Genomic DNA, 97,016 nt, shown 5'->3' with positions numbered 1-97,016 from the left:
AAACCCAAACATCTTTATAGTGATAGAAAAAGGCTCCGAGAAACATGATTTCTCGGAGCGCTTTGTCTACAGTCTGAAAAATGCAGCTTTATGCTGCATTTTTTATGAATAGGTGGTTTGGAGCAAAGAGTAAAACGGCAATAGGAAGATTGGCTTGAGGTAGTGAAAATTTTTGATTATAATAGAATTAGGTTGTAAAAGCAGGATATTGGTGTTGTGAAAACATATTTGGATATGTCACAAATTAATACAATATATAGGAGAATGAGAAAATGGAAAATAAAGGATATCCAAAGGTATTATATCATTATGCAAGCATGGAGAAAGGTACAAGTATATTGAAACATAAAAATATTAGATTATCTGATATAACAAAAAGCAACGATGTGAAAGAAATGAGCATTTTCTTTCCAGATTTATTTGATGAAATGCTTAAAAATTATGATGAACATAATGGTTTTAGTTATAAGTTTGAATATAAAGGAAAAGGTAATAGGCAGGCATTTGGATTATTTGTAAATGAGTTAAAGAAAAAAATAGAAAAAGAATTTGAAGATGGTAGCATTGCAACTTTTGCTTTGTGTCTTTCAGAAGAAGGAGATTTATTAAGTCAGTGGAGAGGATATGCAGATGATGGAAAGGGGATATGTCTTGGACTGAATGTGGAAGAGATATTAAAGTTTGTTGGTATCTCTTCAGTAAGTGGATTTTCTTTGGAGAAAGTAGAGTATTTATCAAAAGAACAAATTGATGAATGGGTAAAAAATGTTGCAAATCAGATGTTAGGTATAGTTGAAATCATTTTGGGAGCCATTGAAGAGGGAAATATACAATATTATTCAGCAAAAGAGTTTGATGAGGACATATTTAATACAATATACTATAATATTTTAAGTGAAGTAGAAGAGAGTATAAAATTTAAGACAGAAGGATTTAAAGAAGAGAAGGAATGGAGATTTTTTATCAAAAATTCTTTAAACAAGGATGATATAAAAGGGAAAAAAATTACATCCATTGGTACGTTAGGAGAAGGAGCACGAAGAAAAACAAGTAAATATGTTGCAGATAATGTTGAGTTTAATATAAAAGAAAACGACATGGTTCCTTTTGTAAGTTTAAAATTTGAAAAGTTTCATAATAATTTAATTAATCAAGTGATATGTGGACCTAATAATAAAATTCGTGAAAAGGATTTAGAATTGTTTTTACGAAAGTATGGTTATAGAAATTGTAAAGGGAGAAAAACTAATATTACCTATATTGTACGCTAGGACATACATAGGAGAGCACAGCGTGGATAGTAGTTTGTTTACAGAGTCTGTGGAATATGATTTGTTAGACCTTGAGTATTATATCCATATCCATTTGTGAAATCCGCAGGTGGCAGACCGAATTGTTGATGGAATTATTGATACGATTGGTGGATTGGAAATATATTTTGCGATTGTAAATGGTTTGGCATTTGTATCATCGAAAAAAATTAAGCATTGGCTGTAGTCCTTGTAAAAATATAGGGGCAGCCAATTTGGTGTATTTAAATAGATTAATTAGTTTACAGACAATCTTGTTGATTTATCAAGTTGTACTTGGAGGTAAATATGGGAAGACCGAAACATAGAAAAATTTATATTTTACTTGTGATACTATTTTTTATGGCAGGTGTTTTATTGGGAATCCGGTATTTTCAATCCAAAGAATCGGTAGAAATACGAAAAAAAGACGCAGCATCTCATATAAAAAAAGAACATCCCATGAAAATCCCAAAAGAGACAGAGAAAGCGCAGAGGGAGTCAGAAAAAGTGCAGGAGCAGGAAAGCATGGAAACGGAGGAAAAGGCTGAAGTCAACATAACAGAAACACAGGCGGGGGATGTTGTGGAAGATTCTGTTTTGGCACAAAAAGGTATGGAGCAGTTTTTTTATAAAGAGGAACTGTCGGATGAAGTATTTGCAAGAATGGATGGTGTATCTTATCCGCAAAATGCCCGGATTGGCAGAGACGAACTGCGATATCTTCGGGTATTGCATACCGGGTTTGACGGTAAAACCCATATAGGAGAGCTGGTTGTCAATCAAAAGATTGCAGACGATGTTTTAGATATCATGAAAGAACTCTATGAGAAACGGTATCCAATCGAAAAAATGCTCTTAATAGACGAATATGGTGCAGACGATGAAGCATCCATGAGTGACAATAATACATCTGCGTTTAATTACCGCACCATTGCCGGAACAGACCGGCTTTCTAAGCATGGACAGGGGTTAGCGGTAGATATCAATCCAAGATATAATCCATGCGTGCGGACAAAAAACGGGATCACTACGGTAGAGCCGCAAAACGGAAGCACCTATGTGGATAGGAATGCAGATTTTTCTTATAAAATTACAGAAGGAGACCTGTGCCTGCAACTTTTTTCAGAACATGGATTTACATGGGGAGGCAGTTGGAACAGTGTAAAAGACTATCAGCATTTTGAAAAGGCAGTAGAGTAAGGTATCCGATATTCGGATGAATAATTATACATATTGACGGAGAATAAGAATTGCATTTTTACAAAAAGTGAGATAAAATAAAACAGCTATGTATGATAGAAACGAACCGTGAATCGTAGCAGGATTGATCGAGGCGGAAAATGAACCAGCAAAAGAATCAGCAAAAAAATCAGACGAAACAAAATTACCAGAAAATCTTAGACCGTACCATAGAGGAACTACAGCAGCTACAGCGTGTTCCGACATTATTGCTGCACAGTTGTTGTGCTCCATGCAGCAGCTATGTACTGGAGTATCTGTCGGAGTATTTTCAAATTACGGTGTTATACTATAATCCGAATATTTTTCCGGATGAGGAGTATAAAAAAAGAGTGGCAGAGCAAAAGGAGTTCATTGAACGGTTCCCGGCAAAAAATAGGATCTCATTTATAGAAGGAAGATTTAATAAAGAAGATTTTTATGCGATGGCAAAAGGTTTAGAAGAGGTGCCGGAAGGCGGAGAACGATGTTTTTCCTGCTATGAAATGAGACTGCGTGAGGCGGCGGAATATGCAAAACGGTTGGGAATGGATTATTTTACAACAACCCTTTCTATCAGCCCTTTGAAAAATGCGGCAAAGCTTAACGAGATTGGCTTGAAGTTAGAAGAGGAATACGACGTGCATTATCTGTTATCGGATTTTAAAAAGAAAAACGGTTATCAGCGCTCCGTAGAGTTGTCGCATGAGTACGGAATGTACCGCCAGGATTATTGTGGCTGTGTGTTTTCCATGCGGGAAAGGGAACGTGTCCGCAAAGAACAGACAGAGAGATAAAAAATTATAAATCAAATAAAAAAGAAAGAGGTAAGGAACATGGCACAGTTATGGGGAGGACGTTTTACAAAAGAGACAGATCAGCTTGTCTATAATTTTAATGCGTCCATTACATTTGACCAGAAATTTTACAAACAGGATATCGAGGGAAGCATTGCCCATGTTACAATGTTAGGAAAACAGGGAATTCTTACAAACGAGGAAGCGCAGGACATCATTAAAACCTTAAAAGAGATCCAAAGTGAAGTAGAGAATGGAACGTTAGAAATTTCCTCAGAGTATGAGGATATCCATAGTTTTGTGGAGGCAACCCTGATTGACCGGTTAGGTGATACCGGTAAAAAATTACATACCGGAAGAAGCCGTAATGATCAGGTGGCATTGGACATGCGTCTTTATACCAGACAGGAAGTAATGGCAACCGATGCATTGTTAGAAGAATTGTTAAATGTACTTTTAAGAATCATGGAAGAAAATACAGAGACCATAATGCCGGGATTTACACATTTACAGAAGGCACAGCCGATTACGTTAGCACATCATATGGGAGCTTATTTTGAGATGTTTAAAAGAGACAGACAGCGTCTGCGTGACATCTTTGAAAGAATGAATTACTGCCCACTGGGCTCCGGTGCATTAGCAGGTACCACCTATCCACTGGATCGGGATTATACGGCGGAACTGATGGGATTTTACGGACCAACCTTAAACAGTATGGATGGAGTGTCCGACAGGGATTATCTGATCGAGTTCTTATCAGCTCTTTCTACGATTATGATGCATCTGAGCCGTTTTAGCGAAGAAGTCATTATCTGGAATTCAAATGAATATCAATTTGTAGAGATCGATGATGCTTACAGCACTGGAAGCAGTATTATGCCACAGAAGAAAAATCCGGATATTGCGGAATTAGTCCGTGGCAAGACCGGACGTGTCTATGGTGCATTGGTGTCACTGCTCACAACCATGAAAGGAATCCCGCTAGCATATAATAAAGATATGCAGGAGGATAAAGAACTTTCCTTTGATGCGATGGATACGGCAAAAGGCTGTATTGCATTGTTTACAGGCATGTTAGATACGATGAAATTCAATCAGGAAGTGATGCGCAACAGTTCGAAAAACGGATTTACCAATGCGACAGACGCTGCCGATTATCTGGTAAATCATGGCGTACCATTCCGTGATGCACATGGGATCGTAGGTCAGATCGTACTTTACTGTATTGATAAAAATATGGCGATCGATGATATGTCTTTAGAGGAATTAAAAGCCATCAGTCCGGTATTTGAAGAAGATATTTATGATGCAATTTCCATGGAAACCTGTGTCAATAAACGTCTGACGATCGGCGCACCGGGAAAAGAGGCAATGGAAAAAGTAATTGCCTTAGAAAAAGAATATCTTGCAAAAAATCATGGCTCAGACTGGTTAAAACAGTAAGAATTGTTGAAAATGCATAAGAAATTTAGAAATCTAAGAGAAAATTTTAGCAAAATATGAATTGTTTTTTTGTCGAAAATAGCATAGTATTTTAACAGAAAGACAAATGTCCGCAATAAGCGGACAAAACAAGCGAAATGTGTGAGGAGATTAGATATGAGCGACAGATTAAAAGTAGGTATTTTAGGCGGAACGGGAATGGTAGGACAGCGTTTCATTTCCCTGTTAGAGAATCATCCGTGGTTTGAGGTAACGACCATTGCAGCAAGCCCTAGAAGTGCCGGTAAGACATATGAAGAGGCAGTCGGAGGAAGATGGAAGATGGACACTCCAATGCCGGAAGCCGTGAAAAAGATTGTTGTCATGAATGTCAATGAAGTGGAAAAAGTAGCATCAGAAGTAGATTTTGTATTTTCCGCAGTAGATATGACAAAAGAGGAAATCAAAAAAATCGAGGAAGAGTATGCAAAGACAGAGACACCGGTTGTATCAAACAACAGTGCACATCGCTGGACACCGGATGTACCGATGGTAGTACCGGAGATCAATGCAGAACATATGAAAGTCATTGAGTTCCAGAAAAAACGTTTAGGAACCACCAGAGGATTTGTGGCAGTAAAACCAAACTGTTCTATTCAGTCCTACGCACCGGTACTGACGGCATGGAAAGAATTTGAGCCATATGAGGTAGTTGCAACCACTTATCAGGCAATTTCAGGTGCAGGAAAAACCTTTAAAGACTGGCCGGAGATGGAAGGCAACATTATTCCATACATCGGTGGCGAAGAAGAAAAGTCTGAAAAAGAGCCGCTTCGTATCTGGGGCGAGATCAAAGACGGTGTGATCGTACCGGCGGAAAGCCCGGTCATTACCTGCCAGTGCATCCGTGTTCCGGTATTAAACGGACATACAGCAGCCGTATTTGTAAAATTCAAAAAACAGCCGACCAAAGAGCAGTTGATCGAAAAACTTGTAAACTTCAAAGGAGCACCACAGGAGTTAGGACTTCCGAGTGCACCAAAACAGTTTATCCAGTATTTAGAAGACGATAACCGCCCACAGGTAGCTTTAGATGTGGATTATGAAAACGGAATGGGCGTATCTGTCGGACGTTTAAGAGAAGATACGGTATACGATTGGAAATTCGTTGGTTTATCCCATAATACAGTCCGCGGAGCCGCAGGCGGAGCGATTCTGTGTGCTGAGCTTTTAAAAGCACAGGGATATATTACAAAAAAATAAAGAAAGTATTGTTGTTTTTTGAAAGAAGCCGCAAATGTGGCTTCTTTTTTGGATATAGGAAATTTTGTTCTGGCAAAAATTTTTGTAATAAGATTTTAAATCAAGCTGTTTTCTATGGTATAATCGGAATGAAAATAATCAGCTTTCCCTTTTGGGAAAACATAGTAAATAACGGGGAACAGGTGGAAGGAGATTTTTTTATGAAGGCAAAAAGGATTTCAGCATGGATCATTGCAGTATCACTCTGCATTACAAACAGCGGACTGGTGTATGCAGCCGAAAATACCGGAATGGAAGAGAGCACCATACAGGCAGTTCAGGAAGAAGATTCCATAAAAGAAAAAAAGGATGAGGAGCCTGCAGCGGAGTGTGTTTCTGAGGACGTACAGGCGGAAATAAGCAATGAAAATGAATTAAGTGGGGAAATTACCACGGAAACGGAAAACGTGCCTGAAAACGGCACTCAGGAACAGCACGATTGGGAAGCTAAATTATATTTAGATGGAACGGCAGAGATCACAAAATATACGGGCAGTGATAAGGATGTAGTCATACCATCCACGATCGAGGGTCATACGGTAACCTCACTGGAGCAGGAGGTATTTTATAAGAATACAACGGTGGAAACCATTCATATACCGGCAACAGTGATCCATATGGGGCATCCCGGAGATGTAGTGATAACTACATTTGATGGAACAAAATCACTGAGATCGATCACAGTGGAAGAAGGAAATCCGGTTTATTTTTCCAGGGATGGGGTGTTGTTTCGGTATGCAGCAGATAATGGGAAACCAATGATTGAGCGTTATCCGGAAAATAAGCCGGGTGAAACATATATTATTCCGAGAGATATTGATGCAGTAGGAGATTTTTATCAGCCTAAAAATCTAAGGAAGATCGTTATTCCTGATACGGTAAGTTTTATCGGAATATCAGCATTTACGGGACTTTCAGACGCAACGATAGTATTCTGCCATACCGAACCTTCACAAGTTGATGTAAGAGATATATTTGCCAGTCTTACAAACTGTAAGATCATTGTTAAGAATCAGGCAATGAAAGAAGCAATTGGATCGGCAGATGACTTTTATAATTCGGAAAACACCAGTGTGTTGTTGGAGTCCGAATTATCTGCAGAAGAAAGAAATGCATACCTGACACCGGCAACAGATCTAACCTTTGCTGATGGAAGCAGGACAAAGAACATCACATTAGAGCCGGAGGAAAACTGTACGATCGACTATCAGCTTTTCCCGGAAGACACAACGGATGTTGTGACATGGAAAAGCTCCGATGATAAGGTGGCATATGTAGAGACAATTAATGGACATTCTACATTAAAAGCAGTCAATCATGGACAATGTACCCTTGTTGGAACAGATGGAAGAGGTCGTACACTTACAATAAAAGCGGTTGTCTCTGTACCGATTAAAGATATTCAATGTATGGTTCACTATGAACAATTTACCAATAATGGAATAGCCGTCTTGGACTATCATACGGTAAAGCATGATTTCAGTTTTAATGCAGAGGGAGAACACAGAGTCTATTTTTCAATCTGGTCAAATGCTCCGGAAAGTTATGGAAAAGATACACCAACCTGTAATGAACTTTTAAATTGGAATATTACAGGTGATACAGATAAACTGGTATATGGTGTAGAACACGAATCGAATAGTTGTGGTGAGAAATGGGATGAGCACTATTTTAAAGTAAACGGAGCTGGAAGTGTCACAATTAATGTTTCGGTAAAAGATGATGATGGAAGTATAAAAAACGGGAAATTTACGGTAAAAGTTTTAAAATCGTCTATCTGCAATTCTGTAGTAAGCGTTAATAATGTAAATTACAATGGAAAAGCACAGATGCCGGAGGCGAAAGTAATATTAAAAGATAAAGAGCTGAAGAAAGGAACCGATTATACGATATCGTATTCTGATAATACGAAACCGGGAACCGGAAAAGCGATCATTAAAGGGACTGGAAATTATACTGGAGAGACAGTAGCCTATTTTGAGATACAGAAAAAAGACAGCACAACAGATTCTGGAGAGAAAGACCAAAAAACCGATCAGAAAAAAGATAACACAACCGAGAAATCAGGTCAGAAGATAACGGGTATCTCTTCCAGTTATAAGAAAGCGTATAATTCCTCCTTTACTTTAAAACCAAAAGCTAAAGGCAAGATTACCTATAAGAGCAGCAATACAAAGGTTGCCACGGTAAACAGTAAAGGCAAAGTGAAGATCAAAGGAACCGGGAAAGTAACGATCAGCATAACGGCAAAAGAAACATCGGCTTATAAAAAGCAGACGAAGAAAGTAACCATTTATGCCGTACCGGGAAAGCGTGATATTAAGAAGCTGTCCTCCGGGAAGAAAAAGCTGACGGTGCAGTGGAAGAAAGATAACCGATCAGACGGCTATCAGGTGCAGTATTCCACGGACAAAAAGTTCAAAAAGAACGTAAAGAATGTAGTGATCGGAAAGAAACAGACCACGAAGCAGACTATTAAAAAGCTAAAGACCGGAAAGAAATACTATGTACGGATCCGTTCTTACAAAAAGATAAGCGGAAAGAAATACTACGGAACCTGGAGCAGCAAAAAGACGGTAAAAGTAAAGTAGCATATAGGGAAATACAAAAAAGACATCGAAAAGATGTCTTTTTTGTGCTTCAAAGCAAAGTCGGATAATGGTGCTACTTGTAAAAATGTGATATAATATATTTTGGGTACTGTCATAACGGTAGGCGGTTAGTCCTTCTGTAGAGGGACTGTGACCCTCTGATTACATAGAAACCTGAAAATGGAATCCAGTGGAAAGGAGGGCTAAGCCAATGAGTATTGTAGACTTCATTGCAGTAGTTAGCTTCGGCTTGACCTGCTTTAGTATCGGATACACATTCGGTAAAGATAATGATAAACCACAAAAATAGCCGCCCATGTCCAAGTGAAGCAGCTATTTTTGTTTGACTTTATATCGGACTAACCGTCTATCGGCAGTACCTATTTCTAACATTATATTATCACGCAGGATTGTAATTGTCAAAGAGTTTGTAGAACAGGACATCCGGGCATCGGATCAGTTAACATGAGTTTGGCAGGAAAGCAGTATAGGAGGAAATATAGGAAATGTATGGTATTTCTTTTGAGTTAAATTTAGAAGTTTTAAAGAAAGAGTATGGTAATTCGTATCATTGTGCTTATGAAGAAGTTAGGCATGAGTTGGGCAATGTTGGATTTGAATGGACACATGGCAGTGTCTACATCAATAAAAGCAATGAAAATAGCTTGACAACGGTATATAAGGCAATCAGTCGATTATCAAAGATTGAATGGTTCAGAAATAGTGTTCGTGATATTAGAGCTTTTAAAGTAGAAGATTGGTCAGATTTTACAGAGATTGTAAAAAACGGAAGGTAAATTTAAGAGCCGTAGAATCCGATTCTTATTTTGTATATTTTCTGTAGAGGCATATAACTGAGTTTCTTTTCTTGTGGCAAAAATTAAATTGTGATATAATGAGTACAAATGAGTTAACATGCCCGCACATCGAAAGAATCTTTGATTTTTGAGATGCACTGTAGATATAGAGTATACGAAACACACATCAATTCACATATGAGGAGGGAAGTCTATGATTATCAGAACCGCTGAGATCAAACCATTAGAAGAAGAATATCAGGCAAACGGAAACCGTCTGGTCATCTATTACGGTGATGAGAACTGCCAGAAAGAGCAGCTTTTAAAATATTTTATGCAGGACAAAAAAGCCTTTTATTACAGAGCACGTCCGGCATCCGAGCAGCAGCAGCGAAAAATGATGGGGATGCAGATAGAAGAGCAGTATGATGCAGCCATAAAAAAATACACCTATGAAGAGTGTTTTAACCGGATCAAAAGCGGTGATGCGTCCAAACTGGTCGTGATCATTGATGAATTTCATCATATCGCAAAAAAGGATGATACTTTTTTAGAGGCAATTATGAAGTTAAAGGCAAAACGCCTTTATCCGGGGCCGGTTCTGATCATTTTAGCAAGCAGTGCCTTTAAGTGGATTGAAGAAGAGGGCAGGGAGCTGCTTAAAGCAAGTCTTAAAAAAGTTGACCGCATAGTGCGTTTAAGAGATATGCAGTTCTTAGAACTGGTACATGCACTGCCGGAATATTCCGTAAGCGAATGTGTGGAAACCTACGGGATCATTGGCGGAGTACCGGCATATGTGAACCGTTGGAGTTCTAAAAAAGATCTGAAATATAATGTGTGTAAGCATATCCTGTCACCAAACGGAAATCTTTTCCGTGAGGCAGAGCGCGTAGTGGGCAGGGATTTAAGGGAATTATCTGTCTATAATACGATCTTATGCTCGCTTGCAGCAGGCAACCGCAAGCTGAATGATCTTTATCACGATACGGGATTTTCAAGAGCTAAGATCAGTGTATACTTAAAAAATCTGATGGCATACGATATTGTAGAGAAGATCAGTGTGTTTGAAACCGGAGGATGGGACAATGCACAAAAAGGTCTGTATCAGATCAAACATACCCTGATCCACTTCTGGTACAAGTTTGTTTATCCGCACATGAGCGGATTGTATGAAATGAGTACCGAGGAATTTTATGAGCGCTATATCAAAGAAGAATTGAATGACTATCTGAACCGCTATTTTGTAAAAGTATGTGGTGAGTATCTGGCATTGTTAAATGCACAGGGACAGTTGGCAGTACAGGCAGTGAAAATGGGCGTATGGATCGGAAAAAAAGGAACCATTGATATCATTGCACAGGATTCCGTGCGGCAGAATATCGTGGCAATCTGCAACTGGTCAGAGCCGGAACTGACCGATGAAATGTGGAAAAATTTAGAATTTTCGATGAAACAGGCAAAAATCAAAGCGGAGCAGTATTATCTGTTTTCTGCACAGTCCTTTGATGAAGCAATCCGGGAGAGAGCAGAAGAAAATCCGAAAATAAAATTAATTGATATGAATGAATTGTAGGAGTGATTATGGCGAAAGCTTTATACATAGCGGAAAAACCAAGCGTTGCGCAGGAATTTGCAAAAGCATTAAAGTTAGAGATGCGTAACCACAATGGTTATAAAGAGGGCGAAACAGCAGTCGTGACATGGTGTGTCGGTCATCTTGTCACGATGAGTTATCCCGAAGTATATGATGAAAAATATAAAAAGTGGAGTCTTGAGACACTTCCGTTTTTACCGGAAGAGTTCCTGTATGAAGTGATTCCAAGTGCAAAGAACCAGTATGAAATCGTATCGCAGCTTTTAAACCGGGAAGATGTGGATACGATTTATGTCTGCACGGACTCAGGGCGTGAGGGAGAATATATCTACCGTTTGGTGGAGCAGATGTCAGGTGTCAAAGACAAAGGAAAGCAGCGGAAACGTGTCTGGATTGATTCCCAGACGGAAGAAGAGATTTTGCGTGGCATCCGCGAGGCAAAGGACTTATCGGAATATGATAACCTGTCCGATTCCGCATATTTGCGGGCAAAAGAAGATTATTTAATGGGGATTAATTTTTCAAGGCTTCTGACCTTAAAATATGGAAATACGCTTGCAAATTATCTGCATGAGCGATATACCGTGATTTCTGTCGGCAGGGTAATGACCTGCGTACAGGGAATGGTGGTACGACGGGAACGTGAGATCCGTGAATTTGTAAAAACACCGTTTTACCGGGTGTTCAGCAGCATGGCGATCGAAGGCACCGGCATAGAGAGCGAGTGGAAGGCAGTTGAGGGAAGTAAATTTTATCAGTCGCCAAAACTCTATAAAGACAATGGATTTTTACAAAAAGAGGATGCCGGGGCGTTTATTGCCGGTCTTACCGGAAACACGGAATTTACCGAGAACGAAAATGGACAGAGCAGCCAGCAGACCGAAGGGACACAGGCAGTTGTAGAAAAAATCGAGAAGAAAAAAGAGCAGAAAAAGCCGCCGCTGTTATATAACTTAGCGGAACTGCAGAATGACTGTTCTAAATTTTTCAAGATCAGTCCGGATGAAACCCTTCGCATTGTGCAGGAATTATATGAGAAAAAATTAGTGACCTACCCAAGAACAGATGCCAGAGTCCTCTCTACGGCAGTATCAAAAGAGATCACAAAAAATATCAAGGGTCTGCAGAATATTCCGGGAGTACGGGCTTATGCCGAAGAGATCATCGCAAATAAAAGCTATCAGGGACTTGCAAAGACACGATATGTCAACGATAAGCAGATCACCGACCATTATGCGATCATTCCGACAGGACAGGGATTTGGGGCGATGAAGAGTCTGAAACCTTTGTCAGTCAAAGTCTATGAAGTTATTACCAGAAGATTTCTTGCGATATTTTATCCGCCTGCGGTATATCAGAAAGTAGCATTGACCTCTGCGATAGAAGGAGAAAAATTCTTTTCTAATTTTAAGGTGTTAGCAGATCCGGGCTATTTAAAGGTCATGGACTACTCGTTTTTTAAGAAAAAACTGGAGGAAAAGCCGGAAGAAGATGCAGACAGCGGGCTTTGCGATACCGAACTGTTAGAACGGATTTCAGCTATGAAAAAAGGAACACAGCTTCCGGTGAAAAGCCTCTACATCAAAGAGGGGGAGACTTCTCCGCCAAAGCGTTACAACTCCGGTTCTATCATACTGGCAATGGAAAATGCCGGACAGTTGATCGAAGACGAAGAGTTAAGAGCGCAGATCAAGGGAAGCGGGATCGGCACCTCAGCGACCCGTGCGGAAATTTTAAAAAAATTAGTGGCAAATAAATATCTGGCATTGAACAAAAAGACACAGATCATCACGCCGACCCTGCTTGGAGAGATGATTTATGATGTAGTAAATGCTTCGATAAGACCATTGTTAAATCCTGATTTAACAGCAAGCTGGGAAAAAGGACTGACCTATGTGGCAGAGGGAAGCATTACGACAGAAGAGTACATGGTAAAATTAGAGAATTTTATCAAAAGACGGACAGATGTGGTATTGAATTTAAGAAATCAATATGCCCTGCGCGGTTCTTTTGATCATGCAGCCGCATATTATAAAAAAGGGAAAACGAAAGGAAAAGAGAAAGACAATGAAAAAGTGTGAGATACATCAGCTCTATAATTTAGAAGAAACCATTGCAGCGGATATTTTTAAAGGTGTGACCTATCCGTGGGAAGTGCTTCCAAAGATTAAAGATTTCATTGTGGAATTGGGAAATACCTTAGATGTGTCAGTATATGAAAAACGCGGAGAGAACATCTGGGTAGCGAAATCTGCAAAGGTGGCAGAGACAGCATTTTTAAATGGACCTTTAATCATTGATGAAGGTGCCGAGGTCAGACATTGTGCCTTTATCAGAGGAAATGCCATCGTAGGAAAAAACTGCGTGGTGGGCAATTCTACCGAGTTGAAAAATGTGATACTTTTTAATTCCGTTCAGGTTCCGCATTATAACTATGTGGGGGATTCCATTTTAGGACATAAGTCTCATATGGGTGCGGGTTCGATTACATCTAATGTAAAGTCGGACAAGACACTTGTGGTTGTAAAAGACGGAAAAGAAGAAATTAAAACAGGACTTAAGAAATTCGGGGCGATGCTTGGAGATTATGTGGAGGTAGGATGCAATTCCGTTTTAAATCCGGGTACGGTCATTGGTGCTCATACCAATGTCTATCCGCTTTCTATGGTACGCGGAGTGGTAGCAGACCATTCTATTTATAAAAATCGCAATGAGGTTGTACAAAAGAACGAGTAAGAGGAGGTAGAAGTCGATGTTATATTTTGAAAATGACTATTCTGAGGGAGCACATGAGAAGGTGTTGAAGCACCTGATCGATACCAATATGGAGCAGTTGTCCGGCTACGGCCATGATACCTACTGTGAGCGGGCAAAGCAGAAAATCAAAGAGGCATGTGAATGTCCGGATGCGGAGATTTTTTTCATCAGTGGAGGAACGCAGACAAACCAGATTGTCATTGATGCGATGCTGCAAGGGTATGAGGGTGTCATTGCAGCTACGACAGGGCATGTCAGCGGACATGAGGCAGGAGCAATTGAATTTACCGGTCATAAGGTACTCACGATTCCACAGGAGAATGGAAAGATATCGGCAGAAGAATTAAAAAAATATTTAACAACTTACTACGGTGATGCAAGTTACGATCATATGGTGTTTCCGGGAATGGTATACATCACACATCCGACGGAATACGGAACACTGTATACAAAGTCAGAATTAGAAGAGATATCCGCAGTTTGCCATGAATACGATCTTCCCCTATATTTAGATGGGGCGCGTCTTGGCTATGCATTAGCAAGTGCAGGCACAGATGTCAGCTTAACGGATATTGCAAACTATTGTGATGTTTTTTACATAGGCGGAACAAAAGTAGGGGCATTGTGCGGCGAAGCAGTTGTGTTTACAAAGAACAATATGCCGAAACATTTCTTTACCAGTGTCAAACAGCATGGCGGACTGCTGGCAAAGGGACGTTTGCTGGGCGTTCAGTTTGATGCATTGTTTACCGATTCTCTTTATTTTGAAATCGGAAAAAGTGCAATTTCCTGTGCACAGCAGTTAAAAGATGCGTTCCGCGACAAAGGATATACCTTTTATCTGGACTCGCCGACAAACCAGATTTTTATTGTGCTGGAGAATGAAAAAATGGCAGAACTGCAAAAAGAAGTGGTCTTCGGACGTTGGGAAAAGGTAGACGAAAACCACACCGTAGCCAGATTTGTGACAAGCTGGGCGACAAAAGAAGAGGATGTGAAACGGCTGATAGAACTATTGTAACATCAGATTGTTCTAATTTTTCAATATCCCCTTGATGTTTTCGACATTTTATGAGAAAATAACTACATCAGTGTGTTAAGAATTTAACGCAACTACAATTTCATCCAATCGAAAGGAGTCTTAAAATGATTTACACACAGGAAGTTCAAAACATGTGTCCGGTTGCTAAAGGTGCAAAACACGAACCGGCTCCAATCCCAGAAGAAGGCAAATGGGTACACTCCAAACAAATCGAAGATATTTCAGGTTTTACACACGGTGTAGGCTGGTGTGCTCCACAGCAGGGTGCCTGCAAACTTTCATTAAACGTAAAGAATGGTATTATTGAGGAAGCATTAGTTGAGACTATCGGATGCTCCGGTATGACACACTCCGCAGCTATGGCAGCAGAGATTTTACAGGGCAAGACAATTTTAGAGGCATTAAATACAGACCTTGTATGTGATGCAATCAATACTGCAATGAGAGAATTATTCTTACAGATTGTATACGGACGTACACAGAGTGCATTCTCTGATGACGGACTTGCAATCGGTGCAGGATTAGAGGACTTAGGAAAAGGACTTCGTTCTCAGGTTGGTACTATGTACGCAACAAAAGAAAAAGGTGTTCGTTACTTAGAGATGGCAGAAGGCTATGTAACAGGTATCGCACTTGACGAAGACAACGAAGTAATCGGATATCAGTTCGTTTCTCTTGGAAAAATGACTGACTTTATCAAAGCAGGTGATGATCCTAACACAGCTTGGGAAAAAGCTAAAGGACAGTATGGCCGTGTAGATGATGCAGCAAAAATCATCGATCCAAGAAAAGAGTAATCGAAAGGAGACGAACAGAAATGGCATTATTTGAATCATATGAAAGAAGAATTGACCAGATCAATTCCGTTTTAAACAGTTATGGAATCAGCTCCATCGAAGAGGCTGAAAAAATTACAAAAGATGCTGGACTTGACGTTTACGAGCAGGTAAAGAAAATCCAGCCGATCTGTTTTGAGAACGCTTGCTGGGCTTACACAGTAGGAGCAGCTATCGCAATCAAAAAAGGCTGCAGAAAAGCAGCAGATGCAGCAGCAGCAATCGGAGAAGGTCTTCAGGCTTTCTGTATTCCGGGTTCCGTTGCAGACCACAGAAAAGTTGGTATCGGCCATGGTAACTTAGGAAAAATGTTATTAGAGGAAGAGACAGAGTGTTTCTGCTTCTTAGCAGGACATGAATCTTTTGCAGCAGCAGAAGGTGCGATCGGTATTGCCGAGAAAGCAAACAAAGTACGTCAGAAACCTTTACGCGTTATCTTAAACGGTCTTGGAAAAGACGCTGCACAGATTATCTCCCGTATCAACGGATTCACATTTGTTGAGACAAAGATGGATTACGCAAAGAATGAATTAAACGTAGTATATGAGAAATCCTATTCTAACGGACTTCGTGCTTCTGTAAAATGCTATGGTGCAGATGACGTAGTAGAAGGTGTTGCGATCATGCACAAAGAGAATGTAGGTGTATCTATCACAGGTAACTCTACAAACCCTACACGTTTCCAGCATCCTGTAGCAGGTACATACAAGAAAGAATGTATCGAGCAGGGCAAGAAATACTTCTCAGTAGCATCCGGTGGTGGTACAGGACGTACACTTCACCCGGACAACATGGCAGCAGGTCCTGCTTCCTACGGTATGACAGATACTATGGGACGTATGCACTCTGATGCACAGTTCGCTGGTTCTTCATCCGTACCGGCTCATGTAGAAATGATGGGCTTGATCGGAATGGGTAATAACCCAATGGTAGGTGCTACCGTAGCAGTTGCTGTTTCTGTTGAGGAAGCTGCAAAGGCTGGTAAGTTCTAAGAAGAACTAAAGTATTAATTAAGAAAACGTTGAAAATGCCGTAATCTCAAGGGGTTACGGCATTTTTTTGAGTGTAAATATTTTTGGGTAAAATGATATCAGATTCCGCAAATTTTAGCTGACAGCATCTGAATGTAGTATCCATATTGCACTAAGCGTAGAAGCCAAAAGTATCCTTTACAGCAGCGGGAACTTATGATAAAATTCTCACAAAGCATACAGATTCTGGATATCTTATCAGGTGTATACCTGTCAATTCTATCTAATATCAAATCAAAAAATCTATGCTTTTAATTCAATTTAGAAAAAAGCAGGAGATGGATACGCAGACCGGTTTCTGGGGACAGACCACGGGAGACAGAAAGCACCGGTATATCGGAAAACACACATATGGCATTAAAATCCGTGATTTAGTCCGTAAGACTGCCTTTGGCATTAATTTTTCCGTGATCGGTATTGAAAATCAGAGCAACATCGATTATACATTTCCGGTATGGGCAATGTCTTACGATGTTGGAGAATACGAGAGGCAGCTTAAGTGTATCCGCAGAAGACTTCGCAGAAAAGGAAAGGATGGTCAGCATTTAACAGCAGCAGAGTATTTGTGTGGATTTCAAAAAGATATACGTCTTTATCCGGTTGTGACATTTGTGCTATACTATGGAAAAGACGAATGGGATGCAGCTACAGATTTGCATGGAATGTTGGATTTTATCCGCTGTTCTAAGGATGATGAGAGTATGCGGCAGTTAATGACGAAAGATCCTGAGTATGGAAAAATGGAAGAGGATGCCTACAATATGGCAGCTGCCTATACAGGATCAGAGAATTTACTTGCAGTCAAAGATGATTATATCGAAGGGGGCAGGGTCAATATGTGCAAAGCAATTGATGATTTAATACTGAAAGGGAAATTAGAAGGACGAGTAGAAGGAGTGCGTAAAGAACTATAAATACAGACTGTGTAGAAGAACAGGATGGAATGAAGTTAGTATAAAATATAAAAACAGAGAAAAATCCGTAATGTGATAGAGGTTTATCGTACCTGTCACACTACGGATTTTTTAGAACTCTTTTTACAGTTTCACAAATTCCGCCTTCCGTCCCCGGAAAACCGTATAATAGCGAAAACCGGCATCCTGCAGAAACGAGGGCACTTTTTTAAAATCAAAGGCGAGGTGTTCCGGTTTGTGTCCGTCAGAACCGATCGTCAGGATCTCGCCGCCAAGTTCACGGTAGCGGCCAAGGGCATCTTCCGTTGGATGCGGATGTCCAAGACCGTATTTTAAACCGGCAGTATTTAACTCGATGCCTTTTCCACGGGAAATTAACTGCTTAAAGATCTCATCTATCACGTCAGAATATTTTCGATAAGAATAATCGGCATTTTTATTTGGACCATAGCGGACAACATAGTCGATGTGTCCGTAAACGTCAAAATCGTCATAAGCCTGAATATTTTCTAGAATGGATTCAAAATATTCTAAGTAAGCCTCATACTCCGTTTTTCCTTCATAATACTCAGGATAATAAGGATCGATCCCGTGCACAACATGGGAAGAACCAATGACGAAGTCTAAAATGCTGTTCTGTAAAAGCTGACGGTTATATTCCGCGGCCTGTGGCTGTAGACCGAGTTCCACACCAATGCAGATTGGCAGAACGTTTTGATATTTTTCCTTTAACTCAGACAACTCTTTTTGATAAGCATCCATATCGAATAAAAAAAGTTCCGGTTCTTTTGGATAGTCGTAATCAATATGATCGGTAAAGCAGATGCCATCCAAACCATGTTGAAGGGCAGCCTGAACCATATCTTCCGGTTCGGCAGTGCTGTCACCGGAATAACGTGTATGTAAATGGGTGTCCCAAAGCATTTGTAATCCTCCTGTGATTATTTCATTCAATTATGCGTTACCGTGTATGCATACACATCGCAGTGCCGCTCAAAAATCAAAGATTTTTTTGCTGTACGGGCATTCGCCCTATCATCCAACAAAAATATAATTGACTTTATGCAAGCACAAGTCAGTTATATTTTCGTTGGATGGCACTGCTCATCGCTTGCACTCATTATATCACAATCACAGCAAAAGATTCCACTTGTTCACATCCCTGTCCCATGTTATCATTTAATATAGTGACAAAGGAAGCAGAAAACATCTGCAATATACCAACAGGGAAGGAATCCACCGATGAAAAAAATACTATCAGGACTGCTTACGGTCTGCCTGCTTGTGTCCATGCTGGCTGTGGCAGATACACCGATAAAGGCAGAAGCAGCAAGTACAAGCGGAAGTTTAGAGCAGAGGATCACGCAACTTCAGAAAAAATTTCCAAACGGAAAATACTGGAACCACTCAGGGAGTTTTGTAAATAACCCGGATGGCTGGACGGATACACCGTGTACGCATCATGGCAATTGTCTGGCAAAGGGATATCAGGGGCAGTGCGGCTGTAACAGTTTTTCTAATGCGATCCAGTGTATGGGATTTTCAGAAAAACTCGGTTATGATGTGTTCGGAAGTGCACCAAGAACCTGGTCTAGCCATACGAACCTGTCAAAAGTAAAAGCCGGGGATGTGATCCGTTACAGGTATAATACGCATTCCGTTTTTGTGACAAAGGTTACGGCAGATACGATCACGTTTGCAGACTGCAACTGGGACGGCCACTGCAAGATCCGATGGAACGTTACGATCCCAAAATCATCCATTACGGGCTTAACTTATATCCGCCATGCGAATAATTATGACAGTGTGGTAAAAATACCGCAGACCGTGAAGCTGACAACGGCAAAGAATAAAGCGACCAAAAAAGTGTGGTTAAAGTGGAACCGGAGCGATAAAACCAGCGGATATGAAGTATACCGTTCCACAAAAAAGAACTCCGGATATAAAAAAATAAAAACGATCAATTCAGCAAAGAACTGCAGCATGACAGACAAAAACCGGATGATCGGAAAAAAATACTACTATAAGATACGGGCATACCGGAATGTAAACGGACAAAGACTCTATGGATCTTACAGTAATATCAAATCCATCACCATCCGAAAATAGAAGTGAAACAATACTGGGGGCAAAACGGTAGTTTTTGCCCCTGAATTCTTATACAAAATCCAATATGTGTAAAAAAATAGTGAAAAGTTTAACAAAGATACGAAATACCCTTGAAATTTTTCTAAGAATTAGTTAAAATATCAGTAGTTGGGCAAGCTAGCTCAAAAGTAAGAAAAAATTTCATTCAAAATTTCTAGGAGGAATAAGAAATGGCAGTAAGAGTAGCAATCAATGGTTTTGGCCGTATTGGTCGTCTTGCATTCAGACAGATGTTCGGTGCAGAAGGATACGAAGTAGTAGCAATCAACGATTTAACAAGCCCTAAAATGTTAGCACACTTGTTAAAATATGATTCTTCTCAGGGAAAATATGAGAAAGCTGACACAGTAACAGCTGGAGAAGATTCTATCACAGTTGATGGAAAAGAAATCAAAATCTACGCATTCCCAGATGCAAACAATTGCCCATGGGGTGAATTAAAAGTTGACGTTGTATTAGAGTGCTCCGGATTCTATACATCCAAAGAAAAAGCACAGGCACACATCAATGCAGGTGCTCGTAAAGTTGTTATTTCTGCTCCAGCAGGTAACGATCTTCCAACAATCGTATACAACACAAACCACGAGACATTAAAAGCTTCTGATACAATCATCTCAGCAGCTTCTTGTACAACAAACTGCTTAGCACCAATGGCAGATGCATTAAACAAATTTGCACCGATCCAGTCCGGTATCATGTGCACAATCCACGCTTACACAGGTGATCAGATGACATTAGACGGACCACAGAGAAAAGGTGATTTAAGAAGATCCCGTGCAGCAGCAGTTAACATCGTTCCTAACAGCACAGGTGCTGCAAAAGCAATCGGATTAGTTATCCCAGAGTTAAACGGAAAATTAATCGGTTCTGCACAGCGTGTTCCTACACCAACAGGTTCTACAACAATCTTAACAGCAGTTGTTAAAAAAGCTGGTGTAACAAAAGAAGACATCAATGCAGCTATGAAAGCAGCAGCAAATGAATCCTTCGGATACAACGAGGATGAGATCGTATCTTCCGATATCGTAGGAATGAGATTTGGTTCTTTATTCGATGCAACTCAGACAATGGTAAATCCTATTTCTGATGATTTATACGAAGTACAGGTTGTTTCATGGTATGACAATGAGAACAGCTATACATCTCAGATGGTTCGTACAATCAAATACTTCTCAGAGTTAGCATAAGTATTGATACCAGAGTAAAAAAGACTCAACATGGGTCCGGTCTTTAAAGGGCCGGACTCATTTTTTTCGTTTACGGAGATAAGGTTTCAGATTTCGGTAAACGTACATAACAATATCCAGGAGGAAAATAAAAATGGGATTAAACAAAAAATCAGTAGATGATATTAATGTAAAGGGACTTCGTGTTCTTTGCCGTTGTGATTTTAACGTACCATTAAAAGATGGAAAGATCACAGACGAGAACCGTTTAGTAGCAGCACTTCCTACGATCAAAAAATTAGTAGCGGATGGCGGAAAAGTAATTCTTTGCTCCCACTTAGGAAAACCAAAGGGAGAGCCAAAACCAGAGTTATCTTTAGCACCTGTAGCAGTAAGACTTTCCGAGTTATTAGGACAGGAAGTAAAATTTGCAGCAGATAACGAAGTAGTAGGACCAAATGCAAGAGCAGCCGTAGAGGCAATGAAAGATGGAGACATCATCCTTTTAGAGAATACACGTTACAGAGCAGAAGAGACAAAGAATGGAGAGGCTTTCTCAAAAGACCTTGCTTCTATCTGTGATGTATTTGTAAACGATGCATTCGGTACAGCTCATAGAGCACACTGCTCTAACGTAGGTGTGGCTGAATTAGTAGATACAGCAGTTGTTGGATATCTGATGCAGAAAGAGATCGATTTCTTAGGAAATGCAGTAGAGAATCCGGTAAGACCTTTCGTAGCGATCTTAGGTGGTGCAAAAGTAGCAGATAAATTAAACGTTATCTCTAACTTACTTGAGAAATGTGATACCCTGATCATCGGTGGTGGTATGGCTTACACATTCTTAAAAGCACAGGGAAAAGAGATCGGATTATCTTTAGCAGATGACAGCAAGATTGATTATTGTAAAGAAATGATGGAAAAAGCTGAGAAGCTTGGTAAGAAATTATTACTTCCAATTGATACAACCATTGCAGCAGGATTCCCTGATCCGATCGATGCACCGATCGATGTAAAAGTAGTACCGGCAGATTCAATCCCGGCAGATATGGAAGGTTTAGACATCGGAACAGAGACAGCAAAATTATATGCAGATGCAGTAAAATCTGCTAAGACTGTTGTATGGAACGGACCGATGGGTGTATTTGAGAACCCGACACTTGCAGCAGGAACAATTGCAGTAGCAAAAGCATTAGCTGAGACAGATGCAACAACCATCATCGGTGGTGGTGATTCCGCAGCAGCAGTAAACCAGTTAGGATTTGGTGACAAGATGACCCATATCTCAACAGGTGGTGGAGCTTCCTTAGAGTTCTTAGAAGGAAAAGAGCTTCCGGGTGTAGCAGCAGCGAACGATAAATAGGATATTTCGTAAGTTCAAATGTAGTGAAGAACGAACTTCCTTGTTTTTTATAGGATCAATACATACAAAAAAGGAGAATAAAACAATGGCAAGAAAGAAAATTATTGCAGGTAACTGGAAAATGAACAAGACTCCAAGCGAGGCAGTAGCATTAGTAAAGGAGTTAACTCCATTAGTAAAAAATGATGACGTAGACGTAGTATTCTGCGTACCTGCTATCGACATCATCCCGGCTATGGAAGCTGCAAAAGGTACAAACATCAACATTGGTGCTGAGAACATGTACTTTGAGGAGAGCGGAGCATACACAGGAGAGATCGCTCCAAACATGTTAGTAGATGCAGGCGTAAAATACGTTGTATTAGGACATTCCGAGAGAAGAGAATACTTTGCAGAGACAGATGAGACTGTAAACAAAAAAGTATTAAAAGCATTTGAGCATGGTATTACACCGATCATCTGCTGCGGTGAGTCTTTAACACAGAGAAAACAGGGTATCTACATTGACTGGATCCGTATGCAGATCAAGATCGCATTCCAGGATGTAACAGCAGATCAGGCTAAGAAAGCAGTAATCGCTTACGAGCCAATCTGGGCTATCGGAACAGGCGAGACAGCTACATCTGATCAGGCAGAAGAAGTATGTGCAGCAATCCGTGCATGCATCGCAGAAGTATATGATGATGCAACAGCAGCAGAGATCCGTATCCAGTACGGCGGATCTGTAAATGCAGGAAATGCAGCAGAGTTATTTGCAAAACCTGACATTGACGGTGGTTTAGTTGGAGGAGCATCCCTCAAAGCTGACTTTGGTAAGATCGTAAACTACAAATAATCATAACGATGATATATCATGATAAGCAGCGGTGTTTACATCGCTGCTTATTACAGTTAAAGACAAACGCAGAGAAAAGAAACTTGAGAGGAACCTATGAAACGAAGGCTTCAAAAGGCAGGGATCATTTTAAGTATCCTTCTTGTGATCTTAGCAACAGGATATTTTGCAGGAACATGGTACTTAAAACAAAAAAATGAAGATACGAAGCAGACAACTGCACAGGCAGATGGGCAGAAGGCAGAAGCTGACAAGGAACAGGAAGCAGGAGCAAGGTCAGATCTGCAGACAGAATATGATACAATTTTAGAAAAATGCCAGAAAGAATTTATCAGTAATCGTCCGATCGATGAAAATTTTTTGGCATGGTTTCATTCTAAATATGGAGATGAGACATTAAAAAAAGTAGCAGATGAAGTAGAAAAGGAAAATCAGGATCCGAATATATGGTATACATTGACCGGCAATACGATGCAGGTGCTCTGGGTCTACTATTGCCAGGATACCGGATATCAGTCTGAACTGTTAGAAAATATCTATGACAAAGAATGTGCAGGGGAAGAGACCGTGTTGGATTTTACCGGAGACATCAATCTGTCGGAGGGCTGGTCTACGACCGTATTTATGGACAGACAGCCAGATGGCATTTATGATTGTCTGTCATCCGATCTAATGTTAGAACTGCAAAGTGCGGATATTTTGCTGATCAACAACGAATTTACCTATAGTAACAGAGGAACACCGTTAGCCGGAAAGGCATATACGTTCCGGGCGGCGCCATCCCGCGTGGAAGTGTTACAGCAGCTTGGTGCGGATATTGTTTCCCTTGCAAATAATCATGTTTATGATTATGGAGAAGAAGCACTGTTAGATACAATGGATACACTAGAGCAGGCACAGATACCCTATGTGGGAGCCGGCAGGAATTTAGAAGAAGCAGAAAAAATTGTTTATTTTATTGCAAATGGCAGAAAAATTGCAATAGTAGCTGCAACACAGATAGAACGTTCGTATTCCTATACAAAAGAAGCAACGAAAGACAGTCCCGGAGTGTTAAAGACCTTAAAACCTGACAAATTTACGGAAGTGATCCGAAAAGCAAAGAGTAACAGTGATATTGTCATTGCATATCCGCACTGGGGAACGGAAGGAAATCATTCCTATGGAGCAGACCAGAAGGAATTAGCGGAAGCATTTGTAAGTGCAGGAGCCGATGTGATCATTGGAGGACACACACATTGTTTACAGGGAATTGCTTATATAGAGGACGTACCGGTTCTCTACAGTCTGGGAAATTTCTGGTTTAATAACAAGACCTTAGATACCGGAGTAGCACAGGTGCGGATACAAAAAGACGGAAGTATCCGTTTGCGGTTTTTGCCATGTATCCAGTCGGGAACGAGGACCAGACTCCTGACCGATGGAAGCCAGAGGACAGAGGTTTTGGATTTTATGCGGGGACTTTCAAAGGATGTTTCCATAGATGAAGAAGGATATGTAACAAATTTATCGAAGTAGTTGAAAAATGTGTAGATTTGTTTTAAGATAAGTCTGAAAGTGATAAGAAAAGAGGAATTGAGTATGAGTAAAAAACCAACCGTATTAATGATTTTAGATGGATATGGTCTGAATAAGACCACAAAAGGAAATGCAGTAGCAGAGGCAAAGACTCCGGTCATGGACAAACTGATGAAAGAGTATCCGTTTGTAAGAGGTAATGCCAGCGGCTTAGCAGTAGGACTTCCGGATGGACAGATGGGTAATTCAGAAGTAGGACATCTGAACATGGGAGCAGGACGTATTGTATATCAGGAGCTTACAAGAATCACCAAAGATATTGAAGAAGGAACTTTCTTTGAGAATGAAGCACTTTTAAAAGCAGTAGAAAACTGCAAGAAAAATAACAGTGACCTTCATTTCTTCGGACTCTTATCCGATGGTGGTGTACATAGCCACAATACACACCTCTATGGCTTATTAGAGTTAGCAAAGAGAAACGGATTATCCAATGTATATGTACACTGCTTCTTAGACGGACGTGATACACCGCCTGCAAGCGGAAAAGATTTTGCAATTGCATTAGAGGATGAAATGAAAAAGATCGGCGTGGGTAAGATCGCATCTGTTTCCGGACGCTACTATGCAATGGACAGAGATAACAACTATGACCGTGTAAAATTAGCATATGATGCACTGACAAAAGGCGAGGGACAGACCGCTGCAAGTGGACCGGAAGCAATTCAGCAGTCCTATGACAAAGATGAGACAGATGAGTTCGTAAAACCAACCGTAGTTATGGAAAACGGTGCTCCGGTTGCAACTATTAAAGATAACGATTCTGTTGTTTTCTTCAACTTCCGCCCGGACCGTGCAAGAGAGATCACCAGATGCTTCTGCGATGATGATTTCAAGGGATTTGACAGAGGTGCAAGAATTAAGACAACCTTTGTATGCTTTACCGATTATGATCCGACGATCCCGAATAAATTTGTGGCATTCCCGAAGGTTGCCGTAACCAATACATTCGGTGAGTGGCTTGCAGCAAATCATATGACACAGGCCCGTATTGCAGAGACAGAAAAATACGCACATGTAACTTTCTTCTTCAACGGTGGTGTAGAAGAACCGAATGAGGGAGAAGACAGAATCTTAGTAAACTCTCCAAAGGTTGCTACCTATGACTTAAAACCGGAGATGAGTGCTTACGAAGTATGCGATAAATTGACAACAGCCATCCGTTCCGATAAATATGATGTTATCATCATCAACTTTGCAAACCCGGATATGGTAGGTCATACCGGAGTAGAAGAAGCTGCGATTAAGGCGGTAGAAGCAGTAGATGAATGTGTCGGAAAAGCAGTAGAGGCGATCAAAGAAGTCGATGGTGTAATGTTCATTTGTGCAGACCACGGAAATGCAGAGCAGTTGATCGACTACGAGACAGGTGCTCCGTTTACCGCACATACCACCAATCAGGTACCATTTATCTTAGTAAACTATGATCCTGCATATACCTTAAGAGATGGCGGATGCTTAGCAGATATCGTACCAACTCTGATCGAGACCATGGGAATGAAACAGCCGGCAGAGATGACCGGAAAATCCCTGTTGATCAAAAAATAAGACGATCGATCGTCAAAAATATATCGGATGAAAAGCAGACCCTGGAATTTCAAAATCCCGAAATGGTTTTGGAGTTTCAGGGTTTTTTATAACGTGGTTATTAGCACAACTTATAAATGGAAGAAATTACACAAAAAAACTAATAAAAATATCAGAATTTTCTACACCCGGAAAAACACAACTCCGGTCAAATCCGTTGACTTTCCAAAACGCCCTGTATTATAATTTTTTCTGTAGTATGTAAACAGAGTTTAAGTTATGGAAAGCATAGAAAATGGAGGACGACATGAGTACACAGGAATTTTTGCCAATTAAAGAAGGAAAAGTACGCGAGGTATATGATATCGGAGAAAGCCTCATTATCACAGCGACAGACAGAATCTCAGCATTTGACCACATTTTGAAGAATCAGATTACCCAAAAGGGTGCGATCTTAACACAGATGTCTAAGTTCTGGTTTGATTTTACGAAAGATATCGTACCAAACCATATGCTTTCCGTTGATGTGAAAGATATGCCGGAATTTTTCCAGCAGGAAAAATTTGACGGAAACAGCATGATGTGCAAGAAGTTAGAGATGCTTCCGATCGAGTGCATCGTGCGCGGATATATTACAGGAAGCGGATGGGAGAGTTATAAGGAAAACGGAACAGTCTGCGGGATTACATTACCGGAGGGCTTAAAAGAGTCAGACAAGCTGCCGGAGCCGATCTATACACCAAGTACCAAAGCAGAGATCGGACTGCATGATGAAAATATATCCTTTGAAAGAAGTGTAGAGATTTTAGAGGAAATCTATCCGGGAAAAGGTGCGGACTACGCAAACCAGATCAAGGACTGTACCATTGCATTGTATAAAAAATGTGCAGAGTATGCGTTGAGCAAAGGCATTATCATTGCAGATACCAAGTTTGAGTTCGGTTTAGACGAGAACGGAAACGTAGTGCTTGGAGATGAAATGCTCACACCGGACAGCTCCAGATTCTGGCCATTAGAGGGATATGAAGCAGGAAAATCCCAGCCATCCTTTGACAAACAGTTTGTCAGAGACTGGTTAAAAGCAAATCCGGACAATGATTATCTGCTGCCGGAAGAAGTTGTCATAAAAACCGTAGACAAATATAAAGAGGCTTATGAATTGCTGACTGGTACAAAATTCGATTAATTCTGCATAGAGAATTACAGGCAGTAAGAAGAATACCGGTGGTCTAAAGACAGCCGGGTAGTGAAAGGTTAAAACTTTATGAAGAATAAAGAATTAGAAAAAAATACACCGTGGGATGATCTGCATGAGGAATGTGGCGTCTTTGGAATGTATGATTTTGATGGACATGATGTGGCATCCACAATCTATTATGGTTTATTTGCATTGCAGCACCGCGGACAGGAGAGCTGTGGTATTGCAGTCAGCAAGACAGACGGACCAAAAGGAAAAGTGACCACACATAAGGATATGGGACTGGTGAATGAAGTCTTTACTCAGGATATTTTAGAGTCCATGAAAGGAGATATCGGAGTCGGTCATGTCCGCTATTCTACAGCCGGAGCCTCCACACGAGAGAATGCACAGCCATTGGTGTTGAACTATGTGAAGGGAACCTTAGGATTAGCTCACAACGGAAATCTGATCAATGCAAATGAGCTTCGCAGAGAATTAGAGTATACCGGAGCGATTTTCCAGACAACGATCGATTCAGAGGTCATTGCTTATCATATCGCAAGGGAACGCCTTAATTCCGATAACGTAGAAGAAGCAGTGCGAAGAGCAGCACAAAAGATTCAGGGGGCTTTTGCACTGGTTGTCATGAGTCCCAGAAAACTGATCGGCGCAAGAGATCCATATGGATTTAAACCGCTCTGTATCGGAAAAAGAGACAATGCCTATATTTTAACATCGGAAAGCTGTGCCTTAGACACACTCGGAGCAGAATTTGTCCGTGATGTGCTGCCGGGTGAGGTGGTTACGATCACGCCGGAAAAAGGAATCGTATCCGATACCACGATGTGTTTAGAGAAAGAAAGACAGGCACGTTGTATTTTTGAATATATTTATTTTGCAAGACCGGACAGCCAGATCGATGGGATCGGAGTCTATGATTCCAGAATTAAAGCAGGCAGATTTTTAGCAATGGATTCACCGGTAGAGGCAGACTTAGTCGTAGGCGTGCCGGAATCGGGAAATGCGGCAGCACTTGGATATGCCATGGAATCGGGAATCCCTTATGGAACGGCATTTGTAAAAAATGGCTATGTCGGAAGAACCTTTATCAAGCCAAAACAGAGCAACCGCGAATCCAGTGTAAAGATCAAGCTGAATGTCCTAAAAGAGGCAGTAGATGGAAAACGAGTCATCATGATAGACGATTCCATTGTGCGAGGAACAACCTCTGACCGTATCGTGCGTATGCTAAGGGATGCAGGGGCAACAGAAGTACATGTACGGATTTCCTCCCCGCCATTCTTATGGCCTTGTTATTTTGGAACCGATATTCCGGAAAGAGAGCAGCTGATCGCCTATAACCGGACGATAGAAGAGATCCGGGATGTGATCGGTGCGGATTCCCTAGGCTATTTAGAGATTCCAAGATTAGAAGAATTAGTCAACGGATTGTCCATCTGTAAAGGATGCTTTACAGGAAAATATCCGATGGAACCGCCAAAAGAGGACATCCGCGGAGACTTTGAGAGATGATCATAGTTCAATCATAACCATATAAAGCAGATACCCCGTATACGAAAGGAGACACCTATGTCAACAGACAGATATAACAGTCCGCTCTCAGAGCGCTATGCAAGTAAAGAAATGCAGTATATTTTTTCACCGGATATGAAATTCCGTACCTGGAGAAAACTCTGGATCGCGCTTGCAGAGACAGAAATGGAATTAGGTCTTTCCGAGAATGGAAAACCGGTCATCACACAGGAGCAGATCGATGAGTTAAAGGCAAATGCCGAGGATATTAATTATGAAGTGGCAAAAGAGCGTGAAAAGTTAGTACGCCATGATGTTATGAGCCATGTGTATGCTTATGGACAGCAGTGCCCAAAGGCAGCAGGTATCATTCATTTAGGAGCAACCTCCTGTTATGTGGGTGACAATACGGACATTATCGTCATGAACGAGGCACTGAAATTAGTCCGTAAAAAATTAGTCAATGTGATCGATGAACTTGCAAAATTTGCAGACGAATATAAAGAACTGCCGACACTGGCATTTACACATTTCCAGCCGGCACAGCCGACTACCGTAGGAAAACGTGCAACACTCTGGATGCAGGAATTTTTAATGGATTTAGAGGATTTAGAGTATGTACAGAACAGCTTAAAACTCTTAGGCTCTAAAGGAACGACAGGAACACAGGCAAGTTTTCAGGAGTTATTCGCAGGAGATCAGGAAACCATCGATAAGATCGATCCGATGATCGCGAAAAAAATGGGATTTGCAGAATGTTATCCGGTATCCGGTCAGACCTATTCAAGAAAAGTAGATACCAGAGTAGCAAATGTTTTAGCAGGCATTGCAGCAAGTGCGCATAAGATGTCAAATGATATCCGTCTGCTCCAGCACTTAAAAGAAGTAGAAGAGCCATTTGAGAAAAACCAGATCGGTTCCTCCGCGATGGCATATAAGAGAAATCCGATGCGGAGTGAGCGTATTGCATCTCTTTCCCGCTATGTGATGATCGATGCCTTAAATCCGGCGATCACATCTGCAACACAGTGGTTTGAGAGAACGTTAGACGATTCCGCAAACAAGCGTTTAAGCATTCCGGAAGGCTTCCTTGCCATTGACGGTATTTTAGATTTATGTCTGAACGTCGTAGACGGACTGGTAGTATATGATAAGGTTATCCGCAAACACATGATGGCAGAGCTTCCGTTCATGGCAACCGAAAATATTATGATGGATGCCGTAAAAAATGGAGGTAACCGTCAGGAGATGCACGAAAAGATCCGTCAGCTTTCCATGGAGGCAGGAAAGAATGTCAAAGAGGAAGGAAAAGACAACAATCTTTTAGAACTGATCGCAGCAGATCCGGCATTCAATCTGACCTTAGAAGAATTAGAAAAATCTATGGACCCTGCAAAATATGTGGGAAGAGCACCGATCCAGGTAACCGCATTCTTAGAAAATGTCATAAAACCGGCATTAGAAGAACGCAAAGACCTGCTTGGCGTAGAGGTTGAAATCAACGTATAAAAGGACAGGATATCGCAGCAAAATCGTAAAGCGGCAAAAATAACAGCATAGAGAACAGATTAAAAAAACGGCAATGATCTTTAGAGAGTTGCCGTTTTTTTGCATAATTTTGAATGGATCGGACAGGATAACAGAAAAAAGAGTGAGGAAGAGATATGAACAGTTTTTATCCGATTACAGAAGTAAAAGCAAGACAGATTTTAGACTCCAGAGGAAATCCGACCATTGAAGCAGAAGTAAAGGTATCCGATTATATTGTGGGAAGTGCCGCTGTCCCATCCGGTGCGAGTACCGGACGGTTTGAAGCAGTAGAGCTTCGCGATGGTACCACAGAATACTTTGGACTTGCCGTACAGAATGCCGTGCGTCATGTCAATGAACGGATCGCAAAAGAAATCATCGGTATGAATGTATTAGAGCAGGAAAATATCGATGCAAAGATGATCGCCTTAGATGGCACGGAAAATAAAGTCAATCTTGGTGCCAATGCGATGTTAGCAGTCTCTATGGCAGTGGCAAGAGCGGCGGCAAATGCGTTAGAGATCCCACTTTACCGTTATCTTGGAGGCTGTCACACAAGATTGCTCCCGGTTCCGATGATGAATATTTTAAACGGTGGAAAACATGCGGCGAATACCGTGGATTTTCAGGAATTTATGATCATGCCGGTGCAGGCAGAGGATTTTTCGGATGCACTGCGTAAATGTGCCGAGGTCTACCACAATTTAAAGAGATTATTAGAAGAAAAAAATTATGCCACAGGTGTTGGGGACGAGGGTGGTTTTGCCCCGGATCTGCCGGATGCAAAGGCAGTCCTGAAGTTTATCGTCAAAGCGATCGAGGCAGCCGGTTACGAGGCAGGGACAGATTTTAAAATTGCAATAGATGCAGCGGCAAGTGAGCTATACTGTGAAGAGGACGGCATGTATCACTTTGAGGGCGAAGGAAAGTTAAAAGATGAAGAAGTCTTAAGGGATACGAATGAAATGATCTCATACTATGAGGAATTGATCGAAGAGTTCCCGATCATTTCGATCGAAGACGGGTTAGACGAAGATGACTGGGATGGCTGGAAAGCAATGACAAAGCGTTTAGGCGACCGTGTCCAGTTAGTCGGAGACGATCTGTTTGTAACGAATACCAAACGTCTGGATTTAGGAATTAAGTTTCATACCGGCAATGCCATTTTGATCAAAGTCAATCAGATCGGTACGGTGACAGAGGCAATGGATGCGATCGAATTAGCTCAGAAAAATGCATTTCGTGCAGTGATCTCCCATCGTTCCGGGGAAACAGAGGATTCTTTTATTGCAGACCTTGCCGTAGCGGTCAATGCAGGGCAGATAAAAACAGGAGCACCATGCCGGAGTGAGCGTGTCGCAAAATACAACCGGCTTCTTCGGATTGAAGAAGAGATGAAGGAAGCAGCCAAATATACGAATCCATTTAACAAGATTTAATACCGGGTTTTGGGCGAAAACCCTTGCATAGACATAGAAAGTATGATATACTTTACCAAGTTACGAGTGGAGGAAACTACAGGAGGTGTCACAAGTGGCAGTTTTAAAAACGATATTAACAGTAGTATTAATTCTTATAAGTATCATCATTACAGCTATTATTTTATGTCAGGAAGGTAAATCCGCAGGACTTGGAGCAATTGCAGGTGCATCCGATACCTATTGGAGCAAGCATAAAGACCGTTCCATGGAAGGTGTCTTAGTTAAAGCAACCAGAGCTTTGGTCGCACTGTTTTTAATACTTTCCATTGTATTGAATATAGGAAGTTTCTAAAGGAAATGCAGGGCTGTCGTTGATGCGACAGTCCTTTTTGAGTTTAATAGGAGAATTATGGATCACGAAGCATTAGAAAAAAGAAAAAAAACCATATACAGTCTCTTGTGTGATGACTTTTATGTGCCAATGAAAGCCAAAGAGATGGCTATGCTCTTACAGATTCCGAAAAGCCAGAGAGCAGAATTGCAGGAAGTGTTAGACGCACTGGTGGCTGACGGCAAGGCAGATGTCAGCAAAAAGGGAAAATACAGTAAGGCAAAACATCATTTTGTAACCGGTGTATTTGAGAGTCATCCAAAAGGGTTTGGATTTTTACGGATGGAAGAGGGCGAGGATATCTATATTCCGGAATCTGAAGTCCATGGAGCCATGCATTTAGATACCGTACAGGTAAAGATCATGCCGTCGACCGGAGGAAAGAGGAAAGAGGGTTCAATCGTAAAAATCTTAGAACACGGTGTCACAAAAGTAGTCGGTTATTACGAACAGAGTAAAAATTTTGGATTTGTAGTGCCGGATAATCAGAAGATCGCAAATGACATTTTTATTCCGATCGAGCGTTCCAAAGGAGCAGTCAGTGGTCATAAGGTAGTCTGCGAGATTACCGATTACGGCAGAGACGGCAGAAAGCCGGAGGGAAAAATTGTTGAGATCTTAGGTCATGTCAATGATCCGGGAGTGGATATTCTATCCATCGTAAAAGCCTACGATCTTCCGATAGAATTTTCGGAAAAGATTTTAAATCAGGCAGAGCGTGTGGCAAAAGAGGTCAGTGAAGCCGATATGGCAGGCAGAATGGACATAAGGGACTGGCAGACGGTCACCATCGATGGCGAAGATGCCAAGGACCTGGATGACGCGATCACACTGACCGAAGAAGATGGCATATATACGTTAGGTGTCCACATTGCAGATGTAACGAATTATGTGCAGGAGCACTCCGCTTTGGATGTTGAGGCCGAGAAGCGTGGAACCAGTGTCTATTTAGTAGACCGTGTGATCCCAATGCTGCCGCACACATTATCGAATGGAATCTGTTCGCTGAATCAGGGCGAGAACCGTCTGGCATTGAGCTGTATTATGAAATTTGACGACAAGGGAAAACTGTTAGATCATGTGATCGCAGAGACTGTTGTGCGGGTGGACAGACGTATGAGTTACACCAGTGTCAAAAAAATTTTACAGGAACAGGATGAGAAAGAGCGGGCAGAATACGAAGAACTGATCCCGATGTTTGAGCGGATGGAAAAGTTAGCAGCCATTTTGCGGAAAAAACGCATGAAGCGTGGCTCAATTGACTTTGATTTTCCTGAGACAAAGATCATTTTAGATAAAAAGGGAAATCCGGTGGATATCCGCCCGTATGAGCGGAATGTTGCAACAAAGATCATTGAAGATTTTATGTTAGCAGCAAACGAAACGGTTGCCGAGGACTATTTCTGGCAGGAGATACCGTTCGTTTACCGGACACATGAGAATCCCGATGAGGAAAAGATCCAAAAACTGTCTACGTTTATCAATAACTTTGGTTACAGTATGCATATCGCAAAGGATGAGGTACATCCAAAAGAACTGCAAAAGCTGTTAGAACAGATCGATGGAACACCCGAAGAACCTTTGATCAGCCGACTGACCCTGCGTTCGATGAAGCAGGCAAAGTATACGGTGGATTGTACCGGGCATTTTGGCTTAGCGGCAAAATACTACTGTCATTTTACTTCTCCGATCCGCAGATATCCGGATCTGCAGATCCATCGTATTATCAAAGAGAATCTGCGTGGCAGGATGAATGATACCAGAAAGGCACATTATGAGAAGATCCTGCCGGAAGTTGCATTACATGCAAGCAAGCGGGAACGGTTAGCAGAAGAGGCAGAGCGTGAGACAGATAAACTCAAAAAAGTGGAGTATATGAGTCAGCACATTGGAGAGACTTTTGAAGGTGTCATATCCGGTGTTACCCGGTATGGCATGTATGTAGAGCTTGCAAATACAATAGAGGGTATGATCCGTGTCACGGATCTGACAGACGATTATTACAACTACAGCGAAGAAACCTATGAACTGATAGGAGAAGTTACAAATAAGCATTACAAACTCGGTCAGAGACTAAAGATCCGTGTAAAAGATACCGATACTTTTATGCGGACGATAGATTTTGAGTTAGCGGAGGAAGAAGATGGCAAAGGAAAGTATCAAGCTGATCGCGAACAATAAAAAAGCCAGACATGATTATTTTTTAGAAGAAAAATATGAGGCGGGAATTGCACTTCACGGCACAGAAGTCAAATCCCTGCGTATGGGAAAATGCAGCATCAAGGAATCTTTTATCCGTATTGAGAACGGAGAGGTCATTATCTATGGCATGCATATCTCTCCTTATGAAAAAGGAAATATTTTTAACAAAGATCCGCTGCGCCCGAAAAAACTTCTGATGCACAAGGCAGAGATTCGTAAACTGCAAGGCAAGATTGCAGAAAAAGGGTATACCTTAGTCCCGGTGGAAGTATACTTAAAGGGTGGATTAGTCAAAGTACAGATTGCATTGGCAAAAGGTAAGAAGCTCTATGATAAGCGCGATGACATTGCAAAGAAAGACCAGAGGCGTGAAGCGGAGCGGAATTTCAAGGTAAAGAATCTTTATTAAAAAAGGAACCCTTGACGGCTGAAATGATCGCGTCTATAATAGCAGGTGTAGAAGTGACCTACACCCGAATTCGGGGTAGTAATGGTTTCGACAGGGATGATGAAGCTGGAGAAGCGAGTCGAAAGAAATTGCGTCAAATTTCACAATTAAATTTAAACGCTGAAGATAATTTAGCATACGCTGCCTAAGTGCAGCAGTCTGACCTAGGGCACTCACACCTTAGGAGCCAGGCTTCGACTATGTGAGAAACGACTTATGCTAAGCTTTGCACATAAGGGCGTATTATGAAGCTACTAAAGCGGTAACTGTGTCTGTTGCAGGTATCGTGGAGGGAATGTTAAATCACAGACTACACTCGTAGAAGTACAGGGGATTTGTTTTTGGACACGGGTTCGACTCCCGTCTACTCCATTAAAACTGAACCAGTCGAACTCTGTATAGGATCTTATCGTATACAGAAATCGGTTTTGTTTGGTGTATTGAAGAAAATAGGAATTCTCTAAAAGAAAATTCGTACATAGATTATTATTATCATGGATCAATTGAGATTTTGATAAAATTATTTGAATGATAAAATGGAAATGTAAGGAATGTGTCAGATTATACTGCATCAGACATAAAGGCAATTCTACCATGTGAATACTTGGGGGTATAACAAACAGGCACCAACGGAAAGAAAAATTTAAGTTATTTTGGCATTTTGAAATTATAAGGAGATATTCCTGATTTAGACTAGGGATATCCCCTTGATTACGTTTTAAGATTTTTTGAGAATTCATGTTAAGGGGGAATGTTTGTGCCAACATTTCCGCAGAAAAGAAAGATGTGCGGACTGGTGTATTCAGAAGCAATGGTGACTATTTGTTATATGAATGCCCAATTAATATACTGACACGGATAAAAATTTTGATGGTTTTAAAATTGCAGGACTTATGATATAATTGTAAGCTGTATGAAACGATTATGTTTACACAGCCAGACAACAACATATAAGACAAAGAACATTAAGAGTATTGCCAGAAGAAACGATTAAAATGTGGACAGCATAAAAAAGAAAAAGCCTTAATGATTGTGTAATAAATTGTGCAGTAAAATAACATAGAAAGGCAAAGATGCCGGGAAAGCAGGCATTTTTGAACAGGTAAAGATAAAAATGAAATTAGGTATCGTTGGATTACCAAACGTAGGAAAAAGTACATTGTTTAACTCCCTTACCAAAGCAGGGGCAGAGTCAGCAAACTATCCATTCTGTACCATTGACCCGAATATCGGTGTGGTAGCAGTACCGGATGAGCGTTTGCAGAAGTTAGGCGAGATGTATCAGTCAAAAAAAGTAACACCGGCAGTCATTGAATTTGTAGATATTGCAGGACTTGTAAAGGGAGCGAGCAAAGGAGAGGGACTTGGAAACCAGTTCCTTGCAAACATCCGTGAGGTAGATGCGATCGTGCATGTGGTCAGATGTTTTGAGGATACCAATGTCGTACATGTGGATGGAAGTGTAGATCCGGTCCGTGATATAGAGACCATCAATTTAGAACTTATATTTTCAGATATAGAGATTCTTGACAGAAGAATTGCCAAGACAGCAAAAGGTGCAAGAATGGACAAGACCCTTGCAAAAGAACTTGCTCTGTTAGAAAAGATCAAGGCACACTTAGAAGAAGGAAATCTGGCAAAAACCTTTGAACTTGGCGAAGATGAGGATGAGCAGAAGTGGTTTAAAGAATATAATCTGTTGACGGCAAAACCTGTGATTTATGCAGCAAACGTATCAGAAGATGATTTAGCAGATGACGGTGCATCCAATGCTTATGTGCAGAAAGTGCGCGAACACGCAAAAGAAGAAGCGTGCGAAGTATTTGTTATCTGTGCACAGATCGAGCAGGAGATTGCAGAATTAGATGATGAAGAAAAAGCAATGTTCTTAGAGGAACTTGGTTTAAAAGAATCAGGACTTGAAAAACTTATCAAGGCAAGTTATTCCCTGCTTGGATTGATCAGCTACCTGACAGCAGGAGAAGATGAGACAAGAGCATGGACGATCAAGATCGGAACAAAAGCACCGCAGGCAGCCGGAAAGATCCATACGGATTTTGAACGTGGATTTATCCGTGCAGAGGTAGTCAATTATCAGGATTTACTCGATTGTGGAAGCCTTTCAGCCGCAAAAGAAAAAGGTCTGGTAGGACTGGAAGGAAAAGAATATGTCGTAAAAGACGGCGATGTAATCTTATTCCGCTTTAATGTATAAAAATATTACACATAGAGCACAGTTCTTTTTATCATGCATACAATGGATACAAGAGAACAGTATGTGAGTAAAAAATGAGACTGTGTGAATTGAGAGAAAAGAATGTCATCAATGTCTGTGACTGTCATTGTTTAGGGCATGTGATGGATCTCGAACTGGATGAGTGTACCGGGTGCATCAAAGCACTGATCGTACCGGGACCGGCGAGGTTCTGGGGATTTTTCGGAAGAGACTGTGAGTTTTTTATTCCATGGTGTAATGTCATACGGATCGGACCGGATATTATCTTAGTCGATGTAAAAGTAGATGAAATCAAAAAGAGACTGTAAGCAGAGTTACATAATCTGTGAAATGGTTGACAATAATTGACGAAATGTTTATAATTGGGGCAAATAGTATGTCCAAGGAGGAACATGGGATGAAATGTCCGTTTTGCAGCAGTGAAAATACGAGGGTCATCGACTCAAGACCGGCGGATGATAATAACTCGATTCGCCGCCGCAGATTATGTGATGAATGTGGAAAGCGCTTTACTACTTATGAAAAAGTAGAGACCATACCGCTGATCGTCATCAAGAAGGATAATAACAGGGAGCAGTATGACCGCACCAAGATAGAGGCGGGGATACTTCGTGCCTGCCATAAAAGACCGATTTCCGTCAACCGGATCAATCAGTTGATCGATGATGTGGAGACCGAGATTTTTAACCGTGAAGAAAAAGAAATCCCAAGTTCCGTCATTGGAGAGATCGTCATGGATAAGCTCAAGGATTTAGAGGCAGTTGCATATGTAAGATTTGCCTCTGTATATCGTGAGTTTAAAGATGTCAACACCTTTATGAATGAATTAAAGAAGATTTTGGATAAATAAAAGCGGTAGCTGTTAAAGTTTTTACGAATGAAGCCGATAAAACTAATATGTGAGAACTTAGGATAAGCGAAAGAAGGTTTTGAAGTTATGGAAATTTCAAAAATCCGTCCTTATGAAGGATATTATGACAACTCCATAGGTCGTGTGACAGGTAATTCCGGTAGTGATCAGATCAGTAATCCGATAGAGAATTTTTCTACAGGGAAAATGCAGTCTGTAAAACCGGAACAAAAGCAGACTTTTGGTGCAGCAGAGTATGCCGATACATATCAGCCGGGAAAAGAATATCCTTTAAAGGGGGTCGACAGTGATATCCGGAGTCTGGATGTTCAAAAAGCCGTTTCTGATATGAAAAAAGATGAAGTGCTTCATCAGTATCAGTTCTTTGTAGGACACAGTGCATCCGCAGAGACAGCAAAACCGGTAGTTCCAATGCCGGAAATCGAAGATTTTTCGTTCAAATAAATAGAACTGAGATATGGAAGAGGATTCTTAGAATCTTCTTCTTTTTTTGACCGAAAAAGAAAAAGTCTGAACTTAAGGGAACAGGAGAACAAACAGAAGAACAATTGGCAAAGAAACAAGGAAATAATTAGCAAACATAGTTGAAAAACAAAAACGATAGGTATAAAATAAAAATATAAGATTAACGGAGAAGATGAAAGACCTTGGGAGGTGTTTTTAATGTTTGATTTTGATTCCTATATCCGATTGCTGCGGGAGGATCCGAAGACGATCGTATTGCCGGAAGGTACAGACCCACGTGTCATAGAGGCTGCATCGCGGCTGTTAGCAGGTAATTTTTTGCAGCCGATCCTGATCGGCGAAGAGGATGCCGTATGGGAAGCGGCACAGGAAGCGGGTTATAATATCCGTGGAGCAAAGATTTTAACACCGTCTACCTATGAAAAAATGGATGAGATGGTGGAACAATTTTGTGAGATACGGGCAAAGAAGGGCATGACGCAGGAAAAAGCGAGAGAGATTTTAAAAGATCCAAACTATTTTGGAACCATGCTCATTAAAATGGGAGAATATGATTCCCTGCTTGGCGGTGTGATGCATTCTGTCATAGATACGATCAAACCGGCATTAGAGATCATTGGAACAAAAGAGGGAAACAATCTGGTTTCTTCCTGTATCGGACTGGTACGTCCGCGGGCAACCGGTGATAGTGAAGTCATTGTATTAGGCGACTGTGCTTTGAACATCAAGCCGACAGAAGATGAACTGGTTGAGATCGCACATGAGACCGCGAATTGCGCAAGAGACTTTGGAATCGATCCAAAGATTGCATTTTTAAGCTACTCTACACATGGTTCCGGCAAAGGTCCGGATGTGGATCGTATGTGTAATGCTGCCAATAAATTTGCCGAAAAATATCCGCATATGGAGAGCATCGGAGAAGTGCAGTTTGATGCGGCAGTATCACCGGCAGTTGCAGCAACCAAATGTCCGGGTTCGGAGATCGCAGGACATACGAACACCTTTATTTTCCCGGATTTAAGTGCAGGAAATATCGGATATAAGATTGCAAGATATTTAGGTAATTTTGAAGCCTTTGGACCGATATTATTAGGTCTGAACGCACCGATTAATACACTTTCAAGAGAGTGCTCTGCATCGGAAGTATACCATATGTCCATTTTGACTGCAGCCATGTTAGGCCACAGGGATCATTCTAAGGATTCCTAGATACATAGACGGTATTCTTTTTAGAAAAACGTGCATATTAGAATAAAGAACTTGATACGCAACTGAGTGTGTGATAAACTGCAAGATGTGTTTATGATGCACTCAGTTGTTTATTGTAAGGAGACAGAAAAGATATGAGGATCACAGCAAAGGACAGTGTGTGTCTGATCGTGGATTATCAGGAGAAGATCCTTCCTGCGATCGCAGACAGGGAGAGACTGATAGAAAACAGTGTAAAACTTTTACAGGGACTTCGGATATTAGGGATCCCGATGGTCATGACGGCTCAGTACAGCAAGGGGCTTGGAGTGAATATCCCGCCAATTTGTGAAGCGGCAGGGATGGAGAAATTTTCTGATAAAAAAACTTTTTCAAGCGCAGGCTGTCAGGAGGTTTTAGAAGCGGTCAAAGACAAAAAGTATGTCATCATCTGTGGAATCGAAGCACATGTATGTGTGTTACAGACCGTGATCGATCTAAAAGAAATGGGATATCAGCCGGTACTGGTAGAGGATTGCATTTCTTCGAGAAACCTGCATGACAAAGAGATCGCATTGCTGCGGGCAAGAGATGAGGGAGCATTGCTTACAACCAGCGAGTCCATTTTATTTGAATTGACCGTAACCGCAGAGCATGAGCAGTTCAAACAGATTTCAAAATTGGTGAAGTAAGATGTTGAAGAGATTTTATCCGGGAGAATATGTGGATTCCACATATGAGATTGATTTTGATGCACTGTACCGCGAGGGATATCGGGGAATTATTTTTGACATAGACAATACACTTGTTCCACATGGAGCACCGGCAGATGAACGGGCAAAGAAGCTGTTTGCACATCTGAAGGAACTGGGATTTTCCTGTTGTCTGTTGTCAAACAATAAAGAACCGCGTGTTAAAATGTTTAACGATGATGTGCAGGTGCAGTATATTTTTAAAGCAGGAAAACCAAAGTGTTTTGGTTATGAAAAGGCAATGGAGCGGATGGGAACGGACAGGAGCAACACCTTGTTTGTCGGAGATCAGATCTTTACGGATATTTATGGAGCAAACCGTACAGGGATCCGTACGATCATGGTCCGCTATATCCATCCAAAAGAAGAGATACAGATTGTATTAAAACGTAAGTTAGAAAAAATCGTACTGTTTTTTTACAGAAGATATCAGAAACGAACAAAGTAAGAGAGGACGAAGGAAAATGAAAATCGCAATCGGAAATGACCATGCTGCAGTAGAGATGAAGCAGGAGATCCGGACTTATTTAGAAGAAAAAGGATATGAAGTGATCAATTTTGGAACAGATACCCATGAAAGCTGCAATTATCCGGAATATGGTGAAGCAGTCGGACGTGCAGTTGCAGAAGGAAAGGCAGACTGTGGAGTCCTGATCTGTGGAACAGGGGTCGGAATTTCTTTAGCAGCCAATAAAGTGCCGGGAGTCTTAGCAGCAGTCTGCTCAGAGCCAACCACGGCAAGACTCGCAAAGGAGCATAATAACGCAAATATCATCGCATTTGGTGCAAGGATTGTCGGAATGGAGGCAGCAAAAAGTATCGTAGATGCTTATTTAGGAGCAGAATTTTTAGGTGGCCGCCACCAGACGAGAGTCGATATGATTTATGCGATCGAGAAAAAATAGTAAGAAAAAATGCAATTAACAGTTGAAATATATACCATTTTATTATAAAATGGAAAGAGCGATTATCGTGGTTGATAACGAGAGAGAATGAGGAGGAATACTAGATGGTATCAGCAGGAGATTTCAGAAATGGTATTACAATCGAATTAGAGGGTAATATTTATCAGATTATTGAATTTCAGCATGTAAAACCGGGTAAAGGTGCAGCATTTGTTAGAACAAAATTAAAAAATATCAAAAGTGGTGGAATCGTAGAGAAGACTTTCCGTCCAACAGAAAAATGCCCACAGGCAAGAATTGACAGAGCGGACATGCAGTACTTATATTCTGATGGAGATTTATTCCACTTTATGGATACTACAACATATGAGCAGATCGCTTTAGATGCAGACACGATCGGAGATGCATTAAAGTTTGTAAAAGAGAACGAGATGGTAAAGACCTGTTCTTACAAGGGCAGTGTATATGCCGTTGAGCCACCATTATTTGTAGAACTTGAGATCACAGAGACAGAGCCTGGATTCAAAGGTGATACAGCACAGGGTGCAACAAAACCTGCAATCGTAGAGACCGGAGCATCTGTAAACGTACCGCTGTTCGTAGAGCAGGGTGATGTGATCAAGATTGATACAAGAACCGGTGAGTATTTATCCAGAATCTAATACGGACAGAAATATGAGAAAAAGAAGCAGTAAGATGCATGAAAATGCGTGTTACTGCTTTTTTAAACGTTCTGGCATTTCTTGACAGAAAGCATGGACTGGGATAAAATAAAAAGCCGTGGAGAGAGTAGATACTGGAGGAAATATTTTGGCAGATTTAAGAGAAGAAATAGAGAAAAGACGAACCTTTGCGATCATTTCCCATCCGGATGCAGGTAAGACAACTTTGACGGAAAAGTTCCTGCTCTATGGAGGGGCGATCAATTTAGCGGGTTCCGTAAAAGGAAAAGCGACAGCAAGACATGCTGTTTCCGACTGGATGGAGATAGAAAAAGAGAGAGGTATTTCCGTAACATCCTCGGTATTGCAGTTTAACTATGACGGATACTGCATCAATATATTGGATACACCGGGACATCAGGATTTCTCGGAGGACACCTATCGTACACTGATGGCAGCGGATTCCGCGGTAATGGTCATCGATGCATCCAAAGGTGTTGAGGCACAGACAAGAAAATTATTCAAAGTCTGTGTGATGCGTCACATTCCGATCTTTACCTTTATCAATAAAATGGACCGTGATGCGAATGATACGTTTGAATTATTAGATGATATTGAAAAGGAGTTAGGAATAGAGACCTGTCCGATCAACTGGCCGATCGGTTCCGGAAAAGATTTTAAGGGTGTCTATGACCGTAACACCAAAAAAGTCATGACTTTTTCTGATACCTTAAAAGGTACCAAAGAAGGAGAGCAGAAAGAAATTGACATTGATGATCCGGCATTAAAAGAAGAACTTGGGGAAGACTATTGGAGTCAGCTCATGGATGAGATTGAACTGTTAGATGGAGCAAGTGCGGAATTTGATCAGGACATGGTTTCAAAAGGAGAGCTGTCCCCCGTTTTCTTTGGTTCCGCGCTGACAAACTTTGGTGTGGAGACATTTTTACAGCACTTTTTAAAAATGACCTATTCGCCGCTTCCTAGAAATTCAGATATCGGGCCGATCGATCCGTTTTCTGAGGATTTTTCGGCATTTGTCTTTAAAATACAGGCGAATATGAATAAGGCGCACCGCGACAGGATCGCATTCATGCGTATCTGTTCCGGAAAATTTGAAGCCGGAATGGAAGTCATGCACATTCAGGGCGGTAAAAAAATAAGACTTGCCCAGCCACAGCAGATGATGGCACAGGAGCGTCACATTGTGGAAGAGGCATATGCAGGAGATATTATCGGTGTCTTTGATCCGGGTATTTTTTCTATTGGAGATACCATTGAGACCTCTGCAAAACCGTTCCGTTATGAAGGAATCCCGACTTTTGCACCGGAGCATTTTGCAAGAGTCCGTCAGGTAGATACGATGAAAAGAAAGCAGTTTGTCAAGGGAATCACCCAGATTGCGCAGGAAGGTGCGATCCAGATTTTTCAGGAGTATCATACCGGTATGGAAGAGATCATTGTTGGCGTAGTCGGTGTCCTGCAGTTTGATGTGCTCAAATATCGTTTGGAAAATGAGTATAATGTAGAGATTCATATGGAAAATCTTCCGTATGAGCATATCCGCTGGATCAAGAACAAAGAACTGGATTTAGATAAGCTGACAGGAACTTCTGATATGAAAAAAATCCAGGATTTAAAGGGCAATCCATTGCTGTTGTTTATCAATGCATGGAGTGTCGGTATGGTATTAGACCGCAATGAAGGGTTAGAATTAGAAGAGTTTGGTAGAGATTAGGAGGAATGACACATGGAAGTAACAAAGATTACAAACGACAATTTTGAAGAAGAAGTATTAAAAAGTACGGTTCCGGTTGTCTTGGATTTTTGGGCAGACTGGTGCGGACCGTGTAAAATGCAGTCACCGATCATTGAGGAAGCTGCCGAGGCAATGGGCGATCGTGTAAAATTCGGAAAAGTCAATGTAGATGAAGAAGCAGCATTGGCACTGAAATATCAGATCATGAGTATTCCGACTTTAGTAGTTATGAAGGATGGGATTTTTAAAGGAAAAGCCATCGGACTTCAGAACATGGAGGCAATTAATCAGTTAGTTGCCGATGCCATAAAGGAGTAATACAGCGATATTTAAAAACAATTTCAGAAAAAATAATTTTCAGAAACACAATTTTAAAGACGGCTTCTTGACGCAAACAGGAAAAGACATGTATAATGGAACAGTTGATAAATCTATCAGCTGTTTCTTTTTTTATCTTTTGAAATTATCATAAAATCAGTTGACAATCCCATCAAAGTATAATATGATTAGAACAGAAACGAACATACGTTTGCGAAAAGGAGATAAAATAATGGCAAAGAATGATAAAAATGATAAATTAGACGCGTTAGAATCCGCAATTTCACATATTGAGAAGCAGTATGGAAAAGGTGCGATCATGAAGTTAGGAGATTCCCAGAGGGATATGAATGTGGAGACGATACCGACAGGATCTTTAAGTCTTGACATTGCCTTAGGAGTCGGAGGAATCCCAAGAGGAAGGATCGTAGAGGTCTATGGACCGGAATCCAGTGGTAAGACAACCGTAGCCTTACATATGGTCGCAGAGGTACAGAAAAGAGGCGGAATTGCAGGATTTATTGATGCAGAGCATGCGTTAGATCCGGTTTATGCAAAGAATATCGGAGTAGATATTGATAATCTGTATATTTCTCAGCCGGACAGTGGAGAGCAGGCATTAGAGATTACCGAGACCATGGTACGTTCCGGTGCCGTGGACATTATTATCGTAGACTCGGTTGCCGCATTAGTACCGAAGGCAGAGATCGAAGGTGAGATGGGAGACTCCCATGTGGGCTTACAGGCACGTCTGATGTCACAGGCGCTTCGGAAACTGACATCTATTATCAGTAAATCCAACTGTATTGTAATCTTTATCAACCAGCTCCGTGAAAAAGTCGGTGTCATGTTTGGAAGTCCGGAGACGACAACCGGAGGACGCGCATTGAAGTTTTATTCTTCGATCCGTTTAGATGTCCGCAGAATGGAATCTTTAAAACAGGGCGGAGAGATTATCGGTAACCATACAAGAATTAAGGTTGTAAAGAATAAGGTGGCACCGCCATTTAAAGAAGCAGAATTTGATATCATGTTTGGAAAAGGAATCTCAAAAGAGGGAGATATCTTAGACTTAGCAGCACAGATCAATGTAGTAAATAAGTCCGGTGCATGGTATGCCTATAATGGAGAGAAGATCGGTCAGGGCCGTGAGAATTCTAAGAATTATCTCAAAGAGAATCCGGCCATCTGTGATGAGATCGAACAGAAAGTCAGAGACTTCTATCAGTTAGATGGTTCTACAGAAGACGAAGCTGAAGCAGCAGACGAGACAAAGACAGCAGCAAAAGCAGAGAAAAAGGCAGAAAAGAAGCAGGAGTCTGAGGAATAAAGATGTATATTGAACGGATAGAGCAGCTTGAAAAGGGAAGACGAAGGCTTGTGTTTGAAACAGGGGAACGTCTGGTATTATACAAAGGCGAGATACGTTCTTATGATCTGTCTGAGGGACAGGACATTCCGGAGACACTTTATCAGGAACTGCTCTGTGATGTTCTTGGAAAACGGGCGACAAAGCGGGCAATGCATCTGTTAGAAAAGCAGGACCGGACCGAGTACCAGCTTCGTGAAAAACTGCGTCAGAACGAATATCCGAAAGAAGCAGTGGAGCAGGCGATCGCCTATGTCAAGAGTTATCACTATATCGATGATCTGCGTTATGCCTGCAGCTATGTCCGTTATCAGAAAGAGAAGAAGAGCAACCGCAGACTTCAGCAGGATTTACAGAAGAAAGGGGTTGCAAAAGAGTTCATCGAACAGGCACTTTTAGAAGAGGGCAATGAAGATGAGACAGATGCGATCCAAAGATTGTTAGAGAAAAAGGGTTATACGCCGGAAATGCCAAGAGAACAGGCAAATAAGATTTATCAGTTCCTATTACGCAGAGGCTACAAAAGTTCAGATATCTTGTATGTCATGCGTTCAGAATACTTGACATAATACTAAATAAAGTATAAAATTTAACTGTTGTTATTTATGACAGATAAAGTGAAAGACTTTGTTATATGTACAATGAAAATTAAATAAAGGAGGTGCTCCTGTGCTACAAGTAATAATTGCTGTAATTCTTACCTGTATTATTACTGCAATTCTTACAGCTGCAATCACGATATCCTATCGCAAGAAGGTTGCTGAGGCGAAGGTTGGAAGTGCGGAAGAGAAAGCGCGCGAGATTATCGATGAAGCCGTAAAAAATGCGGAGACAAAGAAGCGTGAATCTTCCTTAGAGATTAAAGAAGAATCGATCCGTGCAAAGAACGAACTTGATAAAGAGATCAAGGAACGCAGAGCGGAGATCCAGAGAAATGAACGCCGTATTGAGCAGAAGGAAGCGAATATCGACCGCAAGTTAGAAGCAGTTGAGAAGCGTGAAGCCGGATTTGCAGCGAAAGAAGAAGAGATCAACAGGGAAAAAGAAGAAGTTGCAAGATTACATGAAGAGCGTGTACAGGAACTAGAGAGAATCTCAGGTCTTACCTCCGAACAAGCGAAAGAATATCTTTTAAAAACCATTGAAGACGATGTTAAAATTGATACTGCAAAGTTAATCAAGGAAATGGAAAGCAAGGCAAAGGAAGAAGCCGGTAAGAAAGCGAAAGAATATGTGGTAACTGCCATTCAGAAATGTGCAGCTGACCATGTCGCAGAGACGACGATTTCCGTTGTACAGCTTCCAAACGATGAGATGAAAGGAAGGATCATCGGTAGAGAAGGTCGTAATATCCGTACATTAGAGACGATGACGGGTGTGGACTTGATCATTGATGATACTCCGGAGGCAGTCATTCTCTCAGGATTTGATCCGATCCGTAGAGAGGTGGCGAGAATTGCATTGGAAAAATTAATTGTGGACGGACGTATCCATCCTGCAAGGATTGAGGAGATGGTCGAAAAGGCACAAAAAGAAGTGGAAACAATGATTCGTGAAGAAGGTGAAGCAGCAACCTTAGAGGTTGGTGTTCACGGAATTCATCCGGAACTTGTTCGTTTACTTGGTAAAATGAAATTTAGAACAAGTTATGGTCAGAATGCATTGAAACATTCTATTGAGGTTGCACAATTAGCCGGACTGTTAGCAGCAGAAGTCGGTGTGGATGTCAGAACTGCAAAACGTGCAGGTCTGTTACATGACATCGGTAAATCCGTAGACCATGAGCAGGAAGGTTCACATATCCAGATTGGTGTGGAACTCTGTAGAAAATACAAAGAGTCTCCGATCATTATCAATGCGGTAGAATCACATCATGGTGATGTGGAACCGGAATCTTTGATCGCATGTCTTGTACAGGCAGCAGATACGATCAGTGCTGCACGTCCTGGTGCAAGAAGAGAGACATTAGAGACATATTCCAATCGATTAAAACAGTTAGAAGATATTACAAATGGTTTCAAAGGAGTAGACAAATCTTTTGCTATTCAGGCAGGTAGAGAGATTCGAGTTATGGTAGTTCCTGATCAGGTCAGCGATGCCGATATGGTATTGTTAGCACGCGATATTTCCAAACAGATTGAAGCTGAACTGGAATATCCGGGTCAGATTAAGGTAAATGTAATTCGCGAGTCCAGAGTAACAGATTACGCGAAATAATAAATCTTAGACAGGAATAGGTAATGATGCAGACCGTCGTATACGAGTATACGGCGGTCTTTTAACAATATAAGGAGGATTTGATATGGAGCATGGAATCAAACGCTTAAACCGGGAATTAATACGTCGCGGAGCAATTTTAAATATTTATAAAGACACGATGCGACTTCCAAATGGTGAGATCGAAGAGTGGGACTATATAGAACATCGGATGGGTGCGGCGGCGGTCGTAGCAGTGCCGGAACCGGGAAAGGTTCTGATGGTGCACCAGTATCGTCCGGCATTAGAAAGAATGACATTAGAGATCCCGGCGGGTTCAAGAGACAGTGTGACGGAAGATACAAAAGTCTGTGCTGCAAGAGAGTTAGAAGAGGAGACAGGCTATCGTGCAGGAAAGCTGACGAAGCTGCTATCTTTAAAGACAACGGTTGCCTTTTGTAACGAATTCATAGATGTCTATTTAGCAGAAGAACTGACGAAAACACAGCAGCATTTAGATGCAGGCGAGGAAATCGAGATCGAAGTCTTTTCCATTGAGGAACTGACAAAACGGATCTATGCAGGAGAGATCCAGGACAGTAAGACCGTTGCCGGACTGCTGGCATATCAAAATCTGTATACAAAAAAATAGTGAACGCATATTTTGGACTGGTATCCCATAGATTGTTTTAAGAACAGTCAGGGGGAAGTGCCATGAAAAAAAAGAGAAGAACTTATATTGAACCGAAAAAGCAAAAAGGGAAACAGGGAAGAATTTTAGCAGTCTGTCATTTGGACATGATATTCTTTGTTTCTTTTTTTGTGGGGATCCTTTGGGCAAATTTTATAGGGGACAGCTCTAAGAATCGTTTTTTTATGCTAAATGAATATTATTTACAGCAGCTAAAATATGCAAAGTTAGATTACAACCGGCTCTTTCTCTATATCTTAGAAAACCGATTGCCACTGTTTGGGGTACTTTTGCTACTGAGCTTTACCGTGGTAGGGATTTTAATACAGATACTTTTTATCCTGTATTTTGGAGTGTCCTTTGGATTTTTGTGCGTAATGGCAATTACGAATTTCGGGTGGAAAGGAATTCTGTATATGGGAGGTTTTTTGTTTCCACACTACATATTTTATATTGCCGGCTATCTGCTATTTTTAAAAATATTTTGGAAAAAGAAAGAGGACATGGCGATGACGCAAAAAGAGCTGGTGATGCAGACCGGAATGATAGTATTGTTGTTTGTGATCGGTCTATTGGTGGAAAGTTATGTAAACCCGATATTTTTAAAGAAAATGTTAAAAATATTTTAAACAGATATTACAAGATATGGTACAGGAGAAACGGTATGATTTCGATATGTGGTAGTTCTATGAAATCCCTGAAAATAAGGGGCAAATTATCCGTTGCTTTTCTTGAAATTGTTCATTATAATAGTAGCTGAACCGTTTTTTAGGCGTTTTTTTGAAAAGAATTACTCAGGATGAGGCAGGATAGATTATGACGAAAGAGATTCAGAATTTCATCACATATATGTGTGAGGTGAAACAGATATCGAAAAATACAGAGCTTTCTTATGAAAGAGATTTGAGAAAAATGAGTGTTTTTCTGCAGGAGCAGGGAGTGGCTTCTGTATCTGATGTTACGTCAACCAATTTAAACGCTTATATCTTATATCTTGAGAAGGAGGGCAGAAAGCCGTCCACCATTTCAAGAAGTATCGCATCGATGAAGGCTTTTTTTGGTTACTTACAAAAAAAGAATTATGTAAATCAAAATCCGGCAGAAGGGTTAAAGGCACCAAAGATTGAGAAAAAAATGCCTGCGATCCTGACAACGGAAGAGACCGTGAAATTATTAGAGCAGCTTTCCGGAAGTTCTCCAAAGGAGCTTCGGGATAAGGCGATGTTAGAGCTTCTCTATGCAACTGGCATCCGTGTTTCAGAGCTGATCGCATTAAAACTGAGTGATATTAATATTTCAATGGAGTATCTGACCTGTCGGGATGCACACAGGGAGCGGATCATTCCATTTGGAGGAATCGCAAGAGAGGCAATTGAGAATTATTTAGACTTAGGAAGACCGAAACTGATTAAGGATGAATCCTGTGACCTTTTATTTACCAATTGTTCCGGTGGGGAAATGAGCCGACAGGGATTTTGGAAGATTATCAAATGCTGTGGAAAAAAAGCAGGGATCACTTCGGAGATCACACCACATACACTGCGTCATTCCTTTGCGGCACATTTAGTCAGCAATGGAGCAGATTTAAAATCTGTACAGGAGATGTTAGGCCATTCGGATATTTCCACTACGCAGATTTATGCACAGGTCAATCAGAACCGGATCCGTGAAGTATATGCGAAAACGCATCCGCGTGGTTAGAATAGTAAAAGAGGCGGGTTTCTCATAGTTGGGAAACCCGCCTCTTTTGATCCGCTCGAATATTGGATGTCCTATATCTGGTTCATTTCTGCAAGGTCATAGATCAGACGTTCCGTGGTTGCCCAGCCGATACATGGGTCGGTAATGGATTTTCCATAGACATGCTCGTTGACTTTCTGGCATCCGTCCTCTATATAGCTTTCGATCATCAGACCTTTTACCATTTTTTTAATGTCAGAAGAATACTGACGGTTGTTCATAACTTCTTTGGCGATACGAACCTGTTCATTATATTTTTTTCCGGAATTGGAATGGTTGGTATCAATGATAGCGGCAGGATTGACCACATCCATTTTGTCATATTTTTCGATCAGGCGCATGATGTCCTCGTAGTGGTAATTCTGTGTGGAATTGCCATGTTTGCTGACTGCACCTCTTAAAATGACGTGTGCCCATGGATTTCCGGTTGTTTCTACTTCGTGGCCTGCAAAGGAAAAATGATGTGGATGCTGTGCAGCGTAAACGGAGTTCAGCATAACTGCAAGGTCACCACTGGTCGGGTTTTTCATGCCGGAAGCAACATCAAAACCGCTGACCGTAAGACGGTGGTGCTGATCCTCTACGGAGCGGGCACCGATGGCAACATAGGAGAGTAAGTCCTCTACATAACCCCAGTTTTCCGGGTAGAGCATTTCGTCAGCAGCACTCAGTCCGCTTTCTTCCATGGCACGAAGGAACATTTTTCTCGATGAAATAATACCTTCTATCATATCCGGTGCTTTTTCCGGGTCCGGCTGGGATGCAATCCCTTTATAACCCTCACCGGTAGTACGCGGCTTGTTAGTATAAATACGCGGAACGATTAAAATACGGTCTTTGACTTTTTCCTGAACCGGTGCAAGACGGCTGACATAGTCTACGACAGGGTCTTCGTGGTCTGCGGAGCAGGGACCGATGATCAACAAAAGTCGGTCATCTTTTCCGCTGATAATATCTTTGATCTGGTTATCACGATCGGCTTTGATGGCAGCAAGTTTTGCTGAAAGCGGATACTGTTGTTTGATCTCTTCCGGTGTCGGAAGTGCTCTTAAATAAGTGAAACTCATAATGTATCTCCTTTGATTCTAAGAATTAAAATATTTTTTTTTAATGATCTCTACCGGCATATCGGCGCCTGTCCAGCAATGAAAGGAAGCTGCACCCTGATAGAGCAGCATATAGAGCCCGTTACAGGTTGGACATCCGATAGATTCTGCCTCCTGAAGAAGCTTTGTTTTTCTTGGGTTATAAATAATATCGGAAACGACCAGCTCAGGATATAACAGGGATCTGTCAACCGGACTGTTAGAAATATCAGGTGCCATGCCGACGTTTGTTGCGTTTGTTAAGATCGCACTGTCTGATAGTGCCTGTTTTAACTGATATGTATCTGCTATGTCATACAAAAATACCTGACAGTCGGTAGTGCGGGTGACTTTATCGGCAAAATCCTGTGCTGTTTTCCAGGAAGCATTTTTGCGCTTAAACATATAGATGTTTTTTACACCATCTAAGGCTGCCTGTGTGCAGATTGCAGTAGCCGCACCTCCGGCACCTAAAAGTGTCATATTTTTTCCAAGAATATCATAACCTGCGTCCTTAACCGAGTGCATGTAGCCGATTCCATCCGTTGTATGGCCGATCAGTCTGCCGCTTTCATAGGTTACGGTGTTGACTGCCTGCGCCAGCTTTGCAGCGGGGGTCAGCTCGTCCATAAAGGGAAGGATTGCAGTCTTGTGCGGCATGGTCAGGTTATAGCCGCGGACATTCAGCAGTTTTAAAGCATGAACAGCATCCGGTAGATTCTGTGGACTGATGTCAAATGCCGTATAGACATAATCAAGACCGAGAAGTCGAAATGCTTCATTATGCATCTGTGGTGAAATACTATGTGCTACGGGACTTCCCAAAAGACAGGTCAGACGGGTAGTTCCGGTAATCTCGTATCTCATAAATATACCTCCTTAGCGGAATGATATACCGCTCATGCCTATCTTAAAATAATTTGTAAAGGATGTCAATTACTTGCGGGATTTGGTGGGGTGGGATATAATGAGCAGAAGTGAGGGGAGAGTTTGTTTTTTGTTGGGGATCATCTGACAGCGATCACGCTTGTACAAGTGTCCGGAATTAAGAAGTACCAGACATTCTGTGAGAGGTGTCGGGGACGAACGAAACCGGGGCAGATTCGCCATCCTGGCAGGAACTTCTAAATCCCGGACATAGTTACAAGCATGATTGCTGTCAGATGAACGACGAACGAAAAACCTAATATCCACGGTGGCAGCAGGAATAAACTCTTAGCAAAACAGATCACGCAATAAATATTTATGCATTATTTATATGCTTCATACACATATATACTATATACAACATACAGAGGTATGAATATGTGAAGCACTGTAGGATAGTTACGTCACATAAAATCACATAAAAATAGCAGGAATGGGAAACAAAGTAGATGCAGCCGGCACAGATCAGATAGGGAAGGTTTCTTTTTGTGCAATGGAGATGAAACTCAGAAATCGTGAAGCTCATTAGCGCACACGATTTCCGGTTTCAGAGGTTCATCGGAATGCTCTGCACAAGGAAAGCTGGAATATCTGATCTGTGCCGGCTGCCCCATAGCGTATAACCATAACATATAACCATAACGAATAACTGAATATAACTAAAAATCAATAGGAAAATAGGAAGAGGAAACATCATGGCAGGAATCATTGAAAAAAAAGGAAAGATCCTCGGAACCGGCACCCCGCTCATCTGTGTTCCGGTAACAGAGGAGACAAAAGAAAAAATCGTGGAAGAGATCCGCATATTAACAGAACAAAAGGTAGATATGATCGAGTGGAGGATGGACTGGTTTTCAGAGGTAACGGATAAAAAGGCAGTGAAGAGTGTTCTCGAAGAAATCCGCCCTTATGTGGAAAATACGCTGTTCTTACTGACTTTCCGTTCTAAGATGCAGGGTGGGCAGCTACAGATGAAACCGGCAGAGGTCTTAGAACTGAACGAAGCGGCTGCAAAGACTGGAGTTGCAGATTTTGTAGATATTGAATATTTTGAATATGAAAAACCGAAAAAAGCCATCCAAAGAATGAAGGACTGTGGTGTGACGGTCATCTGCTCCCATCATGATTTTGAAAAGACACCGGAGAGAGGTGTATTGCAGATGATCTTAGAAAAAATGTACCATGGCGGTGCCGATATCGTGAAACTTGCAGTGATGCCGCAAAACCGGCTGGATGTTTTAAATCTGTTAAGTGCCACGGAGAGTTTTGTGGAAGAGCATCACGATACACCGGCGATCACGATGTCCATGGGAAAAGATGGAGTGATCAGCAGACTTTGCGGTGAGGTGTTTGGCTCCTGTGTGACCTTCGGTTCACATGAGAAAGCGTCCGCACCGGGACAGATGCAGATGGATGATCTAAAAACCGTATTAGAAAAAATACATAAGAGTATCAGTTAGAAGAGGAAGAAAGATGAAAAAAAAGAGAAATATTTATTTGATCGGCTTTATGGGCGTTGGAAAGACAACCGTCTCAAAATATTTGAGGGAACTGACCGGATGGGAGGAAGTCGATACCGATAAGGTCATTGTCCGGAAAAAAAATATGGGGATTCCGGAAATTTTTGAAAAATATGGGGAAAACTATTTTAGAAATTTAGAAAGTCATATATTAGAGGACTATGCAAAAAAGGGGCAGCGGATCGTATCCTGTGGCGGTGGAATTATTTTACGGGAAAACAACCGGAAGCTGATGAAAAAAAGCGGCACCGTGATTTTGTTGAGTGCGACCCCGCAGACCATTTATGAAAACGTAAAAGACGGAAAAGATCGTCCGCTTTTAAATGGAAACATGAATCCTGACTATATTGGAAAGATGATGCAGGAAAGACAGCCGTATTATGAAAAAGCAAAAGATATCGAAATTGTTACGGATGAAAAAGCACCAAAGGATGTCGCATTCGAGATCATAGAGCGGCTGCAGATATCAATGGCAGGAAAAGAGGAAGAGGCATGATACAGGATATTGGAGTGGAGCAGTTAAAAAATGAATATCATCCAAAGCCTCCGAAAGACGAGAGCAGGATCATGATATTTGACTCCGGAAAACTGCTTTGTAGGATCAACGAAGAGATGCAGATTGCATATCCTAAATACGGTGAGTGGAGAAAAAATAAGGCAGATGAGGGAACACTCATCTACCTTTTTTCCATTGGAGAGGACACTTATTATCTGTTGTATTCGCCGCAAAAGACAGAAGTCGAGGGGTATGTCTATGAAAAGATGTTCCGTTTACGTCGAACATTTCCTGAGCGTGAGCGATTTGCAGGAGTCAGTGCCTATCATTTGTATACCTGGTATGAAAACAATCATTTTTGCGGAAAATGCGGAACAGAACTCTTAAGAAATGAAAACGAAAGAAAACTGCAATGTCCGGCATGTGGGAATGAAGTGTTTCCAAGGATCAATCCGGCAGTCATTGTGGCAGTCAGCCACGGCGATGAACTGATCCTGACAAAATATGCAGGCAGGGAATATAAAAAATATGCATTAATTGCCGGTTTTGCAGAATTTGGTGAAACGATAGAGCAGACGGTACAAAGAGAAGTCATGGAAGAAGTCGGGATACGGGTAAAGAATCTGCGGTATTATAAGAGCCAGCCATGGGGATTTTCCGGGAGTCTGCTGTTTGGCTTTTTTGCAGAGGCAGAAGGAGACCTTACGATCTACAGGCAGGAAGACGAATTAGCGGAGGCAATGTGGGTGCCGGCAGAAGAGATCGTCTTAGATATAGAGGAGATCAGCCTGACAAGAGAAATGATGCAGGTGTTTCAAAAAGAGCATTGTAAAAAAGAGTGAAGAAATTGTGAGCGAATCTTGACATTGGAATAGAACATGCTAAAATGATAGTTCACATGGTTAATTAATAACTAGGTTAAATAATAGAGGTGATACACATGGAAGAGTATATAGCGGACCTTCAGGAACAATTGATCACGGCACAGCATAGATTTATGAAGATGCACCGGGATCTTTGCTTTACAGGTCTTCGCAAAAGTGAGTTTGTCATGCTGGAGATCATTGAAAGAGAGAACGGAAACCGTGAGCAGGGTGTGCTGGCATCCGATATTGCCAAGCGCCTGAGGATCACGGCTCCGGCAGTCTCAAAAATGTTAAGAAGCATGGAAGAAAAGGGGTATGTAGAACGAAGAGTGGATGAAAAAGACAGACGGAATACACGGGTGAGCATTACGCCTGACGGAAAAGAAGCAGAACAGCAGGTACGCAGGCAGATGCAGGAATTTATCACAGGAGTTATAGAACGTCTGGGGGAGGAGCGTACCAAAGAGCTGATTCATTTAATGAACCGATACACGGAGATCATGCAGGAAGAGAATCAGAACAGAAAAAGAAAAAAGCAGGAGGAAAAACATGAAGCAAATCTTTAAATACTTAGCAGAGCACAAAGGAGCAGTGGTCATGATCATACTGCTTTTAGTTGTTCAGGCATATTGTGATCTGTCTCTTCCTTCCTACACATCGGATATTGTCGATGTCGGAATCGAACAGGGAGGAATTGAGCATGAAGCAATGGAGGAGATGCGAAAGGAGAGTTTCGACACACTTTGCTTCTTTGTAGAGGATAAGGATGAAAAAACACTCCGCGATGCATATAAGCTCGATGAGAATACTGAGCGATATGTCAGAAAGAGCGATAAAAAAGAAGATATTGAAAAACTCGACGATATCTTAGCAAAACCTATGGCAATGGTCAATGGCATGAAAAGCAGCAAAGAGATGGATTTTGACCAGTTTTTGCAGGGCGTGAAGGCAGGAGCCATTACCAAGGATATGATCCTGCAGCAGGAGGAAGAAACCTGGGAAAAATACGATACGATGAGTGATTCCATTGTTTCGCAGATGGCAATCCTATATGTACAGGACGAATACAAAGCCATGGATTATGATACTAATCAGATACAGACACATTATCTGTGGGTAACCGGGGCAAAGATGTTAGGACTGTCCATTTTAATGGTAGCGGCAGCAATCTGTGCAGGATATTTTTCCTCTAAGACCGGAGCAAAGATCGGTATGGATTTACGAACCAGGATCTTTGGACAAGTGCTGAGCTTTTCGAACCGTGAGATGGATCAATTTTCCACGGCATCCCTGATCACAAGAAGTACGAATGATATCCAGCAGATACAGATGGTTTCTACGATATTGCTAAGAATGGTACTGTATGCACCGATCATTGGTATCGGAGGAATCTTAAAAGTAGTCAATACAAAGACCGGAATGGGTTGGATTATTGTGGTTGCAGTCGTTGCTATTTTTGTTCTGGTAGGAATTTTAGTCGTAGTGGCAATGCCGAAGTTCAAACAGATGCAGACCCTTGTGGACCGCATGAATCTGGTTTCAAGAGAGATATTGACCGGTATTCCGGTTATTCGTGCATTCAGTCGTGAAAAATTTGAGGAAAAACGGTTTGAGAAAGCAAATCGTGATCTGATGCAGACACAGTTGTTTACGAACCGTGTTATGACCTTTATGATGCCGACGATGATGCTGATCATGAATGCCATTACGGTAGCGATTGTGTGGTTTGGGGCAAAAGGAGTAGACCTTGGAAACCTTCAGGTTGGTGACATGATCGCATTTATTACCTATACGATGCAGATCGTCATGGCATTTTTAATGTTGACGATGGTATCCATTATGCTGCCAAGAGCAGGTGTGGCAGCAACCCGTATAGAAGAAGTATTAGATACGGAACCAAGCATCCGTGATGCAGAGCAGACAAAGGGTGATGAAGAAGACTTTAGTGGTGTATTAGAGTTTCACGATGTAGGGTTTGCCTATGATGGTGCAAAAGAAGAGGCACTGAGTGATATTTCCTTTACGGCAAGACCGGGGGAAACAACAGCCATTATCGGAAGTACCGGATGTGGAAAGACCACGTTATTAAATCTGATCCCGCGTTTTTATGATGTGACCTCCGGAAGCATTACCATAGATGGAATTGATGTCCGGGAAATGTCACAGGAGAAATTAAGAAGTCTGATCGGATATGTGCCGCAAAAAGGAGTGCTTTTTTCCGGAACGATCGCATCTAACCTGAAATTCGCAGGAGATCAGGTCAGTGATGAGATGATGAAAGAGGCGGCAGACATTGCACAGGCAGTAGATTTTATTGAAGAAAAAGAAGAAAAATACAACAGTCCGATCGCACAGGGCGGAACGAATGTCTCCGGTGGACAGAAGCAGAGACTGTCCATTGCAAGAGCGATTGCAAAGAATCCGAAAATCTTCTTATTTGATGACAGTTTTTCCGCATTGGATTATAAGACCGATGTGGCACTTAGAAAGAAGCTGAATGAAAGAGTAAAAGATGCAACCGTTTTGATCGTGGCACAAAGGATCAGTACGATCTTACATGCAGATAAGATCATTGTATTAGAAGAAGGCAGAATTGCCGGTATCGGAACACATGAGGAGCTGTTAGCAGGATGCGAGACCTATCAGGAGATTGCAAGCTCCCAGCTTTCTGAAGCAGAACTGAAAGGAGGTGTCCGTTAATGGCAGAGCAGAATACAAGAAGACATGGACCAAGAGGACCGCATGGTGGAATGGCACCGGGTGAAAAAGCAAAAGATTTTAAGGGAACGATGAAAAAGCTGATGACTTATATCGGAAAGTATAAGTTTGCTGTAGCAACGGTCATTGTATTTGCAATCGGCAGTACGATCTTTAGTATCATTGGACCGAAAATCTTAAGTAAGGCGACAACAGAACTGTTTAACGGCTTAGTAGCAAAGATCAAAGGCACCGGTGGTATTGATTTTGACAAGATCGGAAAAATTCTGTTGATCCTGCTGACGATGTATTTAGTCAGTGCAGTCTTTTCCTTTATCCAGGGATGGATCATGACAGGAGTGACACAAAAGCTCTGTTTCCGTTTCCGAAAAGAGATATCGGAAAAGATCGACCGGATGCCGATGAAGTATTTTGAATCACGGACAGTAGGAGAAGTGTTATCGCGTATTACCAATGATGTCGATACGTTAGGACAGAGTCTGAACCAGAGTGTGACGATATTGATCACATCCGTGACGACTATTATCGGAGTGTTGATCATGATGCTTACGATCAGTCCGTTGATGACATTGATCGCATTTGTGATCCTCCCTATCTCCGCACTTTTGATCAGTCTGGTCATCAAACATTCGCAGAAGTATTTCTTTACACAGCAGGAATACCTTGGAAAGATCAACGGACAGGTCGAAGAAGTGTTCAGCGGACAGAATGTTATCAAAGTGTTTAACCGTGAAGAGGTAGTGAAAAAGACCTTTGAGGAAGATAATGACGTGCTCTATCAGTCAGCCTGGAAATCACAGTTTTTCTCAGGTATGATGCAGCCGATCATGATGTTTGTCGGAAATCTCGGTTATGTTGCAGTAGCGATCAGCGGAAGTATGTTAGCGATCAAAGGAACGATCGAGGTCGGAGATATTCAGGCATTTATCCAGTATGTCAGAAGTTTTACCCAGCCGATCACACAGGTGGCACAGGTATCGAATATGCTTCAGTCCATGGCAGCGGCAACAGAGCGTGTATTTGAATTCTTAGAAGAGAAAGAGGAAGACCAGTTTGCCGAGAATCCGGTGCATGATGAGAATCTTCAGGGAAGTGTAACGTTTGAGCATGTAAAATTCGGTTACGATGAAGATAAGATCATCATCCATGATTTTAACAGTCAGATCTCTCCGGGACAGACGGTAGCGATCGTAGGGCCGACCGGTGCAGGTAAGACGACGATGGTCAAACTGTTGATGCGTTTTTATGATGTCAACGAAGGTGCGATCAAAGTTGATGGCTATGATATCAGGGATTTCAACCGCAGTGAGCTTCGCGAGAACTTTGGAATGGTCTTACAGGACACCTGGCTGTTCAAAGGAACGATCATGGAAAATATCCGTTACGGAAGACTGGATGCAACCGATGAAGAGGTCATCGAGGCAGCGAAAGCAGCACATGCCCACCACTTTATCTCCACACTGCCGGGCGGCTATCAGATGGAATTGAACGAGGAAGCAAGCAATGTTTCACAGGGACAGAAGCAGCTTTTGACGATCGCGAGAGCCATTTTAGCAGATAACAGGATACTGATCCTTGATGAAGCAACAAGTTCCGTCGATACGAGAACTGAGGCAAGAATACAGAAAGCAATGAACAATCTGATGAAAGGAAGAACCAGCTTTGTCATTGCGCACAGACTTTCTACGATCAAAGATGCAGATTTAATTTTAGTCATGAAAGACGGAGATATTATTGAGCAGGGAACCCATAAAGAACTCCTAGAACAACAGGGATTCTATGCGGATTTATACAATTCCCAGTTTGAGGAAGCGTTAGCCTAGAAGTATAAAAAAAGTGTGAAAAAATTGTTTTTCACACTTTTTTCTTTGATTTTTTCCTATGAGTATGATATGATAAGTTCTGCTATGTAAAGTTTGCATCTATAGTCTAATGGATAGAACGCTGGACTCCGATTCCAGTAATGTGGGTTCGATTCCCGCTAGATGCATTTTTTACTCTATAGGAGATCGTTTGTTTTCGCAATGTCCTACAGAGTAAAGAATAACTGAGGACAAGCAGCAGTATAGGAGGTTTTTATGAGTACTGAGGATGGAAGTAACAAAAATAACATAGATGGGAATGGCACAGATAAAAATAGCATAGATAAAGAAAAAACACAGGAATTTTTGCATAAAAACGGACGATATCTGATCATGGCAGGCATGTTAGTCGTGATCTTGATCGGTATCGTTATGTTAGTCAATAACAAAGGTACATCATCTGCTGATCCGAAAGCCAGAGCAGAAAAAGTGCTGAAAGAGGATTATCAGGTAGATGAAAATGAAGCCGTTACCAAACTGATGAAGAATTATTACAAATACTACGCAGAAGGTAATGTAGATAAGATGAAAGAGATTGCAACTCCAATCTCGAAATTAGAGCAGAGTTATATCAAGATGTTCAGCGAACGCGTAGAGAAATATAAGAACATCAAGTGCTATACAAAAGAGGGATTAGATAAAGATTCCTATATCGTATCCGTAACAATGGATATGAAGTTCCCGAAGATCAAGACAACGATCCCGTCTTTGGAGACTTTTTATGTAAGAACGGATGACAAGGGAAATCTGTATATTGACAATCTCTACAGTACATTCAATTATATCGCAACGAATGAAAAAGACGTTGATTCGAGCGTTTCAGAATTTATTGACAAGTATGAAGAGCAGGATGACTTTGTAAAGTTAGCAAACGATATCGAGAAAAAAAGCAGCAAAGCGATCAAATCGGATAAAGACTTAGAAAAATACGTTAATAAGCTGAATGATAAGGTAATTCCAAAGTGGCTGAACAATTATAAGAAGGCACAGGAGGAAGAACAGAAGAAGAAAGAAGAAGAGCAAAAGAAGAAGGACGAAGAAAAGAAGAAACAGGAAGAAGAACAAAAGAAGAAAGACGAAGAGAAGAAGAAAAAAGAGGAAGAACAAAAGAAGAAGGACGATAAGAAAGACAGCAAAAAGAAATCCGAAGAAAAGAAAAAATCTGAGGATAAAAAAGACAGTAAAAAGAAATCTGACAAGAAAGACGATCAGAAAAAAGAGGATAACAAGCAGGAAGAGCAACAACAGGCAGAGCAGCCGGCAGCCGAGACTGTATATGTAACCACAAAGGTCAATATCCGTGATGCTGCAAGTACCGATGGAAATGTCGTAGAGATGTTAGAGTTCGGAACAGAGTTGAAGCGGACCGGAACAGAAGGCGACTGGAGTGCCGTAGAGCATAATGGTGTAACCGGTTATGTCAAGAGCGAGTATCTGTCTACAGAAGTTCCACAGCAGGATACATCAGCACCTTCCCTGTCAGAGGGTTCTACCGTTACCTTAAATGGCACGATTAATATCCGTGAGTCCATGAGCGAGACTTCCACGAAGGTAGCAGTAGGATATGCCGGTGACAAGGTTACGGTTGTTATGAGTTATGCGGAAGGATGGACGAAGGTAAATTATAAAGATACCATCGGTTACATAAAGACAGAATTATTACAGTAGGAAGAAATGCGGAGGCTTAGGTCTCCGCATTTTTGAAAGGATAGGAATGGAAACGGAATTTATCAGGATCAATAAGTTTTTAAGTGAAGCAGGAGTGTGTTCAAGAAGAGGAGCAGACCGTCTTGTGGAAGAAGGAAGAGTGACTATTGACGGAAAGGTAGCAGTACTTGGTGATCAGATCCTTCCGGGACAGAAGGTTCTTGTGGACGGCAGGGAAATACAGAGAGAGGATGAGAAGATTTTACTGGCTTTTCATAAACCAAAAGGAATTGTATGTACGGCAGAGAAGAGAGAAAAGAACAATATTATTGATTATCTTCATTACCCGAAACGTATCTATCCGGTAGGAAGATTAGACAAAGATTCCGAGGGATTGATCCTTCTTACCAATGATGGAGAGCTTGGAAACGAGATTCTAAGAGCAAGAAATTTTCATGAGAAAGAATATATCGTAACGGTAAACCGCCCGGTTACGGATGAGTTTTTACGCGGAATGGCAGGAGGTGTACCAATCCTCGATACGATCACGAGAAAGTGTAAGGTAGAAAAGTTAGATAAGCGGAAATTCCGTATTGTGCTGACGCAGGGACTGAACCGGCAGATCCGCAGAATGTGTGAATATTTTGGCTATCGGGTGGTCAAACTGGTCCGTGTCAGGATCATGAATATTAAATTAGGAGATCTTCCAGTGGGAAAATACCGTGATCTTACACATCAGGAATGGGAAGGATTATTGGCACTGCTATCAGAGAGTGGGAAAGAGGAATAGAATGGAAATTCAGGAAAAAATAGAAGCGTTACGCAAGGAAATTGAGTATCATATCGAACGCTATTATAATCAGGATGATCCGGAGATTACCGATTACGAATACGATCAGAAAATGAACGAGTTAAAACGTTTAGAAAGAGAACACCCGGAATATGTCACACCGGATTCCCCGACACAAAAGGTCGGAGGAAGTGCAAAACGTGAGGCGGGTGTCTTAGTAGAGCATAACGTACCGATGTTGAGCCTTCAGGATGTTTTTGACAGGGGAGAGGTAGAGAATTTTGTTGCAGAAATGAAAAAGCAGTTAGATGATCCTGAATTTGTGGTTGAATACAAGATAGACGGACTGTCTCTTTCTTTGCGTTACGAATACGGCGAGTTGAAGTTAGCAGAGACCAGAGGAGATGGCATCCAATATGGGGAAGATGTCACGGCAAATGCAAAAGTGATCCGTGATGTCAAAAAGAAATTAAAAGATAAACCGGAATATCTCGAAATCCGTGGCGAAGTCTATATGACAGAGGCTGATTTTGAGAAGGTCAACGAAAAACAGGAACTGCTCGGCAAAAAGCTGTTTGCAAATCCAAGAAACTGTGCAGCAGGCACACTGCGTCAGTTAGATACCGCAGTGACAAAGGAACGCGGACTGTCCATGTTTATTTTTAATATTCAGGATGCAAGAGGAATCTCATTTGAAACGCATACAGAAGGCTATGAATATTTAAAAAAACAGGGCATTCGGGTCATTGAAGAATATACGGTCTGCAAGACAGCAGATGAAGTCTGGGCAGCGATCGAAAAAATCGGCGAGAATCGCGGAAAACTGCCATATGATATTGATGGCGCGGTGGTAAAGATCAACCGTTTTTCCGACCGGGAAAAATTAGGGGCAACTTCTAAAGTTCCGCGGTGGGCAGTGGCATATAAATATCCGCCGGAAGAAAAAGAGACAAAACTGTTAGATATTGAGTTGTCGGTTGGCAGAACCGGAAGGATCACGCCGACAGCCGTTTTTGAACCGGTGCGGTTGTGTGGCACGAGCGTATCAAGAGCAACCCTGCATAATCAGGATTTTATTGATGAATTAGACATCGGGATCGGTGATACGATCGTGGTATATAAATCCGGTGAGATCATTCCGAAGGTGCGAAGAGTCATTCATGAAAAAAGACCGGAGGGTGTGAAAAAATTTGTAATACCGGATGTCTGTCCGGTCTGTGGTGCAAAGACAGAGCGAGAAAAAGATACGGCAGATATCAAGTGTACCTCACCAAACTGCCCGGCACAGTTAGAACGTCATATGATCAATTTTGTCGGCAGGGATGCTATGGATATCAAAGGATTTGGTGCCACTTACATTATGGAGCTGGTACATCTTGGATATCTCAAAGATATTGCAGATATTTATGATTTAAAAAAGCACCGGGAAGAACTGATTGAACAGGGAATTATCGGAAAAGAAAAGAATACAGATAAGTTGTTAGATGCAATTGAAAAATCCAAGCAAAATGAGGCATTCCAGTTGTTGACCGGATTTGGTATCCCAAATGTCGGTAAGGCAGCGGCAAAGACCATTCTGAAACATTTTGGCAGTATAGAAGCACTGATGCAGGCAGATATGGAGAGTCTGCAACAGGTTGCAGATGTCGGAGAGGTTACGGCACTTTGCATCCGTAATTATTTTCAGGATGAAAATAACTGCAAGATCATAGAACGTCTGAAAGAAGCAGGGGTCAATATGGAAATGGCAGAGTCAGGCAGTGAGGACGGACGTTTTGACGGATTGACCTTTGTCATTACCGGAACACTTCCAACGATGGATCGAAAGGCAGCAGCAGCCCTGATCGAAGCGCATGGCGGCAAGGTATCCGGTTCTGTTTCTAAAAAGACCAATTATCTGCTTGCCGGAGAAAATGCAGGCAGTAAGCTGACTAAAGCAAATGATCTAGGTGTTTCCGTGATATCGGAAGCAGAATTGCAGGAAATGTTAAAATAGATATTGATAAACAGAACACAGACAGAAAAGAGGGAAAAATATGCCGATCAAGACACAGGGAGATTTACCGGCAAAGGAAATATTAGAAAATGAAAATATATTTGTGATGGATGAGAGTCGTGCTATCCATCAGGACATTCGTCCGCTTCAGGTGTGCATTTTAAACCTGATGCCGTTAAAAGAAGATACGGAGTTACAGTTGCTGCGTGCACTATCGAACACACCATTACAGGTGGATATTACGTTTTTAACAGTAAAAAGCCACGAATCGCAGAATGTATCTGCGAATCATCTGAACAAATTTTATACAACCTTTGAATACATCAAAGATCAAAAATTTGATGGCATGATCATTACGGGAGCACCGATCGAGCATCTGGATTATGAAACAGTAGATTACTGGGAGGAACTTTGTCAGATCATGGACTGGACAAAGACAAACGTGACCAGTACGATGCATATCTGCTGGGGTGCTCAGGCAGGACTTTACTATCATTTTGGTATTAACAAGGTGCTGCTTCCGAAAAAATTATTTGGAGTTTACCCATTCCAGGTATTGAACAGAAAAGTGCCGTTAGTCCGTGGCTTTGACGATGTGTTCTATGCACCAAACAGCCGCCATACAGCAATCTTAACCGAAGACATTGAGAACTGCCCGGATCTGAAGGTTCTTGCAAAATCCGAAGAGGCAGGTGTATTTCTGTGCCTTTCAAATGAAGGAAAACAGATATTTGTCATGGGGCATCCGGAATACGACAGGATCACACTGGACAAAGAATACCATAGAGATTTAGAGAAAGGTCTGCCGATTGACCTGCCGTATAATTATTATCCGAATGATGATGCCACAAAGCGTCCGCTGCTGCAGTGGAGAGCAAACAGCAACAATTTGTTCAGTAACTGGCTCAATTATTATGTATATCAGGTCACTCCGTATGAGTTGTAGGGGAAATGCTGAAAACAAGCAGATTTTATGGGATTATTATAAAAATGTATTTTAATGATACCAGTCAACATCATAAACCACACATCCATGCTTTTTATGGAGATTATGAAGCTGTTATTGCCATAGATGGACAACTGCTTGCCGGTTCTATGCCGGTAAAACAGCTAAAGATTATTAACGGATGGCTTGCTATCTATGAAGAACAGGTTTATGAAGCTTGGAATCATGCGGTACGTAATGAACATTTTGAAAGAATTAATCCATTATAGTAGAAGGAGAACACTAGATGTTTGAAATTAACGGAATTGTATATGCAAGTGAATTCAAGAATGAGACCGTTTCAAGTTTTGTGTAAACGTTAAAAACTGATATAAGATTTGTGAATAAGCTGGTATGTCAAGAGCGCCCTAATGCATCAACAGCCATTTCATAGGCTTCCTGCATATTTCCGCCTTGTGTTAGACATTCTGGAAAATCAGGAAAAGTAATCCAAAAACCACCTTCCTCTGCTGTGTGAAATACGGCAGGATAAAATAACTTATCCATATCATCATCCTTTCCTTATCATGCTTGCATTGCACTATGTAAGATCACGTATGTAAATAAAAAAAAGAAAACCGCTATATCACGGTTTCTATTTGCTAAGTTTCTTAAATTTTTGTGTTCATACGTTCTCTGAACGGTGGCATAAAAATTTCAATTAACACCGATACCTGATTAGGTTTTAGTTTTAAATCTGTAACTGCAGAAGGCTTCGGAATGATTTCATGATCTTGTTCCATGCCCCAAATATGAAGTCCGAGAGCTTCTTTTGCATTTTTTAAGGCCTCATCGGTATTGTCTTTATCAGCACACGGATAGCAGCCCGGCAAATCTGGAAATTCGATGGAAATTCCAGCATCTTCATAAGTGAATAGTGCAATATAAGAATATTTGTCTTTGAGCATTGCTATATCCTCCAATTTTTTTAGTCATTTCAGTTAATATCTTTTGCATTAATATATTTGTCATATTTTACGACTCCTTTGTAGTCGAGGGATTCCTTATAACATATATGATAGGGGATTGCATAACAATAATCAATAGAAATTTTCTTTTCTTAAATTTCCCACAATTTTGAACCATTAACATTTCTAATTTAAGGAAATATTGTCTGAATTTGTAGGCGTTTCGATAATATTTGCATTTGGTTTCATATGTGGACAAAGATTCGCTACAAATAAATTTTATTGATGAAATAGTCATATTTCTTCGGTTTTTCCTAAATAAGATGTAACAATTTTTTTGTCCATAAAATCTCATTATAACATATCTTTTCGGTAACCTAATTATTCTCCCCAAAAAGAAATGAAAGTAAAAAATAAAAAATCAAAATAAGAAAAAATAAAAAAATTTCAAATTCTTAGATAAACATTTTTTCGCGTTACTATTTTTACGAAAGGAGGAAACTAAGAAAATTTTCACAGAAAGGAGGGATAAAAATGATATGGTTTAATTTTTACAGTGTGATTCTGATGCTGGGGGTACTTTTCACATTTTGGCTATGTGAAAGAGAGATTGAAAACGATTTTTTACGAGTCGTTACGCTTGGAATTATTGTGATAATGGCGATGATTGCAATTTTTTATTTCTTTTTTTAAGAATGCTCAGGTCAGATGAAAGGTGAGAGAGGGGGCTGCCGCACTTAGTGCGACAGCCCCTCTTTCTTAAAAATATAAACCGATGATGTTATTTCGTTTTCACTGTTGCAGATTTGCTCCAGGAGGAAACCACTTTTGTAGTCTTTCCGTTAACTTTTACATTCTTATAGGTTCGTATGCGTACATAATATTTCTTATTTGCAGCACAGTTTTTGATTTTCGTCTTTGTGATACTGTTTTTCTTAATCGTTACTGTTTTTGCCTTTGAAAAATTCTTTTTCGTTGCATACTGAATCTGGTAACCGCTAGTCTGCTTGGTTTGCTTTTTCCATTTTACGGTAAAAGCCTTTTCCTGTCCGCTCTGTGAAGACAGTTTGGTATTCTTTGGATTAATACTAAAAGTACAGGTTTTAGTACCGCTATATTTGCTGCCTTTCAGTGTGATTTTTACTGTATATTTCCCTACATTTTTTCTGCCTTTTGTATAGGAAACTTTGTAATCCGTTCCGTTTTTCAGAAGTTTACCGTTGCTGTCTTTTACAGTAACCGTCGGTTTTTTCACTTTGCCGTTATAGGTATAAGAAGTCTTAGAAAGTGTAACCTTGGAAACCTTCGGAATTGTGGAAGTTGATAAGGTCTTTCCACAGGTAGTACATTTTGTTACATTGCTTCCTGCTTTTTTAAAAGTAGCTTTTTTTGTAACAGTAGTCTGCTTTGTATGTGTGGACTTGTTTAATGTCACACCACATTCGCAAGTCTGCCAGTGATTGGTTTCATCTGAATGCCAGCCGGTTTTATCCGGGGTATGTCCTGTCAGTTTTGGAAGGACAGTGTCTTTCAGAGAAATTTCTTTTGTAGCTGCTTCATCGCTGAAATATTTGTTGCAGCTATTGCAATACCAATAGTCAATATTACCATCTGCCATGTGTGTGGCTGCTTTCTTGGCTGTTTTCACAAGTTGATGATTAATCTTGTCAAGGGAAGTCACATCCGTTTTATCATTACAACGTTCACAATGATGGGATTTGATTCCTTCTTGCTGGCAGGTAGCCTCTTTGTCAATTGTCCAGGCTTTCTGATATGCATGACCACCAAAATAATCATTACAAATATCGGCAAGTACCTCATCGGTAGTCTTTGGTGTAATATCATTGGTTCCTTGTGTTACAGTGTTTCCGACAGAGGTTAGAAGTGGATTTTTTGTCTGGTCAAAGGAACATCCGGTTGTTGTACCATTTTCATCGCTGGCAACGAAACCGCCGGCAGCACCATACTGATTAGAGCCGGTTACCACACCGGTTGCATGACTGTTCTGAATCATACTGCCTTTATTTGTTCCGACAAAACCACCGGCTTTTGCAATAAAGGTTGTTGCAGTGCCTGTTACATCTCCGTAGGCTGTACATGCGTTAACTGTTGCACCACTCAAATATCCGGCAAAACCACCAAGATTCCAGTTATCTGCCTTGACATTTCCGGAAGCAGTACATTTAGTGATCGCACCTTCATAGACCCAGCCGGCAAAACCGCCGGTTGACCAGCCCGTACTTGTTACACTTCCCTTTGCCGTATTATTCTCAAAGGAAGAGGAAAAGGCGTAACCGGTAAAACCGCCACTGACTGTATTTCCTGTTACAATCGTGTCTGCGGAACAGTTTGAAATCTTACCATAGCTGGCTGCACCAATCAGACCGCCGGCATACATTTTTGAATCCACCTGTCCGGATACATGACAATTCTCTATCGCTGCATATTTGGCAGAACTACCACCAAGCAGGGTAATCGAACCGACTAAGACTCCGGCACCATACTGAAGCGTTCCATCATCGGTTTCGTCTCCCGCATAGATGGTTGCATTTTCAATAGTAAGGTCTTTCAACACAGGTTCATTCGTAGCAACAGATACAGCACCAAATAATCCCGCATCTGTATTATTTCCGCGTTCATCCACATTCAGACCGGTGATAGTTTGATGATTACCGTCAAAATATCCGTTAAAGGAAGAAGCGTTGGATGAATTACCATAGCCGATGGGAACCCATCTGTGAGCACTTAAATCAATGGAAGCTATCAGTTTAAAATATTCATTGGCATGAGTCTTACCAACGACATGACTGTTCACTTCACTTGCCAGTTTTGCAAGTTGTTCTGCTGTAGCAATCTGATAAGGATCCTCTTTCGTTCCGCTACCACCCGCAAAATCAGTAGCAGCATAATCTCCCCATGTTTCTGACGCATTTGCGGCAAATGCCGTTGCCGGCATCATTCCCAAAGTCAAACCGAAAATGAGCAGAAAACTCAAGAACTTTTTCTTTGTCTTCATAGATCTGTAAATCTCCTTTCATATGTTTGTTTCATCCCTCTGTAAGACAGCTATATTTTAACATAGAAAGAAAAAAGAGAAAAGTTTTTGTTATAAATTTACAGAAGAGTAAATTTATTCTGATTTTGTGCTTGACAAATCCGGGAAAATCCAATATGATAATTAAAACGCTATATTCCTAGTTAAAAAGTAGGAATTAAGAAAGGAGAACACACATGGAAAAAATCAGAACTTACAAAACCAAGAAAAGAAGGATGGAGTGTATGTGTTGTTGCAGCAGAAACGGAGCAGAGAAATACAATGGCTAAATGCCGGTAAGATAGAATCAATATAGCAATACAAAATCAAACATTATATTTGTAAACATGGAGGAAAAAATTATGTCAGAGATTAAAAAAAGTGCAGCAGAGTTAATTGGAGAAACACCTATTTTAGAGATCAGTCGTTACAGCCAGTCCGCAGGCGTTAAAGACGTAACCATTCTTGCAAAATTAGAGTATTTAAACCCGGCAGGCTCCGTGAAAGACAGAATTGCATTAGCCATGATCGAGGATGCAGAAAAATCCGGTGCATTAAAACCGGGAGCAACGATTATTGAGCCAACTTCAGGAAATACGGGAATCGGTCTTGCAGCCGTAGCAGCAGCAAAAGGTTATAAAGCGATTTTAACACTTCCGGATACGATGAGCGTAGAAAGAAGAAATCTGTTAAAGGCATATGGAGCTGAACTTGTTTTAACAGAAGGTGCCAAGGGAATGAAAGGTGCCATCGCAAAAGCAGATGAGTTAAAAGAGAGCATTCCGGGAGCCGTTATCTTAGGTCAGTTTGTGAACCCTGCAAACCCGGCAGCACATAAGAAAACAACCGGCCCTGAGATTTACAGACAGACCGATGGAAAAGTAGATATTTTTGTAGCAGGAGTCGGTACCGGCGGAACCATTACCGGAGTCGGAGAATATTTAAAAGAGCAGAATCCGGATGTAAAGATCGTAGCAGTAGAGCCGGCAAGCAGTCCTGTCCTTTCCGAAGGAGTATCCGGTCCGCATAAGATCCAGGGAATCGGCGCAGGCTTTGTACCGGATACATTAGATACCAGGGTTTATGATGAAGTGCTTAAGATTGAAAATGATGATGCATTTGTAGAGGGCAAACGCTTTGCAGTAAGCGAAGGAATTTTAGTGGGAATTTCTTCCGGTGCGGCATTAAAAGCAGCCACTATTTTAGCAGAACGTCCGGAAAATAAAGGCAAAAACATTGTTGTACTTTTACCGGATTCCGGTGACAGATACCTGTCCACACCATTATTTGCAGACTAAGATTGTATGAGAAGATCACCCTGTATAGCAGAGCAGTAGTTTTGTGAAAGAAGACTACCCTGTTATACAGGGACTTTTTTTGCTCTATAGGAAATACAGCACCGCTCGCGCGCGGAACAAAACTTGTGCTATGGAAGAAGCTGGAGCGTGAAAGTGTGCGAAGCACACTTTTGTTTTTTTGACTAAACAGAAAAACAAAATTTTGCATAAAATCAGTAACATTGGAGATTTTAAAAGAGTAGGCAATGTATTTTGGAAAGGAGAAACTCATATGGATCAGATTTCAGAAAAAGAGTTAGCAGCTTTAAATGAATTATTGTCAGAAGAAGAGTTACTGATCAAGAAATTCAAAATGCTTTCAGAACACACAGAGGATGCAGAAGTAAAAGCAAAATTTACGGAAATCTCAAATAAGCATCAGGAGCATTTCCAGTCCCTGTACGCACAGTTAAAATAGGAGGAGAGAACATGCAGCAGCCATATTCAGAAAAAGAAGTCTTAGCAGATGCTTTAACAGCAGAAAAAACAGCAACGGATCATTACAACACATTTGCAAATGAATGTGTGCATGAGAATGTCAGAAATGCAATCTTAGATTGCTTAGACAAAGAGCATGCAATCCAGCAGGATGTCTTTAACATCATGCATGGAAAAGGATATTATCCGACTCCGGCAGCAGAAATGCAGAAGGTAGACGAGGCAAAACAGAAATACAGCCAGTGTATGAAAACCTTTTAAACAGTACGGATAAATCAGCAAAAAGCGGTCACTTCGGTGGCGGCTTTTTGTTTATTGCATTCAATAAAAAAGTCAGCTATAATGTAGCAATGGAGGAATTTTATGGTAAGAAAAAGAATGATCAGGATTGCTGCATGGCTGTTGATCGGTATCTTATGTGCAGGCAGTATCCCAATGACAACGAAGGCGGAAGAACCCTTACATATATTGGCGTTAGGAGACAGTATTGCCCTAGGATATGGTCTCGAAGATAAAGAGCAGGAAGCCTATGGTGCAGTTTTAGCAAAAAAAGCGGGAGCAAAGTTTACGAATGAAGGGATCAACGGACTGCGGAGCGAGGACTTAATAGAACGTTTAGAAGCCGGAGAATATAATGAACAGATCAAAGACGCGGATATCATCCTATTGTCGATCGGTTCGAATGATGTATTAAAAAACTGTGTGATACAGGCAGCAGGAGCTGTTGGGATCCATACGGAGTATAAACAGATTTATCCGGAGTTGAAAGCGAGATATTTAGAGCATCCGGCAGAGATGACGGAAATGTTAGCAGATCTGCGAAAAGTCAAACAGGAGCTTCGGGAGAATCAGGAAGTATTAGATATATGCGATCAGTTTGAAGGAAAATTTGAACAGATCATCCGTATGATAAAAGAAAAAAATCCCTATGTAGTGATTTATGCAGATAATGTATACAATCCCTATGTTGCAGTCAACTACACCTATGGACCGATCGAGGTACTGAATTTATCGGAATTGACGGAAACCTATATCCGTAGGATCAATGAAGCGTTTCACAGTTCCTCAAAAGAGTATACCGTCATCAATGCCTATTCTATTTTTCAAAAAGACGGATATACAAATGTAAAAGCAGGGACACTTGAAAATTTAGAGAAGTTTAATTTAGATCCGCATCCGAATCGGGAAGGACATATTCAGATTGCAGAAAAGATCTATGAAAAGTTAGATTTAACGCCGCCCAAGGCAAAAGCCGTGCGGGAGGATGCAAAAATCGAGATCACGGCAGATGAGAAGGTACGGTTTGTAGAGGGAAAACACCTGTATCTGAAGTCGGAAGAAAAAAGTTATTCCTATGAGCTGACCGGAAAAGAAGAATTTAAAGAGAAAAAGAGCGGCAGATTTGTCTGTCGGATACCGATCCGGAAGTTTACGGATGGCGAAGAGTTAGGATATCTGAAAACATATCGGATCATCTTAGATGAAGATGCGATGAAGGATATGGGAAATAACAGCTGCCGGGAACAGGAACTGGGAAGTTTTAAAACAGGATTTCCGGTTATCTGGTGTACTGTAGCAGGAATTGTAATAGTAGGAGTGCTTGGAATTGTGATATTCCGAAAAAGGCGTTCCTAAGAGAAGAATACGAAAAAGAAAAGACGAAAGGGAAAACACAAGAGAGAAAGGCGAGGAAGAGTATATGAGACGAAAACGGGAAGGCATGAGTGAAGCACAATGGAAGTTAAATATGGTAGCGGTCATCGTATTGATGATCGTCTATCTGATCGTAACGCTATATAATTCGGAACGTTTAGCAGCACAGGTGGAAAAAATGTCGAGCCATCCATTCGAGATGGTGGTTGCAGGCGGAGAGTTAAAGATGTGTATTGCAAAAATGCAGGTACGGGTAGAACGTCTCTATAAACATAACACGATGGATGATGTCATATATATCCGGGGAATTTTAGATGAGTTATATGAAGAAACGGATCAGGTATTGAAGCGTTTAAAGCATGCTTATCAGGGCAGCGATAAAGAGTGGGATAATCTAGAGGATAATTTGGATGAGATCAAAAAACAGCAGAACGGTTTCTTGCTCTATGTTTCAGCAGATGAATGTTTTCCACAGGATCAAGTCATTGCCTATGAAGAGGAAAAGATAGAGCCGCTTTATCAGGAAACCACAGCTATGATCGATGAGATGTTAGAGGATGCGGAAGAAGGAGGACTGCAGTATGTGCAGAACGTAGAGCAGTTAAGGGTCCGTGTGCTGGTGCTGTCTATTATTCTGATGGTTGCCATGTTAGCAGTGTTTATTTTTTCACAATATATCATGTGGAGACAGCGAAAAGAGCTGCAGAACCGGAGTACATTGTTTGACAGTCTTTCAAAGAGTATCGACGATGCATTTGTGATCCGTGATGCAAAAAGTGGAGAGATTGTCTATCGGTCTTTGAACATGGAGCGTGTACTCGGAATATCTCCGACCGATGAGACGCTGTATCAGGGATTGAAGTCAGAAGATGTGGATGAGATCTATCGTTATATCGGAGATTTCGAATTAGCGGCTTCTTATAAAAAATTAGTGGAATACACAAGACCGGATGGAGAAAAACGCTGGGTGCTGTTGCGTTTATACCGTGTCAATAATTTAGATACACCGCAGGTAATTTCCTTCTATTCCGATAGGACAAATGAGGAAAAACAGCGTATCTTCTTAGATGCGGCAATGGAGAATGCAGATAAGGCAAATCAGGCAAAGGGCGATTTCTTAGCACGCATGAGCCATGAGATCCGTACACCGCTTAATGCGATCATCGGGCTGGTGACTCTGGCAATCGCATCAATAGAGGATTCTGCAAAAGTTCAGGATTGTCTGACAAAGATTAATTTTTCATCGAAACATCTGCTGATGCTGATTGATGACATTCTGGATATGTCACAGATTGAAAGTAATAAGATGAAACTTCAGAATGAAGAATTTGATATTTATCAATTTATCAACAGCTTTGTGGTGACCATTTATTCACAGGCAAAAGCAAAAAATCTGGAGTTTAAGGAGTCGATTACCGGTTTTTCAGAGGGAAGTGAGTATTACGGAGATTCGCTGCGAATGGGGCAGATTTTGTTAAATCTTGTGTCGAATGCTATCAAATTTACACCGGAGGGTGGAAGCGTTTTTTTGAAGGTGGAAAAATTAGTGACCAAGAAAAACTTGGACATTGTACGGTTTGAAGTGACAGACACAGGAATCGGTATGAGCGAGGAGGTGCAGGAACGCATCTTTGCACCATTTGAACAGGCGGATTCCTCCATTGCTGCAAAGTTCGGCGGAACCGGTCTGGGCATGAGTATTACAAAGAATCTGGTTATGCTGATGGATGGTAAGATTTATGTCAATAGCAAGGAAAACGAGGGAACTACCTTTACCGTGGATATTCCTTTATTAAAAAAGGAAAGTGAGACAAAAATACCGGACTTTGAGAATATGGGCTTAAATGCCTTAGTGGTAGATGATGAGGAAGAGGAGTGCCGCCATGCAGTCAGAGTTCTTCAGGAGATTAAGATTCAGGCGGAATGGGTGATGCACGGTGCACAGGCAATCGAGCGTGTCATCAGTCATCATCGGGGGAACCGTGACTATGACATCTGTCTGATTGACTGGAAGATGCATGACATTGATGGTATAGAGGTCACCCGGCGGATTCGTGCAGAAGTAGGTTATGATGTACCGATTGTCATGATTTCTGCTTATGATTATATGGAAATAGAGGAAGAAGCAAGAGCAGCAGGTGTCGATGGATTTCTTCCAAAGCCGTTGTATCGTACGGCAGTTTATGAGGAAATTTCCAGAGAACTGAAAGAGAGGGAAGGCAGACAGATACAGGGAAAGGCAAAGCAGAAACTGTTGAGCGGAAAGAAAATTCTCTTAGCGGAAGATAATGACATCAACAGAGATATCGCAAAAGAGTTGTTAGAGCTTCAGGGTGCAACGGTGATTGCCTGTGAGGATGGAAAGCAGGCACTACAGGCATTCCAAAATTCAGGTATCAGAGAATATGATGCAATTCTTTTAGATATCCGTATGCCGGTGCTAGACGGATATGAGACAGCAGGAAGAATTCGTGCCTTGAATCGAAAGGATGCAGTCATTATTCCGATGATTGCCGTTACGGCACATGCTTTCAGCGGAGATGTTACCGCGGCATTAAGAGCCGGTATGAATGCACATGTCAGTAAACCATTGGATATTGCAGAACTTTGTGATAAACTGATAAAGGAAATGGAACGTGCTGAGTCAGAATACATACGGTCAGGAGTAGCAAAGAATGACAGATAAAGCATATTATGAGAAAGGCTTTGATATTGTATCGGCAAGAGAACGCTTTTTTGGAAAGCGGGAAATGTGCGAGCGGTATGTGATCCGTTTTTTAGAGGATCCAAACTACGAAGAAATGATAAAAGCAATACGGGAAAAAGACACAGAGCAGGCATTTCATTATGCACATACGCTCAAAGGAGTCTGTGCGAACCTGTCACTCTGGCGGATGCAGGATGCAGTTTCCGGGGTAGTTGAGGGACTACGGATGGGAAAACTGCCACGCGAGGAAGAAATCTCTGATTTAGAAAAATGCTATCAAAAGACCGTAGTATGGGTAAACTTAGTAAAAGAGCAGGGGATTACAGATTTTTAGTTTTGGAAAAACAAAATAAGAGATAAGAAGGGATAGCAATGACAGGAATAGTAGATGTAGGCGGTGGACTTCGCGGAATATACGGAGCAGGGATCTTTGATTACTGTATGGAACAGGGAATCCATTTTGATTACTGTATCGGTGTGTCAGCAGGAAGTGCGAATGTCTGCTCCTATATTGCAGGTCAGAAAGGGAGAAATTATCAGTTTTATACAGATTATTCATTCCGCAAAGAATACATGAGTGTGAAGAATCTTTTTCAAAAAGGCTCTTATATCAATATGGATTACATTTATGGGGAACTTTCAAATACAGGTGGAGAGAATCCGTTAGATTATAAAAAAATAGAAGAATCTGACGTAGAGCTGCGTGTGGTTGCAACGAATGCAGTAACCGGAAAACCGGTATACTTTGATAAAACCGATATGTGTCAGGATAATTACAGTATCATGAAAGCATCCTGCTGTATCCCGCTTGTCTGCAAGCCGTATCGGATCAAAGGCGTGCCATATTATGACGGCGGGCTTTCCGACCCGATTCCGGTACAAAAGGCATTGGATGACGGATGCGACAAGGTGGTGGTCATTCTGACAAAGCCGATCGATACGATCCGTGTTGCGAAAAAAGATGCGTTTCCTGCAAGGGTATTAAAGCGAAAATATCCGAAATCAGGAGAAGATTTAGCACGTCGCTATAAGACGTACAATGATCAGGTACGACTGGCAAAGAAATACCAGAAGCAGGGGAAAGTGCTGATCTTAGCACCGGATGACTGCTGTGGAATGGAAACACTGACCAAAGACAAAAGTGCATTGGACAAGATGTACCATAAAGGCTATCGGGATGCAAAAAAAATACCGGATTTTGTAAAATAATTATTTAAAATTTTATATCTAATTTGCGATTATCCGCATAAACACTATACTTTCAAGCACTTTGAAGTATAGAAAATTATTTAATTTACCACGAATTTACCACAATTGAATGAGCCTTGATATGACAATAAAATAGCACTAAAAAGACACCCTTTACACCTGAGTGGTGTCTTTTGTTAAAAAGCAGTCAATCCTAAGACTAACTGCTTTGTGTGTATGGATATAAAGTTGTCAAACTGGGATTGTATGTTGGAAATTATTCTACATCAATCACATCATCTTCACCTATTTCTATGAAAGTGGTGCTACTATCTGTTGAAACGTTTTTAGATACTGACATATTAAATATTATCAAGAGGATATTCAATAGCACAATTACTAGGAATATAACCCCAGCAATTTTCCAAATTTTTTTGCTACGCCTATTCTTAATTGCCATCTGTTCACTGATTTTTGCAAGTTGTTCTGCGATGACATCATTATCATCTTCATCAGGTATTGTTCCTCCAAGCAATACAAATTAACATTATAGTTGCATTACTCTTATATTGATGTAAAACTTAATATTCTATTGTTCCCAATATCACATAGAACCGAATTTACTACCACTATCTTATTTAAAAATGAAAATATCTTCTATCGGTGCATTGAGAACCCGTGAAATATCAATCGCCAGTTTTAGAGATGGATTGTATTGTGCTTTTTCCAACCTCATAATTGTTTCTCTACGAACCCCGACTTTTTCTGCCAGTTGTTCTTGTGTTAAACCTTGTGCTACACGATATACCTTTAAGTTGCACATGAAATCTTCTACCATGACTTATTCTCCTTTTTCGTAGCGGTATAATAAATAGTTGCTAAGAAAAATGACTAAAGCATAGATAAGTGAAACAGAAATGAGCATAAAAATTGCACACCATTCCACATTACGAGAAAACATTCCTATTGCCATAAGCCAAATGACTATAAAGAGAAGTTTAAATCCTACTTTATAGGCGTTTATTTCTGCTTTTCTTTTATTTTCTAAAAAAAGTTCATCTTCTAAAGTGTGAGAAAGTTTTCCTTCAAAGAAAAAGCCGAAAAAGCCAAAAAATATAAAGAATACAAAAGGATATATTTTCCCATATTCAAAATAAGTCCAAAAACCGCTAAAACCTAGAAATCCAAATATTCCACACAGTCCCCAATATGAAGATACTGTTCTTGAATAGTTTTTGTCTTTAAAATTTTTAGAAAAGGCGTTTTTAAAGAAGATAACTGTTACATATAAGACATAAATAGCTATCAAAGCACCGACTATCAACATTGGTATATCCTTTATGGAAAATACATAATTAGACATATCCATGTTTTTAACCCAGCGTGCGTCGTTAAATAATAAAGAGTAAATTATCCCTGCAATCAGTAATATTACACACCCTACTCCCATAAAGATAACTTGTTTCATTTGTTTTTTTGTCATAATCATCCCTCTTTTCAATGTGATGTTTTTGTATCTTTATAAGACAAATATATCACTTAATATAAATGGTGTCAACAAGAAAATGATACAAATACATCTCATATCGTTTTTATATAATTTACTACAAATCAGATTTTGTCCCTTTCTTCCTCTTGTCTGCCACAAACAGTAAAGGAAAAGCCCTGTCAAGAGCCTTGCCACCATTGGTGGTGCTTTGCACTCTTTACTGGGCTTTTTGTTTGCTGTATCTTCTACAAAGAGGAAAAGGGTTACTCGTCCTCATCATCAAAATCGTTATTTTTCAATACTTCCCGTAATAATTCCATATCTTCTTTTGAATTGGGGTTTATCATTTTTACGACTTGATAAGGTGTCCTATATTTATGTCCCTCTATGCTTTCACCGAACATATCCATGCTGTATAAATCATCATAGTGGTCTAACAGTTTTTGAAACTTCAAATGCTGGATAAATTCTTTGATTGGATAAAGGTCGGACGCTACAATGCTTTTTCCGTTGATGTAGTCGGTAATATATTCCCGTAACTTTTTCAACTCATATTCCAGCCATTCTTCTTCGCTGTCAAAGAAGTTGTCATAATGCCCATGTTTTAATTCTGCATTTAGTCGTTCTTCAATTCTTAAAAACTGGCAGACTTCCTTTTCGGCTTGATTAACATACTTCCATTCTCCCGACAGTAATTCATTTGGGGTTACACCCAGCACGTCCATTATCTTTTCTAATGTATCAAAGGTAGGATAATTCACACCACGTTCAATCTTGGAAAGGCTCTGCATATTGATACCGATTTTGTCCGCAAGTTCCTGTTGTTTCATTCCTCTGTATTTTCTTATGGTTTGTATGTTCTCTCCTAAGAAACTGATTTTCTTTTCATAATGCTCCATAACTTAGTATAACCGCTCCTTTCGTTGCTTTTTTTGACGTTTATAAGCATATCATACTTAATCTATATCCAAAAGTCAACAAAAACTTCTTGACAAGTAATTCTAATGGCGTTATTATCGTGTTAGATAGAGCGATTAAGCACGCTAGGGTCAATCACACGCTTGAGTAAGCATATAGAATAGATATTTTCACTTTGATAGCATGAATAGGCATGGACTATCAGACTGAAAATCGGGTTTCTGACTGGGCTGTTCCGTTTAGCCACGAGCCTTACAAGGCTCGTGAGCGTTAAGAACGGGGCAGACACAGGAAGAAAGGGAACGCCTTTAGGCGTTCGTAAAGGGCGTATATGTAACACCGCCCTGCGCATACATGTCATAGTACCTAGAAACTGTGATAAATAAAGGAAAAAACACGATTTTTACCCCGCAAAAAAACGGGAAGTACGAAAGGAGTAATGCACTATAACTGCACACAAAAATTTATCCGTTAAGATTGATTACATCAGTATTGTATTTGATACGGCAACCGCTGAAGATGTAATCATGCACATTTTAGGTTTACCGACTGACATTTTCAATGTCTATCCGGCAAGCATTAAATACAAAACCTATCAAGCACGCTGGCAGATTGGAGATATTTATGTATCGGGGGACGCAAGAAAAACAGAGGACAACCCACAAGGGTTAGGCTGTTATCTTGTTATGACTGGCAGAGGTTGTGATGATATTTTCTGTATTCTCGACAGTAGGAATTATACCTTTGGGGATATGTTCCGACGTTGTGAGCGAAGATACGGACGGGATAACTTCCACTTCACAAGACTTGATATTGCCATTGATGACAAAAACGAAAAGCCATTCTTTACCATAGAGCAGATAAAGAAGAAATGCGAAAAAGAGGAATTTATCTCCAATAGTGAGGGCTACCACTTTGATGAAAGCAAGTTTGACGATTTCGACACCGCAAAGACTGTTTATATCGGTGCTGGAAAATCTGGATTATCCTACCGCTTTTATGATAAGGATAAAGAAGTCTGTTCAAAACATAATAAGACGCTTGAGGAAGTCGGCAGTTGGAAACGGACAGAAATGCAACTGCGTGATGATAAGGCTCATGCTTTTGCCATGACATTCAAGGACAGACCGCTGGAACTTGGGGAACTGGCTTTCGGGCTACTGGCAAACAACCTACGCTTTGTCGTGCCAAACAGAAACGAAAGTAATAAAAGCAGGTGGAAAACGTGTCGATTTTGGGAACGCTTTTTAGGGGCTGTGGAAGTCTTGAAACTGCAAGTACCAAAACAGCAAAATTCCCTTGAGGAAACACAGCAATGGCTCACAGAGGGTGGCGTGATTTCCGCTGTCAAAAGTTTTTACTTCTTGGAAGAACATGACGCATTAGGTGGACTGGAAAAAGTGGGAACTATGCTTGATAAGGCAAGATACAGCAATTCCCTTTCCAGTAAATTAACCGCCCATTTACAGAGGATAAACCGCACCGACCTTATCCCCTATATCCAGTATGACACGAAACATGGGAAAGGGGGTATCTGATGAATAACAACGATATTCCCGTATGGGAAAAATACACCCTTACCATTGAAGAAGCGTCAAAGTATTTCCGTATCGGAGAAAACAAGTTAAGACGATTGGCAGAGGAAAACAAGGACGCTGGCTGGCTCATTATGAATGGCAACCGCATACAGATTAAACGCCGACAGTTTGAACAGGTTATTGATAAATTGGACGCAATCTAATGCAAATGAGCCTTGTATGTGTTATGATGAACACAAGTCATATCAAGGTTCTTTCCAACAAGGAAAGGAGCAGACACCATGAAAGAAAAAAGACGGGATAACAAAGGACGTATCCTGCATACTGGAGAGAGCCAACGAACAGACGGAAAATACTTATATAAATATGTGGACGCATTTGGAAACACAAAATATGTGTATGCTTGGAGATTGACACCCACAGACCCGACACCAAAGGGAAAACGGGAAAAACTCTCACTTCGTGAACTGGAACAGCAGATAAGACGGGATATTGAGGACGGTATCGACAGCACAGGCAAGAAAATGACACTTTGTCAACTCTATGCCAAACAGAACGCACAAAGGGCAAATGTGAAGAAAAGCACAATGAAACAACGGGAACAACTCATGCGGTTATTGAAAGAGGATAAGTTAGGTGCTAGGAGCATTGATACGATAAAACCCTCTGACGCTAAGGAATGGGCGTTACGCATGAAAGACAAAGGCTTTTCCTATAACACCATTAACAACCATAAACGCTCGTTAAAAGCGTCATTCTATATCGCCATACAAGACGATTGTGTAAGGAAAAACCCTTTTGATTTCAAGTTAAGTGAAGTCCTAGAAAATGATACCAAAGAGAAAGTCGCATTGACAGAGGAACAGGAACAAGCCTTACTCTCATTCATCAAGACGGACAATGTGTATCACAAGTATTATGATGATGTGCTGATACTGTTAAAGACAGGACTTCGTATCTCGGAACTGTGCGGACTGACAGTAGCCGATATTGATTTTAAGAATGAAGTTGTGATTATCGACCACCAGTTACTAAAGAGCAAGGAACAGGGCTATTATATTGAAACGCCTAAAACAAAGAGCGGAATAAGGCAAGTGCCATTAAGCAGAGAAACAATACAGGCATTTCAACGGGTTATGAAGAAACACCCAAAGGCAGAACCATTTGTGATAGACGGACGGAGCAATTTCCTATTTGTCAATCATAAAGGCAAGCCCAAAGTTGCGATTGATTACAACGCCTTATTTGTCCGTATGATAAAGAAATACAACAAGCACCACAAGGACAATCCCTTGCCACATATCACACCGCATACGCTACGCCATACATTCTGCACAAGGCTGGCAAGCAAGAACATGAACCCAAAAGATTTACAGTATATCATGGGGCATTCAAACATCAGTATCACAATGAACTGGTATGCTCATGCGTCCATAGATACCGCAAAATCAGAGGTTCAGCGTCTAATCGCATAAAAGTATTTACCACGATTTTAACCACGTTTGATAGAGAAAATATAGGAAGATAGACCTAGATATGTGAGGTTTACCACAAAAGCAAAATGCCCGTAGAGCCGATAAAATAAGGCTTTGCGGACATTTAAGAAGATATAAAAAGATAGTCAAAAAGACATATATAATTTTACAAAACTGGTTACTCTGTTCCTGATAGTGATAATCAATTCCTGCAAGACGCTCACATAGTTCTTTGCAGGAAATTTCATATCTTTCGCAAAAAACAGTGAGGTCTGGGCATTCATCGCGAAGTTTCATATTGGTGAAACTTAAAAGCATGACAGGGTCTTTTGGTAATGTAGACATGGGAGGTCTCCTTTCTGTAATATAAATTATTTTCATAGATTTCTAATGTGTCTTTCTGTTAATATACTCCGTTTTATATTTCGAATAAATGATCTTCTGGCTTAAATACAGACCGTAATAGCCGGAGAGCATATAGCTTAATGCAGTGGAAAGCAGGAAAAACGGCATTCCTGCATAACCAAACAGTTCAAAACTGATCAGTAATGAGGTGATCGGGCAGTTCGTGACACCGCAGAATACCGAAAGCATCCCGACCGCCGTGCATAACGAAGGCGAAAAACCGATCAGATTGCCAAAGGTGTATCCAAACGTTGCACCGATAAAAAATGATGGCACAATTTCACCGCCTTTATAGCCGGCACCAAGAGTTGCCGCGGTAAAGATGATTTTTAATAAAAAAGCCCAGGGCACGACAGCTTCTCCATTCATGCAGTGTTCAATGATCGCCACGCCGGAACCGTTGTAATCCCTGTTGCCACAGAGCAGTGTCAGTGCGATGACAATACAGCCGCCGGTCACGATCCGCACATACCGGTTCGGAAAGAATTTCTTATATAAATGGTCTGTCTGGTGCAGCACGATACAAAACAGGATGCTGACCAAGGCTCCAAGGATTGCAAGCAGAGCTGTCAACACGGCATTTTTTAAAGAAAAGGCAGGCAGATGCTCTAAAAGAAAAGTCTCGGCTTCAATGCCAAAATAAGAAGCAGTTCCCTTTGCGACTAAGGCAGAGATCACACATGGGACCAGAGCAGAGTAGTGCATAATGCCGACACTGACCACTTCAATAGAAAAAACAGCCGCAGCCATTGGTGTTCCAAACAGAGCGGTAAAAGCTGCAGACATACCGCACATGATCATAATGTGTTTATCTTTTTCATTAAAACGGAAAAGTCTCCCAAGCGCACCGCCGATACTGCCTCCGATCTGTAAAGCAGCTCCTTCACGTCCTGCAGAACCTCCGGATAAATGGGTGATCACTGTAGAAATAAAGATCAAAGGTGCCATGCGAAGCGGAATCTCTTCATTCGAGTGGATAGCAGAGAGGACCAGATTAGTTCCGGTGTCATTCTCATCTTTTAACAGCCGGTACAGACCGACAATGACAATTCCGCCAAGTGGCAGAAGATAGAGCAGCCACAGATGTTCCATACGCAATTCCGTGACCATTTTGATACAGCCGTAAAAAGCAGAGCCGATACTGCCGATGATAAGACCCGATAAGATCGAAAAGACAATCCATTTCATGGAAGTAATAAAGCGCTGCGTATTGTGTTTTATCTTATGTTTGATAACGTCGTTCATAATTTTTAACCTCGGTATAAATTTTAACATTTTAGATAGAATAAAACAAGAGAAGAAAAAAAGGGATGGCATTTGTGCAAAACGCATAAAAGAGCAAGGGAAAATATATCCATTTTAGCAAAAATGCAAAAAACATATTGCATAATCAAAAAAAAGAGTCTATACTTTAACTATCACATGAAAACGTTACCGAAAATGTTGTCGGAAACGTTTCGGAGGTTATTTTTATTATAATAGGAGGATGTAAAATGAAGAAAAAAGTGGTGTCATTGATGTTAGTTCTTTCCATGGCAGCAGCAATGTTCGCCGGATGTGGAAGTTCTGGCAAGGATTCATCGAAAGATGAAGCAAAGAAAGACGATTCCAAGGGTTCTGTTTATTACTTAAACTTCAAACCGGAAGTAGATAAACAGTGGCAGAAGATCGCAAAGGCTTACACAAAAAAGACCGGGGTGGAAGTAAAAGTTGTAACAGCAGCAAGTAACCAGTATGAGACAACATTGAAATCCGAGATTGCAGGAAGCAATGCTCCTACCTTATTCCAGATCAACGGACCGATTGGTTATGAATCCTGGAAAGACTATTGTCTGGATCTGACCGATACAGATTTATACAAGAATCTGACAGACCAGTCATTAGCAGTAAAGGGTGAGGACGGAAAAGCATATGGTATCCCTTACACAGTAGAGACCTATGGTATCATTTACAACAATGCGATCATGGAAAAATATTTTGCACTGGACGGCGCTGTTGTAAAGAGCATGGATGAAATTAACAGCTATGACAAATTAAAAGAAGTAGTAGAAGATATGACCGCTAAGAAGAAAGATTTAGGAATCGATGGCGTATTTGCTTCTACCTCTTTAAAACCGGGTGAGGACTGGAGATGGCAGACACATCTTGCAAACCTTCCGATTTACTATGAATACAAAGATAACAAAGTATCCGATATGGATAAGATCGAGTTCAAATATGCAGAGAACTACAAGAACATTTTAGATCTGTACATGGACAATTCCGTATCTGAAAAAGGTCTGTTAGGTTCTGTTGACGTTGCTACTTCTATGGCAGAGTTTGCATTAGGACAGTGTGCAATGGTACAGAATGGTAACTGGGCATGGAGCCAGATCTCAGAAGTTGATGGAAATACCGTAAAAGCAGAAGACATCAAATTTATGCCGATCTACTTTGGTGTAGATGATGAAAACGAAGGCTTATGTACAGGTACAGAGAACTTCTGGTGCATCAACAGCCAGGCATCCAAAGAAGACATTCAGGCAACAAAAGACTTCTTAACATGGCTGACAACAGATTCTGAAGGAAAAGCATATATGTACAAATCCACAGATGACGGCGGACTTGGAAATGCAGCTCCATTTACAACTTTTGGCGAAGACGAGAGATCCTCTGACCCGCTTGCAGTTGAAATGTACAAATGGATGGAAAGCGGAAAGACCAGCGTATCCTGGAACTTCACAACCTTCCCAAGCCAGACATTCAAAGATGATTTTGGTGCAGCATTGTTAGAGTATGCAAATGGAAACATGAGTTTTGATAAAGTGGAAAAACAGGTCGTAGATGAGTGGGCATCCGAGAAAGGCGCTAACTAATCATCCGTGACAGGAACAGGTTTCATTAATTGCTTCGCAGCCCTGGCTGCGGAGCAATTTTAAAAAAGGAGTATATTATGCAAAAGACGTTAAAAAGATATTTTCCAATCTTTGTGGTTCCGACGCTGATAGCATTTGCTTTTGCATTTATTATCCCGTTTATCGAAGGGGTATATCTTTCTTTCTGTAAGTTTACCACAGTGGGAAACGCACACTGGGTAGGCTTAGAGAACTATAAGGCAGCATTGACCTCACAGGATTTTACTTATTCATTTTGGGTAACGGCAGCGTTTACCGTAATCTCCGTAATTACCGTGAATGTATTTGCATTTTGCATTGCATTGTTATTAACTAGAAAATTAAGAGGTACCAACTTTTTCAGGACGGTGTTCTTCCTTCCGAACTTAATTGGTGGTATCGTTCTTGGATATACATGGCAGCAGATGATCAATGCCGTATTGTTTAAATACGGAACAACGATCGTATCACAGTTTAAATATGGATTTGTCGGATTGATCATTTTGATGAACTGGCAGCTGATCGGCTATATGATGATCATTTATATTGCAGGACTTCAGAATATCCCGACAGAGCTGATCGAGGCGGCAGAGATCGATGGAGCAACTCATATGCAGACGCTCTTTAAGGTTAAGATACCGATGGTCATGCCATCGATCACGATCTGTATTTTCCTGACACTGTCAAATAGTTTCAAATTATTTGACCAGAACTTATCGTTAACGGCAGGTGCTCCGCTCCATAAGACAGAAATGCTTGCGTTAAATATTTATCAGACTTTCTATGGTAAGGTCGGTCAGGAAGGTGTCGGTCAGGCGAAGGCAGTACTGTTCTTTATCATCGTAACGGCAATTTCCGTGATCCAGTTATATGCAACCAGAAAGAAGGAGGTAGAGCAGTAATGGGAAAGAAAAAAGCGAACATTTTCATCTATGTGATCTTAGGTATACTGACCGTTGTTGTCCTATATCCGCTGTACTTTATTGTACTGAATTCTTTTAAAGGAAAATTTTACATCAGCAAACAGCCGTTTGAACTGCCAAAGGGTGAATTGTTTGCAGGACTGACGAACTATACCAACGGTTTAGAGCAGACAGGACTGATCGAAGCGGCAGGATGGTCCTTTTTCATAACGATCGTTTCCGTGGTACTGATCATCTTTTTTACATCGATGACAGCTTACTATGTGACAAGAGTAAAAGGTAAGACCACATCCGTGCTCTATTATCTGTTTGTATTCTCCATGGTGGTTCCATTCCAGATGGTAATGTTTACGATGGTAGACTTAGCAGATAAATTCCACTTGAGAAATCCGCTTGGAATGTGTATCCTATATTTGGGATTTGGAGCAGGACTATCCGTATTTATGTTTTCGGGATTTGTAAAAAGCATTCCGCTTGAAATCGAAGAGGCGGCAATGATCGATGGATGCAATCCGCTGCAGACGTATTTCAGGGTGGTATTTCCGATTTTAAAACCTACGGCGATCACCGTTGCAATCTTAAATGTAATGTGGATCTGGAATGACTTTCTGCTCCCTTATCTGGTCATCGGGATCAGTACCAGATATAAGACGATTCCTGTTGTAATACAGATGCTTGTGGGAACCAATGGTAATAAAGACCTTGGAGCATTAATGGCAATGCTGGTACTTTCCATTGTTCCGATTGTCATATTCTATATGGCATGCCAGAAATATATCATTGAAGGTGTAGTAGCAGGTGCTGTAAAAGGATAAAAGAGATTGGTGGGAAGAAATTGACCATAAAAGATATTGCAAAAGAATCGGGCTATTCCGTAAGTACGGTATCGAGGGTACTCAATAACAGACGGGATGTCAGTCCGGAAGCGAAAAAAAGGATCAGTGAGATCGTAGCGGCTTATAATTTTATACCGAACAATAATGCAAAACATTTGAAGCAGAGTACGAGTAAAAATATTGCGGTATTGGTAAAAGGTACGTCGAATATGCTTTTTGCCAATATCGTGGAAGAAGTACAAAAAATGTTAGAAGAGACTAAGTACTCTGCAGAGGTCTGTTACATGGACGAGGATAAAAATGAGGTAGAGCAGGCACTGATCTTATGCAGAGAACGAAAACCGATGGGAATCCTGTTTTTAGGGGGAAATCCGTCGAACTTTAAAGAAAAATATGAACAGATCGAAGTGCCGGGAGTCCTGATCACAAACTGTGGAAAAGAACTTCCGTTTGAGAATCTTTCGAGTGTATCGGTAGATGATATCGCAGCAGCGAAGCAGGCAATGGATTACCTGTTAGAGAATAAGCATAAAAACATCGGGATTCTTGGCGGTGATATCACGCTTTCCCATACGAGCCAGCAACGGTATTTAGGCTGTCTTGAAAGTTTTAAGAAGCATGGGCTGGAGTTTGACAAAGAGAAGTATTATGAGAATTGCCGGTTTTCTTTTGACAGTGCATATCGTGCCATGGTGCGGTTGTTAGAAAAAGCGCCGGATATTACGGCAATCTTTGCAATGGCGGATGTGACTGCGATTGGAGCAATCCGGGCATTAAAGGATAAAGGGTTCAATGTACCGGAGGATATTTCGGTCATCGGATTTGATGGGATTGAGTTAGCAGATTACTACAATCCGAAGCTGACAACGATCAAACAGCCGGCAAGAGAGTTAGCAATCCGGGGAGTTGAGATATTGTTCAACTTTATTGATTTCCAGGCGGGCAGTATCCACGAGACCGTCAATGTGGATCTGATCACAGGTGAAAGTGTTAAAAAACTAACGAGCGGAGGAGAAGGATGAGAAGTAGTGGTGTATTAATGCATATGTCCTCCCTTCCATCCCCATATGGGATTGGAACAATGGGAAAGCAGGCAAAGCAGTTTGTGGATTTTTTAGAAAAGGCGGGGCAGACTTATTGGCAGATGCTTCCAATCTGTCCGACCAGTTATGGAGATTCTCCATACCAGTCACCTTCCGGATTTGCCGGAAACCCTTACTTTATCGATTTAGATATTCTGTGTACTAAGAAGCTCTTAAAAAAGAGTGAGTGCAGATCCTATCAGTGGAATGTAAAAGACGATACCGTGGACTATGCGCTTCTTTATGAAAACCGTTATGACTTATTGAGAAAAGCAAAGGTGCGTTTTTTTGAAAATGTGCCACAGGAGTATTGGCAGTTCTGTGAAAAAGAAGCAGACTGGTTAGATGATTTTGCACTGTTTATGGCATTGAAAGAAGCACATAATGGAGCACAGTGGTCTGAATGGGAACGTCCGCTGAAATTCCGAGAGGCAGAAGCAATTGCTAAGGCAAAGGATACTTATGCAGATGAGATTGATTTTTGGAAAATGTTACAGTATCTTTTCTTTGAGCAGTGGTGTGAGTTGAAAAATTATGCGAATGAGCGGGGTATCCGCATTATTGGTGATGTTCCAATCTATGTAGCGGGTGACAGTGTAGATGTCTGGACAAATCCGTCACAATTTTATTTAGATGAGAATTTAGAGCCGATCGATGTGGCAGGCTGCCCACCGGATGCATTTTCAGCAGATGGACAGTTGTGGGGAAATCCGCTGTTTCGCTGGGATGTGATGCGGGAGGACGGTTACAGCTGGTGGACGATGCGCCTTCGTAAGATGTCCACGCTCTATGATGTGATAAGAATTGACCATTTCCGCGGATTTGACTCCTATTATGCAATTCCGGGCAAAGATACCACGGCAAGAAACGGCGTGTGGAGAAACGGTCCGGGGATGGAACTGTTTCGTGCAGTGGAAGAAAAGTTGGGAAAACTGGATATTATCGTAGAAGATTTGGGATTTTTGACCCCTTCGGTATTACAGCTTGTGGCAGATTCCGGTTATCCGGGCATGAAAGTCGTGCAGTTTGCCTTTGATTCAAGAGATGACAGTGATTATATGCCGCACAATTACGACAAGCATTGTGTCGTGTATACAGGAACGCATGATAATGATACGATCTTAGGCTGGATGAAGCAGGCACCAAAGAACAGTGTAAAAAAGGCAAAAGAATACTTGCGGATGACAAAAGAAGAGGGTTATAATTGGGGTATGATGTGTGGAGCATGGATGAGTTCGGCAAATCTTGCTGTGGTCACGATGCAGGATCTGATCGGTCTTGGAAGCAGTGCCAGAATGAATATACCGTCTACGTTAGGGGGTAACTGGACGTGGAGAGCACTTCCGGGACAGATCAATGCTCCGCTCGCAAATAAATTACATCATAAGACGGAGTTATATGGACGTCTTAGAAGATAAGGAAGACAAATATAATGTATTATTTTATTGTAAATCTGACCTCCCGTACGGGGAAAGCAGCTAAGACATGGCATCAGCTGAAATTGGAGTTAGATCAAAGGGAGGTTGCCTATAAGGCATATGTTTCAGAATACCCGGGACATGCAACCAGACTGGCAAAAATGATATGTAATAAGGCGGATAAAGATATCCGTCTTATTGTCGTTGGAGGGGATGGTACGGCAAATGAAGTCATCAACGGCATGGAGCATTTTGAAAAAGTCACGTTTGGCTATATCCCATCCGGTTCCGGAAATGACTTAGGAAGAGGACTTGGGATCAGTGCAAAAGATCCGTTAGAGGCATTACAGAGAATCTTAGAAGCAGAACAGGCACGATACATGGATTTAGGAAGAGTGTCATGGGCGGATGACAGAGGCATCCGGCAGAGCCGTCTGTATGCGATCAGTGCAGGGATCGGTTTTGATGCCTTAGTCTGTGAGCTGGCACTTCATGCAAAGTTAAAGACGTTTTTAAACCGTATCGGACTTGGAAAATTAGTCTATCTGATATTGACCGTAAAGAGTATGCGGGCTTTGCAGGTACAGGATGCTTACATAGAATTTGAAGGCGGAGAAAGCTACGAGTTAAAGGATATGGTCTTTGCAGCTGCTATGAACCAGCCTTATGAGGGTGGTGGTGTTCCGATGGCACCGGATGCAAAAAATGATGACGGGTTATTGTCTGTCATATTCGTAGAGGACATACCGAAGAAAAAAATGCCGCGGATGCTGCTCAGACTTCTATTGAAAAAACATAAAAAAATTCAGGGGCTGCGGTTAAAGGATACAAAGAGTGTCCGTATCCATTCCGATACACCGTTAGTCGTGCATTCCGATGGGGAATTCTGTGGTTATCGCACGGATATCCGGTTCGAGGCGGAAAAGGGAAAACTGCGGATTTTGTGCTAAGTACCTGACACATTTTAAAAGAACCTCCAATATACTATGATACAGAAGTGTATATTGGAGGTTTTCTTATGCAGGAAAATGAAAATATTCTGCCGGATACATGTAACTTTCGGGATGTGCAGCCGATCATGATGAATCTTCCCTATCCGCCGATCCAGGTCAGGAAGAAAAATAAAGACTATGCGAATATATTAAGTTTTGACTATTGCGGTTCCGTATCGGAGATGTCAGCGATCACACAGTATATCAATAACGAGAATCGTCTCTCCTGCGGAAATTGCGACATGGCAAAGACCATCCTTGGGATAGCCATGGCAGAGATGATACATTTGCAAAAATTAGGACAGTTGATCTTTCTGCTTGGCGGAACCATCGATTTTTCTGTCAGACACCGGAATGGAAAAGAGCAGTTATGGACACCGGAGTATATCGATATACCGGAACATGCGAAAAAGATGCTGTTAGCGGATATAGAATCGGAAAAAGGGGCGATCTATCAGTACCGCATGCATATGCGGATGATAAAAGACAATTATATCAATGCCGTATTAGCAAGGATCATCAAAGATGAAGAATACCATATTATGATGTTACAGATGTTAGTAAAAGAAATGTAGGCAGAAAATCTATCATAAACGAAAACTCCTCCACATATAAATGCAATAGCACATACAGGAGGAGTTTTTTCATGGACAATTTTAACACATCATCCTTTGACATCTACAAAGACATCAGCGCCCGCACCAAAGGCGAAATCTATCTTGGTGTGATCGGCGCAGTCCGGACAGGAAAATCAACGTTTATCAAGCGTTTTATGGAACAGATGGTACTTCCTTATATGAATGACGAGCATGACCGGGAGAGAACCATTGATGAGATGCCGCAGTCAGCTGCAGGAAAGACGATCATGACCACAGAGCCGAAGTTTATCCCAAAAGAGGCGGCAAAGATCCGCTTAGAGGATGAAACCGAGGTAAAAGTACGCCTGATAGACTGTGTCGGCTATATGGTTGAAGGTGCCAGCGGACATATGGAAAATGATGCGGAGCGGATGGTAAAGACACCATGGTTTGACTATGAAGTGCCATTCACACAGGCGGCAGAGATCGGTACGAAAAAAGTCATCAATGAACATTCCACAATAGGGATCGTAATCGCGGCAGATGGAACTTTTACAGATATTCCGAGAGAGAATTATGCGGCACCGGAAGAAAAGACCGTCAATGAATTAAAAAAACTCGGAAAGCCGTTTATCGTACTTTTAAATTCTACGAAGCCGTACAGCGATGAGACAAAAGAACTTGCGCAGCAGATGCAGGAAAAATATCAGGTGGCGGTATTGCCGGTAAACTGTGAGCAGTTAAAAAAAGAAGATATTTCTAAGATTTTACAGGCAATCCTCTATGAGTTCCCGGTGGTACGCATGAATTTTTATATGCCAAAATGGGTGGAAATGTTAGAACTGGGTGCTCCGATGAAGCAGAGCATGGTACAGAATGCCAGGAAATTTTTAAAAGACATTACATATATTAAAGACCTGATGAACTATCCGTTTGAAACAGAAGGGGATTATATTGAACAGGTCAAATTAGAAAAAATGGATTTAGCGGCAGGTAGCGTGAACTTAAGAATGGACGTAGAGGACAAATACTACTATGAAAATATGAGTGAGCTGACCGGAGTAGAGATCCATGGAGAATACCAGCTGATATCCATGGTCAAAGAGTTAGCAGAGATGAAAAAAGAGTACGAAAAAGTAGAGGATGCCATGAACTCGGTCAAAATGAAGGGTTACGGTGTTGTTAATCCGGGACTCTCGGACATTACCTTAGAAGAGCCTGTACTGATCAAGCATGGAAATAAATATGGGGTTAAAATGAAAGCCGTTTCTCCAAGCATCCATATGATAAAAGCAAATATCGAAACGGAAGTGGCACCGATTGTCGGCAGCGAGGAACAGGCAAATGATCTGATCGCATATATCAAGGACAGTCAGAATACGGAAGAGGGAGTATGGAGTACCAACATCTTTGGAAAATCCATTGGTGAACTCATGGAGGATGGAATCCGAAGTAAAATCTCTATGATGGACGATGAAAGCCAGTTAAAACTTCAGGATACCATGCAGAAGATCGTCAATGATTCCAACGGCGGACTGGTATGTATTATTATTTGATAAAAGATTGAAAAAAAGAAATAAATGGGCTATACTACCTCATGCAGGCATTATGTTATAAAAAATGATGCTTACTAAGATAAGGATATCAGGAGGAAAAAAGTATGGCAGAAAATAGAGAGTGCAGCAGCGCATCCAGCTGTTCTAAGGAAAGCTGTGAAGGATGTTCCGGCAGCGGACAGAAAACAAGTTTTGCGGCAGATATGAACCAGTATTCATCCGTAAAAAAAGTAATTGGAGTTGTTAGCGGAAAGGGCGGAGTTGGAAAATCCTTTGTCACAGCATCCTTAGCAGCACAGATGCGTAAAAAAGGTTATTCTGTAGGAATTTTAGATGCAGATATCACAGGACCTTCGATTCCTAAGATGTTTGGAGTACATGGTCCGGCAGTTGGAAATGACATGGGAATGTATCCGATCGAGGCAGAGGACGGAATAAAGATCATGTCCATCAATCTTCTAATGGATGACGAAGAGGCTCCGGTGGTATGGAGAGGACCGGTCATTGCAGGAACCGTAAAACAGTTCTGGAGTGATGTTGTCTGGGGCGATTTAGACTATTTATTTGTTGATATGCCTCCGGGAACCGGTGATGTACCGTTGACCGTATTCCAGTCACTTCCGGTAGATGGGATTGTCATTGTAACATCTCCGCAGGAACTGGTACAGATGATCGTAAAAAAAGCATATAATATGGCAGGAATGATGCATATTCCGGTGCTTGGAGTAGTAGAGAACTACAGCTATTTCGAGTGTCCTGATTGCGGTAAGAGAATTTCGCTGTTTGGAGAAAGCCACATTGATGAAGTTGCCAAAGAACTTGGCATTGATGTATTGGGCAAACTTCCGCTTGACCCGAAATATGCACAGGCAGCAGATGAGGGAAGATTTTTTGAGTTAGAAAATCCGAACTTAGAGGCAGGCGTTGAAAAGATAGGAAATATCTAATGGAGTGGCTGTTTCATCTGGATGCCTCCCTGTTGCTTTGGATACAGGAAAATCTGAGAGTGTCATGGCTGACACCGTTTTTTAAGCAGATTACAAAACTTGGAAATGTAGGATGGTTCTGGATCTTTCTGACAGTAATACTTTTGCTGATCCCAAAGCAGAGGAGAACCGGAGCCATGTGTGCGGCATCCTTAGTCGGTTCAGTAGTGGTCAACAATCTGTTTTTAAAAAATGTCGTGGCAAGAACAAGACCATATGAAGTGGTGGAGGGCTTGACCAGACTCATAGAAAAGCAGAGTGATTATTCGTTTCCATCCGGTCATACGGCGGCTTCTTTTGCAGCCGCTGTGATACTGTTTTTGCAGCTTCCGAAAAAATACGGGATACCGGCACTCATATTAGCGGTGCTGATCAGTTTTTCGAGATTATATTTAGGAGTACATTATCCGACCGATGTGTTAGCCGGAGCAGTGTCGGGAACCTTGATCGCGTTAGCGGTGCATTGGATATTTGAAAAGAAAAAAGAAAAGCACAGTGAGAATTGTGAATAGTAAAAAAGACCCGTTTCAGAGAAATCTGAAACGAGTCTTTTTTGAATGCTGTGTTACTATATATCACAGAAATTAATCATTTGGATTCATATCAATTCCACGATGTCTGTCTGCTTTCGGGTCCTCACCGAAAGAGTAGTCATTACCAGGAAGGATCGCATTTAAGATGACACCTGCTAAGGCTGCAATGGCAAGGCTGGTCAAAGTAATGGAAGTTCCACCGACTGTAAAGGTCAGACCGTTAGAAAAACCAAGACCGGATACTAAGATGACTGCTGCAATGATCAGGTTTCTGGATTTTGTAAAATCCACATGGTTCTCTACGATATTACGAACACCGATTGCGGAGATCATACCGTAAAGGATGAAGCTGACACCACCGATAATGGAAGCCGGCATAGAACCGATGATAGAGGAAACCTTTGGGATAAAACTTAAGACAACTGCATAGACAGCAGCTAAGCGGATTACTCTAGGGTCATGTACGCGGCTTAATTCCAGAACGCCGGTATTTTCACCATAAGTTGTATTTGCAGGACCACCGACGAAAGCAGAAAGGGAGGTAGCAAGACCGTCACCGATCAGAGTTCTGTGAAGTCCCGGATCTTCAATAAAGTTCTCATCTACCGTTGCGGAAATAGCGGAAATGTCTCCGATATGCTCCATCATGGTAGCAATGGCAATCGGTGCCATAACAAGAATTGCGGTAATGTCAAATTTGCAGATCTGGAAAGGTGGAAGTCCGATCCATTTTGCACTTGCGACAGAAGCAAAATCTAAAATAGCAGAACCGTCAGGGTTTGTCATACCACAGAGGTTGAAAATGACTGCGGCAACATAGGAAATTACAACACCCATCAGGATCGGGATGATCTTAAACATGCCTTTTCCCCAGATGTTGAAGATAATGATAACGGCAAGAGCGATCAATGCTAAGATCCAGTTTGTAGAAGCATTTGAAATCGCACTTGGTGCAAGGCTTAAACCGATACAGATGATGATCGGGCCGGTTACAACAGGCGGTAAGAAACGCATAACACGTTTTACACCGGCTAATTTGATGATCAGTGCCAAGACTAAGTAAAGAAGTCCTGCAACTACGATTCCACCGCAGGCATATGGTAATTTTTCACCATAAGACATATCAGCGAAAATACCGCTGTCAAGTTCTGCAACGGTAGCGAATCCTCCAAGAAAAGCAAAAGAGGAACCTAAAAACGCAGGTACTTTCATCTTGGTGCAGAAATGGAAAAATAAAGTTCCGATTCCGGCACAGATTAAAGTAACCTGGATTGAAAGTCCCTCTCCGTGGAAATAACTGTTGACTAAAATTGGTACTAAGATGGTGGCTCCAAACATTGCAAACATATGCTGAAGACCTAAGATTAACATTTTGGGTGTGCCAAGTGATCTGGCATCTTTGATAACACCATTTTCGGTATTCATAAAAAACTCCTTTCTCCTGTGTGACTATTTTTTCTCCTATAGCATTATATAGGGTTTCTAATCGTACTGCAAGAAAAAAGTAAATCTGTAAAAGTATAAAAAAAATGATATAATAGGAAAAAGAACAAAAATTAGCCCGAAAATCTATAGAAAGAAGAGAGGATAAGCCTATGAATCCTATTTATGAAAAATTAGAAAAATGTTATCAGTGTGTCAGGGAAAAGACCGATTTTGTACCGGAGGTTGCCATTATTTTAGGCTCCGGCTTCGGACAGTTTGCCGATGAATTTGAAGAAGTGAAAAAGATCAGCTACCATGAGATCGAAGGATTTCCGGTTTCGACCGTTCAGGGACACGCGGGAGAATTTATTTTTGGTTATATGCAGGATGTGCCGGTGGTATTGATGAACGGAAGAGTACATTATTATGAAGGTTATGCCATGTCCGATGTCGTGCTGCCAACCCGATTGATGAAAATGTTAGGAGCAAAGATTTTATTTTTAACAAATGCAGCAGGCGGACTTGGGGATGGTTTTGCGGCAGGCGACATTATGATGATCACCGATCAGCTTACAATGTTTGTGGATTCTCCGCTGATCGGAGAAAATGTAGAAGAATTAGGAGTCCGTTTCCCGGATATGTCTGAGATCTATGATAAAAAACTGCAGGAGATTTTAAGACAGACGGCAAAAGAAATCGGTTTAGACTTAAAAGAGGGGATTTACTGCCAGTTCAAAGGTCCGAACTATGAATCGCCGGCAGAAGTGCGTGCGGCAAAAATATTAGGAGCATCGGCAGTCGGCATGAGCACCGGATGCGAAGCGATCGCGGCCAATCATATGGGAATGCAGATCTGCGGAATTTCCTGTGTCACCAATATGGCAGCGGGAATGTCGGAAAATCCGTTATCCCATCAGGAAGTGCAGGAGAACGCGGCAAAAGCGGCACCATATATCCGTCGTCTGTTACATGAGTCTGTGTTAAAAATGCATAAGGAGCTGAATAAATAGATGAATATCAGGTTTTACAATGCGAGAATACTGACAGAAACCATGGATATCACAGAGGGAGAACTCTGGGTACGCGGAAATACGATCTGCTATATCGGAGATGGAGAGGATGTTTCCTCGGTCTGTAAAGAGCCGGGGGATGTGATCTTATGGGACCGTGAGATCGATGTGAAGAGAAATCTGCTGATGCCGGGATTTAAAAATGCGCATACACACTCCGCAATGACATTTTTACGCTCTATGGCAGATGACCTTCCATTGCAGGAATGGCTGAATGAGCAGGTATTTCCAAATGAAGCAAAGCTAAAAGGCGAGGAAGCATACATCTTTGCAAAAATAGCCATTATGGAATATTTAACAAGCGGAATTACCTCTGCATTTGATATGTACATTTATCCGAAAGAAGTGATACAGGCATGTGTGGATTGCGGTTTTCGGATCGTACAGGTCAGTGGACTGAATAATTTTACAAGTTCTTTAGAAGAATTAGAAGAGCAGTATGTAACCTATAATGATTATCATGAACTTTGCAGTTATAAATTAGGTTTTCATGCAGAGTATACAACGGATAAAAAGCTGTTAGAGGGTTTGGCAGGATTAAGTGAAAAATACCATGCACCGGTATACACCCATAATTCCGAGACAAAAAGAGAAGTAGAGGAGTGCAGACAGCGTTATGGCAAATCTCCGACACAGTTATTTGAAGAAATGGGACTCTATCGTTACGGCGGTGGCGGATATCACTGCATCTGGTT

At 41.2% G+C, this 97,016-nt stretch carries 90 protein-coding genes, 1 tRNA gene, 1 other RNA gene and 1 pseudogene (1 of these 93 only partly in view); 80 read left to right on the top strand and 13 right to left on the bottom strand.

Annotated elements, in window-relative coordinates; all coding sequences use genetic code 11:
* Positions 1-272 precede the first annotated feature (272 nt).
* The 14 genes from WMO43_RS05780 (at position 273) to WMO43_RS05715 (ending at position 17,596) form a co-directional block, all read left to right on the top strand.
* Positions 273-1,271, top strand: coding sequence for a DUF2971 domain-containing protein (locus WMO43_RS05780; RefSeq protein ID WP_353530525.1), 999 nt, complete (start codon positions 273-275; stop codon positions 1,269-1,271).
* A gap of 327 nt (positions 1,272-1,598) precedes the next feature.
* On the top strand, positions 1,599-2,492 hold the full coding sequence (locus WMO43_RS05775; protein WP_353530524.1) for a M15 family metallopeptidase: 894 nt from the start codon (positions 1,599-1,601) through the stop codon (positions 2,490-2,492).
* A gap of 140 nt (positions 2,493-2,632) precedes the next feature.
* Positions 2,633-3,307 (top strand): epoxyqueuosine reductase QueH, encoded by a 675-nt coding sequence (locus tag WMO43_RS05770; RefSeq protein ID WP_353530522.1) that lies wholly within the window; start codon positions 2,633-2,635, stop codon positions 3,305-3,307.
* Positions 3,308-3,346: 39 nt separating this feature from the next.
* Positions 3,347-4,750: an argininosuccinate lyase gene (gene argH / locus WMO43_RS05765; RefSeq protein ID WP_353530520.1), complete on the top strand. Its 1,404-nt coding sequence runs from the start codon at positions 3,347-3,349 to the stop codon at positions 4,748-4,750.
* Positions 4,751-4,906: 156 nt separating this feature from the next.
* A complete protein-coding gene (gene asd / locus WMO43_RS05760; RefSeq protein WP_353530518.1) occupies positions 4,907-5,992 on the top strand; it encodes an aspartate-semialdehyde dehydrogenase in 1,086 nt (361 codons plus the stop codon).
* Positions 5,993-6,192: 200 nt separating this feature from the next.
* Complete coding sequence (locus WMO43_RS05755; protein ID WP_353530516.1) at positions 6,193-8,622, top strand: Ig-like domain-containing protein; 2,430 nt, start codon at positions 6,193-6,195, stop codon at positions 8,620-8,622.
* A 506-nt stretch (positions 8,623-9,128) separates the two neighbouring features.
* Positions 9,129-9,419 carry a virulence protein gene (locus WMO43_RS05750; protein ID WP_353530514.1) on the top strand — a complete coding sequence of 97 codons (291 nt, stop codon included), beginning with the start codon at positions 9,129-9,131 and terminating at the stop codon, positions 9,417-9,419.
* A 214-nt stretch (positions 9,420-9,633) separates the two neighbouring features.
* A complete protein-coding gene (locus WMO43_RS05745; protein ID WP_353530512.1) occupies positions 9,634-10,995 on the top strand; it encodes an ATP-binding protein in 1,362 nt (453 codons plus the stop codon).
* A gap of 8 nt (positions 10,996-11,003) precedes the next feature.
* A complete protein-coding gene (locus WMO43_RS05740; protein ID WP_353530510.1) occupies positions 11,004-13,097 on the top strand; it encodes a DNA topoisomerase in 2,094 nt (697 codons plus the stop codon).
* Positions 13,084-13,752 (top strand): LbetaH domain-containing protein, encoded by a 669-nt coding sequence (locus WMO43_RS05735; RefSeq protein ID WP_353530508.1) that lies wholly within the window; start codon positions 13,084-13,086, stop codon positions 13,750-13,752. Before WMO43_RS05740 ends, WMO43_RS05735 begins: the two co-directional genes overlap by 14 nt.
* Positions 13,753-13,768: 16 nt before the next feature.
* The gene (locus WMO43_RS05730; protein ID WP_177963837.1) at positions 13,769-14,794 is read left to right on the top strand and encodes a threonine aldolase family protein; all 1,026 of its coding nucleotides are present in this window, start codon (positions 13,769-13,771) and stop codon (positions 14,792-14,794) included.
* A 125-nt stretch (positions 14,795-14,919) separates the two neighbouring features.
* The gene (locus WMO43_RS05725; RefSeq protein ID WP_177963836.1) at positions 14,920-15,612 is read left to right on the top strand and encodes an iron-sulfur cluster assembly scaffold protein; all 693 of its coding nucleotides are present in this window, start codon (positions 14,920-14,922) and stop codon (positions 15,610-15,612) included.
* 20 nt (positions 15,613-15,632) lie between these two features.
* Complete coding sequence (locus WMO43_RS05720) at positions 15,633-16,643, top strand: GGGtGRT protein (protein ID WP_177963835.1); 1,011 nt, start codon at positions 15,633-15,635, stop codon at positions 16,641-16,643.
* A 317-nt stretch (positions 16,644-16,960) separates the two neighbouring features.
* Entirely contained in the window at positions 16,961-17,596 is a 636-nt protein-coding gene (locus tag WMO43_RS05715; protein ID WP_353530505.1) for a hypothetical protein, read from the top strand.
* Between the two features lie 123 nt (positions 17,597-17,719).
* On the opposite strand, the gene WMO43_RS05710 is transcribed toward WMO43_RS05715, so the two are convergent.
* Positions 17,720-18,520 carry a histidinol-phosphatase HisJ family protein gene (locus WMO43_RS05710; RefSeq protein ID WP_177963833.1) on the bottom strand — a complete coding sequence of 267 codons (801 nt, stop codon included), beginning with the start codon at positions 18,518-18,520 and terminating at the stop codon, positions 17,720-17,722.
* 318 nt (positions 18,521-18,838) lie between these two features.
* On the opposite strand from WMO43_RS05710, the gene WMO43_RS05705 reads away from it, so the two are divergent.
* The 31 genes from WMO43_RS05705 (at position 18,839) to xerD (ending at position 50,028) form a co-directional block, all read left to right on the top strand.
* A complete protein-coding gene (locus tag WMO43_RS05705; RefSeq protein WP_353530503.1) occupies positions 18,839-19,705 on the top strand; it encodes a hypothetical protein in 867 nt (288 codons plus the stop codon).
* Between the two features lie 209 nt (positions 19,706-19,914).
* Positions 19,915-20,931 carry a type I glyceraldehyde-3-phosphate dehydrogenase gene (gene gap / locus WMO43_RS05700; RefSeq protein WP_353530501.1) on the top strand — a complete coding sequence of 339 codons (1,017 nt, stop codon included), beginning with the start codon at positions 19,915-19,917 and terminating at the stop codon, positions 20,929-20,931.
* Positions 20,932-21,064: 133 nt separating this feature from the next.
* Positions 21,065-22,273, top strand: a complete 1,209-nt coding sequence (locus tag WMO43_RS05695; RefSeq protein ID WP_353530499.1) for a phosphoglycerate kinase — start codon at positions 21,065-21,067, stop codon at positions 22,271-22,273.
* A gap of 85 nt (positions 22,274-22,358) precedes the next feature.
* Positions 22,359-23,108 carry a triose-phosphate isomerase gene (gene tpiA, locus WMO43_RS05690; RefSeq protein ID WP_353530498.1) on the top strand — a complete coding sequence of 250 codons (750 nt, stop codon included), beginning with the start codon at positions 22,359-22,361 and terminating at the stop codon, positions 23,106-23,108.
* Positions 23,109-23,204: 96 nt separating this feature from the next.
* Positions 23,205-24,626 carry a CapA family protein gene (locus WMO43_RS05685; protein WP_177962759.1) on the top strand — a complete coding sequence of 474 codons (1,422 nt, stop codon included), beginning with the start codon at positions 23,205-23,207 and terminating at the stop codon, positions 24,624-24,626.
* A 63-nt stretch (positions 24,627-24,689) separates the two neighbouring features.
* Positions 24,690-26,231 carry a 2,3-bisphosphoglycerate-independent phosphoglycerate mutase gene (gene gpmI / locus WMO43_RS05680; protein WP_177962760.1) on the top strand — a complete coding sequence of 514 codons (1,542 nt, stop codon included), beginning with the start codon at positions 24,690-24,692 and terminating at the stop codon, positions 26,229-26,231.
* A gap of 286 nt (positions 26,232-26,517) precedes the next feature.
* Positions 26,518-27,396, top strand: coding sequence for a phosphoribosylaminoimidazolesuccinocarboxamide synthase (locus WMO43_RS05675; protein WP_353530496.1), 879 nt, complete (start codon positions 26,518-26,520; stop codon positions 27,394-27,396).
* A gap of 78 nt (positions 27,397-27,474) precedes the next feature.
* Positions 27,475-28,923: an amidophosphoribosyltransferase gene (gene purF / locus WMO43_RS05670; protein ID WP_353530495.1), complete on the top strand. Its 1,449-nt coding sequence runs from the start codon at positions 27,475-27,477 to the stop codon at positions 28,921-28,923.
* 57 nt (positions 28,924-28,980) lie between these two features.
* Entirely contained in the window at positions 28,981-30,432 is a 1,452-nt protein-coding gene (gene purB, locus WMO43_RS05665) for an adenylosuccinate lyase (RefSeq protein WP_177962763.1), read from the top strand.
* A 155-nt stretch (positions 30,433-30,587) separates the two neighbouring features.
* Positions 30,588-31,892, top strand: coding sequence for a phosphopyruvate hydratase (eno, locus tag WMO43_RS05660; RefSeq protein ID WP_353530493.1), 1,305 nt, complete (start codon positions 30,588-30,590; stop codon positions 31,890-31,892).
* A gap of 94 nt (positions 31,893-31,986) precedes the next feature.
* On the top strand, positions 31,987-32,226 hold the full coding sequence (secG, locus tag WMO43_RS05655) for a preprotein translocase subunit SecG (protein ID WP_177962765.1): 240 nt from the start codon (positions 31,987-31,989) through the stop codon (positions 32,224-32,226).
* Positions 32,227-32,283: 57 nt separating this feature from the next.
* Positions 32,284-34,446, top strand: a complete 2,163-nt coding sequence (rnr, locus tag WMO43_RS05650; protein ID WP_353530492.1) for a ribonuclease R — start codon at positions 32,284-32,286, stop codon at positions 34,444-34,446.
* Positions 34,409-34,876, top strand: a complete 468-nt coding sequence (smpB, locus tag WMO43_RS05645; RefSeq protein ID WP_177962767.1) for an SsrA-binding protein SmpB — start codon at positions 34,409-34,411, stop codon at positions 34,874-34,876. The genes rnr and smpB overlap by 38 nt, the downstream gene beginning before the upstream one ends.
* A gap of 72 nt (positions 34,877-34,948) precedes the next feature.
* Positions 34,949-35,290: a transfer-messenger RNA gene (gene ssrA / locus WMO43_RS05640) on the top strand.
* 739 nt (positions 35,291-36,029) lie between these two features.
* Complete coding sequence (gene ychF / locus WMO43_RS05635; protein ID WP_177962125.1) at positions 36,030-37,130, top strand: redox-regulated ATPase YchF; 1,101 nt, start codon at positions 36,030-36,032, stop codon at positions 37,128-37,130.
* 74 nt (positions 37,131-37,204) lie between these two features.
* Positions 37,205-37,459, top strand: a complete 255-nt coding sequence (locus tag WMO43_RS05630) for a YlmC/YmxH family sporulation protein (RefSeq protein ID WP_177962124.1) — start codon at positions 37,205-37,207, stop codon at positions 37,457-37,459.
* 89 nt (positions 37,460-37,548) lie between these two features.
* Positions 37,549-38,001 carry a transcriptional regulator NrdR gene (gene nrdR / locus WMO43_RS05625; protein ID WP_353530490.1) on the top strand — a complete coding sequence of 151 codons (453 nt, stop codon included), beginning with the start codon at positions 37,549-37,551 and terminating at the stop codon, positions 37,999-38,001.
* Between the two features lie 87 nt (positions 38,002-38,088).
* Positions 38,089-38,466 carry a hypothetical protein gene (locus WMO43_RS05620; RefSeq protein ID WP_353530489.1) on the top strand — a complete coding sequence of 126 codons (378 nt, stop codon included), beginning with the start codon at positions 38,089-38,091 and terminating at the stop codon, positions 38,464-38,466.
* A gap of 219 nt (positions 38,467-38,685) precedes the next feature.
* Positions 38,686-39,696 carry a phosphate acetyltransferase gene (gene pta, locus WMO43_RS05615; protein WP_177962121.1) on the top strand — a complete coding sequence of 337 codons (1,011 nt, stop codon included), beginning with the start codon at positions 38,686-38,688 and terminating at the stop codon, positions 39,694-39,696.
* Positions 39,697-39,830: 134 nt separating this feature from the next.
* A complete protein-coding gene (locus tag WMO43_RS05610) occupies positions 39,831-40,367 on the top strand; it encodes an isochorismatase family protein (protein ID WP_177962120.1) in 537 nt (178 codons plus the stop codon).
* 1 nt (position 40,368) lies between these two features.
* Entirely contained in the window at positions 40,369-40,875 is a 507-nt protein-coding gene (locus WMO43_RS05605) for a YqeG family HAD IIIA-type phosphatase (RefSeq protein WP_353530488.1), read from the top strand.
* Between the two features lie 16 nt (positions 40,876-40,891).
* Entirely contained in the window at positions 40,892-41,332 is a 441-nt protein-coding gene (rpiB, locus tag WMO43_RS05600) for a ribose 5-phosphate isomerase B (RefSeq protein WP_353530487.1), read from the top strand.
* 104 nt (positions 41,333-41,436) lie between these two features.
* Positions 41,437-41,994, top strand: coding sequence for an elongation factor P (gene efp / locus WMO43_RS05595; protein WP_177962117.1), 558 nt, complete (start codon positions 41,437-41,439; stop codon positions 41,992-41,994).
* 148 nt (positions 41,995-42,142) lie between these two features.
* A complete protein-coding gene (locus WMO43_RS05590; protein WP_353530485.1) occupies positions 42,143-43,732 on the top strand; it encodes a peptide chain release factor 3 in 1,590 nt (529 codons plus the stop codon).
* Between the two features lie 12 nt (positions 43,733-43,744).
* Positions 43,745-44,071, top strand: coding sequence for a thioredoxin (trxA, locus tag WMO43_RS05585; RefSeq protein WP_353530483.1), 327 nt, complete (start codon positions 43,745-43,747; stop codon positions 44,069-44,071).
* A gap of 232 nt (positions 44,072-44,303) precedes the next feature.
* Entirely contained in the window at positions 44,304-45,401 is a 1,098-nt protein-coding gene (recA, locus tag WMO43_RS05580; protein WP_177962114.1) for a recombinase RecA, read from the top strand.
* A gap of 2 nt (positions 45,402-45,403) precedes the next feature.
* Entirely contained in the window at positions 45,404-46,009 is a 606-nt protein-coding gene (locus tag WMO43_RS05575; protein ID WP_177962113.1) for a regulatory protein RecX, read from the top strand.
* Positions 46,010-46,124: 115 nt separating this feature from the next.
* Complete coding sequence (gene rny / locus WMO43_RS05570; RefSeq protein WP_434784169.1) at positions 46,125-47,657, top strand: ribonuclease Y; 1,533 nt, start codon at positions 46,125-46,127, stop codon at positions 47,655-47,657.
* An 85-nt stretch (positions 47,658-47,742) separates the two neighbouring features.
* Complete coding sequence (locus tag WMO43_RS05565; protein WP_177962111.1) at positions 47,743-48,288, top strand: NUDIX hydrolase; 546 nt, start codon at positions 47,743-47,745, stop codon at positions 48,286-48,288.
* A gap of 62 nt (positions 48,289-48,350) precedes the next feature.
* Positions 48,351-48,956: a stage II sporulation protein M gene (locus WMO43_RS05560; RefSeq protein WP_353530479.1), complete on the top strand. Its 606-nt coding sequence runs from the start codon at positions 48,351-48,353 to the stop codon at positions 48,954-48,956.
* Between the two features lie 187 nt (positions 48,957-49,143).
* Positions 49,144-50,028: a site-specific tyrosine recombinase XerD gene (gene xerD / locus WMO43_RS05555; RefSeq protein ID WP_353530477.1), complete on the top strand. Its 885-nt coding sequence runs from the start codon at positions 49,144-49,146 to the stop codon at positions 50,026-50,028.
* Between the two features lie 71 nt (positions 50,029-50,099).
* Here the strand turns inward: xerD and WMO43_RS05550 are convergent, their stop codons facing one another.
* Together WMO43_RS05550 and aroE are read right to left on the bottom strand one after the other, a co-directional pair.
* Entirely contained in the window at positions 50,100-51,134 is a 1,035-nt protein-coding gene (locus tag WMO43_RS05550; RefSeq protein ID WP_353530475.1) for a 3-deoxy-7-phosphoheptulonate synthase, read from the bottom strand.
* An 18-nt stretch (positions 51,135-51,152) separates the two neighbouring features.
* Complete coding sequence (gene aroE / locus WMO43_RS05545; protein WP_177962868.1) at positions 51,153-52,019, bottom strand: shikimate dehydrogenase; 867 nt, start codon at positions 52,017-52,019, stop codon at positions 51,153-51,155.
* Between the two features lie 755 nt (positions 52,020-52,774).
* On the opposite strand from aroE, the gene aroD reads away from it, so the two are divergent.
* The 12 genes from aroD to WMO43_RS05485 all read left to right on the top strand — a co-directional run bounded on the left by aroD (position 52,775) and on the right by WMO43_RS05485 (position 65,189).
* A complete protein-coding gene (gene aroD, locus WMO43_RS05540) occupies positions 52,775-53,539 on the top strand; it encodes a type I 3-dehydroquinate dehydratase (RefSeq protein WP_177962866.1) in 765 nt (254 codons plus the stop codon).
* Positions 53,540-53,552: 13 nt separating this feature from the next.
* Positions 53,553-54,095, top strand: coding sequence for a shikimate kinase (locus tag WMO43_RS05535; protein ID WP_353530472.1), 543 nt, complete (start codon positions 53,553-53,555; stop codon positions 54,093-54,095).
* Entirely contained in the window at positions 54,092-54,937 is an 846-nt protein-coding gene (gene nudC / locus WMO43_RS05530) for an NAD(+) diphosphatase (protein ID WP_353530470.1), read from the top strand. Before WMO43_RS05535 ends, nudC begins: the two co-directional genes overlap by 4 nt.
* 98 nt (positions 54,938-55,035) lie before the next feature.
* Positions 55,036-55,527, top strand: coding sequence for a MarR family winged helix-turn-helix transcriptional regulator (locus tag WMO43_RS05525; RefSeq protein ID WP_353530468.1), 492 nt, complete (start codon positions 55,036-55,038; stop codon positions 55,525-55,527).
* Entirely contained in the window at positions 55,511-57,661 is a 2,151-nt protein-coding gene (locus tag WMO43_RS05520; protein ID WP_353530466.1) for an ABC transporter ATP-binding protein, read from the top strand. The genes WMO43_RS05525 and WMO43_RS05520 overlap by 17 nt, the downstream gene beginning before the upstream one ends.
* Positions 57,661-59,502: an ABC transporter ATP-binding protein gene (locus tag WMO43_RS05515; protein WP_353530464.1), complete on the top strand. Its 1,842-nt coding sequence runs from the start codon at positions 57,661-57,663 to the stop codon at positions 59,500-59,502. Before WMO43_RS05520 ends, WMO43_RS05515 begins: the two co-directional genes overlap by 1 nt.
* Before the next feature lie 95 nt (positions 59,503-59,597).
* Positions 59,598-59,669: transfer RNA gene (locus WMO43_RS05510), tRNA-Arg, on the top strand.
* Positions 59,670-59,757: 88 nt separating this feature from the next.
* The gene (locus WMO43_RS05505; RefSeq protein WP_353530462.1) at positions 59,758-61,209 is read left to right on the top strand and encodes an SH3 domain-containing protein; all 1,452 of its coding nucleotides are present in this window, start codon (positions 59,758-59,760) and stop codon (positions 61,207-61,209) included.
* A gap of 46 nt (positions 61,210-61,255) precedes the next feature.
* Positions 61,256-61,978, top strand: a complete 723-nt coding sequence (gene rluF, locus WMO43_RS05500; RefSeq protein WP_353530460.1) for a 23S rRNA pseudouridine(2604) synthase RluF — start codon at positions 61,256-61,258, stop codon at positions 61,976-61,978.
* Position 61,979: 1 nt separating this feature from the next.
* Positions 61,980-63,974 (top strand): NAD-dependent DNA ligase LigA, encoded by a 1,995-nt coding sequence (gene ligA / locus WMO43_RS05495; protein WP_353530458.1) that lies wholly within the window; start codon positions 61,980-61,982, stop codon positions 63,972-63,974.
* A gap of 40 nt (positions 63,975-64,014) precedes the next feature.
* Positions 64,015-64,920, top strand: a complete 906-nt coding sequence (gene metA / locus WMO43_RS05490) for a homoserine O-acetyltransferase MetA (protein ID WP_177962205.1) — start codon at positions 64,015-64,017, stop codon at positions 64,918-64,920.
* 5 nt (positions 64,921-64,925) lie between these two features.
* The gene (locus WMO43_RS05485; protein WP_353530456.1) at positions 64,926-65,189 is read left to right on the top strand and encodes a DUF4160 domain-containing protein; all 264 of its coding nucleotides are present in this window, start codon (positions 64,926-64,928) and stop codon (positions 65,187-65,189) included.
* 130 nt (positions 65,190-65,319) lie between these two features.
* Here the strand turns inward: WMO43_RS05485 and WMO43_RS05480 are convergent.
* Both WMO43_RS05480 and WMO43_RS05475 read right to left on the bottom strand, forming a co-directional pair.
* A pseudogene (locus tag WMO43_RS05480) lies at positions 65,320-65,466 on the bottom strand (type II toxin-antitoxin system HicB family antitoxin); the annotation flags it as partial.
* A gap of 104 nt (positions 65,467-65,570) precedes the next feature.
* Positions 65,571-65,867 (bottom strand): type II toxin-antitoxin system HicB family antitoxin, encoded by a 297-nt coding sequence (locus tag WMO43_RS05475; protein ID WP_353530455.1) that lies wholly within the window; start codon positions 65,865-65,867, stop codon positions 65,571-65,573.
* Positions 65,868-66,401: 534 nt separating this feature from the next.
* Between WMO43_RS05475 and WMO43_RS05470 the strand changes: the two genes are divergently transcribed.
* A complete protein-coding gene (locus WMO43_RS05470) occupies positions 66,402-66,560 on the top strand; it encodes a hypothetical protein (protein ID WP_353530453.1) in 159 nt (52 codons plus the stop codon).
* Positions 66,561-66,648: 88 nt separating this feature from the next.
* Here the strand turns inward: WMO43_RS05470 and WMO43_RS05465 are convergent, their stop codons facing one another.
* Positions 66,649-68,883: a GLUG motif-containing protein gene (locus WMO43_RS05465; RefSeq protein WP_353530451.1), complete on the bottom strand. Its 2,235-nt coding sequence runs from the start codon at positions 68,881-68,883 to the stop codon at positions 66,649-66,651.
* Positions 68,884-69,263: 380 nt separating this feature from the next.
* On the opposite strand from WMO43_RS05465, the gene cysK reads away from it, so the two are divergent.
* The 7 genes from cysK (at position 69,264) to WMO43_RS05430 (ending at position 76,245) form a co-directional block, all read left to right on the top strand.
* The gene (cysK, locus tag WMO43_RS05460; protein ID WP_353530450.1) at positions 69,264-70,199 is read left to right on the top strand and encodes a cysteine synthase A; all 936 of its coding nucleotides are present in this window, start codon (positions 69,264-69,266) and stop codon (positions 70,197-70,199) included.
* 271 nt (positions 70,200-70,470) lie between these two features.
* Positions 70,471-70,656 carry a hypothetical protein gene (locus WMO43_RS05455; RefSeq protein WP_177963775.1) on the top strand — a complete coding sequence of 62 codons (186 nt, stop codon included), beginning with the start codon at positions 70,471-70,473 and terminating at the stop codon, positions 70,654-70,656.
* Between the two features lie 11 nt (positions 70,657-70,667).
* The gene (locus WMO43_RS05450; RefSeq protein ID WP_177963774.1) at positions 70,668-70,937 is read left to right on the top strand and encodes a spore coat protein; all 270 of its coding nucleotides are present in this window, start codon (positions 70,668-70,670) and stop codon (positions 70,935-70,937) included.
* Between the two features lie 102 nt (positions 70,938-71,039).
* The gene (locus WMO43_RS05445) at positions 71,040-72,311 is read left to right on the top strand and encodes an SGNH/GDSL hydrolase family protein (RefSeq protein ID WP_353530448.1); all 1,272 of its coding nucleotides are present in this window, start codon (positions 71,040-71,042) and stop codon (positions 72,309-72,311) included.
* Positions 72,312-72,375: 64 nt separating this feature from the next.
* Positions 72,376-75,015, top strand: a complete 2,640-nt coding sequence (locus tag WMO43_RS05440; RefSeq protein WP_353530446.1) for a hybrid sensor histidine kinase/response regulator — start codon at positions 72,376-72,378, stop codon at positions 75,013-75,015.
* Positions 75,005-75,370, top strand: a complete 366-nt coding sequence (locus WMO43_RS05435) for an Hpt domain-containing protein (RefSeq protein WP_353530445.1) — start codon at positions 75,005-75,007, stop codon at positions 75,368-75,370. The genes WMO43_RS05440 and WMO43_RS05435 overlap by 11 nt, the downstream gene beginning before the upstream one ends.
* 38 nt (positions 75,371-75,408) lie before the next feature.
* Positions 75,409-76,245, top strand: a complete 837-nt coding sequence (locus WMO43_RS05430; RefSeq protein ID WP_353530443.1) for a patatin-like phospholipase family protein — start codon at positions 75,409-75,411, stop codon at positions 76,243-76,245.
* Positions 76,246-76,501: 256 nt separating this feature from the next.
* On the opposite strand, the gene WMO43_RS05425 is transcribed toward WMO43_RS05430, so the two are convergent.
* The 4 genes from WMO43_RS05425 to WMO43_RS05410 all read right to left on the bottom strand — a co-directional run bounded on the left by WMO43_RS05425 (position 76,502) and on the right by WMO43_RS05410 (position 78,612).
* A complete protein-coding gene (locus tag WMO43_RS05425; RefSeq protein WP_055157184.1) occupies positions 76,502-76,759 on the bottom strand; it encodes a hypothetical protein in 258 nt (85 codons plus the stop codon).
* Positions 76,760-76,858: 99 nt separating this feature from the next.
* Positions 76,859-77,062 (bottom strand): helix-turn-helix transcriptional regulator, encoded by a 204-nt coding sequence (locus WMO43_RS05420; protein WP_015527881.1) that lies wholly within the window; start codon positions 77,060-77,062, stop codon positions 76,859-76,861.
* Positions 77,063-77,065: 3 nt separating this feature from the next.
* Entirely contained in the window at positions 77,066-77,707 is a 642-nt protein-coding gene (locus WMO43_RS05415; protein ID WP_015527882.1) for a DUF2178 domain-containing protein, read from the bottom strand.
* Positions 77,708-77,976: 269 nt separating this feature from the next.
* Positions 77,977-78,612, bottom strand: a complete 636-nt coding sequence (locus WMO43_RS05410) for a helix-turn-helix domain-containing protein (RefSeq protein WP_055304083.1) — start codon at positions 78,610-78,612, stop codon at positions 77,977-77,979.
* 495 nt (positions 78,613-79,107) lie between these two features.
* Here WMO43_RS05410 and WMO43_RS05405 point away from each other — a divergent pair, with 495 nt between their 5' ends.
* The 3 genes from WMO43_RS05405 to WMO43_RS05395 all read left to right on the top strand — a co-directional run bounded on the left by WMO43_RS05405 (position 79,108) and on the right by WMO43_RS05395 (position 81,644).
* On the top strand, positions 79,108-80,169 hold the full coding sequence (locus WMO43_RS05405; RefSeq protein WP_272897751.1) for a replication initiation factor domain-containing protein: 1,062 nt from the start codon (positions 79,108-79,110) through the stop codon (positions 80,167-80,169).
* Positions 80,169-80,372 carry an excisionase gene (locus WMO43_RS05400; RefSeq protein ID WP_002607397.1) on the top strand — a complete coding sequence of 68 codons (204 nt, stop codon included), beginning with the start codon at positions 80,169-80,171 and terminating at the stop codon, positions 80,370-80,372. The genes WMO43_RS05405 and WMO43_RS05400 overlap by 1 nt, the downstream gene beginning before the upstream one ends.
* A 78-nt stretch (positions 80,373-80,450) precedes the next feature.
* Positions 80,451-81,644, top strand: coding sequence for a site-specific integrase (locus WMO43_RS05395; RefSeq protein ID WP_021425046.1), 1,194 nt, complete (start codon positions 80,451-80,453; stop codon positions 81,642-81,644).
* A 6-nt stretch (positions 81,645-81,650) separates the two neighbouring features.
* Here the strand turns inward: WMO43_RS05395 and WMO43_RS05390 are convergent, their stop codons facing one another.
* Both WMO43_RS05390 and WMO43_RS05385 read right to left on the bottom strand, forming a co-directional pair.
* A complete protein-coding gene (locus tag WMO43_RS05390; RefSeq protein WP_353530437.1) occupies positions 81,651-81,989 on the bottom strand; it encodes a DUF4250 domain-containing protein in 339 nt (112 codons plus the stop codon).
* 42 nt (positions 81,990-82,031) lie between these two features.
* Positions 82,032-83,294, bottom strand: coding sequence for a chloride channel protein (locus tag WMO43_RS05385; protein WP_353530435.1), 1,263 nt, complete (start codon positions 83,292-83,294; stop codon positions 82,032-82,034).
* A gap of 248 nt (positions 83,295-83,542) precedes the next feature.
* Between WMO43_RS05385 and WMO43_RS05380 the strand changes: the two genes are divergently transcribed.
* The 10 genes from WMO43_RS05380 (at position 83,543) to WMO43_RS05335 (ending at position 93,805) form a co-directional block, all read left to right on the top strand.
* Complete coding sequence (locus WMO43_RS05380) at positions 83,543-84,904, top strand: ABC transporter substrate-binding protein (RefSeq protein ID WP_353530433.1); 1,362 nt, start codon at positions 83,543-83,545, stop codon at positions 84,902-84,904.
* Positions 84,905-84,981: 77 nt separating this feature from the next.
* Complete coding sequence (locus WMO43_RS05375) at positions 84,982-85,824, top strand: carbohydrate ABC transporter permease (RefSeq protein WP_177963758.1); 843 nt, start codon at positions 84,982-84,984, stop codon at positions 85,822-85,824.
* Positions 85,824-86,660: a carbohydrate ABC transporter permease gene (locus WMO43_RS05370; protein WP_177963759.1), complete on the top strand. Its 837-nt coding sequence runs from the start codon at positions 85,824-85,826 to the stop codon at positions 86,658-86,660. The genes WMO43_RS05375 and WMO43_RS05370 overlap by 1 nt, the downstream gene beginning before the upstream one ends.
* A gap of 20 nt (positions 86,661-86,680) precedes the next feature.
* Positions 86,681-87,703 (top strand): LacI family DNA-binding transcriptional regulator, encoded by a 1,023-nt coding sequence (locus tag WMO43_RS05365; RefSeq protein WP_353530430.1) that lies wholly within the window; start codon positions 86,681-86,683, stop codon positions 87,701-87,703.
* Complete coding sequence (malQ, locus tag WMO43_RS05360) at positions 87,700-89,181, top strand: 4-alpha-glucanotransferase (RefSeq protein ID WP_353530428.1); 1,482 nt, start codon at positions 87,700-87,702, stop codon at positions 89,179-89,181. The genes WMO43_RS05365 and malQ overlap by 4 nt, the downstream gene beginning before the upstream one ends.
* Before the next feature lie 14 nt (positions 89,182-89,195).
* On the top strand, positions 89,196-90,131 hold the full coding sequence (locus WMO43_RS05355; protein ID WP_353530426.1) for a diacylglycerol/lipid kinase family protein: 936 nt from the start codon (positions 89,196-89,198) through the stop codon (positions 90,129-90,131).
* A gap of 68 nt (positions 90,132-90,199) precedes the next feature.
* Entirely contained in the window at positions 90,200-90,748 is a 549-nt protein-coding gene (locus WMO43_RS05350) for a ferritin-like domain-containing protein (protein ID WP_353530425.1), read from the top strand.
* A 71-nt stretch (positions 90,749-90,819) separates the two neighbouring features.
* Positions 90,820-92,307 carry a stage IV sporulation protein A gene (gene spoIVA / locus WMO43_RS05345; protein WP_353530423.1) on the top strand — a complete coding sequence of 496 codons (1,488 nt, stop codon included), beginning with the start codon at positions 90,820-90,822 and terminating at the stop codon, positions 92,305-92,307.
* A 104-nt stretch (positions 92,308-92,411) separates the two neighbouring features.
* Entirely contained in the window at positions 92,412-93,254 is an 843-nt protein-coding gene (locus WMO43_RS05340) for a P-loop NTPase (protein ID WP_353530422.1), read from the top strand.
* On the top strand, positions 93,254-93,805 hold the full coding sequence (locus tag WMO43_RS05335) for a phosphatase PAP2 family protein (RefSeq protein ID WP_177963766.1): 552 nt from the start codon (positions 93,254-93,256) through the stop codon (positions 93,803-93,805). Before WMO43_RS05340 ends, WMO43_RS05335 begins: the two co-directional genes overlap by 1 nt.
* 72 nt (positions 93,806-93,877) lie before the next feature.
* On the opposite strand, the gene WMO43_RS05330 is transcribed toward WMO43_RS05335, so the two are convergent.
* Positions 93,878-95,251, bottom strand: coding sequence for a uracil-xanthine permease family protein (locus WMO43_RS05330; protein ID WP_353530420.1), 1,374 nt, complete (start codon positions 95,249-95,251; stop codon positions 93,878-93,880).
* Positions 95,252-95,421: 170 nt separating this feature from the next.
* On the opposite strand from WMO43_RS05330, the gene WMO43_RS05325 reads away from it, so the two are divergent.
* Positions 95,422-96,261, top strand: a complete 840-nt coding sequence (locus tag WMO43_RS05325) for a purine-nucleoside phosphorylase (protein ID WP_177963517.1) — start codon at positions 95,422-95,424, stop codon at positions 96,259-96,261.
* A protein-coding gene (locus WMO43_RS05320) for an amidohydrolase (protein WP_353530418.1) crosses the window boundary here: on the top strand, positions 96,262-97,016 show its 5' portion. 535 nt of this gene lie beyond the right edge of the window; the window shows 755 of its 1,290 coding nt (coding positions 1-755); the start codon lies at positions 96,262-96,264; its stop codon lies off the right edge, out of view.

The organism is Maccoyibacter intestinihominis (assembly GCF_040096355.1).
Classification (GTDB): domain Bacteria; phylum Bacillota; class Clostridia; order Lachnospirales; family Lachnospiraceae; genus Maccoyibacter; species Maccoyibacter intestinihominis.
This window is presented reverse-complemented; position numbering and strand designations above follow the sequence as displayed.

What these genes read in the sequence shown, in the direction of transcription:
- WMO43_RS05780 (WP_353530525.1), top strand. Translation starts at nt 273, where the DNA reads ATGGAAAATAAAGGATATCCAAAGGTATTATATCATTATGCAAGCATG.
- WMO43_RS05775 (WP_353530524.1), top strand. Translation starts at nt 1,599, where the DNA reads ATGGGAAGACCGAAACATAGAAAAATTTATATTTTACTTGTGATACTA.
- WMO43_RS05770 (WP_353530522.1), top strand. Translation starts at nt 2,633, where the DNA reads ATGAACCAGCAAAAGAATCAGCAAAAAAATCAGACGAAACAAAATTAC.
- argH (WP_353530520.1), top strand. Translation starts at nt 3,347, where the DNA reads ATGGCACAGTTATGGGGAGGACGTTTTACAAAAGAGACAGATCAGCTT.
- asd (WP_353530518.1), top strand. Translation starts at nt 4,907, where the DNA reads ATGAGCGACAGATTAAAAGTAGGTATTTTAGGCGGAACGGGAATGGTA.
- WMO43_RS05755 (WP_353530516.1), top strand. Translation starts at nt 6,193, where the DNA reads ATGAAGGCAAAAAGGATTTCAGCATGGATCATTGCAGTATCACTCTGC.
- WMO43_RS05750 (WP_353530514.1), top strand. Translation starts at nt 9,129, where the DNA reads ATGTATGGTATTTCTTTTGAGTTAAATTTAGAAGTTTTAAAGAAAGAG.
- WMO43_RS05745 (WP_353530512.1), top strand. Translation starts at nt 9,634, where the DNA reads ATGATTATCAGAACCGCTGAGATCAAACCATTAGAAGAAGAATATCAG.
- WMO43_RS05740 (WP_353530510.1), top strand. Translation starts at nt 11,004, where the DNA reads ATGGCGAAAGCTTTATACATAGCGGAAAAACCAAGCGTTGCGCAGGAA.
- WMO43_RS05735 (WP_353530508.1), top strand. Translation starts at nt 13,084, where the DNA reads ATGAAAAAGTGTGAGATACATCAGCTCTATAATTTAGAAGAAACCATT.
- WMO43_RS05730 (WP_177963837.1), top strand. Translation starts at nt 13,769, where the DNA reads ATGTTATATTTTGAAAATGACTATTCTGAGGGAGCACATGAGAAGGTG.
- WMO43_RS05725 (WP_177963836.1), top strand. Translation starts at nt 14,920, where the DNA reads ATGATTTACACACAGGAAGTTCAAAACATGTGTCCGGTTGCTAAAGGT.
- WMO43_RS05720 (WP_177963835.1), top strand. Translation starts at nt 15,633, where the DNA reads ATGGCATTATTTGAATCATATGAAAGAAGAATTGACCAGATCAATTCC.
- WMO43_RS05715 (WP_353530505.1), top strand. Translation starts at nt 16,961, where the DNA reads ATGGATACGCAGACCGGTTTCTGGGGACAGACCACGGGAGACAGAAAG.
- WMO43_RS05710 (WP_177963833.1), bottom strand. Translation starts at nt 18,520, where the DNA reads ATGCTTTGGGACACCCATTTACATACACGTTATTCCGGTGACAGCACT.
- WMO43_RS05705 (WP_353530503.1), top strand. Translation starts at nt 18,839, where the DNA reads ATGAAAAAAATACTATCAGGACTGCTTACGGTCTGCCTGCTTGTGTCC.
- gap (WP_353530501.1), top strand. Translation starts at nt 19,915, where the DNA reads ATGGCAGTAAGAGTAGCAATCAATGGTTTTGGCCGTATTGGTCGTCTT.
- WMO43_RS05695 (WP_353530499.1), top strand. Translation starts at nt 21,065, where the DNA reads ATGGGATTAAACAAAAAATCAGTAGATGATATTAATGTAAAGGGACTT.
- tpiA (WP_353530498.1), top strand. Translation starts at nt 22,359, where the DNA reads ATGGCAAGAAAGAAAATTATTGCAGGTAACTGGAAAATGAACAAGACT.
- WMO43_RS05685 (WP_177962759.1), top strand. Translation starts at nt 23,205, where the DNA reads ATGAAACGAAGGCTTCAAAAGGCAGGGATCATTTTAAGTATCCTTCTT.
- gpmI (WP_177962760.1), top strand. Translation starts at nt 24,690, where the DNA reads ATGAGTAAAAAACCAACCGTATTAATGATTTTAGATGGATATGGTCTG.
- WMO43_RS05675 (WP_353530496.1), top strand. Translation starts at nt 26,518, where the DNA reads ATGAGTACACAGGAATTTTTGCCAATTAAAGAAGGAAAAGTACGCGAG.
- purF (WP_353530495.1), top strand. Translation starts at nt 27,475, where the DNA reads ATGAAGAATAAAGAATTAGAAAAAAATACACCGTGGGATGATCTGCAT.
- purB (WP_177962763.1), top strand. Translation starts at nt 28,981, where the DNA reads ATGTCAACAGACAGATATAACAGTCCGCTCTCAGAGCGCTATGCAAGT.
- eno (WP_353530493.1), top strand. Translation starts at nt 30,588, where the DNA reads ATGAACAGTTTTTATCCGATTACAGAAGTAAAAGCAAGACAGATTTTA.
- rnr (WP_353530492.1), top strand. Translation starts at nt 32,284, where the DNA reads ATGGATCACGAAGCATTAGAAAAAAGAAAAAAAACCATATACAGTCTC.
- smpB (WP_177962767.1), top strand. Translation starts at nt 34,409, where the DNA reads ATGGCAAAGGAAAGTATCAAGCTGATCGCGAACAATAAAAAAGCCAGA.
- ychF (WP_177962125.1), top strand. Translation starts at nt 36,030, where the DNA reads ATGAAATTAGGTATCGTTGGATTACCAAACGTAGGAAAAAGTACATTG.
- WMO43_RS05630 (WP_177962124.1), top strand. Translation starts at nt 37,205, where the DNA reads ATGAGACTGTGTGAATTGAGAGAAAAGAATGTCATCAATGTCTGTGAC.
- nrdR (WP_353530490.1), top strand. Translation starts at nt 37,549, where the DNA reads ATGAAATGTCCGTTTTGCAGCAGTGAAAATACGAGGGTCATCGACTCA.
- WMO43_RS05620 (WP_353530489.1), top strand. Translation starts at nt 38,089, where the DNA reads ATGGAAATTTCAAAAATCCGTCCTTATGAAGGATATTATGACAACTCC.
- pta (WP_177962121.1), top strand. Translation starts at nt 38,686, where the DNA reads ATGTTTGATTTTGATTCCTATATCCGATTGCTGCGGGAGGATCCGAAG.
- WMO43_RS05610 (WP_177962120.1), top strand. Translation starts at nt 39,831, where the DNA reads ATGAGGATCACAGCAAAGGACAGTGTGTGTCTGATCGTGGATTATCAG.
- WMO43_RS05605 (WP_353530488.1), top strand. Translation starts at nt 40,369, where the DNA reads ATGTTGAAGAGATTTTATCCGGGAGAATATGTGGATTCCACATATGAG.
- rpiB (WP_353530487.1), top strand. Translation starts at nt 40,892, where the DNA reads ATGAAAATCGCAATCGGAAATGACCATGCTGCAGTAGAGATGAAGCAG.
- efp (WP_177962117.1), top strand. Translation starts at nt 41,437, where the DNA reads ATGGTATCAGCAGGAGATTTCAGAAATGGTATTACAATCGAATTAGAG.
- trxA (WP_353530483.1), top strand. Translation starts at nt 43,745, where the DNA reads ATGGAAGTAACAAAGATTACAAACGACAATTTTGAAGAAGAAGTATTA.
- recA (WP_177962114.1), top strand. Translation starts at nt 44,304, where the DNA reads ATGGCAAAGAATGATAAAAATGATAAATTAGACGCGTTAGAATCCGCA.
- WMO43_RS05575 (WP_177962113.1), top strand. Translation starts at nt 45,404, where the DNA reads ATGTATATTGAACGGATAGAGCAGCTTGAAAAGGGAAGACGAAGGCTT.
- WMO43_RS05565 (WP_177962111.1), top strand. Translation starts at nt 47,743, where the DNA reads ATGGAGCATGGAATCAAACGCTTAAACCGGGAATTAATACGTCGCGGA.
- WMO43_RS05560 (WP_353530479.1), top strand. Translation starts at nt 48,351, where the DNA reads ATGAAAAAAAAGAGAAGAACTTATATTGAACCGAAAAAGCAAAAAGGG.
- xerD (WP_353530477.1), top strand. Translation starts at nt 49,144, where the DNA reads ATGACGAAAGAGATTCAGAATTTCATCACATATATGTGTGAGGTGAAA.
- WMO43_RS05550 (WP_353530475.1), bottom strand. Translation starts at nt 51,134, where the DNA reads ATGAGTTTCACTTATTTAAGAGCACTTCCGACACCGGAAGAGATCAAA.
- aroE (WP_177962868.1), bottom strand. Translation starts at nt 52,019, where the DNA reads ATGAGATACGAGATTACCGGAACTACCCGTCTGACCTGTCTTTTGGGA.
- aroD (WP_177962866.1), top strand. Translation starts at nt 52,775, where the DNA reads ATGGCAGGAATCATTGAAAAAAAAGGAAAGATCCTCGGAACCGGCACC.
- WMO43_RS05535 (WP_353530472.1), top strand. Translation starts at nt 53,553, where the DNA reads ATGAAAAAAAAGAGAAATATTTATTTGATCGGCTTTATGGGCGTTGGA.
- nudC (WP_353530470.1), top strand. Translation starts at nt 54,092, where the DNA reads ATGATACAGGATATTGGAGTGGAGCAGTTAAAAAATGAATATCATCCA.
- WMO43_RS05525 (WP_353530468.1), top strand. Translation starts at nt 55,036, where the DNA reads ATGGAAGAGTATATAGCGGACCTTCAGGAACAATTGATCACGGCACAG.
- WMO43_RS05520 (WP_353530466.1), top strand. Translation starts at nt 55,511, where the DNA reads ATGAAGCAAATCTTTAAATACTTAGCAGAGCACAAAGGAGCAGTGGTC.
- WMO43_RS05515 (WP_353530464.1), top strand. Translation starts at nt 57,661, where the DNA reads ATGGCAGAGCAGAATACAAGAAGACATGGACCAAGAGGACCGCATGGT.
- WMO43_RS05505 (WP_353530462.1), top strand. Translation starts at nt 59,758, where the DNA reads ATGAGTACTGAGGATGGAAGTAACAAAAATAACATAGATGGGAATGGC.
- rluF (WP_353530460.1), top strand. Translation starts at nt 61,256, where the DNA reads ATGGAAACGGAATTTATCAGGATCAATAAGTTTTTAAGTGAAGCAGGA.
- ligA (WP_353530458.1), top strand. Translation starts at nt 61,980, where the DNA reads ATGGAAATTCAGGAAAAAATAGAAGCGTTACGCAAGGAAATTGAGTAT.
- metA (WP_177962205.1), top strand. Translation starts at nt 64,015, where the DNA reads ATGCCGATCAAGACACAGGGAGATTTACCGGCAAAGGAAATATTAGAA.
- WMO43_RS05485 (WP_353530456.1), top strand. Translation starts at nt 64,926, where the DNA reads ATGCTGAAAACAAGCAGATTTTATGGGATTATTATAAAAATGTATTTT.
- WMO43_RS05475 (WP_353530455.1), bottom strand. Translation starts at nt 65,867, where the DNA reads ATGCTCAAAGACAAATATTCTTATATTGCACTATTCACTTATGAAGAT.
- WMO43_RS05470 (WP_353530453.1), top strand. Translation starts at nt 66,402, where the DNA reads ATGATATGGTTTAATTTTTACAGTGTGATTCTGATGCTGGGGGTACTT.
- WMO43_RS05465 (WP_353530451.1), bottom strand. Translation starts at nt 68,883, where the DNA reads ATGAAGACAAAGAAAAAGTTCTTGAGTTTTCTGCTCATTTTCGGTTTG.
- cysK (WP_353530450.1), top strand. Translation starts at nt 69,264, where the DNA reads ATGTCAGAGATTAAAAAAAGTGCAGCAGAGTTAATTGGAGAAACACCT.
- WMO43_RS05455 (WP_177963775.1), top strand. Translation starts at nt 70,471, where the DNA reads ATGGATCAGATTTCAGAAAAAGAGTTAGCAGCTTTAAATGAATTATTG.
- WMO43_RS05450 (WP_177963774.1), top strand. Translation starts at nt 70,668, where the DNA reads ATGCAGCAGCCATATTCAGAAAAAGAAGTCTTAGCAGATGCTTTAACA.
- WMO43_RS05445 (WP_353530448.1), top strand. Translation starts at nt 71,040, where the DNA reads ATGGTAAGAAAAAGAATGATCAGGATTGCTGCATGGCTGTTGATCGGT.
- WMO43_RS05440 (WP_353530446.1), top strand. Translation starts at nt 72,376, where the DNA reads ATGAGACGAAAACGGGAAGGCATGAGTGAAGCACAATGGAAGTTAAAT.
- WMO43_RS05435 (WP_353530445.1), top strand. Translation starts at nt 75,005, where the DNA reads ATGACAGATAAAGCATATTATGAGAAAGGCTTTGATATTGTATCGGCA.
- WMO43_RS05430 (WP_353530443.1), top strand. Translation starts at nt 75,409, where the DNA reads ATGACAGGAATAGTAGATGTAGGCGGTGGACTTCGCGGAATATACGGA.
- WMO43_RS05420 (WP_015527881.1), bottom strand. Translation starts at nt 77,062, where the DNA reads ATGGTAGAAGATTTCATGTGCAACTTAAAGGTATATCGTGTAGCACAA.
- WMO43_RS05415 (WP_015527882.1), bottom strand. Translation starts at nt 77,707, where the DNA reads ATGACAAAAAAACAAATGAAACAAGTTATCTTTATGGGAGTAGGGTGT.
- WMO43_RS05410 (WP_055304083.1), bottom strand. Translation starts at nt 78,612, where the DNA reads ATGGAGCATTATGAAAAGAAAATCAGTTTCTTAGGAGAGAACATACAA.
- WMO43_RS05400 (WP_002607397.1), top strand. Translation starts at nt 80,169, where the DNA reads ATGAATAACAACGATATTCCCGTATGGGAAAAATACACCCTTACCATT.
- WMO43_RS05395 (WP_021425046.1), top strand. Translation starts at nt 80,451, where the DNA reads ATGAAAGAAAAAAGACGGGATAACAAAGGACGTATCCTGCATACTGGA.
- WMO43_RS05390 (WP_353530437.1), bottom strand. Translation starts at nt 81,989, where the DNA reads ATGTCTACATTACCAAAAGACCCTGTCATGCTTTTAAGTTTCACCAAT.
- WMO43_RS05385 (WP_353530435.1), bottom strand. Translation starts at nt 83,294, where the DNA reads ATGAACGACGTTATCAAACATAAGATAAAACACAATACGCAGCGCTTT.
- WMO43_RS05380 (WP_353530433.1), top strand. Translation starts at nt 83,543, where the DNA reads ATGAAGAAAAAAGTGGTGTCATTGATGTTAGTTCTTTCCATGGCAGCA.
- WMO43_RS05375 (WP_177963758.1), top strand. Translation starts at nt 84,982, where the DNA reads ATGCAAAAGACGTTAAAAAGATATTTTCCAATCTTTGTGGTTCCGACG.
- WMO43_RS05370 (WP_177963759.1), top strand. Translation starts at nt 85,824, where the DNA reads ATGGGAAAGAAAAAAGCGAACATTTTCATCTATGTGATCTTAGGTATA.
- malQ (WP_353530428.1), top strand. Translation starts at nt 87,700, where the DNA reads ATGAGAAGTAGTGGTGTATTAATGCATATGTCCTCCCTTCCATCCCCA.
- WMO43_RS05355 (WP_353530426.1), top strand. Translation starts at nt 89,196, where the DNA reads ATGTATTATTTTATTGTAAATCTGACCTCCCGTACGGGGAAAGCAGCT.
- WMO43_RS05350 (WP_353530425.1), top strand. Translation starts at nt 90,200, where the DNA reads ATGCAGGAAAATGAAAATATTCTGCCGGATACATGTAACTTTCGGGAT.
- spoIVA (WP_353530423.1), top strand. Translation starts at nt 90,820, where the DNA reads ATGGACAATTTTAACACATCATCCTTTGACATCTACAAAGACATCAGC.
- WMO43_RS05340 (WP_353530422.1), top strand. Translation starts at nt 92,412, where the DNA reads ATGGCAGAAAATAGAGAGTGCAGCAGCGCATCCAGCTGTTCTAAGGAA.
- WMO43_RS05335 (WP_177963766.1), top strand. Translation starts at nt 93,254, where the DNA reads ATGGAGTGGCTGTTTCATCTGGATGCCTCCCTGTTGCTTTGGATACAG.
- WMO43_RS05330 (WP_353530420.1), bottom strand. Translation starts at nt 95,251, where the DNA reads ATGAATACCGAAAATGGTGTTATCAAAGATGCCAGATCACTTGGCACA.
- WMO43_RS05325 (WP_177963517.1), top strand. Translation starts at nt 95,422, where the DNA reads ATGAATCCTATTTATGAAAAATTAGAAAAATGTTATCAGTGTGTCAGG.